Source organism: Pandoraea sp. XY-2 (assembly GCF_004193915.1).
In the GTDB taxonomy this organism is placed as follows: Bacteria; Pseudomonadota; Gammaproteobacteria; order Burkholderiales; family Burkholderiaceae; genus Pandoraea; species Pandoraea cepalis.
This window is the reverse complement of the sequence record NZ_CP030849.1, coordinates 2,129,556-2,244,898: the sequence shown is the minus strand read 5'-3', so window position 1 is coordinate 2,244,898 and position 115,343 is coordinate 2,129,556. Positions and strand designations below refer to the sequence as shown.

Annotated in this window: 100 protein-coding genes and 8 pseudogenes (2 of these 108 cut by a window edge); 48 read left to right on the top strand and 60 right to left on the bottom strand. The window is 63.0% G+C overall.

Annotation, left to right across the window (positions count from 1 at the left end; genetic code table 11):
* From guaA to guaB, 3 genes are all read right to left on the bottom strand, one after another.
* On the bottom strand, positions 1 to 1,152 hold the 5' portion of the coding sequence (guaA, locus tag DRB87_RS10260) for a glutamine-hydrolyzing GMP synthase (RefSeq protein ID WP_130025819.1). 432 nt of this gene lie to the left of the window's left edge; the window shows 1,152 of its 1,584 coding nt (coding positions 1-1,152); its start codon is at positions 1,150 to 1,152; its stop codon lies off the left edge, out of view.
* 348 nt (positions 1,153 to 1,500) lie between these two features.
* On the bottom strand, positions 1,501 to 1,818 hold the full coding sequence (locus DRB87_RS10255) for a hypothetical protein (protein WP_130025818.1): 318 nt from the start codon (positions 1,816 to 1,818) through the stop codon (positions 1,501 to 1,503).
* A gap of 6 nt (positions 1,819 to 1,824) precedes the next feature.
* Positions 1,825 to 3,285, bottom strand: coding sequence for an IMP dehydrogenase (gene guaB / locus DRB87_RS10250; RefSeq protein ID WP_017234118.1), 1,461 nt, complete (start codon positions 3,283 to 3,285; stop codon positions 1,825 to 1,827).
* A gap of 359 nt (positions 3,286 to 3,644) precedes the next feature.
* Between guaB and DRB87_RS10245 the strand changes: the two genes are divergently transcribed.
* Positions 3,645 to 4,574, top strand: coding sequence for a DMT family transporter (locus DRB87_RS10245; RefSeq protein ID WP_130025817.1), 930 nt, complete (start codon positions 3,645 to 3,647; stop codon positions 4,572 to 4,574).
* Between the two features lie 196 nt (positions 4,575 to 4,770).
* Here the strand turns inward: DRB87_RS10245 and DRB87_RS10240 are convergent, their stop codons facing one another.
* Together DRB87_RS10240 and DRB87_RS10235 are read right to left on the bottom strand one after the other, a co-directional pair.
* Positions 4,771 to 5,106 carry an RnfH family protein gene (locus DRB87_RS10240; RefSeq protein WP_130025816.1) on the bottom strand — a complete coding sequence of 112 codons (336 nt, stop codon included), beginning with the start codon at positions 5,104 to 5,106 and terminating at the stop codon, positions 4,771 to 4,773.
* Positions 5,096 to 5,530: a type II toxin-antitoxin system RatA family toxin gene (locus DRB87_RS10235; protein ID WP_026131979.1), complete on the bottom strand. Its 435-nt coding sequence runs from the start codon at positions 5,528 to 5,530 to the stop codon at positions 5,096 to 5,098. Before DRB87_RS10235 ends, DRB87_RS10240 begins: the two co-directional genes overlap by 11 nt.
* Before the next feature lie 157 nt (positions 5,531 to 5,687).
* On the opposite strand from DRB87_RS10235, the gene smpB reads away from it, so the two are divergent.
* Positions 5,688 to 6,134, top strand: a complete 447-nt coding sequence (smpB, locus tag DRB87_RS10230) for an SsrA-binding protein SmpB (protein ID WP_017234122.1) — start codon at positions 5,688 to 5,690, stop codon at positions 6,132 to 6,134.
* A gap of 140 nt (positions 6,135 to 6,274) precedes the next feature.
* Here smpB and DRB87_RS10225 read toward each other — a convergent pair whose 3' ends face one another.
* The 3 genes from DRB87_RS10225 to ppsA form a co-directional block, all read right to left on the bottom strand.
* A complete protein-coding gene (locus DRB87_RS10225) occupies positions 6,275 to 7,261 on the bottom strand; it encodes an SPFH domain-containing protein (protein WP_130025815.1) in 987 nt (328 codons plus the stop codon).
* A gap of 143 nt (positions 7,262 to 7,404) precedes the next feature.
* Complete coding sequence (locus DRB87_RS10220) at positions 7,405 to 7,839, bottom strand: NfeD family protein (RefSeq protein ID WP_130025814.1); 435 nt, start codon at positions 7,837 to 7,839, stop codon at positions 7,405 to 7,407.
* A 166-nt stretch (positions 7,840 to 8,005) separates the two neighbouring features.
* Positions 8,006 to 10,396: a phosphoenolpyruvate synthase gene (gene ppsA / locus DRB87_RS10215; protein WP_017234125.1), complete on the bottom strand. Its 2,391-nt coding sequence runs from the start codon at positions 10,394 to 10,396 to the stop codon at positions 8,006 to 8,008.
* Positions 10,397 to 10,661: 265 nt separating this feature from the next.
* On the opposite strand from ppsA, the gene DRB87_RS10210 reads away from it, so the two are divergent.
* Positions 10,662 to 11,540 (top strand): pyruvate, water dikinase regulatory protein, encoded by an 879-nt coding sequence (locus DRB87_RS10210; protein ID WP_130025813.1) that lies wholly within the window; start codon positions 10,662 to 10,664, stop codon positions 11,538 to 11,540.
* A gap of 109 nt (positions 11,541 to 11,649) precedes the next feature.
* On the opposite strand, the gene DRB87_RS10205 is transcribed toward DRB87_RS10210, so the two are convergent.
* The 16 genes and pseudogenes from DRB87_RS10205 to rpsB all read right to left on the bottom strand — a co-directional run bounded on the left by DRB87_RS10205 (position 11,650) and on the right by rpsB (position 27,199).
* Entirely contained in the window at positions 11,650 to 12,429 is a 780-nt protein-coding gene (locus tag DRB87_RS10205) for an RNA methyltransferase (RefSeq protein WP_130025812.1), read from the bottom strand.
* A complete protein-coding gene (rnhB, locus tag DRB87_RS10200) occupies positions 12,426 to 13,061 on the bottom strand; it encodes a ribonuclease HII (RefSeq protein ID WP_240756296.1) in 636 nt (211 codons plus the stop codon). Before rnhB ends, DRB87_RS10205 begins: the two co-directional genes overlap by 4 nt.
* A 104-nt stretch (positions 13,062 to 13,165) precedes the next feature.
* A complete protein-coding gene (gene lpxB / locus DRB87_RS10195) occupies positions 13,166 to 14,341 on the bottom strand; it encodes a lipid-A-disaccharide synthase (RefSeq protein ID WP_165385274.1) in 1,176 nt (391 codons plus the stop codon).
* 3 nt (positions 14,342 to 14,344) lie between these two features.
* On the bottom strand, positions 14,345 to 15,136 hold the full coding sequence (gene lpxA, locus DRB87_RS10190) for an acyl-ACP--UDP-N-acetylglucosamine O-acyltransferase (protein WP_130025810.1): 792 nt from the start codon (positions 15,134 to 15,136) through the stop codon (positions 14,345 to 14,347).
* A 17-nt stretch (positions 15,137 to 15,153) separates the two neighbouring features.
* The gene (gene fabZ / locus DRB87_RS10185; RefSeq protein ID WP_017234130.1) at positions 15,154 to 15,612 is read right to left on the bottom strand and encodes a 3-hydroxyacyl-ACP dehydratase FabZ; all 459 of its coding nucleotides are present in this window, start codon (positions 15,610 to 15,612) and stop codon (positions 15,154 to 15,156) included.
* Positions 15,609 to 16,679, bottom strand: a complete 1,071-nt coding sequence (lpxD, locus tag DRB87_RS10180) for a UDP-3-O-(3-hydroxymyristoyl)glucosamine N-acyltransferase (RefSeq protein WP_130027814.1) — start codon at positions 16,677 to 16,679, stop codon at positions 15,609 to 15,611. The genes fabZ and lpxD overlap by 4 nt, the downstream gene beginning before the upstream one ends.
* A 14-nt stretch (positions 16,680 to 16,693) precedes the next feature.
* On the bottom strand, positions 16,694 to 17,236 hold the full coding sequence (locus DRB87_RS10175) for an OmpH family outer membrane protein (RefSeq protein WP_130025809.1): 543 nt from the start codon (positions 17,234 to 17,236) through the stop codon (positions 16,694 to 16,696).
* 47 nt (positions 17,237 to 17,283) lie between these two features.
* Complete coding sequence (gene bamA, locus DRB87_RS10170) at positions 17,284 to 19,587, bottom strand: outer membrane protein assembly factor BamA (RefSeq protein ID WP_165385273.1); 2,304 nt, start codon at positions 19,585 to 19,587, stop codon at positions 17,284 to 17,286.
* Between the two features lie 71 nt (positions 19,588 to 19,658).
* Positions 19,659 to 21,049, bottom strand: a pseudogene (rseP, locus tag DRB87_RS10165) (RIP metalloprotease RseP).
* Positions 21,050 to 21,092: 43 nt separating this feature from the next.
* A complete protein-coding gene (ispC, locus tag DRB87_RS10160; RefSeq protein ID WP_130025807.1) occupies positions 21,093 to 22,292 on the bottom strand; it encodes a 1-deoxy-D-xylulose-5-phosphate reductoisomerase in 1,200 nt (399 codons plus the stop codon).
* Positions 22,293 to 22,294: 2 nt separating this feature from the next.
* Positions 22,295 to 23,103, bottom strand: a pseudogene (locus DRB87_RS10155) (phosphatidate cytidylyltransferase).
* Positions 23,103 to 23,885, bottom strand: a complete 783-nt coding sequence (uppS, locus tag DRB87_RS10150; protein WP_130025806.1) for a polyprenyl diphosphate synthase — start codon at positions 23,883 to 23,885, stop codon at positions 23,103 to 23,105. The pseudogene DRB87_RS10155 and the gene uppS overlap by 1 nt, the downstream one beginning before the upstream one ends.
* A 67-nt stretch (positions 23,886 to 23,952) precedes the next feature.
* Positions 23,953 to 24,513: a ribosome recycling factor gene (gene frr / locus DRB87_RS10145; RefSeq protein WP_017234137.1), complete on the bottom strand. Its 561-nt coding sequence runs from the start codon at positions 24,511 to 24,513 to the stop codon at positions 23,953 to 23,955.
* An 85-nt stretch (positions 24,514 to 24,598) separates the two neighbouring features.
* On the bottom strand, positions 24,599 to 25,312 hold the full coding sequence (gene pyrH / locus DRB87_RS10140; protein ID WP_026131984.1) for a UMP kinase: 714 nt from the start codon (positions 25,310 to 25,312) through the stop codon (positions 24,599 to 24,601).
* Positions 25,313 to 25,409: 97 nt separating this feature from the next.
* Positions 25,410 to 26,291, bottom strand: a complete 882-nt coding sequence (gene tsf, locus DRB87_RS10135; RefSeq protein WP_026131985.1) for a translation elongation factor Ts — start codon at positions 26,289 to 26,291, stop codon at positions 25,410 to 25,412.
* A gap of 155 nt (positions 26,292 to 26,446) precedes the next feature.
* Positions 26,447 to 27,199 carry a 30S ribosomal protein S2 gene (gene rpsB / locus DRB87_RS10130; protein WP_020372913.1) on the bottom strand — a complete coding sequence of 251 codons (753 nt, stop codon included), beginning with the start codon at positions 27,197 to 27,199 and terminating at the stop codon, positions 26,447 to 26,449.
* A gap of 520 nt (positions 27,200 to 27,719) precedes the next feature.
* Between rpsB and map the strand changes: the two genes are divergently transcribed.
* The 3 genes from map (at position 27,720) to DRB87_RS24195 (ending at position 33,254) form a co-directional block, all read left to right on the top strand.
* A complete protein-coding gene (map, locus tag DRB87_RS10125) occupies positions 27,720 to 28,547 on the top strand; it encodes a type I methionyl aminopeptidase (protein WP_240756245.1) in 828 nt (275 codons plus the stop codon).
* Positions 28,548 to 28,623: 76 nt separating this feature from the next.
* Positions 28,624 to 31,188 carry a [protein-PII] uridylyltransferase gene (locus DRB87_RS10120; protein ID WP_130025804.1) on the top strand — a complete coding sequence of 855 codons (2,565 nt, stop codon included), beginning with the start codon at positions 28,624 to 28,626 and terminating at the stop codon, positions 31,186 to 31,188.
* A gap of 1,334 nt (positions 31,189 to 32,522) precedes the next feature.
* On the top strand, positions 32,523 to 33,254 hold the full coding sequence (locus tag DRB87_RS24195) for a pseudouridine synthase (RefSeq protein WP_370363834.1): 732 nt from the start codon (positions 32,523 to 32,525) through the stop codon (positions 33,252 to 33,254).
* 197 nt (positions 33,255 to 33,451) lie between these two features.
* Here the strand turns inward: DRB87_RS24195 and def are convergent, their stop codons facing one another.
* The 5 genes and pseudogenes from def to DRB87_RS10090 all read right to left on the bottom strand — a co-directional run bounded on the left by def (position 33,452) and on the right by DRB87_RS10090 (position 42,363).
* Positions 33,452 to 33,985 (bottom strand): peptide deformylase, encoded by a 534-nt coding sequence (def, locus tag DRB87_RS10110; protein ID WP_130025802.1) that lies wholly within the window; start codon positions 33,983 to 33,985, stop codon positions 33,452 to 33,454.
* 16 nt (positions 33,986 to 34,001) lie between these two features.
* Positions 34,002 to 36,095: an NAD-dependent DNA ligase LigA gene (ligA, locus tag DRB87_RS10105; protein WP_130025801.1), complete on the bottom strand. Its 2,094-nt coding sequence runs from the start codon at positions 36,093 to 36,095 to the stop codon at positions 34,002 to 34,004.
* A gap of 177 nt (positions 36,096 to 36,272) precedes the next feature.
* The gene (locus tag DRB87_RS10100) at positions 36,273 to 37,790 is read right to left on the bottom strand and encodes a cell division protein ZipA C-terminal FtsZ-binding domain-containing protein (RefSeq protein ID WP_130025800.1); all 1,518 of its coding nucleotides are present in this window, start codon (positions 37,788 to 37,790) and stop codon (positions 36,273 to 36,275) included.
* A gap of 39 nt (positions 37,791 to 37,829) precedes the next feature.
* Positions 37,830 to 41,344: pseudogene (smc, locus tag DRB87_RS10095) on the bottom strand (chromosome segregation protein SMC).
* Between the two features lie 123 nt (positions 41,345 to 41,467).
* Positions 41,468 to 42,363, bottom strand: a pseudogene (locus DRB87_RS10090) (DMT family transporter).
* A gap of 440 nt (positions 42,364 to 42,803) precedes the next feature.
* On the opposite strand from DRB87_RS10090, the gene dapC reads away from it, so the two are divergent.
* From dapC to DRB87_RS10055, 7 genes are all read left to right on the top strand, one after another.
* On the top strand, positions 42,804 to 44,006 hold the full coding sequence (gene dapC / locus DRB87_RS10085) for a succinyldiaminopimelate transaminase (RefSeq protein ID WP_130025799.1): 1,203 nt from the start codon (positions 42,804 to 42,806) through the stop codon (positions 44,004 to 44,006).
* Between the two features lie 24 nt (positions 44,007 to 44,030).
* Positions 44,031 to 44,858: a 2,3,4,5-tetrahydropyridine-2,6-dicarboxylate N-succinyltransferase gene (dapD, locus tag DRB87_RS10080; protein ID WP_130025798.1), complete on the top strand. Its 828-nt coding sequence runs from the start codon at positions 44,031 to 44,033 to the stop codon at positions 44,856 to 44,858.
* Between the two features lie 87 nt (positions 44,859 to 44,945).
* Positions 44,946 to 45,293, top strand: a complete 348-nt coding sequence (locus DRB87_RS10075; protein ID WP_130025797.1) for an ArsC family reductase — start codon at positions 44,946 to 44,948, stop codon at positions 45,291 to 45,293.
* 4 nt (positions 45,294 to 45,297) lie between these two features.
* On the top strand, positions 45,298 to 46,449 hold the full coding sequence (gene dapE / locus DRB87_RS10070) for a succinyl-diaminopimelate desuccinylase (protein WP_130025796.1): 1,152 nt from the start codon (positions 45,298 to 45,300) through the stop codon (positions 46,447 to 46,449).
* Positions 46,450 to 46,469: 20 nt separating this feature from the next.
* Positions 46,470 to 47,363 (top strand): 50S ribosomal protein L3 N(5)-glutamine methyltransferase, encoded by an 894-nt coding sequence (prmB, locus tag DRB87_RS10065; protein WP_130025795.1) that lies wholly within the window; start codon positions 46,470 to 46,472, stop codon positions 47,361 to 47,363.
* Positions 47,364 to 47,474: 111 nt separating this feature from the next.
* Positions 47,475 to 48,902 carry a cardiolipin synthase gene (cls, locus tag DRB87_RS10060; protein WP_130025794.1) on the top strand — a complete coding sequence of 476 codons (1,428 nt, stop codon included), beginning with the start codon at positions 47,475 to 47,477 and terminating at the stop codon, positions 48,900 to 48,902.
* A 172-nt stretch (positions 48,903 to 49,074) separates the two neighbouring features.
* The gene (locus tag DRB87_RS10055) at positions 49,075 to 51,015 is read left to right on the top strand and encodes an ATP-binding cassette domain-containing protein (protein ID WP_130025793.1); all 1,941 of its coding nucleotides are present in this window, start codon (positions 49,075 to 49,077) and stop codon (positions 51,013 to 51,015) included.
* A gap of 245 nt (positions 51,016 to 51,260) precedes the next feature.
* On the opposite strand, the gene radA is transcribed toward DRB87_RS10055, so the two are convergent.
* Positions 51,261 to 52,634, bottom strand: coding sequence for a DNA repair protein RadA (gene radA, locus DRB87_RS10050; RefSeq protein ID WP_017234104.1), 1,374 nt, complete (start codon positions 52,632 to 52,634; stop codon positions 51,261 to 51,263).
* A gap of 23 nt (positions 52,635 to 52,657) precedes the next feature.
* A pseudogene (gene alr, locus DRB87_RS10045) lies at positions 52,658 to 53,727 on the bottom strand (alanine racemase).
* A 336-nt stretch (positions 53,728 to 54,063) separates the two neighbouring features.
* On the opposite strand from alr, the pseudogene lplT reads away from it, so the two are divergent.
* Both lplT and thiD read left to right on the top strand, forming a co-directional pair.
* Positions 54,064 to 55,355 (top strand): annotated as a pseudogene (lplT, locus tag DRB87_RS10040) (lysophospholipid transporter LplT).
* Position 55,356: 1 nt separating this feature from the next.
* Entirely contained in the window at positions 55,357 to 56,181 is an 825-nt protein-coding gene (gene thiD / locus DRB87_RS10035) for a bifunctional hydroxymethylpyrimidine kinase/phosphomethylpyrimidine kinase (protein ID WP_130025792.1), read from the top strand.
* 61 nt (positions 56,182 to 56,242) lie between these two features.
* Here thiD and DRB87_RS10030 read toward each other — a convergent pair whose 3' ends face one another.
* The 6 genes from DRB87_RS10030 to DRB87_RS10005 all read right to left on the bottom strand — a co-directional run bounded on the left by DRB87_RS10030 (position 56,243) and on the right by DRB87_RS10005 (position 60,100).
* Complete coding sequence (locus tag DRB87_RS10030) at positions 56,243 to 56,431, bottom strand: hypothetical protein (protein WP_130025791.1); 189 nt, start codon at positions 56,429 to 56,431, stop codon at positions 56,243 to 56,245.
* Positions 56,413 to 57,405, bottom strand: coding sequence for a DUF1853 family protein (locus DRB87_RS10025; RefSeq protein ID WP_130025790.1), 993 nt, complete (start codon positions 57,403 to 57,405; stop codon positions 56,413 to 56,415). The genes DRB87_RS10030 and DRB87_RS10025 overlap by 19 nt, the downstream gene beginning before the upstream one ends.
* A complete protein-coding gene (locus DRB87_RS10020) occupies positions 57,366 to 58,382 on the bottom strand; it encodes a uracil-DNA glycosylase family protein (protein ID WP_370363959.1) in 1,017 nt (338 codons plus the stop codon). The genes DRB87_RS10025 and DRB87_RS10020 overlap by 40 nt, the downstream gene beginning before the upstream one ends.
* A 37-nt stretch (positions 58,383 to 58,419) precedes the next feature.
* On the bottom strand, positions 58,420 to 58,899 hold the full coding sequence (rimI, locus tag DRB87_RS10015; protein ID WP_130025788.1) for a ribosomal protein S18-alanine N-acetyltransferase: 480 nt from the start codon (positions 58,897 to 58,899) through the stop codon (positions 58,420 to 58,422).
* Positions 58,899 to 59,669 carry a tRNA (adenosine(37)-N6)-threonylcarbamoyltransferase complex dimerization subunit type 1 TsaB gene (tsaB, locus tag DRB87_RS10010; protein WP_130025787.1) on the bottom strand — a complete coding sequence of 257 codons (771 nt, stop codon included), beginning with the start codon at positions 59,667 to 59,669 and terminating at the stop codon, positions 58,899 to 58,901. The genes rimI and tsaB overlap by 1 nt, the downstream gene beginning before the upstream one ends.
* A gap of 185 nt (positions 59,670 to 59,854) precedes the next feature.
* A complete protein-coding gene (locus tag DRB87_RS10005; protein WP_130025786.1) occupies positions 59,855 to 60,100 on the bottom strand; it encodes a hypothetical protein in 246 nt (81 codons plus the stop codon).
* Here DRB87_RS10005 and DRB87_RS10000 point away from each other — a divergent pair.
* On the top strand, positions 60,099 to 61,898 hold the full coding sequence (locus DRB87_RS10000) for a DEAD/DEAH box helicase (RefSeq protein ID WP_240756244.1): 1,800 nt from the start codon (positions 60,099 to 60,101) through the stop codon (positions 61,896 to 61,898). The two genes, DRB87_RS10005 and DRB87_RS10000, sit on opposite strands and share 2 nt — an antisense overlap.
* A gap of 177 nt (positions 61,899 to 62,075) precedes the next feature.
* On the opposite strand, the gene pip is transcribed toward DRB87_RS10000, so the two are convergent.
* From pip to DRB87_RS09985, 3 genes are all read right to left on the bottom strand, one after another.
* Positions 62,076 to 63,014: a prolyl aminopeptidase gene (gene pip, locus DRB87_RS09995; RefSeq protein WP_174966723.1), complete on the bottom strand. Its 939-nt coding sequence runs from the start codon at positions 63,012 to 63,014 to the stop codon at positions 62,076 to 62,078.
* Positions 63,015 to 63,415: 401 nt separating this feature from the next.
* Positions 63,416 to 65,014, bottom strand: a complete 1,599-nt coding sequence (aceB, locus tag DRB87_RS09990; protein WP_130025785.1) for a malate synthase A — start codon at positions 65,012 to 65,014, stop codon at positions 63,416 to 63,418.
* Positions 65,015 to 65,107: 93 nt separating this feature from the next.
* Positions 65,108 to 65,815 (bottom strand): haloacid dehalogenase type II, encoded by a 708-nt coding sequence (locus DRB87_RS09985; protein ID WP_130025784.1) that lies wholly within the window; start codon positions 65,813 to 65,815, stop codon positions 65,108 to 65,110.
* Positions 65,816 to 65,934: 119 nt separating this feature from the next.
* Here DRB87_RS09985 and DRB87_RS09980 point away from each other — a divergent pair, with 119 nt between their 5' ends.
* Positions 65,935 to 66,876 carry a LysR family transcriptional regulator gene (locus tag DRB87_RS09980; RefSeq protein WP_130025783.1) on the top strand — a complete coding sequence of 314 codons (942 nt, stop codon included), beginning with the start codon at positions 65,935 to 65,937 and terminating at the stop codon, positions 66,874 to 66,876.
* Positions 66,877 to 67,163: 287 nt separating this feature from the next.
* A complete protein-coding gene (locus tag DRB87_RS09975; protein WP_026131659.1) occupies positions 67,164 to 67,598 on the top strand; it encodes a universal stress protein in 435 nt (144 codons plus the stop codon).
* A 234-nt stretch (positions 67,599 to 67,832) separates the two neighbouring features.
* On the opposite strand, the gene aceA is transcribed toward DRB87_RS09975, so the two are convergent.
* Positions 67,833 to 69,155: an isocitrate lyase gene (aceA, locus tag DRB87_RS09970; RefSeq protein WP_017232259.1), complete on the bottom strand. Its 1,323-nt coding sequence runs from the start codon at positions 69,153 to 69,155 to the stop codon at positions 67,833 to 67,835.
* A 334-nt stretch (positions 69,156 to 69,489) separates the two neighbouring features.
* Positions 69,490 to 70,401 (bottom strand): DMT family transporter, encoded by a 912-nt coding sequence (locus DRB87_RS09965; RefSeq protein WP_165385424.1) that lies wholly within the window; start codon positions 70,399 to 70,401, stop codon positions 69,490 to 69,492.
* Positions 70,402 to 70,641: 240 nt separating this feature from the next.
* On the opposite strand from DRB87_RS09965, the gene DRB87_RS09960 reads away from it, so the two are divergent.
* Positions 70,642 to 71,508, top strand: coding sequence for an NADPH-dependent 7-cyano-7-deazaguanine reductase QueF (locus DRB87_RS09960; protein WP_165385272.1), 867 nt, complete (start codon positions 70,642 to 70,644; stop codon positions 71,506 to 71,508).
* A complete protein-coding gene (locus DRB87_RS09955) occupies positions 71,505 to 72,308 on the top strand; it encodes a VUT family protein (protein WP_165385271.1) in 804 nt (267 codons plus the stop codon). Before DRB87_RS09960 ends, DRB87_RS09955 begins: the two co-directional genes overlap by 4 nt.
* Positions 72,309 to 72,367: 59 nt before the next feature.
* On the opposite strand, the gene DRB87_RS09950 is transcribed toward DRB87_RS09955, so the two are convergent.
* Together DRB87_RS09950 and clpB are read right to left on the bottom strand one after the other, a co-directional pair.
* Positions 72,368 to 72,862, bottom strand: a complete 495-nt coding sequence (locus DRB87_RS09950; RefSeq protein WP_130025779.1) for a gamma-glutamylcyclotransferase — start codon at positions 72,860 to 72,862, stop codon at positions 72,368 to 72,370.
* Between the two features lie 230 nt (positions 72,863 to 73,092).
* A complete protein-coding gene (clpB, locus tag DRB87_RS09945) occupies positions 73,093 to 75,729 on the bottom strand; it encodes an ATP-dependent chaperone ClpB (RefSeq protein WP_130025778.1) in 2,637 nt (878 codons plus the stop codon).
* Positions 75,730 to 76,013: 284 nt separating this feature from the next.
* Here clpB and DRB87_RS09940 point away from each other — a divergent pair, with 284 nt between their 5' ends.
* Positions 76,014 to 76,499 carry a group III truncated hemoglobin gene (locus DRB87_RS09940; RefSeq protein WP_130025777.1) on the top strand — a complete coding sequence of 162 codons (486 nt, stop codon included), beginning with the start codon at positions 76,014 to 76,016 and terminating at the stop codon, positions 76,497 to 76,499.
* A gap of 57 nt (positions 76,500 to 76,556) precedes the next feature.
* Here the strand turns inward: DRB87_RS09940 and moaE are convergent, their stop codons facing one another.
* The 6 genes from moaE to DRB87_RS09910 are packed head-to-tail and all read right to left on the bottom strand — an operon-like array spanning position 76,557 to position 82,735.
* Complete coding sequence (moaE, locus tag DRB87_RS09935; RefSeq protein WP_130025776.1) at positions 76,557 to 77,039, bottom strand: molybdopterin synthase catalytic subunit MoaE; 483 nt, start codon at positions 77,037 to 77,039, stop codon at positions 76,557 to 76,559.
* Between the two features lie 52 nt (positions 77,040 to 77,091).
* Entirely contained in the window at positions 77,092 to 77,349 is a 258-nt protein-coding gene (moaD, locus tag DRB87_RS09930) for a molybdopterin converting factor subunit 1 (RefSeq protein WP_017232267.1), read from the bottom strand.
* Positions 77,350 to 77,388: 39 nt separating this feature from the next.
* Positions 77,389 to 78,600, bottom strand: a complete 1,212-nt coding sequence (gene glp, locus DRB87_RS09925; protein WP_130025775.1) for a gephyrin-like molybdotransferase Glp — start codon at positions 78,598 to 78,600, stop codon at positions 77,389 to 77,391.
* Positions 78,601 to 78,653: 53 nt separating this feature from the next.
* Positions 78,654 to 80,120, bottom strand: coding sequence for a threonine synthase (thrC, locus tag DRB87_RS09920; protein ID WP_130025774.1), 1,467 nt, complete (start codon positions 80,118 to 80,120; stop codon positions 78,654 to 78,656).
* Positions 80,121 to 80,160: 40 nt separating this feature from the next.
* Positions 80,161 to 81,471: a homoserine dehydrogenase gene (locus DRB87_RS09915; protein ID WP_130025773.1), complete on the bottom strand. Its 1,311-nt coding sequence runs from the start codon at positions 81,469 to 81,471 to the stop codon at positions 80,161 to 80,163.
* 37 nt (positions 81,472 to 81,508) lie between these two features.
* Positions 81,509 to 82,735, bottom strand: a complete 1,227-nt coding sequence (locus DRB87_RS09910) for a pyridoxal phosphate-dependent aminotransferase (RefSeq protein WP_165385270.1) — start codon at positions 82,733 to 82,735, stop codon at positions 81,509 to 81,511.
* Between the two features lie 324 nt (positions 82,736 to 83,059).
* On the opposite strand from DRB87_RS09910, the gene DRB87_RS09905 reads away from it, so the two are divergent.
* From DRB87_RS09905 to DRB87_RS09855, 11 genes are all read left to right on the top strand, one after another.
* Positions 83,060 to 83,446 (top strand): Mth938-like domain-containing protein, encoded by a 387-nt coding sequence (locus tag DRB87_RS09905; RefSeq protein WP_130027810.1) that lies wholly within the window; start codon positions 83,060 to 83,062, stop codon positions 83,444 to 83,446.
* Positions 83,447 to 83,501: 55 nt separating this feature from the next.
* Complete coding sequence (locus DRB87_RS09900) at positions 83,502 to 85,202, top strand: glycosyltransferase family 39 protein (protein WP_130025772.1); 1,701 nt, start codon at positions 83,502 to 83,504, stop codon at positions 85,200 to 85,202.
* A 143-nt stretch (positions 85,203 to 85,345) separates the two neighbouring features.
* Positions 85,346 to 85,717: an SMR family transporter gene (locus DRB87_RS09895; RefSeq protein WP_017232274.1), complete on the top strand. Its 372-nt coding sequence runs from the start codon at positions 85,346 to 85,348 to the stop codon at positions 85,715 to 85,717.
* A gap of 88 nt (positions 85,718 to 85,805) precedes the next feature.
* Positions 85,806 to 86,972, top strand: a complete 1,167-nt coding sequence (locus DRB87_RS09890; protein ID WP_130025771.1) for a DegT/DnrJ/EryC1/StrS aminotransferase family protein — start codon at positions 85,806 to 85,808, stop codon at positions 86,970 to 86,972.
* Positions 86,969 to 87,991 (top strand): glycosyltransferase, encoded by a 1,023-nt coding sequence (locus DRB87_RS09885; RefSeq protein WP_130025770.1) that lies wholly within the window; start codon positions 86,969 to 86,971, stop codon positions 87,989 to 87,991. The genes DRB87_RS09890 and DRB87_RS09885 overlap by 4 nt, the downstream gene beginning before the upstream one ends.
* On the top strand, positions 87,988 to 88,911 hold the full coding sequence (locus DRB87_RS09880; RefSeq protein ID WP_130025769.1) for a formyltransferase: 924 nt from the start codon (positions 87,988 to 87,990) through the stop codon (positions 88,909 to 88,911). Before DRB87_RS09885 ends, DRB87_RS09880 begins: the two co-directional genes overlap by 4 nt.
* Before the next feature lie 7 nt (positions 88,912 to 88,918).
* Positions 88,919 to 89,968, top strand: coding sequence for a bifunctional UDP-4-keto-pentose/UDP-xylose synthase (locus tag DRB87_RS09875; protein WP_130025768.1), 1,050 nt, complete (start codon positions 88,919 to 88,921; stop codon positions 89,966 to 89,968).
* Positions 89,969 to 90,178: 210 nt separating this feature from the next.
* The gene (locus DRB87_RS09870; RefSeq protein ID WP_130025767.1) at positions 90,179 to 91,084 is read left to right on the top strand and encodes a polysaccharide deacetylase family protein; all 906 of its coding nucleotides are present in this window, start codon (positions 90,179 to 90,181) and stop codon (positions 91,082 to 91,084) included.
* A gap of 58 nt (positions 91,085 to 91,142) precedes the next feature.
* Positions 91,143 to 91,604: a peroxiredoxin gene (locus DRB87_RS09865; RefSeq protein ID WP_130025766.1), complete on the top strand. Its 462-nt coding sequence runs from the start codon at positions 91,143 to 91,145 to the stop codon at positions 91,602 to 91,604.
* A gap of 333 nt (positions 91,605 to 91,937) precedes the next feature.
* Complete coding sequence (locus DRB87_RS09860) at positions 91,938 to 93,680, top strand: PhoH family protein (RefSeq protein ID WP_130025765.1); 1,743 nt, start codon at positions 91,938 to 91,940, stop codon at positions 93,678 to 93,680.
* Between the two features lie 231 nt (positions 93,681 to 93,911).
* Entirely contained in the window at positions 93,912 to 94,730 is an 819-nt protein-coding gene (locus DRB87_RS09855) for a C40 family peptidase (protein WP_130025764.1), read from the top strand.
* Between the two features lie 370 nt (positions 94,731 to 95,100).
* On the opposite strand, the gene DRB87_RS09850 is transcribed toward DRB87_RS09855, so the two are convergent.
* The 8 genes and pseudogenes from DRB87_RS09850 to DRB87_RS09815 form a co-directional block, all read right to left on the bottom strand.
* Positions 95,101 to 96,111, bottom strand: coding sequence for an inorganic phosphate transporter (locus DRB87_RS09850; RefSeq protein WP_017232284.1), 1,011 nt, complete (start codon positions 96,109 to 96,111; stop codon positions 95,101 to 95,103).
* A gap of 13 nt (positions 96,112 to 96,124) precedes the next feature.
* Entirely contained in the window at positions 96,125 to 96,751 is a 627-nt protein-coding gene (locus DRB87_RS09845) for a DUF47 domain-containing protein (protein WP_017232285.1), read from the bottom strand.
* Between the two features lie 114 nt (positions 96,752 to 96,865).
* Positions 96,866 to 98,233: a replicative DNA helicase gene (locus DRB87_RS09840; protein ID WP_026131664.1), complete on the bottom strand. Its 1,368-nt coding sequence runs from the start codon at positions 98,231 to 98,233 to the stop codon at positions 96,866 to 96,868.
* 302 nt (positions 98,234 to 98,535) lie between these two features.
* The gene (rplI, locus tag DRB87_RS09835) at positions 98,536 to 98,988 is read right to left on the bottom strand and encodes a 50S ribosomal protein L9 (RefSeq protein WP_017232287.1); all 453 of its coding nucleotides are present in this window, start codon (positions 98,986 to 98,988) and stop codon (positions 98,536 to 98,538) included.
* A 27-nt stretch (positions 98,989 to 99,015) separates the two neighbouring features.
* Positions 99,016 to 99,297 carry a 30S ribosomal protein S18 gene (gene rpsR / locus DRB87_RS09830; RefSeq protein WP_017232288.1) on the bottom strand — a complete coding sequence of 94 codons (282 nt, stop codon included), beginning with the start codon at positions 99,295 to 99,297 and terminating at the stop codon, positions 99,016 to 99,018.
* Positions 99,298 to 99,299: 2 nt separating this feature from the next.
* Complete coding sequence (gene priB / locus DRB87_RS09825; protein ID WP_017232289.1) at positions 99,300 to 99,602, bottom strand: primosomal replication protein N; 303 nt, start codon at positions 99,600 to 99,602, stop codon at positions 99,300 to 99,302.
* A 46-nt stretch (positions 99,603 to 99,648) separates the two neighbouring features.
* On the bottom strand, positions 99,649 to 100,026 hold the full coding sequence (gene rpsF / locus DRB87_RS09820) for a 30S ribosomal protein S6 (protein WP_017232290.1): 378 nt from the start codon (positions 100,024 to 100,026) through the stop codon (positions 99,649 to 99,651).
* A gap of 118 nt (positions 100,027 to 100,144) precedes the next feature.
* Positions 100,145 to 101,055 (bottom strand): annotated as a pseudogene (locus DRB87_RS09815) (LysR family transcriptional regulator).
* A 121-nt stretch (positions 101,056 to 101,176) separates the two neighbouring features.
* On the opposite strand from DRB87_RS09815, the gene gcl reads away from it, so the two are divergent.
* The 3 genes from gcl (at position 101,177) to glxR (ending at position 105,023) form a co-directional block, all read left to right on the top strand.
* Complete coding sequence (gene gcl, locus DRB87_RS09810) at positions 101,177 to 102,943, top strand: glyoxylate carboligase (protein WP_130025763.1); 1,767 nt, start codon at positions 101,177 to 101,179, stop codon at positions 102,941 to 102,943.
* A 169-nt stretch (positions 102,944 to 103,112) separates the two neighbouring features.
* Complete coding sequence (gene hyi, locus DRB87_RS09805; RefSeq protein WP_130025762.1) at positions 103,113 to 103,904, top strand: hydroxypyruvate isomerase; 792 nt, start codon at positions 103,113 to 103,115, stop codon at positions 103,902 to 103,904.
* A 237-nt stretch (positions 103,905 to 104,141) separates the two neighbouring features.
* Positions 104,142 to 105,023 (top strand): 2-hydroxy-3-oxopropionate reductase, encoded by an 882-nt coding sequence (gene glxR, locus DRB87_RS09800; RefSeq protein WP_130025761.1) that lies wholly within the window; start codon positions 104,142 to 104,144, stop codon positions 105,021 to 105,023.
* Between the two features lie 231 nt (positions 105,024 to 105,254).
* Here the strand turns inward: glxR and DRB87_RS09795 are convergent.
* Together DRB87_RS09795 and DRB87_RS09790 are read right to left on the bottom strand one after the other, a co-directional pair.
* Positions 105,255 to 105,603 (bottom strand): annotated as a pseudogene (locus DRB87_RS09795) (transposase); the annotation flags it as partial.
* Between the two features lie 154 nt (positions 105,604 to 105,757).
* Positions 105,758 to 106,486 (bottom strand): PAS domain-containing protein, encoded by a 729-nt coding sequence (locus DRB87_RS09790; protein WP_130025759.1) that lies wholly within the window; start codon positions 106,484 to 106,486, stop codon positions 105,758 to 105,760.
* A gap of 787 nt (positions 106,487 to 107,273) precedes the next feature.
* On the opposite strand from DRB87_RS09790, the gene DRB87_RS23935 reads away from it, so the two are divergent.
* The 13 genes from DRB87_RS23935 to DRB87_RS09735 all read left to right on the top strand — a co-directional run.
* Positions 107,274 to 107,405 carry a hypothetical protein gene (locus tag DRB87_RS23935; RefSeq protein ID WP_255501470.1) on the top strand — a complete coding sequence of 44 codons (132 nt, stop codon included), beginning with the start codon at positions 107,274 to 107,276 and terminating at the stop codon, positions 107,403 to 107,405.
* Positions 107,406 to 107,716: 311 nt separating this feature from the next.
* Positions 107,717 to 108,652: an MATE family efflux transporter gene (locus DRB87_RS09785; protein WP_130025758.1), complete on the top strand. Its 936-nt coding sequence runs from the start codon at positions 107,717 to 107,719 to the stop codon at positions 108,650 to 108,652.
* Complete coding sequence (locus DRB87_RS09780; RefSeq protein WP_370363822.1) at positions 108,616 to 109,104, top strand: MATE family efflux transporter; 489 nt, start codon at positions 108,616 to 108,618, stop codon at positions 109,102 to 109,104. Before DRB87_RS09785 ends, DRB87_RS09780 begins: the two co-directional genes overlap by 37 nt.
* On the top strand, positions 109,101 to 109,589 hold the full coding sequence (locus DRB87_RS09775) for an enoyl-CoA hydratase/isomerase family protein (protein WP_165385268.1): 489 nt from the start codon (positions 109,101 to 109,103) through the stop codon (positions 109,587 to 109,589). The genes DRB87_RS09780 and DRB87_RS09775 overlap by 4 nt, the downstream gene beginning before the upstream one ends.
* Entirely contained in the window at positions 109,586 to 109,831 is a 246-nt protein-coding gene (locus DRB87_RS09770) for a hypothetical protein (RefSeq protein WP_130025756.1), read from the top strand. Before DRB87_RS09775 ends, DRB87_RS09770 begins: the two co-directional genes overlap by 4 nt.
* The gene (gene dpgA / locus DRB87_RS09765; RefSeq protein WP_206100084.1) at positions 109,828 to 110,898 is read left to right on the top strand and encodes a 3,5-dihydroxyphenylacetyl-CoA synthase DpgA; all 1,071 of its coding nucleotides are present in this window, start codon (positions 109,828 to 109,830) and stop codon (positions 110,896 to 110,898) included. The genes DRB87_RS09770 and dpgA overlap by 4 nt, the downstream gene beginning before the upstream one ends.
* 90 nt (positions 110,899 to 110,988) lie before the next feature.
* Positions 110,989 to 111,585: a hypothetical protein gene (locus tag DRB87_RS23250; RefSeq protein WP_206100083.1), complete on the top strand. Its 597-nt coding sequence runs from the start codon at positions 110,989 to 110,991 to the stop codon at positions 111,583 to 111,585.
* 5 nt (positions 111,586 to 111,590) lie between these two features.
* Entirely contained in the window at positions 111,591 to 112,214 is a 624-nt protein-coding gene (locus DRB87_RS23245; RefSeq protein ID WP_206100082.1) for an aminotransferase class I/II-fold pyridoxal phosphate-dependent enzyme, read from the top strand.
* 33 nt (positions 112,215 to 112,247) lie between these two features.
* Entirely contained in the window at positions 112,248 to 113,309 is a 1,062-nt protein-coding gene (locus tag DRB87_RS09755; RefSeq protein ID WP_130025755.1) for a TauD/TfdA family dioxygenase, read from the top strand.
* Positions 113,306 to 113,521, top strand: a complete 216-nt coding sequence (locus tag DRB87_RS23930; RefSeq protein WP_130025754.1) for an SDR family NAD(P)-dependent oxidoreductase — start codon at positions 113,306 to 113,308, stop codon at positions 113,519 to 113,521. Before DRB87_RS09755 ends, DRB87_RS23930 begins: the two co-directional genes overlap by 4 nt.
* A complete protein-coding gene (locus DRB87_RS09745) occupies positions 113,494 to 114,069 on the top strand; it encodes an SDR family NAD(P)-dependent oxidoreductase (RefSeq protein ID WP_206100081.1) in 576 nt (191 codons plus the stop codon). Before DRB87_RS23930 ends, DRB87_RS09745 begins: the two co-directional genes overlap by 28 nt.
* A gap of 44 nt (positions 114,070 to 114,113) precedes the next feature.
* Positions 114,114 to 114,848, top strand: coding sequence for an enoyl-CoA hydratase/isomerase family protein (locus tag DRB87_RS09740; RefSeq protein WP_130025752.1), 735 nt, complete (start codon positions 114,114 to 114,116; stop codon positions 114,846 to 114,848).
* Between the two features lie 20 nt (positions 114,849 to 114,868).
* Positions 114,869 to 115,343: the 5' portion of a CoA ester lyase gene (locus DRB87_RS09735; RefSeq protein ID WP_130025751.1), read on the top strand. It continues 395 nt past the right edge of the window; the window shows 475 of its 870 coding nt (coding positions 1-475); the start codon lies at positions 114,869 to 114,871; its stop codon lies beyond the right edge, outside the window.

Sequence of the window (115,343 nt, the reverse complement as noted above, 5' to 3'; positions counted from 1 at the left end):
CACGCCCAACTCGCGCACTTCATCCTTGAACAAGTCGCGCAGCGGCTCCAGCAGCTTCAGACCCAGCGTCTCCGGCAAGCCGCCCACGTTGTGGTGGCTCTTGATCGTCGTTGCCTTCTTCGTCTTCGCGCCGCCCGACTCGATCACGTCCGGATAGATCGTGCCCTGCGCCAGCCACTTCGCATTCTTCAGCTTCTTCGCTTCCGCCTGGAACACTTCGACAAACTCACGCCCGATGATCTTGCGCTTCTGCTCCGGATCAGTCACGCCCTTCAAATGCCCCATGAACTGCTCGGCGGCGTCCACATGCACGACCTTCGCATGCAGGCGGCCCGCGAACATCTCCATCACCATCTGGCCTTCGTTCAGACGCAGCAGACCGTGATCGACGAACACGCACGTCAGCTGGTCGCCAATGGCGCGATGAATCAGCGCCGCCGCAACGCTCGAATCGACACCGCCCGACAAGCCCAGAATCACTTCCTCGTCGCCCACCTGCTCGCGGATCGCCTTCACGGCCTCCTCGATGTGGTCGCGCATGATCCAGTCCGGCTTCGCCTCGGCAATTTCCAGCACGAAACGCTCCAGCAGCTCACGGCCCTTCACGGTGTGCGTGACTTCCGGATGGAACTGCACCGCATAGTAGCGACGCGACACGTCGGCCATGCCGGCGATCGGGCAGCTCGGCGTCGACGCCATCAGCACGAAACCCGGCGGCAACTGCGTGACCTTGTCACCATGGCTCATCCACACCTTGAGCATGCCGTGACCTTCGGCCGTACGGAAATCCTCAATGCCGTCGAGCAGCGGCGTATGGCCCTGGGCGCGAACCTCGGCGTAGCCGAATTCGCGATGATGGCTCGCCTCGACCTGACCACCCAACTGAACCGTCATCGCGAACATGCCGTAGCAAATGCCCAGCACCGGCACGCCCAGATCCCAGACCGCCTGCGGTGCGCGCAGATCCTGATCCTCATACGTGCTCGCGTGGCTACCCGACAGAATGATCGCCTTCGGATTGAATTCACGAATGAATTCGTCCGACACGTCGTTCGGGTGGATCTCGCAGTAGACGTGCGCTTCGCGAACGCGGCGGCCAATGAGCTGGGTGACTTGCGAACCGAAGTCAAGAATGAGGATTTTGTCGTGCATCGTGAGGTACGGAGGAAGTGGATTCGTTGGACGTCGGCGCCGTGGCGGAAGGCACGGGCGTGACAATACCGGTGGTGCCCGCAGGCGCGACCGGTGTGGTATTGACGGAAGCGGAGCCGCCGCGAGGCGCCTCCATGCGCGGTTCAGCGCGCTTGCCTCGGGACTCGTCGCCGGCCCGGGCATCGGGATCATCGTACGGAGCGTCACGCCGGGGGTCGCGCACGACCCCGCCACGTCCGCGACCGCCCGCCTGCTGTGCCGCCTGCACGCGTTCTTTGGTACGCACGCTCGACGCCAGCTTGACGAGAATGGCACCCACCACCAGCAAGACGGCCCCGAGCGCCGGCATCAACCACTTGCCGCCCCCGTCACCGCCAACTGGCCGGAAATCAGCCACCCCAGCACGAACGCACCGATCACCCAGTTGATATGCCCCGTCACTTTCGCAACGGTCGCCGTCAACTGGCCGTTCACGGTCGCGTGCCATTGCAGCCAGGCCACGCCGACGAAGGCCACACCCAGCGCCTGCGCATACAGCACGGGCGATGGCGCGGGCACTTCAATGGCCGCATACAGCGATGACCAGAACGACGCAATCAACAGCACACCGAGTGCCAGATTCAGCGCCGCATCGAGGAACAGTACCGTACGCAACATGGCCTTCATGGGCGATTACTCCACGTGGTAGTTGGGGGCTTCCTTCATGATCTGAACATCGTGCACATGCGATTCGCGCATGCCGGCGGCCGTGATTTGTACAAACTCCGCCTTCTCGTGCAGGTCCTGGATCGTCGGGCAACCCAGATACCCCATCGACGAACGGATACCGCCCGTCAACTGATGCAGGATGGCCATCACGCTGCCCTTGTAGGCCACACGGCCTTCAATGCCTTCCGGCACCAGCTTGTCGGCGTTGTTGGCCGGGTCCTGGAAGTAACGGTCAGCGGCGCCATCCTTCATCGCCCCCACCGAACCCATGCCGCGATAGCTCTTGTACGAACGACCCTGGTACAGGAACACCTCGCCCGGCGCTTCTTCCGTGCCCGAGAACATGCTGCCCATCATCACGGTGTGCGCGCCAGCGGCCAGCGCCTTGGAGATGTCGCCCGAATAACGAATACCACCGTCCGCGATCAGCGGCACGCCGGTGTCCTTGAGCGCTTCGGCGACGTTGGCGATTGCCGTGATTTGCGGCACACCCACGCCCGCCACAATACGCGTCGTGCAGATCGAGCCCGGGCCGATACCGACCTTGACGGCGTCCGCCCCGTGTTCGACCAGCGCCACGGCGGCACTCGCCGTCGCAATATTGCCGCCGACCACTTCGATCTGCGGGAAATGCTTCTTGACCCACTGCACGCGGTCCAGCACGCCCTGGCTGTGGCCGTGGGCCGTGTCGACCACGATCACGTCGACGCCCGCCGCCACCAGCAACTCGACACGCTCTTCATTGTCCGCGCCCACGCCAACGGCAGCACCGACACGCAGCTTGCCGTGTTCGTCCTTGTTCGCGAGCGGGTGCTCGGTGGCCTTCATGATGTCCTTGACGGTCATCAGGCCGCGCAGCTCGAAGGCATCATTGACGACCAGCACGCGCTCCAGGCGGTGGCTATGCATCAAGTGCTCGGCATCGGCCGGCGACGCGCCTTCGCGTACCGTGATGAGCTTTTCCTTGGGCGTCATGATCGCGCGCACCGGCTCGTCCAGGCGGCTCTCGAAACGCAGGTCACGGTTGGTCACGATACCGATGAGCTGAGCGCCCTCGACGACCGGGAAACCGGAAATGCCATGCTGGCGCGACAACGCGATCACATCGCGCACCTTCATGTGCGGCGGAATCGTGATCGGATCGCGCAGAACGCCGGATTCAAAGCGCTTGACCTTCGACACTTCACGCGCCTGCTCGGCCGGCTTCAGATTCTTGTGAATAATGCCGATACCGCCCTGTTGTGCCATGGCGATGGCCAGACGCGCTTCGGTCACCGTATCCATGGCGGCCGACAGCAAAGGCATGTTCAAGGTGATATTGCGCGTGAGCTTGGTTTTCAGGCTGGTGTCGCGCGGAAGAACGGCAGAGTAAGCCGGGACGAGGAGCACGTCATCGAAAGTGAGTGCTTTTTGGATCAGACGCATGGCAAATCCTATAGGCGCAAAACCGAATTATACAGAAATCGCAGGACGCATGGCACGTCTGCCCCACATGTCAAGGGGCTTTTTCCCCGAGGGCCGGATCAGACACGCACGGGACGGCGCCGGGACACGTCGCGGACGCAATTTGGCTCCACATCGAACCCATATCTGACACGTATCGCCCGCGCGGCGACGAACTTGCGAGCCTCGCTGGCTGCCGGATTTCACAAGAGCCGCGCCCCAGCCCCATGCTATTCTTCGGCCCTTTCCGCACCGACTCGCACCGCCCCGACCGGCATCACGGGCACTGTCCGGCACGGATTACCGGCATCTCGCCAAAACCAATCACGGGTACGAATTTCATGGGGCAAGGCATTTCTTTCGGACTGGCCGCGGGCGCCTTGTGGGGCTTGGTCTTCCTGGCCCCTCGCCTGCTGCCCGGGTTCTCGCCGCTGGAACTGTCGGCCGCCCGTTACGTCCTGTACGGACTGGTATCCGCCGTGCTGCTCGCCCCCCTCTGGGCGCGCCTACGGCATACCGTCACCGGCAACGACTGGCGCGCGCTGTTCCGGCTGAGTCTTGTCGGCAACCTCATTTACTACCTCTTTCTCGCGGGCGCGGTCCAGATGGCGGGGATTGCGCCGGCCTCGTTGATCGTCGGCGTGCTGCCCGTGACGGTCACGCTCGTGGGCAGCCGTGACCACGGCGCCCTTCCCCTGTCACGGCTGGCGGGGCCGCTGGCACTGGTCGCGGCGGGCATCGTCTGCATCAACGTCGACGTGTTCGCCCACGCCTCGGCAAGCGGCGGAGACTGGCGGCTCACCCTCGCCGGCATTGGCTGCGCAGTCGGGGCGCTCGTGAGTTGGACATGGTATGCGGTGGCCAACGCCCGCTATCTGGCGCGATTCGGACACTTCACGAGTCAGGAATGGTCGCTGCTGACGGGCGTCGCCACGGGCGTGCTCGCGCTGATGCTGGCGATTCCGGCCGTGTGGCTCCCGCACCCGGTCGTGCTCGACGCACCGCGCGACTGGCAGATGTTCCTGCTCGTCAACATCGCCGTGGCGGTGGGGGCATCGACCATTGGCAATGCGTTCTGGAATGCGGCAAGCCGACGGCTGCCGCTCACCCTGTCAGGACAGATGATCGTGTTTGAAACGCTCTTCGCGCTGATTTACGGCTTTGTCTACGAACAGCGCTTGCCACGCCTGCTGGAACTCGCCGCCATCGCGTTGCTGCTGGCGGGTGTCAGCGCCTCGGTAAAATTGCATGCACGACAACCGGCGCACTGATTCGCCCGGCGTGATTCGTATAGAGACGCTAGTCGGCGCCGCCTCCAGCGCCCCACCTCGCGCACCTCTCAGCGCACCTCTCAGCGCACCTCTCAGCGCACCTCTCAGCGCACCTCTCAGCGCACCTCTCAGCGCCCATGTGAGCGCTTTGGTTTGCGTGCCGGTCGGCGCGGCACCGGGTCACGCACCGCAGACGTCAACTGCCGCGACGGCTACCCAGCCATTTCTGCCCTTCTCGGCTCCCTTCGTTGCGTACTTTTTCCACGCGTCGCTGACGCGCGAGCTTGGGATCGGCCTTCAACGCCCGGTAGATTTCGATGCGATCCCCGTCCTCCACGGCGGCGTCAAGCGCGCGCAGCTTACCGAAGACGCCGGCTTTCATGCGCGACAGGTCCAGCGCCGGAAACCGCTGCAGCAGTCCGCTGCGCTCGATCGCCTCGCGCATTGTGGCGCCTTGCGGCAGCGTCAGCGCGACGATCGTCTGCTCGGCGGGCAAGGCGTAGCAAACCTCGACGTTCAACTCACCCGGCATAGACGGTCTCCGCACGTTTGACAAAGGCGTCGACGAACGTATTGGCGATGTGGCTGAATACCGGGCCGATCACCTTCTCGAGCAGAAAACTCGCAAATTCGTAGTGAAGACCGAACTCGATCTTGCAAGCGTTCTCGCGCAGCGGCGTGAACTTCCAGGTGCCGTGAAAGCGTTTGAAAGGCCCTTCGACGAAGGTCATCTGAATGGAGTGCGGACGCTCCTGGAGATTGCGCGTCGCGAACGAGTGCTTCAGCCCTTTGAAGTCGATGATCAGCGACGCCTCCATGCTGTGCTCGTCTTGGTGCCGAATATCGACACCCCCGCACCAGGGCAGGAATTTTGGGTAATCGGCGACATTGGTCACCAGGTCGTACATTTGCTCGGCGGAGAAATGCACGAGAACGGTTTTACTGACTTCGGCCATCGTCTGTCGGGCGAGGTGCATGCATGACGCGGTGGCCATCGATGTCGAATCGATGCGCGCGCGACGCAAGCCGCCTGTTGCCGAGACTCTTTGTTAAAATCGGTATTTTACCCGAGCCCGACTCACCGGGTCCGACCAAGTTACCCGCCAAGGATCCATGAGCATCATCGACAACAAGAAGGCCTTCTTCGATTACTTCATCGAGGAGCGATACGAAGCCGGCATCGCGCTCGAAGGGTGGGAAGTCAAGGCCATTCGCGCCGGGCGGGCGCAGATCAAGGAAGGCTATGTCGTCATCAAGCATGGCGAGATCTTTCTGATCGGCACACACATCAGCCCGCTGCAATCCGCATCGACGCACATCAACCCCGACCCCGTGCGCACCCGGAAGCTCTTGCTCAAGGCCGACGAAATCAAGAAGCTCATCGGCAAGGTGGAGCAACGCGGCTACACGCTCGTACCACTCAACCTGCACTACAGCAAAGGCCTAGTGAAATGCGAGATAGGGCTGGCCAAGGGCAAGAAGCTGCACGATAAGCGGGAGACGGAAAAGGCGCGCGACTGGGAACGCGAGCGAGCGCGCCTGATGCGCACGCCGACGTAAGGCGCTGCATCGGTGGGCGTGTGCATCGAGGCAGACCACCGCCTCCGCCCGCTACCCAGCGAAAACGGCCCGCATTGCACTGAACCCCAGGCGTTGGACGGTTCAGTTCAGCGCGGGCCGTTTTTCTTTGCGAGGCCGGACTACCGTCGGGCACCCGAATTGCCGAAGCCACCGACGCCTTCACCGCTCGCCGTCGACCCACCGGCCGTCGATCCGCCTTCGGTACCGCGCACGATCTTGAGTGCCGACGCGATCATACTGCTCATGTCCGTCAGATTCCCCGGCACGATCAAGGTGTTATTGGTTCGGGCGATCTTGCTGAACGCTTCCACGTATTGCTCCGCGACCTTCAGGTTGACCGCCTCCATACCGCCCTGCGTCTGAATGGCGGTCGCAACCTTGTGGATGGCCTCAGCGTTGGCTTCCGCCACCGCCAGAATGGCCGATGCCTGACCTTGCGCCTGGTTGATCGCGGCCTGACGTTCCCCTTCGGACTTCTGAATCGCCGCCTCCCTCGCACCGGATGCCAGGTTGATCTGTTCCTGCTTCTTGCCTTCCGACGCCGCGATCAACGCGCGCTTTTCGCGCTCGGCCGTGATCTGCGCCTGCATCGCATGCAGGATCTCCTTCGGCGGCGTGAGGTCCTTGATTTCATAACGCAAGACCTTCACGCCCCAGTTCGACGCCGCCTCGTCGAGGGCATTCACCACACTGTGGTTGATGAATTCGCGCTCTTCGAACGTCTTGTCGAGTTCGAGCTTACCGACCACGCTGCGCAGCGTCGTTTGCGCCAGTTGCGTAATGGCGACGATGAAGTTGCTCGACCCATACGACGCCTTCATGGGATCCGTGACCTGGAAGTACAGAATTCCGTCGACCTGCAGCTGTGTGTTGTCCTTCGTGATACAGACCTGGCTCGGCACGTCGAGCGGCACTTCCTTGAGCATATGCTTGTATGCCACGCGATCGACGAATGGCACGACGATGGACAGTCCCGGTGTGAGCGTCGCGTGATACTTGCCGAGACGCTCGACCACCCAGGCGTGCTGCTGCGGCACGATCTTGATCGAGCGTGCCGCAACGATCACGGCGATGATGAAGAGAATAAACGCGACGTTGGAAAACATGTTCCCCCCTTGAAGCGCCTGCCATGACGGCGGGCGAATTCCCCGTCACCCGCGACCACGGGCGATACGATGCGATGCGATGCATGCCATGCGACGACGCCGAAGCGAAAGCGAGATGCGCGTTTGCGCGCCGATCCCGGTGCCTATGCAGTCACGTGTGCGACGTACAGCCGGCTACCGCGCACCTCACAAATGACGAACCATCCGGCGCTGGGCGACTCGCCTGGCAAAAGCTCGACGTCCCATTCGGCACCGCGATACATCGCCCGCGCCTGACCGTCAGGGCCCCAGACATCCACGCGCAGACGCTGCCCGATATCGAGGTTGGTATTGGGGTCCGCCGTCGCGTCGACCTTGATGCGCCGCTGACCGAAGCGGCTGCGGCGCAGAATCCAGACCGCCACGCCCGCGACCGCCGCCGCTGCCACCCACTGCAATGGCCAGTCGATACGCAACAGCGCCGCAATACCACCGGCCGTCATGCCGAGCGCCACCATCAGGAGATAGAACGTACCACTTGCCAGCTCCAGCACCACGGTCAATCCGGCAATGCCGAACCACAGCCAAGCCTGTTCCATTGCAACTCCCAGACACAAAAAAACCCCGGTGTGATACCGGGGTTTATAGCACGAAACCCACCGATCAGCGCGCGCATCCCAGGGGATGGGTCGGCCTTTCGGCGGCGTCCGAGGTGCCGCTCGGACGCGTCTTAACCGAGGTCGCTATCGTGACCGTCGGTGATGGTTACTTCGCCAGTTTGGCGAGTTGTTGCCACGTTTCCATCACCGTGTCCGGGTTCAACGACATCGATGCGATGCCTTCGTTCGCCAGCCACACAGCCAGATCCGGATGGTCCGACGGGCCCTGACCGCAGATGCCGACATACTTGCCCTTGGACAGGCATGCCTTGATCGCACGGCTCAGCATGAACCGCACCGCCGGGTCGCGTTCGTCGAAGTCCTTGGCCAGCAGCTCCATGCCCGAATCGCGGTCCAGACCCAAAGTGAGCTGCGTCAGGTCGTTCGAACCGATCGAGAAGCCGTCGAAGTACTCGAGGAACTCATCGGCCAGAATGGCGTTCGACGGCACTTCGCACATCATCACCAGCTTCAGACCGTTCTCGCCACGCTTCAGGCCGTAACCGGCCAGCATGTTGACCACACGCTCCGCCTGGCCCAGCGTACGCACGAACGGCACCATGATCTCGACATTGGTCAGGCCCATTTCGTCGCGCACGCGCTTGAGCGCACGGCACTCCATCTCGAACGCTTCGGCGAAGTCTTCCGAGATGTAACGCGACGCGCCACGGAAGCCCAGCATCGGGTTTTCTTCGTCCGGCTCGTAGCGCGAACCGCCAATGAGCTTCTTGTACTCGTTCGACTTGAAGTCCGACAGACGCACGATCACGCTCTTCGGATAGAAGGCGGCGGCAATCGTGGCGATCCCTTCGGCCAGCTTGTCGACGTAAAACGCACGGGGCGACGCATGACCGCGAGCCACCGATTCGACCGCCTTCTTCAGGTCGGCGTCGATGTTCGGGTACTCGAGAATCGCGCGCGGGTGCACCCCGATGTTGTTGTTGATGATGAATTCCAGACGCGCCAGACCCACGCCTTCGTTCGGCAGTTGCGCGAAGTCGAAGGCGAGTTGCGGGTTGCCCACGTTCATCATGATCTTCACCGGGATCTTCGGCATTTCGCCGCGGTGGATCTCGGTGATTTCAGTTTCGAGCAGCCCGTCGTAAATCTTGCCTTCGTCGCCCTCGGCGCACGAGACGGTCACGAGCGCGCCGTCCTTGAGTACGTCGGTAGCGTCGCCGCAACCCACGACGGCCGGCACACCCAGTTCGCGCGCAATGATCGCCGCGTGGCAGGTACGGCCGCCGCGGTTCGTCACGATGGCGGCGGCACGCTTCATCACCGGCTCCCAGTTCGGGTCGGTCATGTCGGCCACCAGCACATCGCCCGGCTGCACGCGTTCCATCTCGCTCGGGTCCATGATCACGCGCACTGCGCCTGCACCGATCTTCTGGCCGATGGCACGGCCCGTGGCCAATACCGGTGCCTCGCCCTTGAGCTTGAAGCGCTGCTCGACCTTGCCGATCGCCTGGCTCTTCACGGTTTCCGGACGTGCCTGCAGAATGTAGATCTTGCCGTCCTTGCCGTCCTTGCCCCACTCGATGTCCATCGGACGGCCGTAGTGCTTCTCGATGATCAGCGCGAACTTGGCCAGTTCAACGCAATCGTCGTCGGTGATCGAGTAACGGTTGCGCAGCTCCATCGGCACGTCGATGGTCTTCACGCGGCCCGGCTCGCCCGGTTGCGTGAATTCCATCTTGAGCAGCTTCGAGCCGAGCGTGCGGCGAATAATCGGGTACTTGCCGGCCTTGAGCGTCGGCTTGAAGACGTAGAACTCGTCCGGGTTCACGGCGCCCTGCACGACCGTTTCCCCCAGGCCATAGCTGGCCGTGATGAAGACGACGTCCTGGAAACCCGACTCGGTGTCGATCGTGAACATCACGCCCGACGCGCCGCAGTCCGAGCGCACCATGCGCTGCACACCGGCCGACAACGCCACTTCGGCATGCGTGAAGCCCTTGTGAACGCGGTACGAGATGGCGCGGTCGTTGTACAGCGACGCGAACACGTGCTTCATGCGATCAAGCACGTCTTCGATGCCGACGACGTTCAGATAGCTTTCCTGCTGACCGGCGAACGATGCGTCGGGCAAGTCTTCCGCCGTAGCCGAGGAGCGCACCGCGAACGATGCGTCCGGCTGATCGGCCGTGATACGGGCAAACTGCTCGCGGATATCCTTCTCGAGCTGCGGCTGCAACGGGGCGTCGACGATCCATTGACGGATTTCGGCACCGGCTTGCGCGAGCGCCTTGACGTCATCCACATCCAAACCCTCGAGGCGCTGGGCGACACGCTCGGTCAGGTTGTTGTGATGGAGGAATTCGCGGAAGGCGTAGGCCGTCGTGGCGAAACCACCCGGCACGCGCACGCCGGCGCCGGCCAGTTGGCTGATCATTTCGCCAAGCGATGCATTCTTGCCGCCGACCGACTCGACGTCGGTCATGCGCAGATGCTCAAACGGCACCACGTAGGCGCCGTCGTGTGCTGCGTTAGTCATAAAAGCCCCTAAGGTAAGAAAAAAAATTCTCGGAGGATCGGCTGGGACTGACAGGGGCCGATCGACCTGTTGGATAAGAAATCGTGCATACGCGGCGTCGTGAACCGGGGGCAAGGTCTCGACGACGAGCGTCGCCTCCTCCACACTTCCCGTGACGCCCCGCCCCATGGGCCTGGAGCCGGGCGGCGCGCGACGGTCGCACAATTGCTTATCCAACAAGTTGCCGCTATTCTACCGTGCAACGCACCATTTTGCGATTCTGCGCATGACCGACGCCACGACACCCGGAAACTCCCCGACATCCCCCGCCGCATCGACCCAACCGGTGGCCGCGCGCCCGGTCTTCATCGTGTCCGACGGCACGGGGATTACTGCCGAAACCTTCGCGCATTCAATCCTCGCGCAGTTCGAGATGCGTTTTCGTCAGATTCGCGTTCCTTTCGTGGATTCCGTCGATAAAGCCTATGAAACGGCGCAACGGATCAATGAAATGTATCGGACAGACAATATCCGCCCGATCATTTTCAGCACGCTCGTCGATGCCCGGGCCAATGAGATCCTGCGCAATTGCCAGGGCGTGATTCTCGACATGTTCCAGACGTTCATCGAACCGCTGGAACTGGAGCTGGGCCTCAAGTCGATGCACGCCATCGGCCGCGTCCACCAGAACGCCGACAGCGAGGCGTACAAGAACCGGATCGAGGCGGTGAATTTCTCGCTCGCGCACGACGACGGGCAGTCCAACAAGAACCTGCAAAGCGCGGATGTGATCCTCGTGGGCGTGTCGCGCAGCGGCAAGACACCCACGACGCTCTATCTCGCCATGCAATACGGCGTGAAGGCCGCGAACTATCCGTTGATTCCGGAAGACTTCGTGCGTGAAAAGCTGCCCTCCACGCTCGATCAGTACAAGGAAAAGATTTTCGGGCTTTCCATCGATCCGCAACGCCTCTCGGAGATTCGTAACGAACGTCGCCCCGGCAGCAAGTATGCGTCGCTGGAAAACTGCCGATACGAGGTCAACGAGGCCGAGGCGATGATGCGACGTGAGGGCATCAAGTGGCTATCCTCGACGCACAAGTCGATTGAAGAAATCGCCACGACCATCCTGCAGGAAATCAAACTGGAGCGTGACGTCTACTGACGTTGCCCGCCGCGCATGCTGCGGCCATGCCGAATGCAAGAAGGGACGCCACGAGCGTCCCTTCTTGTGGATATCCCGGATGTCCACGTGCGTCCCGCCGCGCGTCACCTCAGGAGAGCCGCTGACGCACCGCTTCGAACAGGCAGATGGCCGCACAAGCCGCCACGTTGAGCGACTCCATGCCGCCCGGCTGCGGGATACGGATCGGCCGTTGCACGCGTTCGAGCCACTGCGGGGACACACCGGCCCCCTCGTTTCCGAACACCCACGCCACCGGCGCGCGCAGATCCTGCGCATAGAGCGACGTGCTGGCCTGCAGGCTCGTCGCCAGCAACGGCACCGACAAGCGCGGCGCGAGCGAATCCGGCGTGCAATGCTCCACGATGTTCAGCGAAAAATGTGCCCCCATACCGGCACGTAGCACCTTGCTCGACCAAGCGAGCGCCGTGCCCGACATGCAATACACGTCGCGAACACCGGCCGCCGCCGCGCTACGCAGGATCGAACCGACATTGCCCGCGTCCTGCACGGCGTCGAGAATGACGCAATCCGTCGTTTGCGTTGCCGGCAGGTGCCCTGACGGCATCTCGATCACGAAAAGCAGCGGCACACCGTTGACGAGCGTCGACAACGGCTCGAAAAGCGCATGTGGCAGACACACGCGCCGATCGCCGTCCACGCGCGCCCAGATCTGTGCCACTTCGGGGTTCTCCAGCGCCGATTCCGCTGCCACGCAAACAAGCGGCTGTCCGAGCGCGTCGAGATAGGCGTCGGCCAGGTGCACGCCTTCGAGCAGCGTCTGTCCGAGTTTGCGCCGCTGCGAGTTCGACTGCGCCAACTGTTTTAGCCGCTTGTAGAACGGGTTGTCTTTGGAACTGATCAGCTTCATGACGAATGGCCCACGCGGGCGACGGTGAGCGCGCCGAACAATGCAAAGGCCTCGCGTACCGGCGCGAACGATTGGCGATGATGCGGACTCGGTCCGTGCAGACGCAGCGCGGCGAGATGGCGCGGCGTGCCGTAGCCGACATGCTCGTCGAAACCATACTGCGGGAACGCCTCGTGCAGCGCGACCAGTTGGCGGTCACGTGTGACCTTCGCGAGAATCGACGCGGCTGAAATCGCAGGCACCTTGTCGTCGCCCTTGACGATGGCCTCCGAGCGCATCGGCAACGCGGGGCACCGGTTGCCGTCGATCAGCGCCAGCGTCGGCACACGCGGAAGTCCGTTCACCGCCCGCTGCATCGCGAGCATCGTCGCGTGGAGAATGTTCAGCGAATCGATCTCGGCCACACTCGCCTCGGCGATGCAATATGCGAGCGAGCGTTCAACGATCTCCTCGTAAAGCGCCTCGCGACGCTGCGCCGTGAGTTTCTTCGAGTCGGCCAGCCCCTTGATCGGACGCGCCGGGTCGAGAATCACCGCCGCCGTCACGACAGGCCCGGCGAGCGGGCCGCGCCCCACTTCGTCGACGCCGCAAGTCAGATCGGCAGCCACGTCGGCGAACAGATCAAGCGCCATTTGCGGTAGCGTCGCCTTGGGCGCGCGGGCGTGCGGCTTTGCGGCCGGTACGTCGTCGCCCGAGGTACCCTTGCGCGCACCGCGACGCCCCTTCACTTCCTCGCTCATAACCGCCCCTTCTCACGCAGCACGCGCTCGATCACTTCTGCCGCGCGCGCGGCCGTGTTTTGACGCAGTTGCTCGTGGATCTTCGTGAAGCGCACCTGCAAGGACGCTCGCAACGCCGGGTCGGTCAATTGCTTCCAGACGGCGTCAGCGAGTGCGTCCGGGGTCGCGAACTGCTGCAACAACTCCGGCACGACGAACTCGCCCGACAGAATGTTCGGCAAACCCACGTACGGCAAATAGCCCTGGCGCTTCATGATCTGCGCCGTCAACCAAGGCACCTTGTACGAGATGACCATCGGCTTCTTGTACAGGGCCGCTTCCAGCGTGGCCGTACCGCTCGCGAGAAGCACGCTGTCCGCCGCCTCCAAGGCGAGCGGTGCTCGGCCGTCGATCACGGTCAGGTTGAGATCGCTATGCGCGTCCACGATCGGCTGCATCAGCGTGCGCAGCCGCGGCGTCGCCGCCGGGAGCACAAACTGAATCGACGGCTCGCGCTCGGCCAGCAGGCGCATGGCCGCGAAGAACACTGGCGTGAGCCGTTGCACTTCCGACGTCCGGCTACCCGGCAAAATAGCGACGACCGGGCCAGCGCCTTGCAGCGCCAGTTTGGCTCGCGCGCCTGCGACATCGGGCACCATCGGAATCTTGTCGGCCATCGGATGCCCGACAAACGTCGCGTCGATGCCCGCCCGACGGTAAATCTCCGGCTCGAACGGGAACAGGCACAACATGTGGTCGACGGCGCGCTTGATCTTCTTGATGCGCCCACCGCGCCACGCCCAGATCGACGGGCTCACGAAATGAATCGTGGGAATGCCCGCCTCACGCAGCTTGATTTCGAGATCGAAGTTGAAGTCGGGGGCATCGAAGCCGACGAACGCGAGCGGCTTCTCGGCCAGCCAGCGCTCGCGAAGTTGCTTGCGAATCGAGAGAATCTCGCGCAAATGCTTGATGACTTCGACATAGCCCATGACGGAGAGCTTGTCGATGGGCCAATAAGCATCGAACCCCTCCTCCGCCATATGCGGACCACCGACACCTGCGTAAGCGATGTCGGACGGAAGGCTCTGCTTGAGACCGGCAAGCACGTTGCCGGCAATGAGATCGCCGGACAGCTCCCCGGCCACCATCGCCAGGGTTCGCTGGCCGGCACCGGGAAGGGTCGGCGGCATGGGTCAGCGCACGATACCGCGCGTGCTGGCGTTGAGGAAGTCGAGCAGCGCGCGCACGGCGTCGGACACGTCCGGAGCACCCGCGTTGCCGAAGGCTTCGATCTGCACCTTCGCTTCGTCGAGCGTCAGCCCGCTCTTGTAGAGCAGCTTGTACGCGTGACGCAGCGCCGTGATCGCATCGGCCGTGAAGTTGCGGCGACGCAGCCCCTCGACGTTGATACCGTAAGGCACTGCGCGGTCGCCGGAGGCGATGACGAACGGCGGCACGTCCTGCACGAGCACCGACGCGCCACCGATCATCGAGTGCGCGCCGATGCGCACGAACTGGTGCACCCCGGTCATGCCGCCAACGATCGCCCAGTCGCCGACAACGACGTGACCGGCCAATTGCGCGTTGCTTGAGAAGACTGTGTGGTTGCCCACATGGCAATCGTGCGCGATATGCACGTAAGCCATGATCCAGTTGTCGTTGCCAACGCCGGTCAGACCGCCGTCCTGCACCGTACCGGTGTGAATCGTCGTGAATTCGCGAATCGTATTGCGATCGCCGATGACGAGCCGCGTCGGCTCGCCGGCGTACTTCATATCCTGCGGACTACCGCCGATGGAGGCGAACGGGCCGATCTTGTTGCCCTCGCCCAGCGTCGTATGACCGTCGACAATCGAGTGCGAGAGAATCTGCGTACCGGCGCCGACCGTTACATTCGGCCCGATGATCGCATAGGGACCGACGACGACGTCGTCGGCCAGTTGCGCCTTCGCATCGACGACTGCAGTGGGGTGAATATTCGTCATGAGCGTCTTAATTCCGGTTATTCGCCGTTCTTCTTGACCATGCACATGAACTCGGCTTCCGCCGCGATCTTGCCGTCTACCAGCGCCTTGCCCTTGAACTTGTAGAAGCCGCGACGCTCGCTCAGGAAATCGATGTCGAGCACGAGCTGGTCACCCGGTTCGACCGGACGCTTGAAGCGAACGTTCTCGATACCCACGAAATAGTAGAGCGTGTTCTCGTCGTGCACCGGCTCGTCGGAGAACGTCAGGAGTGCGGCGGCTTGCGCCAGCGCTTCGACGATCAGCACGCCCGGCATCACCGGACGCTGCGGATAATGCCCCGTGAAATACGGCTCATTGATCGTGACGTTCTTGATGACCTGGATGTTCTTGTGCGGCTCCAGCCCGATCACGCGATCCACCATCAGCATCGGGTACCGATGCGGCAGCAGCTTCATGATCTTGTGGATGTCGATATTGATTGTGGTCTCGCTCATTTGTCTTGCAGGTCTTTGACCTTCGCTTCAAGTTGACGCACGCGATCGCGCATCTTGTCCAGATTGCGCATGATGGCCGCGTTTTTGTTCCATTCGGCGTTCGGGATGGCCGGAAAGGCGCTGGTATAGGTACCCGGGCCGGGAATCGACTTCGACACCCCCGACTTGGCCGTCACGATGACGCGGTCGCCAATCGTGACATGCCCGGCCACGCCCACGGCGCCGCCGAGCATGCAGAATTTACCGATGGTACTGCTGCCGGCAACGCCCGTACACGCGGCAATCACCGTGAAGGCGCCGACCCGCACGTTATGCGCGATCTGCACCTGGTTGTCGATCTTGCAGCCGCGCTCGATCACCGTATCGGCCATCGCCCCGCGATCGATGGAGGTCGACGCACCGATTTCGACGTCGTCTTCGATCACTGCGCGTCCGACCTGCGGAATCTTCACCCATTCGCCGCCAGCGGCGGAGAAATCGGGTGCAAAACCGAAACCGTCCGAACCGATCACCGCGCCCGCGTGAATCACGCAACGCGCTCCGATCACGCTCGCGTGGTACAGCGTGGCATTCGGGTACACGAGCACGTCGTCGCCCAAGGTCGTGCCTCGACCGACGAACACGTTCGCCACCAGACGCACCCGCTCGCCCAGTCGAGCCCCTGCCTCGATCACGACATTCGGGCCAATCACGCACGATGTGGGCACGACGGCCGTCGGATCGACGACTGCGCTCGGATGAATGCCTGCTGCGGGAACCGGCGCCGCCGCCTGCGCGAACATCTGCGCGACGCGCGCGAAGTACGCATAAGGATTCGGCGCGAGAATCCACGCCCGCCCCTCATGCGACGGCAGCTTGTCGAAGTCGGCCTTCGAGAGAATCACCGCCGCCGCGCCCGAGTTGGGTACTTCGGCGAGATACAGCGGATTGGACAGAAACGCGAGCTGATTCGCCCCAGCCTGATCAAGCGGCGCCAGGCCGGCCACGGTGACTTCGCCATCGCCCACGAGGTCGCCGCCAAAGCGGGCGACCAGCTGTGCCAACGAAACCGACGGCGATCCCGGCATCAAAGGCGAGACCGTCACTTGCCGGCGGCGGCGCCGCCCGAACTTGCGTTCAGGGTCTTGAGCACCTTGTCAGTGATGTCGATACGCGGGCTCACGTAGACGGCTTCCTGCACGATCAGATCATACTTTTCGGTTTCGGCAATCTGCTTGATGACGCGATTGGCGCGATCGAGCACCGCGGCGAGTTCTTCGTTGCGGCGCTGATTCAGGTCTTCGCGAAACTCGCGCTGCTTGCGCTGGAATTCCGTGTCGGCAGCGGCCAGATCGCGCTGACGCTTGGCGCGCTCGGCGTCGGACAACGTCGGGTTGTCCTTGTCGAGCTTGTCCGACATGGCTTTGAGGCGCTGGGCCATGGCCTGCAGATCCGAGTCCCGCTTGGAGAACTCGGCTTCGAGCTTGGCTTGTGCGGCCTTGGCCGGTGCCGAATCGCGCAAAATGCGATCCGAATTGACGGCGGCGATGCGCGCATCCTGAGCCATGGCAGCAAAGGCTGCCCCAGCCAGCAACGCTGCGGCGAAGCCGCGCAGGCAATGCTTACGGATACCGTTCAATGTCATACCCCTTTACAACGATAAAACGTTCGGAACCGATCGACTCGCCGTCGTTAGAACGACGTACCGACCTGGAACTGGAATTTCTGGTACTGATCGCCCACCTTCTTGACCAGCGGGAAGCCCATCGAGAGCTTGAGCGGGCCAATCGGTGAAATCCACGACAAACCGAAACCGTAGGAATAACGCAGGTTATTGAAGGTAATCGCCTGGCCGTTATCGAACACGTTACCACCGTCCATGAACGTGAAGATACGCAGCGTCCGGTCATACCCCGTACCCGGCAGCGGGAACGTCAGCTCGATGTTGCCGATCAGCTTCGACGCGCCCCCCAGCGGTTCGCCATTGGTGTCCTTCGGACCCAGCGAACTCGGCTCATAGCCGCGCACCGAACCGATACCGCCGGCAAAGTAATTCTTGAAGATCGGGAACGGCTGGCCGCCCATCCCGTGGCCGTAGCCGATTTCGCCATTGAGTGCCAGCGTAAAGCCGCGGCTCACCGGGTAGTAGTACTGGTGCTGATAGTAGGCACGGTAGTACTTGGTCGTGCCGATCGGCGTACCGATTTCGATGTTGGCCTGCTGATAATGACCGCGGTTCGGAATCAGCGCGCTATCACGCGAATCGCGCGACCAACCGATGGTCAGCGGATAGTTGTTGCTGACGTAGCCGAACTGGTTGGCATAGTCGATGTAGCGCTGCGGGGTCGAGCCGTCGCTCGTCAGATGCAGACGCGTCTGTTCGAAGCCCAGACCAAAGAACACCGTATCGACTTCCGAGAACGGCACGCCGAACTTTAGATTGCCGCCCAGCGTGTTGATACGGAAATCCGAATCGCTCGTGAGCAGCAGCGGCTGATACGTGCGGTAGTAGATGTCCGTGATACGGCTCACGCCATCGACCGTGAAGTACGGATCGACTTGCGTGACAGCCAACGTCCGGTACGTCTTGCCGGTGTTCACGTTGACCGACAGCGACGTACCCGACCCGAACACGTTGTCCTGGCTGATACCGGCTTGCAACACGACCTTGTCCGTCGACGAGAAGCCCGCACCGACGTTGATCGTGCCAGTCGGCTTTTCTTCGACCTTCACCTGGAGGTCGACCTGGTCGTTCGAACCGGCCACCGGCTCGGTCGTCACATTCACGTCGGTAAAGTAGCCCAGGCGGTTGATACGATCCTGCGACAGCTTGAGTCGGTCGGCGTCGTACCAGGAGCTTTCGAGCTGGCGCATTTCGCGGCGAATCACTTCGTCACGCGTACGCGAGTTGCCCACGATGTTGATCTTGCGAACGTACACGCGACGCCCCGGATCGACCGTCAGCGTGAGCGCCACGGTGTGGTCCTTCCGATCGATCGTCGGCTGAGCGTTCACGTTTGCGAACGCGAAGCCGTAGTTGCCGAGCATGTCGGAAATCGCCTTCGTGCTGGCCTGCAGCTTGGCCGCCGAGAACGTATCGCCGGCCTTGAGTTGCACGAGCTTGCGCACGTCGTCCTGCTTGCCCAGCATCTCGCCGGTCAGCTTGACGTCCGACACTTTGTACGGTTCGCCTTCATGCAGGTTGATCGTCAGGAACATCTCATCCTTGTCCGGCGTAATCGATACGTCGGTGGAGTCGATGTTGAATTCCAGATAACCACGGTTCAGATAGAACGAGCGCACCTTTTCCAGATCGCCCGTCAGCTTGTCCTTGGAGTACAAGTCGTTCTTCGAATACCACGACAGCCAGTTCGGCGTGCCAAGTTGCATCTCGGCCGTCAGATCCGACGATGAGAATGCCTTGTTACCGACGAAGTTGATCTGCTGGATCGTGGCCTTCGGGCCTTCCGTCACGGCGAACTGGATCCCCACGCGATTACGCTCGAGCGGCGTGATCGTCGTCTTCACCTCGGCAGCGTAGTAACCGCGCGTAAGGTATTGACGCTTGAGTTCCTGTTCCGATTTCTCGAGCAGGTTTCGGTCGAAGCTGCGACCTTCGGTCAGGCCGACCGAACGCAATGCCTTTTTCAAACCGTCCTTGTCGAATTCCTTGATGCCGAGGAAGTCGATGGAAGCAATCGCGGGACGCTCGTTGACGTGCACCACCAGCACGTTGCCTTGCGCTTCAACGCTCACGTCCGAGAACAAGCCCGTTGCATAAAGGGCACGAATTGCTTCGGTGCCCTTATCGTCGTTGAACTTGTCGCCCGGCTTGACCGGCAAGTACGAAAACACCGTACCGGGTTCAATGCGCTGCAAGCCCTCCACTCGGATATCCTTGACCACGAACGGCTCGACGGCCCGCGCCAGGAAACTGTGTGCCGCCAGAACCGCAATCACCAGGGTCTTCGGAACAAGGTGGTATTTATTCGACAACTTGCTTCCCCAAGAAACAATTGAATCGTAACAACTCGGATTTGCCTGCGACGGCAGGCGCGTGACGCCGTCTAGTGCAACAATTTCGACAGGTCATTGAATAGGGCTACGGCAGACAGCGCGAGGATGCAAACGATGCCCACTCGTTGCAGTGCGCCCTGCCACCGCTCGGAGACTGCCCGACCGGTAATCGCTTCGACCGCATAATATAACAGATAGCCACCGTCCAGAACCGGAATCGGCAACAGATTCAATACGCCAAGGCTAATGCTGACAAGCGCGAGAAAGGCAACGAAATAATCCAGACCGAGTCGGGCTGAACGCCCCGCATAGTCCGCAATCGTCACTGGCCCACTCAGATTCTTGAGCGACGCCTGCCCGGTGATCATCTTCACGAACATTCGTACGCTGAACGAAGTGACATCCCAGGTGCGCTGCGCCCCCTGCCGATGGCCTCGACCAGCCCATACCGGACCGTCACCGTATCGACCTGGGCCGCCAGCGCCGCGCCGATCTTGCCCACGCGCGCACCGCCCGCCTCGGCCGGATCGACTTCCGCGCTTGGCGTCAGGGTCACGTTGTGCAGCGCGCCTTCGCGTCGCACAGTGAGCGTCATGGGCTTGCCCGGGTGAGCACGTACAGCGTCCACCAGCGCCTTGGCCGACGCGATGGGACTGCCGTCGACGGCCGTGATCTCGTCGCCGACACGTAGTCCAGCGGGCCCTGCCGCACCGCCCGGCAGGAGCTGGCCCACCTTGACCCGAGCCGACGGCGTCAGACCGAGGCGCTGCATGAAATCCTGCTCGCCATCGGCGTCGAAGTGCTGACCCGCCGCGTCCAGCATGTATTCAGCACGGCCGTCGCGGGTGCGTGCCACGAGCGTAACGCGCTGCCCTTCGATCATCGGATCGACCAGGCGCCAGCGAAGGTCTTCCCAGGACCGAACGGGCATTTCGTCTCCGACGGCTTCGTCAGGACTCTTCCCGTTCTCTCGAACGCCGGTAATCAACTCGCCACCGGACAGCCCCGCGCGAGCGGCCAGCGTACCGGCCGCCGGCGGCGCAATGCGCGCGACGGGTTCGGTCACGCCCGCGAGATTCAGGCCCGCGTACAGGGCGATCGCCAGAAGAAAGTTCGCGACCGGACCGGCCGCCACAATGGCAAAACGCTTATAGACCGATTGTCGGTTGAAGGCTCGCGCGCGATCCTCCGGGGCGACGACCTGGGTTTCATCGCGCTCGTCGAGCATTCGGACGTACCCGCCCAGCGGCAGCGCGCAAACCGTCCACTCCGTACGATCGCGACCCATCGTCCACTTGAGCAGCGGCGTGCCGAACCCGACCGAAAAACGCAGAACCTTGACGCCGCACAGCCGCGCGACCGAGTAGTGCCCCAACTCATGGAATACCACCAGCACGCCAATGGCGACGGCAAACGCAAGCAACGTGGTCAACAGAGTCATGAGCGAATGGGGGCGCGAAGGCGTTACGACATAGGGTCAGGCGTCAGGACGACGCCCGGGCCGGCAGTTTGGCGACGATGGCCGTCGCCAGTTCGCGCGCGCGGCGATCGGCGTCGAGCACGACGTCGAGCGACGTCGCCTCACCGACGGCAACCGAGTCGAGCACCTGCTCGACCACCTGGCCGATGGCCGTAAAGCGAAGGCGGCCTTCAAGGAAGGCGGCCACGGCGATCTCGTTGGCCGCATTGAGCAGCGCGCCCGCCGTACCGCCGCGATGCAGCGCGTCGAACGCCAGACGCAGACACGGAAAACGGCGCAGATCCGGCGCTTCGAAAGTGAGCTTGCCGATGTCGGCGAGATTGAGGCTCGGCACGCCCGACGTCACCCGATCCGGGAACGCCAGCGCGTGGGCGATGGGCGTGCGCATGTCCGGATTGCCGAGTTGCGCGAGCGTCGAGCCGTCCGTGTACGTCACCATCGAGTGAATCACGCTCTGCGGATGGATCAGCACCTCGATCTTCTCGGGTGGCGTGTTGAACAGCCAATGCGCCTCGATGACTTCGAGGCCCTTGTTCATCATGCTGGCGGAGTCGACCGAAATCTTGCGGCCCATCACCCAGTTCGGGTGCGCGCACGCCTCGTCGGGCGTCACGTTCTCGAGCGACGCCAGCTCGCGCTCGCGGAACGGTCCGCCCGACGCGGTCAACACCAGTTTTTCAACGCCGCGCGTCGACACGCGGTTCTCGCCGGCCACTTGAGGCAGGCATTGGAAGATGGCGTTGTGCTCGCTGTCGAGCGGCAACAACGTCGCCCCGGCGCGTTCGGCCGTCGCCATGAACAGGGCACCGGAGAGCACCAGCGACTCCTTGTTCGCCAGCAGAATGCGCTTGCCGGCGCGCGCGGCCGCGAGTGTCGACTGCAGCCCCGCGGCACCGACGATCGCCGCAACGACCATCGTAGCCTCGGCCGCTTGCGCAATCTCGACCAGCGCCTGCGGACCGTAGGTCACGTCGATCTTCAGACCGGCGTCGGCCAGACGCGCCGCCAGCGAGCGGGCACCGTCGGCGTCGGCCACCACCGCCACTGCCGGGCGATGCGCGACGCACTGCTCGAACAGGCGATCCAGGTTACGGTGCGCCGACAACGCGTAGACGGAGAAGCGGCCGGGATGACGCCCCACCACATCGAGCGTGCTAACGCCAATGGAGCCGGTGGAGCCAAGAATGGAGAGTCGTTGCGACATGATCAGACGAAGAGCAAAGCCAGCGGGAGCACCGGGAGCAACGCGTCGATTCGATCGAGCACGCCCCCGTGGCCGGGAAGCAGCGCGCTGGAATCCTTCACGCCGGCCTGCCGTTTGAGTTGAGATTCGAACAGATCGCCCACGACGGAGAAAGCCACCAGCACCGTCAGCGCCAATGCGCCAAGTGCCAGACCGTGCGTGCCGGCGAAATGAGAAACGAGGGTTGGCGCCTGCAAGCCGCTCGCGAGAACCCCGGCAGCGACCAGGAGCACCAGCAGCCACCCGCCGATCGCCCCTTCCCAGGACTTACCGGGACTGATCGACGGCGCGAGCTTGCGACGGCCAAACGCACGGCCGGCGAAATATGCCCCCGTGTCGGCAAGCCAGACGATCACGAGCACCGAGAGCAGGAATGCCACGCCGCGATCACGCGCCAGACACAGCGCCTGCCATGCCGCGATCAGCAACACCGGGCCGGCGACCAGCAACAAACCGCGCCATGCCCTCGCGTCGCCGGCTTGCGGGCGAGCGTGTAGGGTCCCGCGAGCACCCAAAAGATGGCCGCGGGCTTGAGCCAGATTGACGAGAGCATCCAGCCGCCCGCCCATGTCAGGCCCACCCCCAGGAGGGCAAGCGCCCCATAGAAGACGGCGCCCGTGCCATTCAGACCGACGAGCCGCCCCCATTCCCATCCGGCGGCGGCCACGATCACGGCGGCAAGTAATGCAAACTGCGCCGGCGTACCGACGAAGATCACAGGCAAAAGAATGGCGAGAAGTACGACAGCGGTAATGACGCGTGTCTTGAGCATCAGGCGGAATGTCCCGGAGGGCTCTGGACTTGCGCGCTGGTACGGCCGAAACGGCGCTCGCGCTGCTGAAACTCGGCGATGGCCCGTTTAAGGGTATTGGCGTTGAAGTCCGGCCAGAATTCTTCGGTGAAATACAACTCAGTGTACGCCAGTTGCCACAACAGAAAATTACTGATGCGCTGATCGCCACCGGTGCGAATGAAGAGATCCGGCTCCGGCGCGTAGGCCATGCTCAGGTAAGGCGCGAGATCGTCCTCGGTGAACGACGCGTCGAGCGCCGCTGCACCACCGGCCGCCACACGTGCTGCGGCAAGCTTCTGGGCCGCCTGCAAAATGTCCCATCGCCCGCCGTAGTTGGCCGCAATGGTCAGTGTGAGACCCGTATTGTCTTGTGTGCGGGCTTCCGCACGCCTGACCAGTTCCTGAATGCGCGGCTCGAACGCATCGAGCGCGCCAATGACGCGAAGGCGAATACCGTTGCTGTGCAGCTTCCCGACTTCACGCTCGAGCGCGAGAATGAAAAGCTGCATCAGCGTCGACACCTCGTCCTGCGGACGGCGCCAGTTCTCGGAACTGAACGCGAACAGCGTCAGATACTCGACGCCGATTTCGGCGCAGGCCGTCACGGCCTCTCGCACGGCATCGACGCCACGCTTGTGGCCCGCCACGCGAGGCAACTTGCGACGGGTAGCCCAACGCCCGTTGCCATCCATGACGATAGCAACGTGGCGAGGAATGCTCTCTGTCTTGGGAACGGAGCGCGTAGAGCTGAGAAAACCCATTGAGGTACGGTGCGGGAGTCGAGCGCGAAAGTCAGCAGAGATCTTGCGGTGGTGAGTGCCGGAGCACTCAGACCGTCATGATCTCGGCGTCCTTCTGCTTGACCAGTTCGTCGATCTCGGCGACAAACTTGTCCGTGAGCTTCTGCACTTCGTCGCTGCCACGGCGCTCGTCGTCTTCCGACGCTTCCTTGTCCTTGACCAGCTTCTTGAGCTGCTCGTTGGCATCGCGACGCAGGTTGCGCACGGCGACCTTGGCGGCTTCGCCTTCCGACTTGACCAGCTTGGTCAGCTCGCGACGGCGCTCTTCGGTCGGCATCGGCATCGGCACACGAATCAGATCGCCTTGCGTGGCCGGGTTCAGACCCAGATCCGATTCGCGGATGGCCTTCTCGACCACGCCAACCATCTTCTTTTCCCACGGCTGCACGCCGATCGTACGGCTATCCACGAGGTTCACGTTGGCGACCTGGGAGATGGGCACCATCGAGCCGTAGTAGTCCACCTGAACGTGATCGAGCAGGCCGACATGCGCACGACCGGTACGAATCTTCGCCAGGTTGTTCTTGAACGACTCGATCGAGCTTTTCATCTTTTGCTCGACACTTTTCTTGACGTCAGCAACGCTCATGACAACCTCCAAACCTTGAATTGTTACGCAAACGTAAATAATACGGCGTCGGCGCGCCCATGCACGCCGACGCCGCAATTTGAACTCAAACGTGGACGAGCGTTCCCTCGTCTTCGCCGAGAATGACGTGCTTGAGCGCGCCCGGCTTCACAATCGAGAAGACTCGCACCGGCATCTTCTGGTCGCGGCACAGCGCGAAAGCCGTCGCGTCCATGACCTGCAGGTGCTTGGAGATCGCCTCGTCGAAGCTGATGGTCGAATACTTTACCGCGTTGGGATCCTTCTTGGGGTCTGCGGAGTATACGCCGTCGACCTTGGTCGCCTTGAGGACCACTTCGGCGCCGACTTCCGAACCGCGCAGCGCCGCTGCCGTGTCGGTCGTAAAGAACGGGTTGCCGGTACCCGCGGCGAAAATCACGACCTTGCCTTCCTCAAGCTGACGGATCGCACGCGGACGGATGTAGGGCTCGACCACCTGATCCATGCGCAGCGCGGACTGCACACGCGCTTCGATACCCGCATGGCGCATGGCATCCTGCAGCGCCAGGGCATTCATCATCGTGGCCAGCATGCCCATGTAGTCGGCCGTTGCACGGTCCATACCCGCGGCACCGCCTGCCACACCCCGGAAAATATTACCGCCGCCAATCACGACGGCCAGTTGCGTGCCCAGGCGAACGACCTCGGCAATGTCGTCAACCATCCGTTCAATGGTCGCGCGGTTGATGCCGAATGCATCGTCACCCATGAGGGCTTCACCAGAGAGCTTGAGAAGTACGCGTTTGTAAGGAGTAGACATGGCGGTCCTTAAGAAGTCTGGTCGGGCACTGTTGGGTATTCTGGATGAAACAACGGGGACGGCACCGCCGCCCCCGGATACTGCGGTACTGCGCGAATTACGACTGCTTGGCCGCAGCCACTTGCGCCGCCACTTCCGCCGCGAAGTCGTCCTGCTTCTTCTCGATGCCTTCGCCGACCACGAACATGGTGAATGCCTTGACCGTGGTGTTGTTGGCCTTGAGCATCTGCTCGACGCTCGACTTGTCGTCCTTCACGTAAGCCTGATTGAACAGCGAGACTTCCTTGAGGAACTTCTGCACGCTGCCTTCCACCATCTTGGCCACGATCTCGGCCGGCTTGCCCGACTCGGCAGCCTTCTCGGCAGCGACCTTGCGCTCCTTCTCGATCAGTTCCGGCGAGACTTGATCGCCCGACACGGCCACCGGCTTCATCGCGGCGATGTGCATGGCGACGTTCTTGCCGACTTCGGCGTCAGCGCCGTCATACTCGACGACCACACCGATACGGGTGCCGTGCAGATAAGCCGCCAGCTTGCCTGCCGTGTCATAGCGCTGGAAGCGGCGAATGGTCATGTTTTCGCCGATCTTGCCGATCAGGTCCGCGCGCACTTGTTCAACGGTCTTGCCATCGAGCGGCAGTGCCGACAGCGCCGCGACGTCGGCCGGGTTGTGCTCGGCGACCAGCTTGGCCACGTCGTTCGCGAACTTCAGGAAGTCGTCGTTCTTCGAGACGAAGTCGGTTTCGCAGTTGATTTCGACCACGGCACCCTTGCCGCCGTCGATGTAGGCAGCGATCACGCCTTCGGCGGTGATACGGCTGGCGGCCTTGCTGGCCTTGCTGCCCAGCTTGACACGCAGGATTTCTTCAGCACGGACCATATCGCCATCGGCTTCGGTCAGCGCCTTCTTGCATTCCATCATCGGCGCATCGGTCTTGGCGCGCAGTTCGCCCACCATTGCTGCAGTAATTGCCGGCATATCGTTACTCCTGTATATCGAATCAGTCGGGAGTGGATGGCGTCCGGACGGCCTCGCTGCCCGCCCCGTGGCGCCCCGCGCACCCGACGCGGGAAAATCGGACTAAAAAAAAGGGGCGCCACCAGCAGCCCCTTTTGTTACGCAGCGGCGGCCGCTTACGCCTCTTCGTTCACTTCGACGAACTCGTCGTTACCATCGCCGCGAACGGCTTCCACGACTTCCTTGACGGCGTTTGCACGGCCTTCGAGGACAGCGTCGGCAACGCCTTGCACGTACAGCTCGACAGCCTTGCTCGAGTCGTCGTTACCCGGGATGATGTAATCCACACCTTCCGGCGAGTGGTTCGTGTCGACCACGGCGATCACCGGAATACCCAGCTTGTTGGCTTCCGTGATGGCGATCTTGTGGTAGCCGACGTCGACGACGAAAATGGCGTCGGGCATGCCGCCCATATCCTTCACGCCACCGATAGACTTCTGCAGCTTGGCCATTTCGCGATCGAACAGCAGCGCTTCCTTCTTGCTCATGCGCTCTTGCTCGCCGGCTTCCAGAGCCTGCTCCATGTCCTTGAGCTTCTTGATCGACGACTTCAGCGTCTTGAAGTTCGTCAGCATGCCGCCCAGCCAACGGTTGTTGACGTAAGGCATGCCGGCGCGACCCGCGGCTTCCGCCACGATGTCACGCGCTTGACGCTTCGTGCCCACGAACAGGATCGTGCCGCGGTTTGCTGCCAGTTGACGCACGTACTTCAGTGCGTCCTGGTACATCGGCAACGTCTTTTCGAGGTTGATGATGTGAATCTTGTTGCGATGGCCGAAGATGTAGGGGGCCATCTTGGGGTTCCAGAAACGGGTTTGGTGACCAAAGTGGACGCCCGCTTCCAGCATCTGACGCATAGTGACAGACATGTGATTCTCCGTGAGGGTTAGGTCTTAGACCGGCTGCCGTACCCGTTTCGCCAGACTGCCACACAGCTTTGCATGACCCGTCTGCGAAGATCGGGCACCCTGGGTGCGCCGGCCCGCGATTTCAAAATTTCCAAGCCGACAATCGACACTGCCACCCCGCCACCCGCCGGATGCGGCACCGATCGGCACCACACTGGGGCAAAAACACCCCTGAAAACCCGGCGAAGACCGTTGAAACACAAGGGAAAACCCTTGGGTTTATTAGCAATTCGTCCTCGACTTAGCCCGAGATTATAGCATCGCACCCCACCAGCACTCAAGCGACGCGTGAACTTGTGATGACAAGTCGGAAACGCCCGATCCGCGCGGTGCTCCGGCCGGTTCACCGCGCGGCCGAGCGATGCGCCAGGAACCTCGGAAATTCCTCGTCGGAACGCTCCGAAATCCAAGCCGGACGGGGCGAAAACCGTCCGTTGGTGCGATAATGCGGCACTGTTTACGCAATCTCTCCGATTCAGCAATGGCCATCACCCTCAAGAATGCCCACGATATCGAAATGATGCGCGTCGCCTGCCGACTGGCCAGCGAGGTGCTCGATTTCATTACGCCGCATGTGCGTGCCGGCGTCACGACCGGGGAGCTCGACCGGCTCTGCCACGAATACATGCTCAAGGAGCAGGGCACCGTGCCGGCACCGCTGAACTATCAACCGCCCGGTTATCCGCCCTACCCCAAGGCCACCTGCATCTCGGTCAACGACGTGATCTGCCACGGCATTCCCGGCGACAAAACGCTCAAGAACGGCGACGCGCTGAACATCGACATCACCGTCATCAAGGATGGCTACTTCGGCGACACCAGCCGCATGTTCATCGTCGGCGAAGGTTCGATCCTGGCGAAGCGTTTGGCGCAGGTGACGTATGAATGCATGTGGCTCGGCATCAACCAGGTGCGCCCGGGCGCGCATCTGGGCGATATCGGCCAAGCCATCCAGACGCATGCCGAAGCGCAGGGATATAGCGTGGTGCGCGAATATTGTGGCCACGGCATCGGCCAGGTATTCCACGAGGACCCGCAGATCGTGCATTACGGTCGCCAGGGCACCGGCCTCGAGCTGCAGGCGGGCATGATCTTTACCATCGAGCCGATGATCAACGCGGGCAAGCGCGAGATTCGGACGATGCCCGATCAATGGACGGTCAAGACGCGCGATCGCAGTCTGTCGGCGCAATGGGAGCACACGGTGCTCGTGACGCCGACGGGCCACGAGGTGCTCACGCACTCCGCCCTGACGCCGCCGCCGCCGCCCGGTTCGTCGTATGTGACATCTTTCGCCACCGCTACCTGAGCCACTGAAGTCCGGCCGCCTGTCACCGCAGCGGCCGCCCGGCCTGACTCGTTACTTTCACCACCAGGAAGCCGCCATGCACGCGCGTGCGCACGCCCCGTCTCCGCTACGTCAGGCCCTCAAGGACCGCAAGGCCGAACTCGTCGACCGCTTTTCCACGCACGGCAAGATCGACGTGCTTCTGCATGGCTTGTGCCAGGCGGTCGATCAAGCCATGCGCGACGCGTGGGACGAGTGCGAGATGCCCGATGGTTTCGCGCTCGTCGCCGTGGGCGGCTACGGGCGCGGCGAACTGTACCCGCACTCGGACGTCGACATTCTCCTGCTCCACGCGGATGCCGACGCGCAGGTGCTCACCTCGCACGTGGAGCCGTTTATCGGCTTCCTGTGGGATATCGGGCTCGAGATCGGATCGTCGGTCCGCACGGTCGACGAGTGCATCACCGAAGCACATGCCGACGTCACTGTACAAACCAGTCTGCTGGAAGCCCGCCTGCTCACCGGCAATGCGGCGCTCTTCGACGACTTCGAGCGGCGCTTCTCCGCCGATCTCGATCCGCGAGCGTTTTTCCGCAGCAAACAGTTGGAGATCCGCCAGCGTCACGCCAAGTATCAGGACACCCCGTACAGCCTTGAACCCAACTGCAAGGAAAGCCCGGGCGGACTGCGCGACCTGCAGGTCATTCTCTGGATGACGAAGGCCGCCGGCCTCGGCAACAGCTGGGCGGAACTGTTCGCGCGGGAACTGCTGACCGATCGTGAGCTCAAGGAGCTGCGCCGCAACGAGCAATTCCTCAAGGGCCTGCGCGCACGGCTGCACTTGCTGGCGCGACGGCGTCAGGACGTGCTCGTATTCGACATGCAAACGTCGCTTGCGCAAAGTCTCGGCTTCGATGCCACCCCCACCAAGCGGGCCAGCGAGCAGCTCATGCGGCGCTACTACTGGGCCGCGAAAGCCGTCTCGCAACTCAATACGGTGCTGCTGCTCAACGTCGAAGCGCGCCTGTTCCCGCAAACCAGCGGGGTCACGCGCGTGATCAACGAGCGTTTCGTCGAGAAGCAAGGGATGATCGAGATCGTGGACGACGAGTTGTACCAGCGTCACCCGAATGCGATCCTCGAGACATTCCTGCTTTATGAACAGGTCGTCGGTGTGAAGGGGCTCTCGGCGCGCACGCTGCGGGCGCTGTATAACGCTCGCGAACTGATGAACGCGCAGTGGCGGGCCGACCCCGAGAATCGCAGCACGTTTCTCGGCATTCTCCAGCAGCCGCAGGGCATTACCCACGCCTTGCGCCTGATGAACCAGACGAGCGTGCTCGGCCGCTACCTGATCAACTTTCGTCGCGTGGTTGGTCAGATGCAGCACGACCTGTACCACGTCTACACCGTCGACCAGCACATCCTGATGGTCGTGCGCAACATCCGCCGTTTCGCCGTGGCGGAGCACGCGCACGAGTACCCGTTCTGTAGCCAGTTGATCGCGAACTTTGACCGACCTTGGGCGCTGACGGTCGCGGCCTTGTTTCACGACATTGCGAAGGGCCGCGGTGGCGATCACTCCACGCTCGGCATGGCCGATGCCCGACGTTTCTGCACCCGTCACGGCATCGACAAGGAGGACACGGATCTGATCGTCTGGCTGGTGGGTGAGCATTTGACGATGAGCACGGTGGCGCAGAAGCAGGACACCACCGACCCCGAGGTCATCCGCCGCTTTGCGGCGAAAGTGGGAAATGAGCGGCGCCTGACGGCACTGTATCTCCTGACGGTCGCCGATATTCGCGGCACCAGTCCGAAGGTGTGGAACGCCTGGAAGGGCAAGCTGCTGGAAGACCTGTACCGGCTGACGTTACAGGTGCTGGGCGGCGCCAATCCGGATCCGCGTTCACAGCTCAAAGCGCGCAAGGAAGAGGCCCTCGGGCTGCTGCGCCTCTACACCGTGCCGGAGCGCGCGCAGGAGGCACTCTGGAGCACGCTGGACGTCGCCTACTTCCTGCGCAACGATCCGGCCGACGTCGCATGGCAGACGCGCCATCTTTGGCGGCACGTGGGCAGCGCGACCCCCATTGTCAAGGCTCGTCCCTCACCGATCGGCGAAGGGCTGCAGGTGATGGTCTACGTGCGCGACCAACTCGATCTGTTCGCGCGCATTTGCGGCTATTTCGAGCGCAAAGGGCTATCGATTCTCGACGCCAAGGTACATACGACCAGCCACGGCTTTGCCCTGGACAGCTTTCTGCTGACCGACCCGGGTCTGGACACGAGCTATCGCGACATCATCAATCTGGTGGAGAGCGAACTGGTGTCGCTGCTCACGCGTGTCGAGCCGCTGGCAGAACCCAGCAAAGGCCGGCTGCCGCGACGCTCGCGCAGTTTCCCGGTCACGCCGCGCGTCGATTTGCGCCCCGACGATCGCGGTCAGTACTACTTGCTATCGGTGTCGGCCAACGACCGCACCGGTCTGCTGTACGCGGTCGCTCGCGTGCTTGCGCGTCACGGCGTAAGCGTGCGTACCGCCCGCATCAACACCCTCGGCGAGCGTGTCGAAGACACGTTCCTGCTCGATGGCAGCCGTTTGCAGGACAGTCGTCTGCAAATCGCCGTCGAGACCGAATTACTCGAAGCATTGGAATCATGAGCGATACCCCGCGCACCAAACTGAGCGCCAAACATCCCCGCACTCTCGACAAGACTCGCGCTCCGGTGCGTTCGTCCGGCGCGCTGAGCCGTCCGACCAAAGCCGTGCCTGCGTCGATGCTCGACGCCAGCGGCGCAAAAAAGAAGCCTGCCGCGAAACCGGCACGACCGCGTCCGGTGGACAATGCGGCTACGCCGGCGGGTGCACGTCGCCCGGCTGGAAGTGCCGCCGCGCCACGCAAACCTGCGGCCGGCAGCACAACGCCGTACGAAAAGCGTTCGACGGGCGAACGCCCGCCCGCACGTGGCCAACGCGAGCGCGTTGCTGGCGCGCGTCCGGCACGACTTGACGACGAAACGCGTCCGCGTCGCGCTGCCGAAGGTGGTGCACGTGGCGATTTCGCCCGCCCGGCCAAACGGGGACCCGACGACCGCGCCCCGCGCCGTTTTGACGAAGACCGTCCGCGTCGTGCCGCCGAAGGCGGTGCCCGTGGCGATTTCGCCCGCCCGGCCAAACGGGGTCCCGACGACCGCGCCCCGCGCCGTATTGACGACGACCGTCCGCGTCGCGCTGCCGAAGGCGGTGCCCGTGGCGATTTCGCCCGCCCGGCCAAACGGGGACCCGACGACCGCGCCCCGCGCCGTTTTGACGAAGACCGTCCGCGTCGTGCCGCCGAAGGCGGTGCCCGTGGCGATTTCGCCCGCCCGGCCAAACGGGGTCCCGACGACCGCGCCCCGCGCCGTATTGACGACGACCGTCCGCGTCGCGCTGCCGAAGGCGGTGCCCGTGGCGATTTCGCCCGCCCGGCCAAACGGGGACCCGACGACCGTGCCCCGCGCCGTTTTGACGAAGACCGTCCGCGTCGCGCTGCCGAAGGCGGTGCCCGTGGCGATTTCGCCCGCCCGGCCAAACGGGGACCCGATGATCGTGCGCCGCGCCGTTTTGACGAAGACCTTCCGCGTCGCGCCGCCGAAGGTGGCGCCCGTGGCGATTTCGCCCGCCCGGCCAAACGAGGTCCCGACGACCGTGCCCCGCGTCGTTTTGACGAAGACCGTCCTCGTCGTGCCGCCGAAGGTGGCGCCCGTGGCGATTTCACCCGCCCGGCCAAACGGGGACCCGACGACCGTGCCCCGCGCCGTTTTGACGAAGACCGTCCGCGTCGCGCTGCCGAAGGTGGCGCCCGTGGCGAAGGTGCGCCTGGCGGCCGCTTCGCCCGCGACGATCGTGACACGCGGACCGCTCGGCCGGCACGCCCCGCGCGCGTCGCGCGCGATGCCGATGACGACATCAAGATCCATCACGACGCCGCTGGGTCGCTGCGCCTGTCCAAGCGCATGTCTGAACTCGGCCTGTGTTCGCGTCGCGAAGCCGACGAGTGGATCGCCAAGGGTTGGGTTCGCGTCGACGGCAAGGTCGTGACCGAACTCGGCACGAAGATCCTGCCGACCCAGGAAATCACCGTCGTGCAGGCTGCGCACAAGGAGCAAGCCAATCGCATGACGATCCTGCTGCACAAGCCCGTGGGCTACGTCTCCGCACAGGCAGAAGACGGCTACGAGCCCGCTGTCGTGCTGGTCACGCGCGAGCATCATTGGGCCGAGGACGATGCCGGCGTGCGTTTCTCGCCGTCGCATCTACGCAGTCTCGCGCCCGCCGGACGCCTCGACATCGACTCGACCGGCCTGCTCGTCCTGACGCAAGACGGGCGCATTGCCAAGCAACTGATCGGGGAAGATTCGGATATCGAGAAGGAGTACCTCGTGCGCGTCTCGTATAACGAGCATGTCGAAAACGTTCAGGCGCATTTCCCGGCAGACCGTCTGGCCCTGCTGCGTCACGGCCTGGAACTCGACGATCAACCGCTCAAACCCGCACAGGTCGAGTGGCAGAACCCGGAGCAACTGCGCTTCGTGCTCAAGGAAGGCAAGAAACGTCAGATCCGCCGGATGTGCGAACTGGTCGGCCTGCATGTGACCGGCCTCAAGCGCGTTCGCATGGGACGCATCACGCTGGGCAACCTGCCCGTTGGTGAGTGGCGCTACCTGCGCGCCGGTGAAGGCTTCTGAGTCGGCACACAGCCCATGAAAAAGCCTGCCATCGCGGCAGGCTCATCGTGCACATGAACCCCATGCTTCTCGGAGCATGGGGTTTTGTCTTTCAGGCGAGGGCGCTATCGGACGAGCCCGCGATCCGGTCCAGACGCTCGGCAAGATCAGCCAATTGCCGCGAATCAGATTAACGCGGTGCCGCCTCGTCCCCCGCGTCAGTCGTCGCTCTTGGGATCAAGTCCCGGAAAGAGAATCTCGGTAAATCCAAACTTGCTGAAGTCGGTAATGCGCATCGGGTAGAGCTTGCCGATCAGGTGGTCGCACTCGTGTTGAACGACTCGGGCGTGAAAGCCCTCAGCCACGCGATCGATCGCTCGGCCATACTGGTCGACCCCCTCATAGCGCAGCATCGAATAACGATTGACCATGCCGCGCAGCCCCGGCACCGACAAGCAGCCTTCCCAGCCCTCTTCCATGTCCTGCGTGAGCGGTGTGATGACGGGATTGATGAGCACGGTTTCAGGCACTTCGGGCGCGTCCGGGTAGCGCTCGTTATGCTCGAAGCCGAAGATCACCACCTGCAGATCGACGCCGATCTGCGGCGCCGCCAGTCCCGCGCCGTTTGCCTGCTTCATGGTGTCGAACATGTCGGCGACCAGCTCCCGCAACTCGGGCGTGTCGAAATGTTCCACGGGTTTGGCGATGCGCAGCAGGCGCGGATCGCCCATCTTCAGGATGTCGCGAATCATCGATTGGATCCTCCCATCAAAGCGCGGCCAACATCGCCCGCATAGCGTCTTCATCCAGCACGGGCACACCCAGTGCCTCGGCCTTCGCCAACTTGCTGCCGGCTTCTGCGCCCGCCACCACGTAGTCGGTTTTCGCAGAAACCGAACCGGCAACCTTTGCCCCCCGCTCCTCCAGCATGGCTTTCGCCTCGTCGCGCGAGAGCGTCGGCAGCGTGCCTGTGAGCACGAAGGTCTTGCCGGCCAGCGGCAGCGGTGCCGCAGCCGCCGGCTCCGATTCCACCCAGGTCACGCCCGCCGCCCGCAGTTGCTCAATCACTTCGACATTATGCGGTTCGCCAAAGAAATTGGCGATGGACTGGGCCACAATCGGTCCGACGTCGGGCACGGCCAGCAACTCCTCGGTGCTCGCCGCCATCACATTGTCGAGCTTGCCAAAATGACGCGCGAGATCCTTCGCCGTCGCCTCGCCCACATGGCGAATACCCAACGCGAAGATGAACCGCGCCAGCGTTGTGTGACGCGCCGTCTCCAACGCCGCCACGAGATTGGACGCCGACTTGTCGGCCATCCGGTCAAGCGCGGCAAGCTTCGCCACGCCCAGTTTGAACAGATCTGCAGGCGTGCGAATGATGTGCTGGTCGACCAGCTGCTCCACGAGCTTGTCGCCAAGCCCCTCGATGTCGAGCGCCCGACGCTGGGCAAAGTGCAGCAACGCCTGCTTGCGCTGCGCCGCGCAAATCAAGCCGCCCGTGCATCGCGCGATCACCTCGTCGGGCAGTTTCTCGATGGCCGATCCGCACACCGGGCACGCCGTCGGCATGACGAACGCTCTTGCATCGTCGGGTCGACGCTCGAGCACCGACCCGACGACTTCCGGAATCACATCGCCCGCCCGGCGCACGATCACCGTATCGCCGATCATCACGTCCTTGCGGCGAATCTCGTCTTCGTTGTGCAGCGTAGCATTCGTGACGGTCGCCCCGCCGACAAAGACGGGCGAGAGCCGCGCCACCGGCGTAATTGCCCCGGTCCGCCCCACCTGCACTTCGATGTCGAGCAACGTCGTCAGCGCCTCCTGCGCCGGAAACTTGTGCGCCAGCGCGAAGCGCGGAGCGCGTGAGACAAATCCAAGCCGATCCTGCTCGTCGCGACGATTGACCTTGTAGACGACGCCATCGATGTCGTAAGGCAGCGACTCACGCGCCTCCCCCACCGCGCGGTAGAACGCCAGCAACCCCTGCGCGCCCTGCACGACTTCGCGCCGCTCGTTGACCGGAATGCCGAGCGTGACATACCAATCGAGCAATGCCGAGTGCGTCTCCGGCATCGGCACACCCACCAGCTCCCCCACCCCATAAGCAAAGAACGACAACGGACGCTTCGCCGTAATCCTCGAATCGAGCTGCCGCAGGCTGCCCGCCGCCGCGTTGCGCGGATTGACGAACACCTTCTCGCCTGCCGCTTCCTGGGCCCGATTGAGTTTGTCGAAGTCGGCCCGAAACATCAGCACTTCACCACGCACCTCAAGCACTTCGGGCGGGTTGTCGGTCTTCAGGCACAGCGGAATCGTCTTGATCGTGCGGATGTTTGCGGTGACCTCCTCGCCCGTCGTGCCGTCACCACGCGTGGCCGCCTGGACGAGCACCCCGCGCTCATAGCGCAATGCGATCGCGAGCCCGTCAAACTTCAGCTCGGCCGCATATTCGACGGGCGCGCCGAACAGATCGCCGGTGGGTGCGCCGCCATCGCGCAGTCCATCCGACACGCGACGATCGAACGCTTCAACATCCTCGTCGGCAAAGCCGTTGTTCAGCGAGAGCATCGGCACGCGATGCACGACCTGTGCGAACCCTTCCACCGGCTTGCCACCCACACGTTGCGTGGGCGAATCGGGACGCTTCAATTCGGGATGATTCGTCTCGAGCGCGACCAGTTCGGCAAACAGGCGGTCGTACTCGGCATCCGGAATCAGCGGCGCATCCTCTTCGTAGTACGCGCGGTTGTGACGCGCCAACTCGGCACGCAACTCGGCCGCGCGGCGGGCGGCGGGCGATGCATCGGTAGCGGTAGGGGCGTTCGCGCCCTGACCCGGAACAGAAGTTTGGGACATGCAAGCAGACTCGGGAGACGGGAAGTCAGGACATTATGCCTTCGACGTACGCAACTGCGCGTTGTCGATCGCATTCATCCATCGATTGGAACAAAAAACGCCGCTCACCCGACGGTGAACGGCGTGCTTCGAACGCGGCTTCCGACGGGTCGTCGTCTGCCGCGCTTCGGTTCGAAATTACTGGCTGAACAGGCGGCGCGTGACCGGCGAGCCCGCCGGCAGACCGCGCGCCTCGAGGCGTTCGTAGAGCTTGAGCAATTGCTTGTCGACGTTTTGCAGCGCAGCATCGGAGAGCGGTCGACGCTGATCGTCCACCACCCGGCCCCCGATGCGCTGTCCGATCGAACGTGCGTAATCGCACATCAGACGGAACGGCAGCAGGTCCTCGTCGGCCACCGGCACATCGAGCAGCATCGTGATCAGATCGCCGCCCTTGTATGTCAGGTCGTCACGCAGGAAGTTGGTGTCGCCGAACTGCAGCATGAACACCGGATTCTGGCGTGCATCGAGCTTGACGAACCGCATGCCGTCGCGTGAGAGCAGCAGCCCGTCTTGCGTGGCGACGGCCTGCACGTAGTTGGCCGACCACGGCGCGCCGTCCGAAAGCACGTTGACCGACAGTTGGGCATCGCATTGCGCGGCAAAGCTGTCGAGTTCACGGCCGCGGGCGACCGTCTCCACCATGTCGGGCAATTCGGGCAACGCGTCAGCCGCATCGGCGAGGGTCTGCACGAGATTCGAAAACTCGGAGAACTCGACCTCATTCAGGGCGCCCGCGCGGTTGGCCAACTGTACAGCCATACGCAACTGGTGGTAGCGCCCGCCGGAGCGAATCAACTCCCACGGCGAATGCTCGTCGGCACGGCCCTCAATGTTGACGGGTTTGCTGCCCGCGCGGCGCATGCGTACCGTCAGCGGCATCAAACGCTCCGCCGCGATCACATTGGCCAACGGCAGTGCGACGACGCAGTCGATGCGCTCGTCGATGATCGGCGGCGGACCGCTCGGCGCAGCCGGCGCTGCTGCCACGGGCACCACGGCCGCAGTCGCTGCCTCGGGCGTGGCAGCCGCCGTCGCGACTGCCTCGGCGTTCGCTACGGGTTCGTTGGTGTCGACGTTGGCGAGCTCGGGCGCCGCGGCCGCCGTGGCGACCGAACCGGCCGCCGCAGCGTCCACCGTGTCATCGGCCGCCAGTTCCGCGTCAAAGCGTGCGACCGCGCTCGCGGCCGCCGCTTCCTGCGCATCGCGGGCCTGCGCTTGCCTGTCGAGAGCGCCGTCGTCGGCCTCCACCGCCGTGTCGGCCGTGGCAGTCACGGACTCCTCGGGGCGGGCGGCATGGGCTGCGGCGTCCTGCGTGGCGCGCTTGCGCGATGCCGGCGGCGCATCCCAGGCATCCTCGTTGATCGCGAACGCATCTTGCACCGAACTGCCGGCCGCCACCGCTGGCCCCAGCGTGGGCTCACGGCGCTCGCTCGACTGTGCCGGCACCCGCGGCGGCGAAAGCGTCGGTTCGATGAACGGACGATCGTCGTCGGCATCCGGCACGCCGGCGGTCGCATCGATGCCGGCACCGTCGACCGGCATGCGACGCGGTATTCGTGCGCGTGCCTTGCTGCCCTGCCAGGCGTTATAGGCCACGACTCCCAGCAGTACCACTACCCCTGCGCCAATCAAGCTGAGCTGCAGTTCATTCATGCGCGGCGTTCCTCTCTCTTCTCCATCGTGGGCGCGGGCTCAGACGATCTCGGCCAGATTGATCGCCGACTCCATGTCCACCGCGACGATCCGCGACACCCCTTGTTCCTGCATGGTGACGCCGATGAGCTGATTGGCCATTTCCATCGCGATTTTGTTATGCGAAATAAATACGAATTGGGTACGGTCCGACATGCGCGCCACCATCTTGGCGTAGCGCTCGGTGTTGGCATCGTCCAGCGGCGCGTCTACCTCGTCGAGCAAACAGAACGGTGCCGGATTGAGCTGGAACATGCCGAACACCAGTGCAATGGCCGTGAGCGCCTTCTCCCCCCCGACAGCAGATGAATCGTGGAGTTCTTCTTGCCCGGCGGTTGCGCCATGACCTGTACGCCAGCGTCGAGGATTTCGTCGCCGGTCATGATGAGCTTGGCTTGTCCGCCGCCGAACAGCAGCGGGAACAGTTCGCCGAAATGCTTGTTCACTTCGTCGAACGTGCCCTGGAGCATCAACCGCGTCTCTTCGTCGATTTTGCGAATCGCGCCTTCGAGGGTGTCGATGGCATCGTTCAGGTCGGCCGACTGTGCGTCGAGGAAGACCTTGCGCTCACGCGCCGTCTCCAACTCTTCCAGCGCGGCCATGTTGACCGGACCCAACGCGTTGATCGCGTTGTTGATGCGGGTGACTTCGCCTTGCAGGTACGACGGCTTCATATCGGGCGTCAGCTTGACGGCGAGTGCCTCCTCGTCGACCTCGGCCGCCGTCAGTTGCTCGACAAACTGCTCGCGGTTCAGGCGTGCCGCCTGCTCCTTCAACTGGAATTCCGTGATTCGGTCGCGCAGCGGTTGCAGCCCGCGCTCCGCCGCCAGCCGCTCTTCGTCGCTCTGACGCAACTTGTGCGTGAGCGCCTCAAGTTCGATGCGTGCGGCCCCGAGAATCTCTTCCTTCTGCGCGCGGAGTTCAAGCGCGTCCTGCAAACCGTTCTCGACCGTCTGTTCGGTGATCTGCGCGAGTTCAGCCTGTGCCTGCTCGATCGACACCACCAAACGTTCGGCCTGCTCGAGCGCCGTCTGGATACTGCGGCGGTGCTCGTCGATCTTGCTTGAAATCCCTTTTTGACCGAACGCCGCTTCCTGCGCCAGACGCTCCAACTCGCGCGCGCGGTTGCGGGCATCCGAGAGCCGGCTGTCGAGCGATTCGAATTCGAGCTGCCCGTCTTCGAACGTCGCCTGCAATTCGGCCAGACGCGCGTCGCTCTGCTCGAAGTTCGCCTCCGATTCGGCGCGCAGCGCCAGTTGCTCCTCGATCTGCGCGGCGATTTCACGCAGCTCTTCGTCGATCTGCGTGCTGCGGGCGTTGAAGCGCTCATAGGCTTGCGTGAGCTTGAGCACATCCATCTGCAGCGCATGCACACGCTGGGTGGCGCGCTCGGCACGCCCGCGCACCTCGGTAAGCGACTGGGCCGCCTGGCTGTAGGCAGCCTCCGCCCGCACGGCGGCGGCCTTGGCTTCGTCCGACAGCAACACCTGCGCGCGCAGTTGCTTGCCCAGGTTCTCGATTTCCTGCTGACGCGCGAGCAAGCCAGCCTGCTCGGAGTCGGCGGCATAAAGCTGCACACCCACGCGCGTGACCTGGTGCCCCGCCTTGACGACGAGCGACGCGCCCTCCGGCAGTTGCGCCCGGGCGACCATCGCCTGCGCGAGATCGTCGGCGACGAACACGTGACCGAGCCATTCCTGCAGCACGGCACGAAGGCCAGGATCGTCGATGCGCAGCAACGAAAGCAGCGGGCGCATCGACGCCGGGGCGTCGAGCGCACGCGCGGCCGGTGGCGGCGAATAGAACGCCAGCTTGGCCGGCGGCGCATCGCTCGCAAACGCCTTCACCCAGTCCAGATTGCTGATTTCCAGGGCGGCGAGACGCTCGCGCAGCACCGATTCAAGGGCGTTTTCCCAGCCCGGCTCAATGTGCAGTTTTTTCCATAGACGCGGCAATTGCGCCAGCTCGTGCTTGTCGAGCCACGGCTGCACCTTGCCCTCCGTCTGCACACTCTCCTGAAGTTGCTTGAGTGCGGTGAGGCGCGCTTCGAGCTGCGCAATGGACGCGGCTTCGGACTGCACCCGCGCCTGCGCCTCGGCACGCTCGGCTTCGAGTCGCGGCAGCCGCTCCTGCGCGTCGGCAAGTTCGGCCTGCGCGTCTTCGAGCATCGCCTGATGTTCAGCAAGATCGGCGCGCTGCATCTCCAGCTCGGCTTCGTCGGGCTTGTCGAGCCCGCGCGCCTCCCCTTGCAGACGCTCCTGACGCTGCTGCAACTGCTGCAACGCCTGATCGGCATTGCGCTGGTGCGCCGCTTCGAGCTTCAGACTCTGCTCGACCTGCGAAATCTCGCTGCGCTGCTCGTTGAGCAGGGTCTGCGCGTCGCGCCAGCCGGCTTCCAGCGCCGGCAGCGCGTCGTTCTGATCGGCCGCCTGATCCTGCGCCGTGGCCGCGCGCTCTTCGGCGATGATGAGTTCCTCTTCCGCGAGCGCCAGGGCCTCTTCCGACTGCGCCGAGCGCGCCTGCCATTGCTCGCGCTGCGAGGTGAGCGCCGCCAGTTGCGCCTGCACGCGGTTGCGCGACTCGACGACGTAGCGGATCTCGGCTTCCAGCCGGCTAACCTCCGAATTCGCCTCGTACATGGCGCTTTGCGCGGCCTGAACGGCATCGGTGGCCGTGTAATGCGCGGCGCGCAGCGTTTCGAGATCCGATTCGGAGCCGCGCAGACGCGCCATCTGCGCTTCGAGATCGACCTGTGCCGATTCAATCGCGCGCTGTTGACGCTCTTGTTCGTTCTGGGCTTCGTTCTTGCGCAGCAGCCACAGCAACTGCTGCTTTTCTTCGCCGTCGCGATGCAAGTCCTTGTACCGATTCGCCACCACGGCCTGCGATTCCAGCTTTTCGAGATTGCTGCCGAGTTCGCGCAGAATGTCTTCGACGCGCGTGAGGTTCTCGCGCGTGTCCTGCAGGCGGTTCTCGGTCTCGCGACGGCGCTCCTTGTACTTGGAGACGCCCGCGGCTTCTTCGAGGAACACGCGCAACTCTTCCGGCTTGGCCTCGATGATGCGCGAGATCATCCCCTGCCCGATGATGGCGTAGGCGCGCGGCCCGAGGCCAGTGCCGAGGAAGATGTCCTGAATGTCGCGCCGGCGGGCCGGCAGGTTGTTGATGTAGTAGCTGGAGGTGCCATCGCGCGTAAGCACGCGCTTGACCGCGATGTCGGCGTACTGGCTCCACTGCCCGGCGGCGCGCCCGGCGCTGTTGTCGAACACGAGTTCGACGCTGGCGCGGCTCGCCTGCTTGCGGGCGGTCGACCCGTTGAAAATCACGTCCTGCATCGATTCGCCGCGCAGCTCCGAGGCGCGCGACTCACCGAGCACCCAGCGCACGGCGTCGATGATGTTGGATTTGCCGCACCCGTTGGGGCCAACGATCCCGACCAGTTGGCCAGGCACCGCGAAGTTCGTCGGATCGACGAAGGACTTGAAGCCGGCGAGTTTGATGGAGGTCAGACGCACGGCAGGTTCGCTTTATCGGTCATGGAATGATGGGAAAGACGCAGACGCGCTTAGCTGGTCCTGTCGGGCCTTGCGCGCACTGCTGCGCACTGGCCGCTGACATCGATATGACATCGGTTCGCATCATACCATCGCATCCCCCGCCGTCGCGCATTTACAACGCCCGGAATCCGGCAAAATGCCTGACAGCACGCCGGCGGCCACAATGCACAGTCCGCCCGCAATGTCGCGCACGCCCAGCCCTTCGCTCGCCAGCCACCAGGACGATATCGCCGCCACCACGATCTCGAAGAGCATGATGAGCGCCGCCTGATTGGCGGGCACCCGGGCCAGCCCGAACTGCACCACGACGTTGGTCAGCGCAATCGCACCGCCCAAGGCGAGCGCCACGGCAGCGGCGGCCGTACCCGACGTGAGCACCGAGACGGCAGCGCGCCCCGTGTCGGTCCCGCCATCGAACGGCAACACCAGCAACCCGCCGACCACGCAGCCGAGATACAGCGTCCAACTGCGCATTTCGGCACGCACGTCGGGCATCGCCTGACTGACGCGCCGCAGCAGCACGTTATTGAGCGCAAAGGCCGCCCGGCAATGGCACCCGCCCATTCGCCGGGATTGTTGGGCAGCGGCCAGCCCAGCGCGGGCGACCAGAGCATCAGCCCCGCCCCACCGAGCGCCAGCGCGATCAGCCCAACGCCGCGCACGCCGACGCGCTCGCCCAGCAGCCAGTGGGCGAACAGCGCCGTCCAGACCGGCGTCAGGTAGAACAGCAGCAGCACACGCATCACATGACCGTGCGTCGTGCCCCAGACAAACGCGACGTTGGTCGCGCCGCCGGCGAACCCCACCCCCGCGAGCAGCCACGACCAGCGCAGCGTGCCGAGCGAGCGGCGATATACGAGCGTGAGCAACAGCAGCGCGACGCTTGCGGTACCGATCTGCGCGGGAACCGCCGCCACGCCCCACTGGGCGAGCATGCGATAGGGAAACCAGGCCAGCCCCCACACCGACGACCCCATAAGAATGGCCAGTGCAGGTGCCGCCCGAACGCGCAGCGACGCGCTCGCCGTCGACGCCGGGCCGTGTGCGCCGTTGCCGGCTACGGTCATACTGTTGACTCCTGAAAAATCTGAGTTATTCCTTGGGCTTGCCCCATCGGCGCCTCGGAATAGGCTGAATTACGCAGCGGTCGCGCTTTGTGCGCGCCATAACGGTATAATTTTCGCTTTGCCGATCTTGCCATTCTTTAGCGCGTTCGGGAACCGTCCTTCGCGCGTTGTTACGAACGATACCGCCGCCCTGCGTGGCCTGTGCCCTGCCAGTCCGGCCCCGGAAAGCGTTCGTCGTGCCGCGCGGCGGCGCGGTGCAACGCCCGGCCGGCCCGCACGGCGCCGGATTGCCCTCGAAAGTTGCCTTGCCCGGCAGCGCGAACCCTAGCCCTGAGTCTGTTTGAATTCACGTGAACCCATTACTCGACAAGCTCCAGCCCTACCCCTTTGAACGCCTGAAGTCGTTGGTGGCGGACATCACGCCTGCCAGCGCGTACAAGGCCATCAGCTTCGGCATCGGGGAGCCCAAGCACCCGACGCCGCAGTTCATCAAGGAAGCCCTGATCGACGGGCTGGGCGGCCTTTCGAACTATCCGGCCACCGCGGGCGGCGAGCCGCTGCGCGTGGCAATCGCCGAGTGGCTGGAGCGCCGGTACGCACTGCCCAACGTGAATCCGGCCACGGAAGTCCTGCCGGTCACGGGCTCGCGCGAGGCACTCTTTTCGTTCGCACAGGCGGTCGTCGACGGCAGCAAACCCGGCGCGCGCGTGGTGTGTCCGAACCCGTTCTACCAGATCTACGAAGGCGCCACGCTGCTCGCCGGCGCGACGCCCTATTACGTCGACAGCGATCCCGCGCGTAATTTCGCCCCGGACTACGACGCCGTGCCAGCCGACGTCTGGCGCGACGTCCAACTTGTCTATCTCTGCTCGCCGGGCAATCCGACCGGCGCCGTGCTGAGTCTTGCCGACTGGAAGCGCCTGTTCGACCTCTCCGACGAATTCGGCTTCGTGATTGCGTCGGACGAGTGTTATTCCGAGATCTACTTCGACGAAGAACATGCGCCGCTGGGCGCCCTGGCGGCGGCGCATCGACTGGGTCGGGGCTTCGACCGTCTGGTCGTGTTCTCGAGCCTGTCGAAGCGCTCGAACGTGCCGGGCATGCGCTCGGGGTTCGTGGCGGGCGACGCCGCCGTCCTCAAGAAATTCCTGCTGTACCGCACTTACCACGGCTGCGCGATGAGTCCGGCCGTGCAAGCGGCGAGCGTTGCAGCGTGGAATGATGAAGCCCACGTGCGCCTGAACCGCAGCAAGTACCTGAAGAAGTTCCAGACCGTCACGCCAATGCTCGCCGACGTGCTCGACGTGCGTCTGCCGGACGCGGGCTTCTACCTGTGGGCCCGGGTCGACACAAAAACCGGCTTGTCCGACACGGAATTCACGCGCCAGTTGCTGGCGCAATACAATGTGGCCGTACTGCCCGGGTCGTACCTGGGCCGCGCGGCGCACAGCACCAACCCGGGCGAGAACTATGTGCGCATCGCCCTCGTGGCCGATGTGGATGAATGCACCGAAGGCGCCCAGCGCATCGTGCAGTTCTGCCAATCCCTTTAATTCTCACTGCAACCGATTCTCGCCATGTCGCAACCACTGCAAACCACCATCGACCAAGCCTGGGACAACCGTGCCGAGATCTCGGCAAAGTCGGCACCTGCCGAGGTGCGTGAGGCCGTCGCCCACGTCATCGCCGAACTGGACAAGGGCGCCCTGCGCGTGGCCCAGAAGCAAGACGGCCATTGGATCGTGAACCAATGGGTCAAGAAGGCCGTGCTGCTGTCGTTCCGCCTCGAAGACAATGTCGTGATGCCGGCTGGCGGCTTCAGCCAGTTCTATGACAAGGTGCCGAGCAAGTTCGCCGACTACACGGCCGACGACTTCGCACGCGGCGGTTTCCGCGTCGTGCCGCCGGCCGTGGCGCGTCGTGGCTCATTCATCGGCAAGAATGTCGTCCTGATGCCGTCGTACACCAACATCGGCGCCTATGTCGACGAGGGCACGATGGTCGACACGTGGGCCACTGTCGGTTCTTGCGCCCAGATCGGCAAGAACGTTCACCTCTCGGGCGGCGTCGGTATCGGCGGCGTGCTCGAACCGCTGCAGGCCAACCCGGTCATCATCGAGGACAACTGCTTCGTCGGCGCCCGCTCTGAAGTCGTGGAAGGCGTGATCGTCGAAGAGAACTCGGTGATCTCCATGGGCGTGTATCTGGGGCAATCGACCAAGATCTACGATCGCGAAACCGGCGAAGTGCATTATGGCCGCGTGCCGGCCGGCTCGGTCGTGGTGCCGGGCAACCTGCCCTCGAAGGACGGAAAGTACAGCCTGTACTGCGCCGTGATCGTGAAGAAGGTCGATGCGCAAACGCGCGCCAAGACGGCCATCAACGACCTGCTGCGCGGCGAATAAGGCGACGCGGCATCCGAGGCGTCGCCGCCTGTCGGGCGGCGACGGCTTCGGCGCGTCTTTGCAATCGCGACACCAGGAGTTTCGGCGATGACAGCAGTGCTGTATGGCATTCCCAACTGCGACACCGTGAAGAAGGCGCGCACCTGGCTCGACGAGCATGGCGTGGCGTACGATTTTCACGACTTCAAGAAAGCGGGCGTGAACGACGCACTGCTGGACACCTGGCTCGCCCAGGTACCGCTTGCCACGCTACTCAATCGCAAGGGCACGACCTGGCGCAAACTCTCGCCGGAACAACAAGCGGCGGCGGCCGATACGTCGGTGGCCCGCACGCTGATGGTCGAAAATCCGTCGCTCATCAAGCGCCCGGTGCTGGTGACCGATGGCCAGGTTTCCGTGGGCTTCACGCCCGACAGTTACGCCTCACGATTCTGAATTCATGACTTTCTCCCAAGGCGCCACGCTGGCGCTCACCGAGCAACTGATCGCCCGTCACTCGGTGACGCCCGAAGACCGCGACTGCCAGGCCATCCTGGCGCGCCGCCTCGAAGCCATCGGCTTCGCGTGCGAGACCATCGCGTCGAACGGCGTGACCAACCTCTGGGCGCTCAAGCGCGGCACGCGCGGCACCGACGGACGGCTGCTCGTCTTCGCAGGCCACACCGACGTCGTACCGACCGGCCCGCTGGAGCAATGGCATTCGGATCCGTTTGCCCCCACGCATCGTGACGGCATGCTCTACGGTCGTGGCGCCGCCGATATGAAAACGTCGCTTGCGGCATTCGTGGTCGCCTCCGAGGAGTTCGTCGCCCAACATCCGGATCACACCGGCTCCGTGGGTTTCCTGCTGACCAGCGACGAGGAAGGCCCCGCCACCGACGGTACCGTGAAGGTCGTTGAAGCGCTCACGGCGCGGGGCGAGCGCCTGGACTATTGCGTGGTCGGTGAGCCGACATCGAGCCAGCGCCTGGGCGACATGGTCAAGAACGGGCGTCGCGGATCGATGTCGGGCAAGCTCGTCATCAAGGGCGTGCAGGGGCACATTGCCTATCCGCACCTCGCCAAGAACCCAACGCACCTATTCGCACCGGCACTGGCCGAGCTGACGCAAACCGTGTGGGACAACGGCAACGAGTATTTCCCGCCCACCACGTGGCAAATCTCGAATATCCACGCAGGCACCGGCGCGACCAACGTCATTCCCGGCGAGTTGACGGTGATGTTCAACTTCCGCTTCTCGACGGCCAGCACGTCCGACGGCCTCCAGCAACGGGTGCATGCGTTGCTCGACCGTCACGGCCTGACCTATACGCTCGACTGGTCGATCAGCGGCCAGCCGTTCCTCACGCCGCGCGGCGACCTGTCGGCAGCGCTCGCGAGCGCCATCCGCGAGGAAACGGGGCTTGAGACCGAACTCTCGACCACGGGCGGCACGTCCGACGGGCGTTTTATCGCACGCCTCTGCCCGCAGGTCATCGAATTCGGTCCGTGCAACGCCAGCATCCACAAGATCGACGAACACATCGCGGTGGCCGACATCGAACCGCTCAAGAACATCTATCGGGGCGTGTTGACGCGCCTGGTGGTCTGAGACGCACGAGGCATTCCACCATGACGACACAGACCCATCCCTTCCAGACGTTACGCGACCTGTTGCGCTATGCCGTCTCGCGCTTCACCGAGGCCGAGCTGGCCTTCGGGCATGGCACGGCCACGGCGTACGACGAGGCCGCCTATCTGCTGCTGCATACGCTGCACCTGCCGATCGACACACTCGACCCGTTTCTCGACGCCCGTTTGCTGCCCGAGGAAATCGAGCGCGTGCTGTCGGTCGTCAACCGTCGTGCGGGCGAGCGCGTGCCGGCGTCTTACATCACGAATGAAGCGTGGATGCACGGCCACCGGTTCTACGTGGACGAGCGCGTCATCGTGCCGCGCTCGTTCATCGGCGAGTTGCTGGAAGACGCCTTGCAGCCATGGGTCGATCACGCCGACGACGTGGCCGAGGTCCTCGAACTGTGCACCGGCTCGGGCTGCCTGGCGATTCTGGCCGCCGAGACCTTCCCGGCCGCGCAGATCGATGCCGTCGACATTTCACCCGACGCGCTCGCCGTGGCCAAGATCAACGTGGCCGACTACGGCCTTGACGACCGTGTCGCGCTGCATCTGGGCGACCTGTATGCACCGCTGCCCACGGGCAAGCGTTACGAAGTCATCCTCACCAATCCGCCGTATGTGAACGAAGGCTCGATGCAGGTGCTGCCGGCCGAGTATCGCCACGAGCCGCGTCTTGCCCTGGCGGGGGGTAACGACGGGATGGACGTGGTTCGACGCATCATTGCCGGTGCGCGCGAGCACCTGACGGCGCATGGCGTCCTGGTCGTGGAAATCGGCAACGAACGTCACTTTGTCGAAGCCGCGTTCCCCGATCTGCCGATGACGTGGCTCGCCACGAGCGCCGGCGACGACATGGTGTTCCTGGTGCAGGCCGCCGATCTGCCGTAATCGCCTCGGTGCTCGCCCATTGCAGCGAGTGCTCGCCTAAGGTCATGCAGCCCGGTTACACTCGGGTTCCCGGGTCCGCGCGACTCACGGCATGGAGGAAGATTGTCCGTCATGGTGCTCAATTGGCTCGACGTCGGCTTTGCCGTCGCCTGTATCCATGCACTGGGGGCGATCGCCGCGATCCATGCCGTGCTGACGGTACGGACGTCGCAGGGCGCCGTGGCGTGGGCGGTATCGCTCGTCACAATGCCCTACCTCACGCTCATCCCCTACCTGTTCCTCGGCCGATCGAAGTTCATCGGCTACGTCGAGGCACGTCGCGCCCGGAATCAAGCGTTGCAATCGCGCATCGGCGAAACACAATGGAGCGGTGAGCCGCCTGTCGCGATGGAAGCCCATCCCGAGTTTGCGGCGCTCACCGCCATGACGGGCATGTCGTTCGTGGCAGGCAATCGCGTGCGCCTGCTCGTGAACGGCCACGCCACGTTCGACGCCATCTTCTCCGCCATCGACCGCGCGCGCGACTACATCGTCATTCAGTTCTTCATCGTCAAGGACGATGCCCTTGGACGCGCCCTGTCCGCCCGCCTGCTCGCGCGCGCCGCCACGGGCGTGAAGGTCTTCTTTCTCTACGACCGGATCGGCAGCCACGACTTGCCGCGCAGTTACTGCGACACGCTGCGCCAAGGCGGTGTCCTCGTGCACGAGTTCGCCGCCGCCAAGCGCGGCATCTTCGTGAATCGCTTCCAGTTGAACTTTCGCAATCACCGCAAGATTGTCGTGATCGACGGCAACGAAGCGTTCATCGGCGGCCACAACGTCGGCGTGGAATACCTCGGAGAGAAACCGCCGCTGGCTCCCTGGCGCGACACGCACATTGCCGTGCGCGGCCCCGCAGTGGTCGGCATTCAACGCGCGTTCGCCGAAGACTGGCACTGGAGTACGGGCACGGTACCCGAGCTGAATCGTCAACCGGTCGCCTCCGGCGAAGACATGCACTGCCAGGTGGTGCCCAGCGGCCCCGCCGACCGGCTGGAAACGTCGTCGCTCTTCTTTGTCACCGCCATCAACGCTGCGCAACAACGGGTCTGGATTACCACCCCCTACTTCGTGCCCGATGAAGCCGTGTTCTCCGCATTGCGCCTGGCGGTGCTGCGCGGCGTGGACGTGCGCATCCTGATCCCCGACCGGGCCGATCACCGCGTGGTGTTCGAAGCCACCACGTCGTACGCCTTCGAAGCCGCCCGCAGCGGCATCAACGTCTATCGGTATCAACACGGCTTCCTTCACCAAAAGGTCGTGCTGATCGACGACAGCGCGGCCGCCGTCGGTAGCGCCAACCTCGACAACCGGTCGTTCCGCCTCAATTTCGAGATCATGCTGCTGACCGTCGACCGCGCCTTTGCGGATGACGTCGCGTTCATGCTCACGCACGACTTCGAGCATGCCACCCTGCTGAACAAGGACGAATTTCGGACGATTCCGAAATGGCGCCAGATTGTGATGCGCGTGGCGCGGCTTTTCGCCCCAATTCTGTAGCCGGTCGACGGGGCGCATCGCATTCGCCTGCGCAGACCGGTAAAATAGCGGTTTTGCCGTCCTCTGCGCGTGGGTTTGCCGGCATGGCACGTTCGGTCCTCATTGGATCGACGGCGCATGCCCACCGCGCAGGCCAAGGACGTACTGACCCGCTTACCCCTCGGCCTTTTTCGTGATCCGATTCGAACACCTTTCCCTCGCGCGCGGCACCAAGCCGCTCTTCGAGGACACCTCCGTCACGCTCAACCCGGGCGAGCGCGTCGGCCTCGTCGGCGCCAACGGCGCCGGCAAGTCCACGCTGTTCGCACTGTTGCGCGGGCAGTTGCACGCGGATGGGGGCGATGTCTTCGTGCCCAGTAGCTGGCGCTTGGCGCATGTGATGCAGGAGACGCCGGCGGTCGAGCGTACTGCGCTCGACTACGTTCTCGACGGCGACACGCGGCTGCGTGAGATCGAAGCGAATATTGCGGCGGCGGAAGTCGCTCACGACGGGCATGCCCAAGCCGACGCCCATGCGGCCTTCGCCGACGCCGACGGCTACACCGCCCCGGCCCGTGGCGAGGCGCTGCTGCTCGGCCTCGGCTTTACGTTGGCGCAAACGCAATTGCCGGTCGCCAGCTTCTCGGGCGGTTGGCGCATGCGTCTGAATCTGGCGCAGGCGCTCATGTGCCCGTCCGATCTGTTGCTGCTCGACGAGCCAACCAACCACTTGGATCTGGACGCCATCGTCTGGCTCGAAGACTGGCTCAAGCGTTACCCGGGCACGCTCATCGTGATTTCGCACGATCGCGAATTTCTCGACGAGGTCTGCAACGTCACGCTGCACATCGAGAATCAGCAGATCAAGCGTTACGGCGGGAACTACAGCCAGTTCGAAATCCTGCGCGGCCAGCAACTGACGCTGCAGCAAAGCGCCTTCGAGAAGCAGCAAAAGACGATTGCGCACCTGGAGTCGTTCATCACGCGCTTCAAGGCCAAGGCGACGAAGGCACGTCAGGCGCAGAGTCGCGTGAAGGCGCTCGAAAAGATGGAGCGCATCGCCCCCGCGCATATCGCGTCGCCGTTCACGTTTGAGTTCCGCCCAGCCGACAGCGCACCGAACCCGATGCTCGTGCTCGAAGCGGTCCGTTGCGGCTACCCGCTCGAGGACGGCAGCGAGAAAGTCATCCTGCCGCACGTCACGATGTCGGTGCAGAACGAGCAACGCATCGGCCTGCTCGGCGCCAACGGTCAGGGCAAATCGACGCTGATCAAAACGCTCGCCGGCACGCTGGCGACACTCACCGGCTCGGTGAAAACTGGCAAGGGCCTGCAGATCGGCTACTTTGCCCAGCATCAGGTCGAAACGCTGCGTCACGACGATTCGCCATTGCAGCACTTGCAGCGACTCGCCCCGGATACGCGCGAGCAGGAGCTACGGGATTTTCTCGGCGGGTTCAATTTCCGTGGCGACATGGCCACGTCGTCGATTGCCCCGTTCTCTGGCGGCGAGAAGGCGCGTCTGGCGCTCGCGCTCATCATCTGGCGCAAGCCGAACCTTCTGCTGCTCGACGAACCGACCAATCACTTGGACCTCGAAACGCGCCACGCGCTCACGATGGCCTTGGCGCAGTTCGACGGCACATTGATTCTCGTCTCGCACGATCGACATTTGCTGCGCGCGACCACCGATCAGTTCCTGCTCGTGGCCGGCGGCGAAGTAAAACCGTTCGACGGCGATCTCGACGACTATCGCGACTGGCTGCTGCAACACGCGGCCGACCAACGGGCCGCGGCACGCGACGCCAGCAACGGTAGCGGTGAGAGTGCAGAGGGTGGCGACGGTGTCAATCGCAAGGATCAGAAACGCGCCGAAGCGCAGGAACGCCAGCGGCTGTCTCAACTGCGCAAACCGCTGCAACGCAAGATCGAGAAGCTGGAGCAATCGATGGCGAAACTCGCGGACGAAAAGGCGCGACTCGACGCCATCCTCGCCGACAGCGGCACTTATGAAGACGCGAAAAAAGCCTTGTTGACCGACAGCCTCAAGCAGCAGGTGGACGTCACGGCCAAACTGTCAGACATTGAAGCCGAATGGCTCGACGCGCAGGAAGCGCTCGAGCAGATTGTCTGACCGGCATCAGACCGCGAGGCGGCCGGGCGGCGGCGCATTGTCGCGATACCGCTATGTCACCCGCCGCCGACACGAAAGCCCGGTCGATTTGAGGGGCCCACAAGCGCTCGACGCACGTCCAATCCCTGGTGCGCATGAGGCGCACGTCAATTGATCCGGGCCTTAATCATGCGCGCACCCTAGACGCCTGGGCGATGGCATGCCCTGAGAAGGCCTGCCCCGGAACGCCCCAAGCGCCAGCGTGACTACAACCCCGCCACGACGGAAATCGCGTGCTCCAAACGGTCGACGGCATGCACTTCGAGGCCGTCGATGGGTTGCTTCGGCGCATTCGCTTTCGGGATGATCGCAATCGAAAAGCCCAGTTTGGCGGCTTCCTTGAGACGATCCTGACCGCGCGGGCTCGGCCGGATTTCGCCCGCCAGCCCGACCTCGCCGAATGCCACGATGCCGCGCGGCAGCGGCTTGTTGCGCAGCGACGAATGAATCGCCAGCAACACGGCCAGATCGGCCGCCGGCTCCGAAATCTTCACGCCACCGACAGCGTTCAGGAACACATCCTGATCGAAACAGGCGATGCCCGCATGACGATGCATCACGGCGAGCAACATTGCCAGCCGGTTCTGCTCCAGCCCCACGGCCAAACGCCGCGGATTGGGCACCTGCGCCGTGTCGACCAGCGCCTGCACCTCGACGAGCAGCGGGCGCGTGCCTTCCTGCGTGACGAGCACGCACGAGCCCGGCACGCTTTGCTCATGTTGCGAGAGGAACAAGGCCGACGGATTCGCCACGCCGCGCAGGCCTTTCTCCGTCATCGCGAACACGCCCAACTCGTTGACGGCACCAAACCGATTTTTGAACGCCCGCACCAACCGGTACGACGAGTGCGTATCGCCCTCGAAATACAGCACCGTGTCGACGATGTGTTCGAGAACGCGCGGCCCGGCGAGACTGCCTTCCTTGGTCACATGGCCGACCATGATCACCGTTACGCCGCTCTGCTTGGCGCTGCGCGTGAGTTGCGCCGCGCATTCGCGCACCTGCGCGACCGATCCCGGCGCCGAACTGAGTGCTTCGGAATAGACCGTCTGGATAGAGTCGATCACGACAACGTCGGGCTTTTCCGACTCGATGGCGCCCAGAATCTTCTCGAGCTGGATTTCCGCCAACAAATCCAATTCCCCGCCGCCCTCGCCCGCGGCGCCGAGGCCCAGGCGCTGCGCACGCAAGGCAATCTGCGCGCCCGATTCTTCGCCGCTCACGTAAAGCGCGCGCCGTTCGCGCGCCAGATGCGCAAGCGACTGGAGCAGCAGCGTCGACTTGCCGATCCCGGGATCCCCGCCGATGAGCACCACGCCGCCGGCAACCAGACCGCCGCCCAGCACGCGGTCGAATTCACTCACGCCGCTGGAGAAGCGCGGCACATCGGCCGCCTCGATCTGCGCGAGCTTGCGCACCGGCGTACTCTTGGCGAGCGATTGGTATCGATGACCTGTCGGCGCTTCCGCCACCGATTCGACGAGCGAATTCCAGCCGTTGCAGTGGGGGCACTGCCCAGCCCACTTGGGCGTCTGCCCGCCGCATTCGGTACAAATATAGACAGTCTTGGCTTTGGCCATGCGTGGCGATCCTGTCCTGGTGCTCAGTTCGCGTACACCGGCACGCGGCGCGCCACGGCACACATCAGCTCATAGCCAAGCGTGCCGGCCGACGCTGCGACCTCATCGATGCAAAGGCCCCGCCCCCACAAGGTGACAGGCGCACCCACGCGTGCCTGCGGCACCGGCGTGAGATCGACGGCCAGCATGTCCATCGACACGCGGCCCACGGTGCGCGTGCGCACACCGTCGACCAGTATCGGCGTGCCCGAGGGCGCAACACGCGGATAGCCGTCGGCATAGCCGCAGGCAACTGTGCCCACGCGCATCGGCGTCTCGGCGGTGAAGACGCTACCGTAACCGACCGTACCGCCCGCCGGCACGTCCTGAATGCCGATCAACTCGGCTTCGAGCGTCATGGTCGGTTGCAGATCGAGCGCGGCCGCCGGGACTTCGAGACCTTTGGGCGAGGAGCCATAGAGCATGATCCCCGGGCGCACCCATGCGCCGTGCGCTTCCGGATGGAACAGCGTGGCGGCCGAGTTGGCCAGGCTGCGCTCGCCCGGCACGTCGCATGCGCCACGCTCGAACGCTTCCATCTGATACGCGATGCCACGCGGACCGTCGGCATCGGAAAAGTGAGTCATCAGCACGATCTGGCTCACGCCAGGAATCGCGCGAGCGCGCTCCCATGCGGCGCGAAAACGCTCGGGGCGAAGCCGAGACGGTTCATGCCCGAATTCATCTTGAGCTGCACGTTGAGCGGCTTGCTCAGGCGCGTGGTCTCCAGCATGCGCAGTTGTTCGTCGCTGTGCACGGTCGTCGTCAGCCCATACTTGTCGACGACGGCCAGATCTTCGGGTTTGAAGAATCCTTCGAGCAGCAGAATCGGACCGGCCCAGCCGAGTTCGCGCAAACGCACGGCCTCGTCGAGATCGAGCAGGCCGAAGCCATCGGCGTCGCGCAATCCGGGATACGCGTTTTCAATGCCATGCCCGTAGGCATTGGCCTTGACCACGGCCCACACCTTGGCGCTGGGCGCACTGCGGCGGGCGACATCGAGATTGTGAGCGAGGGCTGCGGTGTGAATCGAGACTTTGATTGGACGAGGCATAAGCGGACACGGGATCGAAGGAGACGCTCGCCAGGACAGGCTGGCGGCATAACGCATCGGCATATTTTCGTGTTATAAAGCCGTGCGCACAACTTGTTTTGCCAAATTTTTCTCCCGATAACAAGACCGGTCTCAGACCGAGGGCGACCGGGCGCCCGACACGGGGAGCATCAAGGCCGAATATACGGCTGAATAACGACAGTTGATTGGCCGAAGCGCGCCGATACCCCGATGTTTAAGCCCGGTTTCTTCCGTGGGAAGCCCGTTGCGGGCGCTGCGGATACCGACAACCGAGACACGCAAGTTTTACGCAGCACGGGATCGACTCAAGGAACGATGAAGAAAGGCTTTTATACCATCATGGCCGCGCAGTTTTTTTCGTCGCTGGCCGACAATGCATTGCTCATCGCCGCAATCGCGCTCCTGAAAGATCTGCACTCCCCGCAGTGGATGACGCCACTGCTCAAGCTCTTCTTCGTGCTCTCGTACGTCATTCTCGCCGCCTACGTCGGGGCCTTCGCCGACTCGATGCCCAAGGGCAAGGTCATGTTCATCAGCAACTCGATCAAGGTCGCGGGCTGCCTGATGATGCTGTTCGGCTCGCATCCACTGATCGCGTATGGTGTAGTCGGCTTCGGCGCGGCGGCCTACTCGCCCGCGAAGTACGGCATTCTTACCGAATTGCTGCCCGCGGAGAAACTGGTCGCGGCCAATGGCTGGATCGAAGGGCTGACGGTCAGCTCGATCATCCTGGGCACCGTCCTCGGCGGCACACTCATCAGCCCGCATATTTCCGAATGGGTGCTCCAACGCACGCCAGAGGTCATCAACACGCCGGCGATGGCCTCGATGGTGGTCATCATGGTCATCTACGTGATTGCCGCGCTGTTCAATTTGCGTATCCCAGACACGGGCGCGCGTTACGCGCGTCAGCAACGCAATCCAATTCGACTCGTTTCCGATTTTGCCGACTGCTTCACCACGCTGTGGCGCGACAAGCTGGGCCAGATCTCGCTCGCCGTCACGACCCTGTTCTGGGCGCGGGAGCAACGCTCCAGTTCATTGTGCTGCGCTGGGCCGAAAAAGCGCTCGGCATGACGCTGTCGGAAGGGGCCATCCTGCAGGCGGTGTCCGCTGTGGGCGTGGCCATCGGCGCGATCGCCGCCGCCTCGCGCATCCCGCTCAAGCGTTCACTCTCAGTGCTGCCGGTCGGCATCGCCATGGGCATCGCGGTGATGGCGATGGCCTTCTTCTCGAAGGACCTGCTGCCGTGGGGCGCCGATTGGAAAGTGCCGCTGTACCTGATCGTTGCCTACATCTTTCTCATCATCGTCGGCGCGCTCGCGGGTTTCTTCGTGGTGCCGATGAACGCCCTGCTCCAGCATCGCGGTCACGTCTTGCTCTCGGCGGGCCATTCCATCGCCGTGCAGAACTTCAACGAGAACCTTTCCGTGCTCATCATGCTGTGTCTCTACGCGCTGCTGATCTGGTTCAACGTGCCGGTGGGGGTCGTCATCATTCTGTTCGGCGTGTTTGTCTCGGGCACGATGTGGCTCGTCATGCGGCGTCACCAGGCCAATCAGCGCGAATTCGATTCGGTCGCGCTCATCGGCGAAATCAAGCATTGATATGTCTTCGCGTCAGTCGTCCGTTCCCATCGTCCTCACCATTGCCGGCTCGGATTCCAGCGGTGGCGCAGGCATCCAAGCCGATCTAAAAACGTTTTCCGCGCTCGGCGCCTACGGCGCCAGCGTGATTACCGCCCTCACCGCACAGAACACGCGGGGGGTCACCGCCATCCACACGCCGCCGGCCAGTTTCGTCACCGCGCAAATGGATGCCGTTTTCCAGGATCTGACGGTCGATGCCGTCAAGCTGGGCATGCTTGGCAATGCCGACGTCGTACACGCCGTTGCCGCTGGATTGCGGCTGTACAAACCGCGCTTCGTCGTGCTCGATACCGTGATGATCTCGAAGAGCGGCCACGCGTTGCTGCAACCCGACGCCGTCGCCGCATTGCGCGATGAACTGCTGCCGCTGGCCGACCTGATCACCCCCAACCTGCCGGAAGCCGCGGCGCTGCTCGGCGTCGCGCCCGCGACCGACGAACGCGAGATGGAACGGCAAGCGCAAGCGCTGCGCGCGCTGGGCGCACGCCATGTGCTCGTCAAGGGAGGCCATCTGGCCAGCGATCTCAGCCCGGACTGGCTCGTGAGCGCGACAGGGGTCGAGCGCTTCACCGCCCCGCGCATCGCCGTGCACAACACCCACGGTACCGGCTGCACGCTCTCCGCCGCGCTGGCCGCGTTGCGACCCCGTCGCAACGATTGGTCGGACACCGTGCGCGACGCCAAGGCGTATCTCAACGGCGCGCTTGCCGCCAGCGACACATTGCACATCGGCCACGGTGTCGGCCCCGTGCATCACTTCCACGCCGTCTGGCCCAAGCAGTGACGCAGTGAGGCGCTCACGCGCTGAATGCGCTGAATGCTCGCAATACGCGCAATGCGCCGACTCAGATCGACGGCGCGCCGTCGTCGGCACTCTGCGCCAGCGCGCGACGCGCGGCCGCGTCGGCCCGTTCGCTCAATTCCTCGATGCGATGCCGGGCGCGCGGTGCCCAGAAATCGGGCACGATAAATCCGCGCTCATCCTCGAACCAATCCCCCTCGTCCGCCCGCCGGTTCAGCGACACGACGAGCAACGGCTCGGCGCCGCGTTCTCGCCAGTGCGTCTCGATTCGGGCATGCATCGCCGCCAGCGATAGCGCCGACGAATCGCTGACGCGCGCGGGGCCAGCCAACGCGCGCGCGGCAATAATGCCCACGTGCGTTCGCGTGCGGCGCTCGGCGCATGCTGTGTCGACTGCGCGTGCGCCCACCACTCGTCGAGCGTCGCCCACCAGCCTCGACCGTGCGCTTCGGACGCCACCGCCGGCAACTGCCCACGTTGCGCGAGTGGATGGAAAAGCCAGCCCTTCAGATAGACCTGCGGCAGCCACGGTCCGGCGACGGGTAATGCGCTAAGCGCTGCATCCAGCGTGGTCAGGCGCAATTGATGATCGAGCAACCGCGCCACCTTGTCGGCCAGGCTGTCGGCCAGGTTCGGTCCGAGCCAGTGAAACTGCACGGCTCGTTCGTCGAGTCCCGACGATGGCGTCGCTGGCGGCACGAACAGATACAGCTTCACCGCGAGTTCCCAATGCAGCAATTGACGGTCGGCGCGCCGGGCCAACAGGAAATCGCACTCGCCGAGCGTCATATTGCCGCGCCGGGCGTCACGCACCTGCAAACCGGCGGCGAGCAGATCGAAGCGAGGACTGTGCAGCAGTGCGAAGTGCAGCAATTGCTCCGCATAGCGACCCAGGCGATGGCTTTCGCCGCGCGCAAGAAAATCGCGCAATGGCTCGACGTCGGCATCGCAGGCCAGTAGCCAGTCGTGCAGGATTCGGGAATGAGGAGCGGGGTCGGCGATGTCGGGCTGCGTTGCATGCGTCCCCCGAGAGGTCGGGGCGGCCGGTTGTCGCGGCACACCGTCGAACTGCGCCAACGCCGCCGGAAAGCGAGTGGCACTAAGCAGATCTGCGGACAACAGCAGCCACGCGAGGTCGCGCACCGGCGCCTCGCGCAGCGTCTCGATCAGTTCGCCGTAGGCGTGTTGGAGGGAGTCGATTCGCACACAGCCTCATAGGTGGCCCGCGCCAGGCACCAATCCGTCCAGGCCTTGGCCTTGTCGGGCAAACTGCGCAACAGGTAGGCCGGATGGTACGTCACGATCACCGGCACACCTTCATATTCATGCACGCGCCCGCGCAGGCTGGCGATACTCGCCTGCGTGCGCAGAATGCTCTGGGCGGCGAAACGCCCCATCACCACGATCACGCGCGGCTTGAGCAGCGCCACCTGACGCTTCAGGTAAGGCTCGCAGCTCGCCACTTCGGTCGCCTCGGGATCGCGGTTGTTCGGCGGACGGCACTTGAGCACGTTCGCGATATACACGTTCTCGCCGCGCTGCAATGTCACGGCGCGCAGCATGTTGTCGAGCAGCTTGCCGGCCTGACCGACGAACGGCTCGCCCTGCAAATCCTCCTGCTGCCCCGGGGCTTCCCCCACGAGCAGCCAGTCGGCCTCGCGGTCACCTACACCGAACACGGTTTGCGTGCGCTTTTCGCACAGGCCGCACAGGCGGCAATTGGCGACGCGCTCCGTCAGCGCCTCCCAGTCCAGTGTCTCGACGCCCGGCAGCGCAGGGCGCGACGGTGCCCCGGCCTCGCCTGCATCGCGCATGATCGACCACAGCGCAGCATCGGCCGCTGCGTCGCCGTCGCCGCTGCCATCGTCGTCGAGCCACATCGGCCTGTCGTCGGGCGGCAGGTCCTCCGTGCGGCGGTTGGCCCCACGCGACTCGGGTGTCTGTGCCGACACCGGTGCCGACCCACGGCGGACAGGGGCGGCGGGCACTTCGTCCGATATCGCGGTGCTTCCCGTAGCACGCGCCATCGCTGGAGCGACGCTTGGCGTCACGTCCCACGGCGGCAGGTCGTCGGCATGGGCTTCGCCCCCAAGGGGGGAGGCCGCACCGACGCGTGTCGCGACGTCGCCTTCCTCGTCAGTCGACGTTACCATCGCCGCCTTGGCCACGGCCTCGTGCGACATCCACACCGGCCACAGCCCGAACTCTTCCAGAATCGCTTTAGGCCACGGCACGATCAGTCTCCCACGTCAGGCGCATCACAATGGCGTCTTCACGACGCCCGCTCGCCGGATAATATCCCTTGCGCCGGCCAATCTGCACGAATCCGAAACGCTCGTACACGCGCAGCGCCCTTACGTTCGACGGACGCACCTCCAGCAATACGCCGCTCATGCCCTGAGCACGCGAGACGCGCACCACCTCGTCAAGCAACTGCACGCCCAGCCCGTTGCCCTGCATTTCCGGCACGACGCACACATTGAGCAAATGCGACTCGTCGACGACCGGCATCATCAAAAAATAACCGAGCAGTGTGCCGTCGACCGCGCGCAGGCAGACGCCCTGATGCCCGGCGTCGAGCGAATCGGCGAAGTTCTGGCGGGTCCAGGGATACGGATACGCGCGCACTTCGACGGCTACGACCTCGTCGAGATCGGCCAGCGTCATCGGCGAATAATGGTTCGGACCGGTCTGGCGCATCAGGGCACCTCCGGGGCATTTGCCTTCGCGGTCTGGGCGGCAGCCTGCTTGATCGCTTCGCGCTCGGCGGTCGTTTGCGCCACCTTGTTGCGGATGTAGACCGGCATGGCCTGATCGGCGGGAATGGCACCGCCCCGCGCGAAGGCGCGGGCCGCGAGCGCTGCGATGTAACGGGCACGCGGCATGGCGTTGGCCAGGACTGCCTGCGCCTGCGCGCTCGCCTGCAAACGATCGCCGAACGCCAGCGCGGCATTGCCCGCGATGACGAAATCCACGTCGGGTGCGCGCACCCGTTCGGCAGCGTCGAGCGACGCAGGCAGAACTTCGCGCCAGTCGTTCGTGGCACTCTCCCAGGCGTAATCGGCCCAATAGGCCTCATTCATGCGCGCATCGAGTGCGACGAGCACACGTCGCGTGTCGACGCGCAATGCGCGCGCCGCTTCGGCACACGCGAGCAACGTGCCCACCGGCACCACGGGCAGTGCGGCGCCAAACGCCAACCCCTGCGCGACGCCGCAGGCCGTGCGCAACCCGGTAAACGACCCCGGCCCCGCCCCGAAGGCGATTGCGTCACATTCGGCGAGCGTGACACCGGCCTCGCGCAGCACGTCGCGCGCGGCGGGCAGAATATGAGTGCTGGAGACCGGGCCGGTATCGAGGTGGCGCTCGACCACAAGGGCCGGGGCATCGCTGGCGAGATCGTGACGGTATACGGCAACCGAACAGAATTCGGTCGAGGTATCGAGGGCGAGAAGCGTAATCGAAGACATGGCGCTATTGTAATCGGGTGGGCGGCGAGCCACCTAGCGGCACCGACGGTCGCCCGCCCCTTGACGGTGCCAGCTTGCCGCATTCCGCGTAGCCGAGCATCGCAACCGCCCCATCACTCCGTGCAAATCCGAACGTGCACTTCCCCAAAAACACTGCTATAATCCGCGCTTCGCTTCGCGGATCGTCATTGAACTTCCTGCGAGGCGACGAAAAACTGCGTTTTGCCCCAATCCTGTGATAAGCCGCTGTAGTTCTTGCCGGTACTGGCGTTCCTGATAGAGGAACGACCCGCCACCGTCCCTGGCTTACGATACGGATTTCGATCCGCTTTCTGCCCCATCCGCGATTTGCTTCCTGCTTGCGACGAATTGGGTTTGCCGATTGGCGCCAACGCCCCGACATCACCTTTTTGATCCGCAAGAGGCTTCATGGAACAAACTTCCAAGATGTCTGCGCTCGCGCAGACGTATTTCCCTTCGTCCGAAGAAAACGCTAACGCTATTGTTGTCGATGCCGCTCCGGCAGCCAGCAACGACGGCACGCCCACGTTCGCCGAACTCGGCTTGAACGCGGCGATTCTGTCGACGCTCACCACCGCAGGCTATACCCATCCGACGCCGGTGCAGCAGCGCGCGATTCCCGCCGCGCTCGCCGGTCGCGATCTGCTCGTGTCGAGCCCGACGGGCTCCGGCAAGACGGCCGCCTTCATGCTGCCCGCCATCCACCGCTTCGCGGAAATGCAGGCCAGCGGCGAGCTGAACAGCCGCGCCCCGGCCGCGCATCCGCGCAACGTGCCGGCAGAGCCGGGCGAAAAGCCCCGCAAGGGCCAGCGCGTGCGTCGCGTGGCCGCCCAGCCGCTGCTGCTCGTGCTCACACCGACGCGCGAACTGGCGCAACAGGTCTCGACCGCGGCCGACACGTACGGCAAGCAACTGCGCCGCCTGCGCACGGTGAGCATTCTCGGCGGCATGCCCTACCCCCGTCAGCTCGAAATGCTGGCCAAGCAGCCCGAGATCATCGTGGCGACGCCGGGCCGTCTGCTCGATCACATCTCCAGCGGCAAGATCGATCTGTCGCAACTGATGATGCTGGTGCTCGACGAAGCCGATCGCATGCTCGACATGGGCTTCATCGACGACATCCAGACCATCGTCGACGCCACGCCGGCATCGCGCCAGACACTGCTGTTCTCGGCAACGATCGACGGCCGCATGGGCGAAATCACGCGTCGTCTGCTGCGCGATCCGGAAACCATCGAGATCACGCGCGGCTCCGACCAGCGCACCAACGCCAACATCGAGCAAACGCTCCATTACGTGGACGATCGCGCCCACAAGGATCGCCTGCTCGCACACCTGCTCGGCAACGATTCGCTCGACCAGGCCATCGTGTTTACGTCGACCAAGCGCGACGCCGACCTGATCGCCGACCAGCTCGAACAAGCCGGTTTCGACAGCGCCGCGCTGCACGGCGACATGCCGCAAGGCGTGCGTAACCGTACACTGCGCGCCCTGCGCGAGCGTCGTGTGCGCGTGCTGGTCGCCACCGACGTGGCCGCACGCGGCATCGACGTGCCGGGCATCACGCACGTGTTCAACTACGATCTGCCGAAGTTTGCGGAAGACTACGTCCACCGTATCGGCCGTACAGGCCGCGCCGGTCGTCGTGGCGTGGCCGTGAGCCTGGCCGCGCACGCCGAAATCGGCGCGGTGCGTCGCATCGAACGCTACACGCGTGAACTGCTGCCGGTGAATGTCGTGGCCGGTTTCGAACCGCGCCGTGCCGCACCGAAGGCTGGTGCCGGCGGCAAGCGTCCGGGCCCGAGCCGCAGCGGTCCGCGTCACGGTCAAGGCAACGGCGGCGGCAGCCGCTGGAGCAACAACGGTCCGCGTCACGCCAGCAGCGCCGGTAACGGCGGCAGCGGTAGCGGCGGTTATCAGGGCGGTCAGCGTTTCGGCGGCAACAAGCCGGCCGGTGCCCCGTTCGAGCGTCGCGAGGGCAATGGCTTCCAAGGGGGTTACCAGCAGAACGGCGCGGGTAACGGCGGTAATGGTGGCAATGGCTTCTCGAACGGCAGCGCGACCGACCGCTTCGAGCGTCGCGCTCCGCGCCCGGCCGAAGGCGGCTATCGTCAGGATCGCGGCACGCGCAGCTTCGACGCCCCGCGTCAAGATCGTGGCTTCAGCAATCGCAACGGTGGCGGCTTCAACAAGCGTCGCGACGACTGAACGGCCTGAGGTCGTCAGGACCGATACCCCATCGGTCCTGCGCAAATGCCTGAAAACCCCGGATGTTGACGTCAACGGTCAACGCCGGGGTTTTTTGTTACGCGCGCCGGATCGAAAGAGGCCGACACGTAGGCGCAAGCACTGCCAATCGGCGCTCGCCAGACGACCCCGTCGATCTCAGCGCGTCGACACAAACTGATCGGTCGCTTCGATCAACCAGTGCAGAATCGTGGGCTCGTTGAAGGCATGTCCGGCGTCGGACGCCCAATAGAAATCCGCCTCCGGCCACGCCTTGTGCAAGTCCCAAGCCGTGCGGGCAGGGGTCGCCACGTCGTACCGGCCCTGGACGATCACACCCGGAATGTCGCGCAGGCCGCGCGCACCATCGATTAACTGGTTCGGCGCGAGAAACCCGTCGTTGACGAAGTAATGATTCTCGATGCGAGCGAACGCAATTGCGTAGCGCGGATCGCCGAACGCCTCGGCAAGATGGTCGTCAGGCAGCAGCGTGATGGTGCTGCCCTCCCACATACTCCATGCCCGCGCCGCCTCGATTCTCACGGCCTCATCGCGATGGGTCAGCCGCTTCTGGTAAGCACGCATCAGATCGCCCCGCTCTTCAAGCGGGATCGGCGCGAGGAACGACTCCCAGCGATCCGGAAACAGCCACGATGCGCCCTTCTGGTAATACCACTGCAACTCGTCGCGGCGCACGGTGAAAATGCCGCGCACGATCAATTCGCTTACTCGGTCGACGTGCGCCTGCGCGTAGGCCAGTGCCAAGGTGCTCCCCCACGAGCCCCCTAACACCAGCCACCGGTCGTATCCGAACTTGACGCGCAAGCGCTCGATGTCGTCCACCAGGTCCCACGTCGTGTTGTGGTCCAGACTCGCATGCGGTAACGAGCGTCCGCAGCCGCGCTGGTCGAACAGCGTGACGCAGTATTTGCCCGGATCGAACAACCGCCGATGCTCCGGCGAGCAACCGCCCCCGGGACCGCCGTGCAGAAACACCGCCGGCTTGCCCTGCGGATTGCCGCACCGCTCCCAATACACTTGGTGCCCATTGCCCACATCGAGCACGCCGTGCTCGAAAGGCTCGAGCGGCGGGTACAGGCCGCGCAGCGTTTCCGGGCGAATCTCTACAACCTTGCCAGGCCCCCGCGGTACAAGCGCCTGCGCGCGTGGACCGTTTGGCAGGCTGCGGGCGGCATCATCGGGAAAGTCGAGCGACATCGGCATCCTCACATGAACACGGGGCTGGGCATTGTCGACGTCACGCCCCAGCGCAACGCCGACCATGGAAACTCGGGCGAATAGCACGAGAATCCATCCGTCGAAGTTCAGTGTAGCGCGGCACCCAAGACAAGACAAAACTCGCGCTCAAAACGAAATGGGACGATGTAGCCATCGTCCCATTCGTACAGCGATGCGATCACCGAGTCACGATAAGGGCGTGAATCGGACTCAAGCCTAGTCAGACCGTTTCAGCCCCCATCGGAGCCCTTCATCACGCTTCAAACCACTTCGTACAGCGGCAACGTAAGGAACTCGACAAAATCGTCGCTGGTGCTCATCTGCTCGAAAATGACGGCCGCGCGATCATACGTCGGCGCCACTTGCCCCACGAGTGCTTTCACATTGGCAAGCTCTTGCGGAATCAGCTCGCGCACCAGCTCGGCGGTGACCTTGCGGCCGTCGTCGAGCTTGCCCTTCGGCGAGCGGATCCACTGCCACACCTGCGAGCGCGAGATCTCGGCCGTTGCCGCATCTTCCATCAGGTTGTGAATCGGCACGCAACCATTGCCCGCCAGCCAGGATCCCAGGTAGTGGATGCCGACATTGATGTTGTTGCGCAGCCCCGCCTCGGTAATCGGCGCTTCCGGCTGGAACGTCAGCAGGTCACGGCCCGAGACCCTCACATCGTCGCGTTGCTTGTCGATCTGGTTCGGACGCTCGCCCAGCACCTTCACGAACTCTTCCATCGCCACGGGCACGAGCCCTGGGTGTGCCACCCAGCCGCCGTCGTAACCGTCGGCGGCGTCGCGCGCCTTGTCGCCGCGAATGCCGGCCATCGCCCGCTCGTTCGCTTGCGGATCGTTCTTGATCGGAATCAACGCGCTCATGCCGCCAATGGCAGGCGCATTGCGGCGGTGACACGTCTTGAGCAGCAGTAGCGCATAGGCCCGCATGAACGGCACCGTCATGTTGATGCGGCTGCGATCGGCCAGGCAGAAGTCGGCATCGACCTTGAACTTCTTGATGCACGAGAAGATGTAATCCCAGCGGCCGGCGTTCAGGCCCGCGCTGTGCTCGCGTAGTTCATACAGAATCTCGTCCATTTCGAACGCGGCGAGAATCGTCTCGACGAGCACCGTCGCCTTGATCGTGCCCTGCGCCAGGCCCAGTTCGGTTTGGGCGAGCACGAACACGTCGTTCCACAGGCGCGCCTCGAGGTGGCTCTCCAGCTTCGGCAGATAGTAGTAAGGCCCGAAGCCGCGCTCGAGCGACGTCTTCGCGTTATGGAACACATGCAGGCCGAAGTCGAACAGGCTGCCCGACATGCGCACACCGTCCACGCTCACGTGCTTCTCGTCGAGATGCCAGCCGCGCGGACGAACGATCAGCGTGGCGACCTTGTCGTTCAAGGCGTAACGCTTGCCGTTCTGTTCGAGACTGATGGTGCCACGCACGGCGTCGCGCACGTTGATATGCCCTTGCAACTGGTTATGCCAGTTCGGCGTGTTCGAGTCCTCGAAGTCGGTCATGTAGCTGTCCGCCCCCGAGTTCAGCGCGTTGATGATCATCTTGCGCTCGACCGGCCCCGTGATTTCCACACGACGGCATTGCAACGCCGCCGGCAACGGCGCGATGCGCCATTCGCCGTCGCGGATCGCTTGCGTCTCGGGCAGGAAATCGGGCACTTCGCCGGCGTCGAGTCGTGCGGCGCGGTCCGCGCGGGCCGCAAGTAGTGCCTGACGGCGCGGTTCAAAGGCGCGGTGCAGCTTGGCGATGAAAGCGAGTGCCTCGGGGGTCAGGATCGCTTCGTACTCAGAACGAATATCGGTGCTGGCATCAACATGCAATTGCATGCCGGGGGGCAGAATCAGGGACATCAGGGATCTCCAACGATCTTCATTTATATAAGGGAGTGCGCCGCAAGGAAGAACTTCAGGGGCTTTGCACTAGGCCTCACACCGCGTTGGGCGTCAGGCGCGCGCTCCCGTCACTCCCTCGACGAACCGCTGCAAGTCGCGCATGTCGCGCCCCATCCCTTGCGGCGTGACGCCGAGCTGTTCGACCGGCAGCCCGGCCCGGTTGACCCAAAACGTCGGGTAACCGAACCAGGTGGCACCGGCCGCGTCCCAGCCGTTGCTGGAGACGAAAACGATGGCGTCGGCAGGCAGGCCGAACGCGTCGGGGCCGAGTTGATAGGCCTCCGGGGCGGTCTTGAATTTGCGTACCGCGTCGACCGACAGCACATGCTCGAACAGATCCTTGATCCCAGCGCTCTTCAGCCCGACGTCGAGCATGCGAGGATCGCCATTCGAGAGCACGCCGAGCCTGAGACCCATTGCACGCAACGCGCGCAGCACAGACGGGTTCTCGGGGAAGACGGACAGACAGGTGTACTCGTCCATCAGGCGCTTCTCGGCGACAGGCGAGAGCGTGAGATTCAGACGTGCCGCAGCGTAGCGCAACGCGTCGATGGTGATGTCCCAGAACGGACGGTAGCGTTCGCCGCGCGGGCCCGAGAGCGAGCGCAGTTGCGTGTATTCGATCTGCTTGGCCCGCCACAGCTCGGCAAGCGCCGCCCCGCGCCCCGGGAACTGCTGCTCGGCGGCCGCCGCGACGGAGTACACGTCGAACAACGTGCCGTAAGCATCAAAAATCACTGCCTGAATACGCGAAGCCATAACTTGGGTATCACTCAATATCGCTTGTCATTGCCTGCCAATTGTATTATTGATAGAAATCACCATAAAAGTGCACAAAAATCACTTTATCTTTGACTTTTTAGTACATAATCCGCCGCGTGGATCGCTTCAAACAAATCGAAACGTTCGTCGCCGTGGCCGCCAAGGGGAGTCTGTCGGCGGCCGCAGCGCTCGAAGGCGTGGCGCCGGCCGTGATCGGGCGGCGCATCGACGCGCTTGAGTCCCGCTTGGGCGTGAAGCTGCTCGTGCGCACGACGCGGCGGGTCACGCTCACGTTCGAGGGATCGGCGTTTCTCGAGGACTGCCAACGCATTCTCAACGAGATGCACAACGCCGAGGCCGCCGTATCGGCGGGCGGGGTCAAAGCCAGCGGCCATCTGCGGCTCTCGGCACCGGCCGGGTTCGGGCGACGGCACGTCGCCCCGCTGCTGCCGGTGTTCATCGAATCGCATCCAGACGTCACAGTCACGCTCGACCTCTCCGACCGTCTCGTCGATCTGGTCAACGAAGGCTTCGATTGCGCGATCCGGCTGGGCGAGTTGCCCGATTCGAGCCTCGTATCGCTGCGGCTGGGCGAGAACCGCCGCGTGTGCGTGGCGGCGCCGGGGTATCTCGCACGCCACGGACGCCCCGAATCGCTCGATGCCCTCGCGCGTCACAACTGCCTCGCTTTCGGATCGACGGCCAATCAGCAGCGCGGCTGGACCTTCTCGCAGGACGGCAAGGTCGTGACCATCCGCGTGAGCGGCACGATGGAATGCACGGACGGCGCCGTGCTGCACGACTGGTGCCTGGACGGCTACGGCCTCGCGTGGCGCTCCTGGTGGGAGGTGGGCGACGATATCCGCGCGGGCCGGCTCATGAGCGTGCTCGACGATTTTGCCGCGCCGCCCATCGGCATTCACGCCGTCTTCCCGCAACGCCGTCACCTGCCGCTGCGCGTGCGCCTGTTCATCGACCATCTCAAGCACCACTACAGCAGTTCGGTCTACTGGCGAGATGACGCGGCACCCGTCGCGCCGCACAGCGCGGCCGTCTGAGCGGCGGCGCGCCGCGGTGCGAGGGGGCGTGAGGGCGAGTGAGGGCGCGTGAGGGGACCTGATGGATTACCGCCCTATCGGGACTATCGGGTTTGCCCCCGTTGTTGCGTCGCGCCAAAGCCATAGAATCGAAACGAAGGGTCCGCTGGCGATGCGCAGGCTTGAGGGCAAGACATGGCCCTGACTGGCACCGGATGTCTCGGGACAGCGGACGGGCTGCAAGACCGTGATACCTGCGCGAGCCTGTGAACGCGTGTTCAGCAACGCCAACTGCGGGAGGTCATATGCTGTTTACCCACATCCTCATTCCGACCGACGGCTCGGAGCTTTCCGAAAAGGCGGTCACGGGCGGACTCGAACTGGCGCGCGCGCTCGGCGCGAAGGTCACGGGCTATTGCTGCCTCGCGGAGTATCCGTATTCGCCCTTCAGCGAGTACGTACTGGAAGCGCCGGCCACCTTCAGCGAGCGCATTGCCGAAGAGGCATGCGCACACCTCGACAAGCTGGCCGAAGCCGCCGCGGCGGCGGGCGTGCCGTTCGAGCGCGACAGCTCCACCTTCCCGGCGCCTTATCTCGGCATCATCGACGCGGCGCAACGTCACGGATGCGATGTCATCCTGATGGCCTCCCACGGACGGCGCGGGCTGACCAGCCTACTGCTTGGCAGCGAGACGCAACGTGTTCTCGTGCACTCCAAGATTCCGGTGCTCGTCTACCGCTGATCCACTCGCGGCAACTCGGCCGCGCATGAAAAAAGGCCCGTGAGCGGGATACGCTCACGAGCCTCCTCTCGTTCAGGCGTGCATGGCACCCTCACCGCGACGGGACCGCAGTCAGGGCCGCCCCGGCCGGATAGGCCGGACGCGCGGTCATCGCGCGATGTCGCACCGCCGGCTGACGATGTGCCCCCACGCGCATCGTCGCTGGCGGGCGCACCGCGCCCTCCCTCAGCCCGGTCAGGCTGCCTTGACCTTTGCCTTCTTCTCGTCGAAGAACTGTTCGTCCTCCGTCGAACCCTTCAGGGCCGTGGTCGATGCGTCACGCTCAATCGTCTGCGTAACGGCATCGAAGTAGCCCGTACCCACCTCGCGCTGGTGCTTCACCGCGGTGAAGCCCTTGTCGGCCGCTGCGAATTCGGCTTCCTGCAACTCCACGAAGGCGCTCATCTGACGACGGGCATAGCCATGCGCCAGGTTGAACATCGAGTAGTTCAGGCTGTGGAAGCCGGCCAGCGTGATGAACTGGAACTTGTAGCCCATGGCGCCGAGTTCCTTCTGGAACTTGCCGATGGTCGCATCGTCGAGGTTCTTCTTCCAGTTGAACGACGGCGAGCAGTTATACGAAAGCATTTTGCCGGGGAAGTGCTTGTGAATGCCCTCGGCAAATTGCCTGGCGAATTCGAGATCGGGCTTGCCGGTCTCGCACCACACCAGATCGACGTACGGCGCGTAAGCCAGACCACGGGCAATCGCCTGATCGAGGCCGTTGCGCGTGCGGTAGAAGCCTTCGACCGTGCGCTCGCCGGTGCAGAACGGCTGATCGATCGGATCGACGTCGGCGGTGATCAGGTCAGCGGCTTCGGCATCGGTCCGGGCGATCAGGACGGTCGGCACGCCGAGTACGTCGGCAGCCAGTCGTGCCGCCACCAGCTTGGCCACGGCTTCGCGCGTCGGCACGAGTACCTTGCCGCCCATGTGACCGCACTTTTTGACCGACGCGAGCTGATCTTCGAAGTGCACGCCGCCGGCGCCCGCTTCGATCATCGCCTTCATCAGTTCGAAGGCGTTGAGCACGCCACCGAAACCGGCTTCCGCGTCGGCCACGATCGGCGCGAAGTAATCGATATAGCCTTCGTCGCCCGGGTTCTTGCCTTCCGACCATTGGATCTGATCGGCCCGCGTGAAGGTGTTGTTGATGCGACGCACGACTTGCGGCACCGAGTTGGCCGGATACAGCGACTGGTCGGGGTACATTTCACCCGCCATGTTCGCGTCGCCGGCGACCTGCCAGCCCGACAGATAAATCGCCTTGAGACCGGCCTTGACCTGTTGCATGGCCTGATTGCCGGTCAGCGCGCCGAGGGCGTTCACAAACGGCTCGTCGTTGATCATTTGCCACAGGCGCTCCGCACCGCGGCGGGCAAGTGTTTGTTCAGGCTGGATCGATCCACGCAGGCGCACCACGTCTTCGGCCGAGTAGCCACGCTTGATGCCCTGCCAGCGCGGATTGTTCGCCCAATCCTGCTCGAGTTGCTTCACCTGGTCTTGACGTGTCGTCATGATGATCTCTCCTGGTTTCTCGATACAAACAAAGCGGTGACGCCTGACGGCCTGTGCGGCTTGAAACCGGCATGTCTTGTATAAGAGTTTAGGGATTTTTCACGCAACGCAACAGAACGAGCCACGACATGGAGTAAAATTTTTTAACTATAAAAATCAATAATATACGAATATTATTTCTCGATGCGAAACGATATTTTCCGTTCTGAAATGGCATCGTTGTGCCGAGCAGCGCAAATTTTTACGCACCGCAAGATCATTCCACATTATGAAAAAAAGCCGGTGACGGCGAGTCCCGGCTTTGCAACCTCGCGAACAGGCGCGGGCGCGGTGGTTACGATGCGGCCCGACGGGCGGCCGTCGCCACCCTGGGCGGCTTGCACACGAACCAAACAGCGAGCGCGATGAAACAGCCGCCGACAACGTGCGCCATCGTGACTGCTTCATTGAGGAACAAGGCGCCCCACAGCACACCGAACGGCGGAATGAGAAACGTCACGGTCAGCGAGCGCAACGGGCCGAGATCCGCGATCAGGCGGAAGAACATCATGTAGGCCACCGCGCTGCAAAGGAAGCCGAGCGCGGCCATTGCGGCCCAGACGCCGCCGGTCGCCGGGCCGGGAATGCCGGACGTTGCCGACACGTAGCCGAAGAACGGCAGCAGCACGATGGCCGCCCCCAGTTGGCTGCCGAAGGCGACCAGCTTCGCATCGAGGCCGCCCCGGTCGGAAATCCAGCGTTTGGTCAGATAGCCCGCCAGGCCATAGCAGGACGTGGCGACGAGACACGCCAACGCCCCCATGACCACCGGCCCCGACATCGTGACCGGTCCGGCACGCGTCAGTACGGCGACGCCGACAAGCCCGAGCAAGACGCCCAACCCCTTGGCCCCCGTCAGGCGCTCACGAAAGAACAACGTGCCGATGATGACGCCCATCAGCGGCGTGGTTGCGTTGAGAATCGCCGAGTAACCGGCCGGGAGCACGCGCGCGGCGAGGCAGTACATCGCGAACGGAATGCCGGAATTGATGACGCCGAGCAGCATCGACACCCCAAGCCGCCCCTTGAACTCCCAGCGCACGCGCATGACCAGCAGGATGACCGCCAGACCGATGGCGCCCAGGGTCACACGAAGGAACGCCGTGGGCAGCGGCCCGAGCACGGGGACGATGATGCGCATGAAAAGAAAGCTCGCGCCCCAGATGGCGGAGAGCGTCAGCAAACGGGCAATGTCGGACGAACGCATAGTCGGCATGACGGCACGGTTGGCCGCCGGGAAGAATGGGAACGCATGAATCGTCCCACATCGACGCCAGGCCTGCTGGTCAAAATCGGACATGGCGGCAACGGCACAGTTGCGTTCATCGTCAACCCATATTGCCCGCCATGGTGGATCACACACGGTCCATTTTCGGAATCGGCGCATTGAGCAAGCAAGCGGTCGCGCGCTATGGTGACTGACCGATCGATCGGAGATTTCACACTCATGACGCATCACGATTCACGCGCCGTCTCTCCTCACGAGGTCCGCCCTCCGTCCGACGGGCCACCTCTCAGTCAGAAGACCGTCATTCATCCGATTCTCCGCACCCGCCCTCCCACCCAGACGACCTCGCTGCACGCATCGCCCGCAGTGGTGCCACGCGGTTACGACCTATGGAATCACTATGAGGTCGCTTGGCTCGACATGCATGAGCGCCCCCAGATCGCCGTGGCGGAAATCGTGATTCCGTGCGATTCCCCGTACACGCTGGAGATGTCGGACGCGCAACGCTATTTCCTGACGTTGCGCGAGCGATGCTTCGAATCTCCCGACGCGCTGGAAGCGCACGTGGCGGGCGAGTTATCGCGCTGCCTGCAAGCGTATGTTCTAGTGCGCACGACACCGGTCAGGCAAGCCGTTCGCACCACGGCCGCCTGCGGGCCGGGTGCGGAGAGTCTCGACCTCGCGCCGGTCAGCGTGGTACGCGGTGGCGTGCAGGCGAATGTCCTGTGCCTCGCCAGCGACGTCGGTGGGGCGCTGGCCTCGCCGATTCGCGAATGCCTGATCTCCGACCTGTTGAGCGTGCGATGCCCGCTCACCGGCGGCGTCGACTACGGAACCGTCTGGTTCGACTACACCGGCGCACCCATCTGTCGCCGCGCACTGCTCGCGTACGTCCTGTCGTTTCGCGATAGCGCGATGCTAATCGAGCACTGCGTGGATACGCTCTTCAGTGACGTGCTCACGCGATGCGCGCCAACACGACTGGCGGTCGGCGCACGCTTCACGCGGCGTTACGGACTCGATATCAATCCCGTGCGCTCGACACATGCCATCGCTCTCACCAATCTGCGCACCATTCGCCAATGACCTCGACGATCTCCCCTGCCCCACTGCCCGCGGCACTCGCCGCACGCCAGGCCACGCGCATGACGCCCGCCGTCATCGTGCTCGCGATCGCCTTCGTGAGCTTCCTGCTGATCTCGAACGCATTGGGCGCTCGCGTATGCGAGGTCACGCTGCCCTGGTCGGTCGGCGACGAGCCGTTGCGGCTGACATTCTCGGCCGCCCTCATCAGCTTCCCGTTTGCTTACCTCTTTGCGTCGGTGCTCACGGAGGTCTACGGCTATCGCATCAGCCGCATCGTGATCTGGAGCGGACTCGCAGCCAATCTGGTGATGATCGGATTTCTCTGGCTGATGACGCGGCTGCCAACCGAAGCAGCCTGGGCGGCAGAAACCGGATTCACAGACGAGGTGCAGCGCCACTGGTACGAGGCCATCGCGCATATGTTCCTGGCGTCGGTGTCCGCATGCTTCGTGGGCGAGTTCGCGAACGCCGCCACGCTCGCGCGCATGAAGGTGGCGATGCACGGCCGGCGGGCGAGCCTGCGCCTCATGGCGGGCAGCGCGCTGGCCGCCATGCTCGATACGGTCGTCTTCGTGACGGTGGCATTCGCCTACGTGCTCGACCTGGACGCGATGGCCCGCATGGCCGGACTCGAATTCGTCTTCAAATGTGCGATGCAATGGCTGGTGCTGCCGCTCACGGTGGGTCTGGCGCAAGTGCTCAAGCGCGTGGACGGCATCGATCACTATGACGTCGGCACCTCGCTCAATCCGTTCCGCTTTCGAGCATCGATGTCGCGGCAATCCGTGGAGATTCGATAGCGCATGTCGCTCGCGCGCTGTCACAGCCGTGCCGCGGCGACACCACGGCTACGCCAGAATTACGCCGCGTTGGCGTCGCGCGCGCGGCGATACGTGACCCAGTCCCCATCGGCAATCTGCGGCAATGCGTGGACGGCCGATTCGCTTACCGGATAGACGATGCAGGCGTAGGTTTTGCCGTCACAGGCGACCTCGCGCATGTCTCGAACGAACAACCCCGCCTCACCCGGATACACGGCTTCGATCTCGTCGAGCACGGGGACCAGGGCCGTTGCGATGCGGTAGATGTCACCGGTGACGCGGCCTGCGCTGTGGCCGTCGCACGCCGTGGCGTCGAGCACCATGCCCGGATAGTCCCCGAAGTCGTATAGCCGCCCGCCGAGCGATGTGGTGCCGACATAGACAGGCGCCTCGATACCGTGTCGCTCGGCGGCATACGACACGTCGTTGATTTCTCCGGCACGCAGCGTGCCGTAGACAAAAACGTAGACCCCCTCGTCCTGCGAGTCATGGGCATCGTGGGCGTCGACCCGGTCACACGTTGCAGTATTCATCACCAGCATCCAAATCGGGAAAGCGGAAAAACGGGAAAGCAGGCCACGCGTCGGCCCTCAACTACGCCTATCGTGCCCGATACGTCCTCCGTCCGAGCCAATCGCCGTCCTGATGACCGACTGCCGACAGGATCGCACGCGCGACCCGCAAGAAAAAAATCCCCGCGCATATGGCAATACGCGGGGACGGATCATGCGGCCCATGCAATGCGCGGGAACCGCGTTCGCGCTTACTCGGCGGCCGGTGGCGTCGCTTCGGTCGCCTCGTTCACCGGCCGGGCGGCGTCGCCCTCGAACGTGAATCGCCCGTTGCGCCAGTCGACCGGGATGGTGTCCTTCGGCCCGAACTTGCCCGCCAGCACCAGCTTGGCGATCGGGTTCTCGATCTCCTGCTGGATCGCCCGCTTGAGCGGCCGCGCACCGAACACCGGGTCGAAGCCCTCGCGCGCCACATGCGTGAGTGCTGCCTTGGTCACGTCGAGCGTCATTTCAAGCTTGGCCAGACGTTGACGCAGGATCTCGATCTGGATCGTGGCAATCGACTCGATGTGCTTCTGGTCGAGACCGTGAAACACCACGACTTCGTCGATGCGGTTCAGGAACTCCGGACGGAAGTGATCCTTGATTTCCACCCACACGGCGTCCTTGATGCGGTCCTGCGGCTCGCCGACCATCGACTGAATCATCGACGATCCGAGATTCGACGTCATCACGATCACCGTGTTCTTGAAGTCCACCGTACGGCCCTGGCCATCGGTCATGCGCCCGTCGTCGAGCACTTGCAGCAGTACATTGAACACATCCGGGTGCGCCTTTTCGACTTCGTCGAGCAGGATCACGCTGTACGGCTTGCGACGCACGGCTTCCGTCAGGTAGCCGCCCTCTTCATAACCGACATAGCCCGGAGGCGCGCCAATCAGCCGAGCGACGCTGTGCTTCTCCATGAACTCGCTCATGTCGATGCGGATGAGGTGATCCTCGGCATCGAACAGGAACATCGCCAGCGCCTTGCACAGCTCGGTCTTGCCCACACCGGTCGGCCCGAGGAACAGGAACGAACCATACGGACGGTTCGGATCCGACAGCCCGGCACGCGAACGCCGGATGGCGTCGGCCACGGCCGTAATCGCCTCGTCCTGCCCGATCACGCGCTCGTGCAGCTTGTCTTCCATGTGGAGCAGCTTTTCGCGCTCGCCCTGCATCATCTTCGAGACCGGGATGCCGGTCGCCCGCGAGACCACTTCAGCAATCTCTTCGGTGCCCACCTGCGTGCGCAACAGGCGTGGATGCGACTGCTGGCCCGCCGCTTCCGCCGCGTCGGCGTCCTTCAACCGGGCTTCGAGCTGCGGCAGCTTGCCATATTGCAGTTCAGCCACCTTGTCGAGCTTGCCTTCGCGTTGCAGCTTCGTAATGTCGGCACGCACGCGCTCGATCTCTTCCTTGACCTGGGCGCTGCCCTGTACCGCCGCCTTCTCCGCGGTCCACACTTCTTCGAGGTCGGCGTACTCGCGCTCCAGGCGCGAGATCTCTTCCTCGATCAGCGCCAGGCGCTTTTGCGAGGCTTCGTCGGTTTCCTTCTTGACGGCTTCGCGCTCGATCTTCAACTGGATCAGGCGACGGTCGAGCTTGTCCATCACTTCCGGCTTCGAGTCGATTTCCATCTTGATCTTCGACGCGGCCTCGTCGATCAAGTCGATGGCCTTGTCCGGCAGGAACCGGTCGGTGATGTAGCGCTGGCTGAGTTCCGCCGCCGCCACGATGGCCGGGTCGGTGATCTCCACCCCGTGGTGCAGCTCGTATTTCTCCTGCAGGCCACGCAGAATCGCGATCGTTGCCTCGACACTCGGCTCGTCGACGAGCACCTTCTGGAAACGACGCTCCAGCGCGGCGTCCTTCTCGATGTACTTGCGGTATTCGTCGAGCGTGGTCGCGCCGATGCAATGCAATTCACCGCGCGCGAGCGCCGGCTTGAGCATGTTGCCCGCGTCCATGGCGCCCTCGGCCTTGCCCGCCCCGACCATCGTATGAATTTCGTCGATGAACAGGATCGTGCGCCCTTCATCCTTGGCGATGTCGCTCAGCACGCTCTTCAGCCGCTCTTCGAATTCGCCACGGAATTTCGCGCCGGCGAGCAGCCCCGCCATGTCCAGGGCAAGCACGCGCTTGTTCTTGAGCGACTCCGGCACTTCGCCATTGACGATGCGCTGAGCGAGCCCTTCCACGATGGCCGTCTTGCCCACCCCCGGCTCACCGATGAGCACCGGGTTGTTCTTCGTGCGGCGTTGCAGAATCTGGATCGTGCGACGAATTTCGTCGTCGCGGCCGATCACCGGATCGAGCTTGCCAAGCGACGCGCGCTCGGTCAGATCCAGCGTGTACTTCTTGAGGGCTTCGCGCTGATTCTCGGCATCCTGGCTGTTGACGGATTGTCCGCCGCGCACGCCTTCGATGGCGGCTTCGAGCGACTTGCGCGTCAGGCCACGCGCCCGCGCCAGTTTGCCCGTTTCGCCTTTGTCGTCGGCCAGCGCGAGCAAGAACATTTCGCTGGCGATATAACTGTCGCCATGCTTCTGCGCTTCCTTGTCGGCCTGATTGAGCAGGCCCGCGAGTTCGCGGCCGACCTGGACGTTGCCGTCGGTGCCTTGAACTTGCGGCAGCTTCGCGAGGGCCGTCTCGATGTCGTGCGCGAGCGGCTGCACCTGCACACCGGCACGCTGCAGCAACGAGCGCGCGGCGCCCTCGGGTTGAGCAAGCAGCGCTGCGAGAAGATGCAGCGGCTCGATGTATTGCTGGTCGCGACCGACTGCCATGCTTTGGGCATCAGCCAGCGCTTCCAGGAACTGCGTGGTGAATTTGTCTTGTCGCATCTAGGGCTCCGGTAAGAAATCTCTCTGGATCGGATGTGCGGACAAGCCCCTGCGGTTTCAAGGGCATGGCAGCGCGACGATTGACATTGTCGTGCGAGGCCGGAACGGGTCGGCACCTGCGCCAGCAGCGGGCGAGATGGCGCCATACGGAGGGGCGTGAAACGACCGCAGGACACGCCCGGCATTGAAGCTCATAATAGCGATTTTCAGCCTCCCGCACCACGCGTCGCGCCGACGGCAGAACGTCGAGAAGTGCCGGCGCGCCCGCCCAGGTGCCACTCGCAATGTCAGCACAAACCTCCCGCCAGCCGCCGGATCCGTGGCCCGCAACGCGCCTCGCCGAGATCGACGAAGACGCCGTGCGACTGCTCGTGAACACCTTCTACGGGCGCATCCGCGACGACGAGATGCTCGGCCCGGTGTTCCGGCAGGCGCTCGAAGGCCGCTGGGATATGCATCTGGAAAAAATGGTGGCTTTCTGGTCCAGCATCGTGCTTGGCGCCAAACGCTACCGCGGCAATGTGACGCAGGCGCATCAGCCGTTCGGCCACCTGAGCGGCGAGCATTTCAGCCGCTGGCTCGCCCTCTTCTTCGATACGCTGGACAGGCTCTTCGAACCGCAAGCCGCCTTCGCGTTCGCGGAACCGGCCATCCGGATCGCGGAAAGCCTTCAGTTGAATTTGTTCGGATGGGAATACACGCTGCCCCCGGCGCAACGGGCGCTACTGGACAGCGTGAAGCAGGCAAGGCCCGCACGGCCTCACGAATAACACGATCGGCGAAAATGCAAAATCTTCGCCGATGTTATTGAATAATAAAAGAGGTAGTCAGCACTTTTCAGACGTCCCAGACGCATCGCCGGTGGCCCAGCGCTCGCGCGCTGCCGTGTCCGTCTCGCGTGCGTCGACCCAGCGCTCGCCCTGCGGCGTCGCTTCCTTCTTCCAGAAGGGTGCCTCGGTCTTCAGATAGTCCATGATGAACTCGCAGGCAGCAAACGCATCCCCCCGATGGGCGGACGTGACGGCCACCAGCACAATCTGATCGCCGGGGCCCAGTTCGCCGTAGCGGTGAATCACCAGCGCGTCGAACAAGCGCCAACGCGCGCACGCCTGCTCGACGATCGCCGCGAGCGCCTTCTCAGTCATGCCCGGGTAGTGCTCGAGCGTCATGCGCGAAACGTCGTTGCCGTCGTTCAAATCGCGCACCGTGCCCACGAAGCTCGCCACGGCCCCCACGCGCAGATCGTCGGCGCGCAGCCGTCGAATCTCCTCCGACAGGTCGAAATCCTCGGTCTGTACACGAATCGGCATGCTGGTGGTATCTCCTGTCCCGTGAATCGCTACGCTGGCGACGACATGTGGCTCAACCGCCCGTCACGGGCGGGAAGAACGCGACTTCACAGCCGTCGGTCAGGCGCGTGGCCGCCGGCACCATCGTATGGTCGAGCGCCATGCGCAGCGCGCGCTGCGCGCCGAGCGTCTCGGCCCACACCGGTCCACGGCCGCACAGCCACTGACGCACGTCGCCCACCGTGGCAATCCCGGCGGGAACATCCACACGCTCCTCAGCGACATTGAGCGCCTCGCGGACACTGGCGAAAAAGCGAAGTTCGATCTGCATAGTCTGGCTGGCGCGCCGCATCGGCGACGCACCTGTCTCTCAATATAGGAGGTCGGAGAACGGCAGGAACGCCACCGTCTGGCCGGCTTCGATGCGATGCCCCGGCGGATTGTCGATGAGGCCGTCGCCCCACACGGTCGACGTCAGCACCGCCGAGCTCTGGTTGGGAAACGCGTCGAGGCCACCCTGCTCGTTGATGCGGGCGCGCACGAATTCATTGCGACGGTCCGCCTTCGTCTGCGTGAAGTCCGCGCGCATGGGAATGCGACGCGGCGTCACCGCCGTAGCCCCCTGCAAACGCAGAATGAACGGGCGCACGAACAGCAGGAACGTCACGAAGCTGGACACCGGATTGCCGGGCAGGCCGATGAAATGCGCCGTCTCGCCACCAGTTCGATTGACCTCGCCATATGCGAGCGGCTTACCCGGCTTGAGCGCGATCTGCCACAGATTGAGGCGGCCTTCGGCTTGCACGGCGGGTTTGACATGATCCTCCTCGCCCACCGACACGCCGCCGGACGTGATGATCAGGTCGTTGCCGCGCGCCGCATCGCGCAGAATGGCGCGCGTGGCGGCCAGATTGTCGGGCACGATGCCGTAATCGGTCATCTCGCAGCCCAGATTCTCCAGGAGCCCGCGCAGCACGAAGCGGTTCGAGTTGTAGATGCTGCCTGCGCGCAGCGCCTCGCCAGGCATGGTCAGCTCGTCACCGGTGAAGAAGACGGCCACACGCAAGCGACGCGCGACTTGCAGCTTCGCCATGCCTACGGACGCCGCGAGCCCCAGCGCCGGGGCCCTCAGCCGGGTTCCGGCGGCGAGCACGACGCTGTCACGGCGAATATCCGACCCTTGGCGGTTGATGAACTCCTCGACCGCCGGCCTATGGCGAATCACGATGGTCCCGTCCTCACGCGCTTCGCACTGCTCCTGCATGACGACGGCGTCGGCACCCGGCGGCACCGGCGCGCCCGTGAAGATGCGCGCCGCCGTGCCGCGGGCGAGCGGTTCAGGGGCGTGCCCCGCCGCAATGCGCTGCGAGACCGGCAGCACGGTCTCGTCCCCGATCAGGTCCGCGACCCGCACGGCGTAGCCGTCCATGGCACTCGTATCCATCGGCGGCACGTCTAGCGTGGCGATCACGTCGGCGGCCAGCACGCGAGCGTTGGCCGCAAGCGTGTCGACCGTCTCCTGCCGATCCAGCGGTCGGGCTGCTGCCAGCACGGCATTCAGGGCGTCTTGTGTACTCAGCATGGTGAAGGCGCGCAAGTGAAGGGAGACATCAGGAGGACAGGGCGAGCGCCGCCTTACAGGCCGGTGTGCTCGGCGATATAGGCCTTCACGCTCGCGACGTCGTTCGGCACCGTCTCGAAGCGCTGCGGCAGCGATTCGAGCTGCTCGAAGCCCGCCGGGCGCGGCGGCTCGCGATGCAACGCCTCGCGAATCGTCTCGGCGAACTTCGCCGGCTGGGCGGTCTCGAGCACCACCATCGGCACGCCGGGTTCGAGCGCTTCGCGCGCGACCTTCACACCGTCGGCCGTGTGGGTGTCGATGACCACGTCGTAACGCTTGGCGACGTCCTGGATCGTCGCCAAGCGATCGGCATGCGTGCTGCGCCCCGAGACGAAACCGAACTGTGCCACGCGGGCGAAGGCTTCGGTGCCCGACAGGTCGAAGCCGCCTTCGCGCTCGACTTTCGAGAGCAGCTCGGCAGTCGCCTTCGCGTCGCGACCGAGCAGATCGAACAGGAAACGCTCGAAGTTCGACGCCTTCGAGATATCCATGCTCGGGCTGCTGGTGTGGAACGTCTCGGCGGACTTGCGCACGCGGTAGTGGCCGGTGCGGAAGAACTCGTCGAGCACGTCGTTCTCGTTCGTGGCCACGACCAGTTTGCGGATCGGCAGGCCCATCATGCGGGCGATATGGCCGGCGCACACATTGCCGAAGTTGCCCGACGGCACCGTGAACGACACCTCGCCGTCCTGGCCCGACTTACCGCCCGTCGCGGCGAAGTAGCCCTTGAAGTAGTACACGACCTGCGCCACGACCCGCGCCCAGTTGATCGAATTGACCGTGCCGATCTTGTAGCGCGCCTTGTAGGCGTGATCGTTCGACACCGCCTTGACGATGTCCTGCGCGTCGTCGAACACCCCTTCGACGGCAAGGTTGAAGATGTTCGGATCCTGCAGGCTGTACATCTGGGCCGTCTGGAACGCACTCATCTTGCCGGCCGGCGAGAGCATGAAGACGCGAATGCCTTCCTTGCCGCGCATGGCGTACTCGGCCGCGCTGCCGGTGTCGCCGGACGTCGCGCCGAGAATGTTGAGTGCATCGCCGTGCTGCGCCAGGGCATACTCGAACAGATTGCCCAGCAACTGCATGGCCATGTCCTTGAACGCCAACGTCGGGCCATTCGAGAGCGCCAGCAGCGAGAGCTGCGTGCCCCCTTCGACCCCCAGCGGCAGCAGCGGCGTGATGTCGGCCGCGTCTTCGCCCGGACGCACATTGCGGTACACCTCGGCGGTGTACGTGCGCGCCGTCAGGTCGGCCAGGATCTCGGCCGGAATGTCGCCCGCGAATTTGGCCAGCACCTTCGCGGCCAGCTCGGCGTACGACAACTGGCGCCAGGCGCGCAGCTCGTCGGCCGTCACCTGCGGGTATTGCGTTGGCAGGTACAGACCGCCATCCGGGGCCAGACCGCCAAGCAGAATGCTGGAGAACGATTGCGGCTCGCCCGAGGTCAGGCCCGCGCCGCGCGTGGAGATGTATTTCATGTGGGTCGTGTCCTGTCGTATCGGTTCGTATGGCCGGCGCTCAGCTCAGCGCCTCCATGCGGATGCGCGTGACCTTCGAGAGCACCGTCTCCATCGCCTCGATCTTCGCAATGGCCGTATTGATGTGCTTCTCCTGGGTCTGGTGCGTCAGGATGATGATGTCGGTCTGATGCTCACCTTCGCGCGATTCCTTCTGCAGCAGCGCGTCGATGGAGATATCGAGATCGGCAAGGATGCGCGTGAGCGCCGCCATCACGCCCGCACGATCGAGCACGCGCAGACGCAGGTAGTAGCTGGTCGTCACCTCGTCGATGGGCAGCACCGGCGTGTTCGACAGCGCGTCGTGCTGGAACGCCAGATGCGGCACGCGATGCTCCGGATCCGCCGTTTGCAGACGCGTCACGTCGACGATATCGGCGACCACGGCCGAGGCGGTCGGCTCGGCGCCCGCGCCCTTGCCGTAATAGAGCGTGGCGCCCACGGCGTCGCCCTGCACCAGCACGGCGTTCATGGCGCCTTCCACGTTGGCGATGAGGCGCTTGGCCGGAATCAGCGTCGGATGCACGCGCAGTTCGATGCCGGCCTCGGTGCGACGCGTGATGCCCAGCAGCTTGATGCGGTAACCAAACTCTTCCGCATACTTGATGTCCAGCGCCGAGAGCTTGGTGATGCCTTCCACATAGGCACGCTCGAACTGCACCGGCACGCCGAACGCGATGGCGCTCATGAGCGTGAGCTTGTGTGCGGCGTCAACGCCTTCGATGTCGAACGTCGGATCGGCTTCCGCGTAGCCCAGACGCTGCGCGTCGGCAAGGGCCACGTCGAAGTCGATGCCCTTGTCGCGCATCTCCGAAAGAATGAAGTTCGTGGTGCCGTTGATGATGCCGGCGATCCACTCGATGCGGTTGGCGGTCAGGCCCTCGCGCAGCGCCTTGATGATGGGAATGCCCCCAGCGACGGCCGCTTCGAAGGCGACCATCACGTTGGCCTTGCGCGCGGCGGCGAAAATCTCGTTACCGTACAGGGCCAGCAGTGCCTTGTTGGCCGTGACCACGTGCTTGCCGTTCTCGATCGCCTTGAGGACCAGTTCCTTCGTGAGGTCGTAGCCGCCGATGGTCTCGACCACGACATCGATGTCCGGGTCGTTGACCACGTCGAACGGATCGCCCGTCACGACAGCGGCGCTGCCCACGAGGCCTCGGGCGCGGTCGACATTGCGCACTGCGACCTTCGTAATCTCGATCCCCCGGCCGGCGCGACGTTGAATTTCTTCCTGGTTGCGAGCCAGTACCTGGAAGGCGCCGTAGCCTACCGTGCCAAGGCCGAGCAGGCCCACTTTGATCGGTTTCATGCGGTTTTACTCAAAAGTCGAAATCGGGTGGCGCGCATCACTTGCCGTGGCGACGGCGATAACCGTCAAGGAAGCGGGCAATGCGACTGATGGCGTCTTCCAGGTCGCCCTCGTGAGGCAGGAACACTACGCGGAAATGGTCGGGATGCATCCAGTTGAAGCCGCTGCCCTGCACCAGCAGGACCTTCTCTTCAAGCAGCAACTGGAGAATGAAGTCCTGATCGTTGGCGATGGGATACATCGCCGGATCGAGACGCGGGAACAGGTACAGCGCGGCCTTCGGCTTCACGCAGGTCACGCCGGGAATGTCGGTGAGCATGCGGTGCGCGATCTCGCGCTGCTCGTACAGGCGTCCGCCCGGCACGATCAGGTCCTTGATGCTCTGGTAGCCGCCGAGCGCCGTCTGAATGGCGTACTGGCCCGGCACGTTCGGGCACAGGCGCATCGAGGCCAGGATGTTCAGCCCTTCGATGTAGTCGCTCGCCGGACGCTTGTCGCCCGACACGACCATCCAGCCCGCGCGGTAACCGCACGCGCGATAGCTTTTGGACAGACCGTTGAACGTGATGGTGAGCACGTCCTCGGACAGTGAACCGATCGAGGTATGCTCCGCGCCGTCGTAGACGATCTTGTCGTAGATCTCGTCGGCATAAATGATGAGCTTGTGCTCACGCGCGAGCTCGACGATGTCTTTGAGCAGTTCGTCCGAGTACAGCGCGCCGGTCGGGTTGTTCGGGTTGATGATGACGATCGCACGCGTATTCGGCGTGATCTTCTTGCGGATGTCGGCGAGATCCGGCTGCCAGTCCGCCTGCTCGTCGCAGACGTAATGCACCGGCGTGCCGCCCGACAGGCTGACGGCTGCCGTCCAGAGCGGGTAGTCGGGCGCGGGCACCAGCACCTCGTCGCCATCGTTGAGCAGCGCCTGCATGGCCATCACGATCAGCTCGGAGGCCCCGTTGCCGAGGTAGATGTCGTCGAGCTGGACGTCCTTGATGCGCTTTTGCTGGCAGTAGTGCATGATCGCCTTGCGCGCCGCGAACACGCCCCGCGAGTCCGAATAACCGGCCGAATTCGGCAGATTTCGGATCATGTCCTGCACGATCTCGTCGGGCGGCTCGAAACCGAACGGCGCCAGATTGCCGATGTTCAGTTTGATGACGCGATGCCCCTCTTCTTCCATGCGCTTGGCATGTTCGAGCACGGGTCCACGAATGTCGTAGCAGACATTCTGCAATTTCAGCGATTTGAGGATCGGTTTCACGGCGATTGTGGTCTTGGCGGGCGGCGCAGGGGTCCGGACGAGCCGGTAGGCAGGCGGGACGCACGACGCACCGGCGGTCGAACGGCGATGTACGCGAAGCGCACAGGGCACCGCATTTCCCCGGTTTAGGCGTGGCAAATGCCGCACTGCAACGGTTTTGCCGTGCTGCGTACGGCAAAAAGCTATAATTTAGCCAATTATGACAGAGTTCGGCAATGCATCATTGACGGTTTGCGCCATGCGAGGCAAGATGCCCGCCCGTTGAACGATCTGCCGACGTGCATCCACCCCCGGGGCAAGCCCTGGGCAGGGAATCTTTCTAAAGTGAAACTGCATCAAGACCCGTCGCAAGCATTGAACACGGTCACCGGCTACGGCCGGGGCTATGTCGAGGTCAACAAGATTCGTCACGAGCACAGCGTGATCATTGCGCCCGAGGGCGAGATCCAGGCCTGGCCGGTGTCGCGCTTCGACGCGCTCGAATCCGCCCATTTCGACCAATTGCATGCCCTCGACCCCGAAGTCGTGATCTTCGGCAGCGGTGAGCGCCTGCGCTTCGCGCATCCGCGCCTGACCACGTCGCTCACCAGCCGGCGCGTTGGCGTCGACTCCATGGACACCCAGGCCGCCTGCCGCACCTACAACATCCTGATGAGCGAAGGGCGCCGCGTCGTGCTCGCCCTGCTCATCGAGACCGAGGCGACTGCGTGAGCCGCCGCCCGCTCGCCTCCGGCCTGTCGGCTGCTGCCCCCTCGCGTCCTCTCCCCTGCCCGCCCCCGCGTCGCCGCCCGCGGCCTACCCGCTCTCGCCGGCCGCCTTCTGGCTGCTGCTCGTGGCGTTCGCGCTCGTGTGGTTCGGCGTGCTCGACTACCGCCACCTGATCGCGAGCGACGAAGGCCGTTACGCGGAAATGGCGCGCGAGATGTGGATCACGGGCGACTGGATCACGCCCCGCTATAACGGCTACAAGTATTTCGAGAAGCCGCCGCTGCAAACGTGGATGAATGCGCTCACGTTCGCGGCATTCGGGCTTGGGGAATGGCAAGCCCGGCTGTGGACCGCGCTCACCGGGTTCGCGGGCGTGCTGATGGTCGGTTTTACCGGCCGGCGCGTGTTCAATGCCCGCGTGGGTCTGTTCGCGGCCGTCGCACTCGCCAGCGCGCCACTGTGGTCGTTGCTCGGGCACTTCAACGTGCTGGACATGGGCCTGTCGTTTTTCATGGGACTCTCGCTGTGCGCCCTGCTGCTGGCACAGCGCCCGGGGCTTGCGCGCCCCGCCGTGCGCGCCTGGATGTGGCTGTGCTGGGCGGCCATGGCGCTCGCCGTGCTGAGCAAGGGGCTCGTCGGCATCGTGCTGCCGGGCGCCGTGCTCGTGCTCTATACGCTCATTGCACGGGACTGGGCCTTGTGGCGACGCCTGTACCTGGGCAGCGGCCTGATCGTTTTTTTCGCGCTGGCGGCCCCGTGGTTCGTGCTGGTGCAAATGCGCAACCCCGAATTCTTCGACTTCTTCTTCATCAACGAGCACTTCCGACGCTTCGCGATGGAGGGCCATAACCGAGATGGCGCGCCGTGGTATTTCGTGCCCGTGTTCCTCGTCGGCTTCCTGCCCTGGCTGTCGGTCCTGCCGGGCACCGTACGCGCCACGCTGCGCATGCCCCGCCAGCCCAACGGCTTCGCCCCCGCGCTGATGCTGTGGGTGTGGTCGGCGTTCATCTTCGTGTTTTTCAGCGCCTCGCACTCGAAGCTGATCTCGTATCTGCTGCCCATCGCGCCGGCCATGGCGCTGCTCTTCGGCCTGTATCTGGCGCAATTGAGGCGCGACACCGTGCGCCTGCACATGGCCGGTTACGCGATCCTGCTGATTGCCGCGCTCGTGATGGTGGCCATCTTCGCGGGACGCCCCGGGAGCGTGCGCAATCCAAACGAGTTGTACAAGGCGTTCCAGATCTGGCTGTATGTCGCGATCGGCCTCGGCCTGGCCGGCACGCTCGTGGCATGGCGACTGGCGCGACATAGTGCGCGGCGCGCCCTGCTCACCTTTGCCGGCGGCATGCTGTTGCTCGTGAGCGTCGGCGGCATGGGGCACGAAGTGTTCGGGCGCCAAAGCTCCGGCGTATTGCTTGTGCCGGCCATCAAGGCCGAGATGCAGCGCCTCGGGCCGAACGTGCCGTTCTATTCCGTCAATGTGCTCGATCACACCCTGCCGTACTACCTCGGTCGCACGATGATCATGGTGCAGCACCCGGACGAACTGGAATTCGGCGTGAAGCAGGAACCGCAGAAATGGCTGCCCACGCTCGACGACTTCTACGCTCGCTGGCGCGCCGACCCGAAAGCGCTCGCGCTGGTCGATCCGGACACGTTCGGCAAGCTCGAAACCGAGCACTTGCCCATGCGGATCGTCGCGCGTGATGCCCGCCGCGTCGTGATCACGAAACCACAGGCGGAAGACAACGTAAAATAGCGCATCTGGCTGTCGTTTGATCCGCTTGCCGTCAACGGCTTTGGCCGGCGACAGCGACACGAACAGGTTGGCGCGCTTAGGGAAACTAAGCGCCAGCCAATTTGCGGTATCCATAATTATTCACAAACGTTCATCAACGTTCCATGAATCTCGCCACCTTTTCACTTATTCTCACGGGCGTGCTGCTCAATGCGTGCGCCCAGTTGTTGCTCAAGGCGGGTGCCAGCTCGATCGGCGCGCTTGAGTTCACGCGGGCCAACATCGTGCCCATCGGCCTCAAGCTGGCCACGCAAGTGCCGATCATGGGCGGGCTCGTCTGTTATGCGATCAGCGTGGTCGTCTGGATTCTGGCACTCTCTCGCGTCGAGGTCTCGATCGCGTACCCGATGCTCTCGCTCGGCTACGTGGTGAATGCCTTTGCCGCGTGGTACCTGTTTGGCGAGGCACTGTCCATGCAGCGTGTCGTGGCCATCGGCATCATCCTGGTCGGCGTTTATATTCTTGCGCGCAGCTAAGGCTGCTGACGGACCGAAATCACGGACGCGCCGCAACAAGCAAACGCCGGCGCGTCTCCCCCTGTTTATCTGAGGCTTGGTCTTAATCATGAGCGACTCGGCAACCGCCCAACCGAATCTTCCGTTTCTGCCGTTCACGCGGCCGAGCATCGACGACGCCACCATCGCCGGCGTTACCGAGGTGCTGCGTTCTGGCTGGATCACCTCCGGCCCGCAAGTGCAGGCCTTCGAGAAGGCCTTGTCCGATTATTTTGGCGCACGCCCGGTGCGCGTCTTCAACTCGGGCACCGCGACGCTCGAAATTGGCCTGCGCCTGGCCGGCGTGCAAGACGGTGACGAGGTGATCACCACGTCGCTGTCGTGGGTCGCGACGTCCAACGTGATTCTGGAAGTCGGCGCGACGCCCGTATTCGTCGACGTCGACCCAGCCACCCGCAATCTCGATCTCGATCTGCTCGAAAAGGCGATCACGCCCAGGACGCGCGCGATCATCCCGGTCTATCTGGCCGGGCTGCCGCTCGACATGGACCGGCTGTACGACATCGCGCGCCGTCACAACCTTCGCGTGATCGAGGACGCCGCGCAAGCCATGGGCTCGACCTGGGGCGGCAAGCGCATCGGTGCCTTCGGCGACCTCGTCTCGTTCAGCTTCCACGCCAACAAGAACCTGACCTCCATCGAAGGCGGTGCGCTCGTCTTCAACAATGAGGACGAAGCCCGCCTGGCCGAGAAGTACCGTCTGCAGGGCGTGACCCGCACCGGCTTCGATGGCATGGACGTTGACGTGCTCGGCGGCAAGTTCAACCTCACGGACGTCGCCGCACGCGTCGGCCTCGGCCAGATGCCGCATCTGGCGGAATTCAACCGCCGTCGCACGGCGCTGGCGCGGCTGTATTTCGATACGTTCGCGGGCGGCGCGGCCGTGGCGCTCGGCCTCGGCCTGCCGCACGCCGACTTCACGAACTCGAACTGGCACATGTTCCAGGTCGAGTTGCCGCTGGCGCGCCTCACGATCGATCGCGCGGGTTTCATGGAAAAACTCAAGGCGCGCGGCATCGGCAGTGGCGTGCATTACCCGGCCATCCACCTGTTTACGCTCTACCGCAGGCTCGGCTTCCGGGAAGGGCAGTTCCCGCATACGGAGCGTCTGGGCCGTTCGATCCTGACGTTGCCTCTCTTCCCCGCCATGACGGATGCCGACGTTGCGCGCGTCTGCGAAGCCGTCAATGCCCTCTGCGCCGACCATCAAAAATGACCTGTCCACAACTCTCCATCGTCATCCCGGTCTATAACGAAGAGGCCGGACTCGCCGCCCTGTTCGCCCGGCTGTATCCGGCGCTCGACAAGCTGGGCGTGGCTTATGAAGTGGTGTTCGTCAACGACGGCAGCCGCGACCGCTCGGCCGCATTGCTTGCCGAGCAGTTCCGCGCGCGCCCGGACACGACGCGCGTCGTGCTGTTCAACGGCAACTACGGACAACACATGGCCATCCTGGCCGGCTTCGAACACACGCGTGGCGAATGGGTCGTCACGCTCGACGCCGACCTGCAGAACCCGCCCGAGGAAATCGGCAAGCTCGTCGAGAAACTGGCGGCCGGGCACGACTACGTGGGCACGGTGCGCATGAACCGTCAGGACACATGGTTCCGCCGCCATGCCTCGCGCGCCATGAACCGCCTGCGCGAGCGCATCACGCGCATTCGCATGACCGATCAGGGCTGCATGCTGCGCGGTTACAGCCGTCATATCGTCGACACGGTCAATCAGTGCCGTGAGATCAACACGTTCATCCCTGCGCTGGCCTACACGTTCGCGCAAAACCCGACCGAAGTCGACGTCGCCCACGAAGAGCGCTTCGCCGGCGAGTCGAAGTATTCGCTCTATAGCCTGATTCGCCTGAATTTCGACCTCGTCACCGGCTTCTCGGTGGTGCCGTTGCAATGGCTCTCGGGCGTCGGCATCACGCTGTCGGCGGCCTCGGGACTGCTGTTTATCGTGCTGATCGCCCGCCGCTTCCTCTTCGGCTCGGAAGTTCAGGGCGTGTTCACGCTGTTCGCCGTCACGTTCTGTCTGTTGGGCGTGATCCTGTTCGGCATGGGCCTGCTGGGCGAGTACATCGGCCGCATCTATCAGCAGGTTCGCCAGCGTCCGCGCTATCTGGTGCAAGCCGTGCTGGAGGACCCGTCGTCCGGCCAACCGGACAAGGGGACCGGCGCATCGTCGAGCGTGCGTCAGACGACCGGCGCCACGGAACTGGGATCGCACGCCTCATGAGCACCCAAGTGCCCCAAGCCGCCAAAGCTGTCGTCTTTGCCTACCACAACGTGGGCGTGCGCTGCCTGCAGGTGCTGCTCGCGCGCGGTGTCGACGTCGCACTCGTCGTCACCCATCAGGACAATCCGAACGAGAACATTTGGTTCGGCAGCGTCGCCAGTGTCGCCGCCGAGCACGGCATCCCGGTCGTCACCCCCGACGATCCGGCCGATCCCGCGCTCGCCGCACAGCTGCGCGCCATCGCGCCGGACTTCATCTTTTCCTTTTACTATCGCCACATGATTCCCGTGGCGGTGCTCGAAATCGCCTCGCGCGGCGCCTTCAACATGCACGGGTCGCTGCTGCCGAAGTATCGCGGCCGCGTACCGGTGAACTGGGCGGTTTTGAAGGGCGAAACAGAAACGGGCGCAACGCTGCACGAGATGGCCGCCAAACCGGATGCCGGCGCCATCATCGACCAGACCGCCGTGCCGATCCTGCCGGACGATACGGCGGGCGAGGTCTTCGAGAAAGTCACGGTCGCCGCCGAGCAAACGCTCTGGCGCTGCCTGCCGGGCCTGATCGCCGGCATTGCACCGCGACAGGTGAATGAACTGAGCGCAGGTAGCTACTTCGGCGGACGCAAACCGGAAGACGGCCGCATCGACTGGTCGAAGCCCGCAAAGGACGTCTACAACCTCATTCGCGCGGTCGCGCCGCCCTATCCGGGGGCGTTTACCGATGTGGCGGACCGTCGCTGGGTTGTCACGCACGCCCGTTTGTCACGTGTGCCGGCGCCCGCCGGTTTGCCCTGCGGACTGCAAGTAGTGGATAATGCGCTCCTTGGCGTTTGTGGCGACGCAAATGCTGTCGTCATTCATGAACTAATGCTGGACGGCAAAGCAGTCACGCCGGCACAGTTTTCCCAGCTCAATCACTGACCGCAATATGAAAAAAGTCCTGATTCTCGGTGTCAACGGGTTCATCGGCCACCATCTGTCGAAGCGCATCCTGGAGACGACCGACTGGGAAGTTTATGGCATGGACATGCTCACCGATCGCCTCGGCGATCTGATCAACCACGAGCGCATGCACTTCTTCGAAGGCGACATCACGATCAACAAGGAGTGGGTCGAGTACCACGTTCGCAAGTGTGACGTGATCCTGCCGCTCGTCGCCATCGCCACGCCGGCCACCTACGTGAAGGCTCCGCTGCGTGTGTTCGAACTCGACTTCGAGGCGAACCTGCCGATCGTGCGCTCGGCCGTGAAGTACGGCAAGCACCTGGTGTTCCCGTCGACCTCCGAGGTCTACGGCATGTGCACCGACGGCGAGTTCGATCCGGAAAACTCGCCGCTGATTTACGGTCCGATCAACAAGCCGCGCTGGATCTACGCGTGCTCGAAGCAACTCATGGATCGTGTGATCTGGGGCTACGGCATGCAGGAAGGCCTGAATTTCTCGCTGTTCCGCCCGTTCAACTGGATTGGCGCCGGTCTCGACTCGATCTACACGCCGAAGGAAGGGTCGTCGCGCGTGGTCACGCAGTTCCTCGGCCACATCGCTCGCGGCGAGAACATCAGCCTGGTCGACGGCGGCAGCCAGAAACGCGCCTTTACCGACATTGACGACGGTATCGACGCCCTGGTGCGCATCATCGATAACAAGAACAACATTGCCAGCGGCAAGATTTACAACATCGGCAACCCGACGAACAACTTCTCGGTGCGCGAGCTGGCCAACATGATGCTCAAGCTGGCCGCCGAATATCCCGAGTACGCCGACACGGCCAAGAAGGTTCAACTCGTCGAGACCTCGTCGGGCGCCTACTATGGCAACGGCTATCAGGACGTGCAGAATCGCGTGCCGAAGATCGAGAACACCATGCAGGAACTCGGCTGGGCACCGACCACGTCGATGGACGACGCGCTGCGCAAGATTTTCGAAGCGTATCGTGGCCATGTCGCCGAAGCGCGCCGTCTGGTCGAGGCCGAGTAAGCGACAGTCAGGGACATCCGCGACACGGTCGGGCGGCCTGCGTCGGGCCGACCGCCTCGGGGTTGCGGGCAGCACATTGCCGCCCATTGCAGCCCTTCGCATTGCACGCCCGATGCGCCCTCGGCGCATCGGGCGTTTTTGACTCGGTAGTTTGTTTCGCAGTTCAGGATATCGCTCGAGGTCATTGCGATATCTCACTCAAGGGCGGCTATGGCCAACATTGTCCTGAAGATCGATGTCGACACGCTGCGCGGCACACGCGAAGGCGTGCCCAATCTGCTCGCCGCACTGGCCGAGCACGAAGCGCAAGCGACGTTCCTGTTCAGCCTCGGGCCGGACCACACCGGTTGGGCACTCAAGCGTGTCTTCCGTCCAGGCTTTTTGAAGAAAGTTTCACGCACGTCGGTGGTCGAGCACTACGGCTTCAAAACGCTCATGTACGGCACGTTGCTCCCCGGCCCGGACATCGGGCGGCGTGCGGCCGACGTCATGCGCACCGTGCGAGACGCGGGCCACGAGACCGGCATCCACACGTGGGACCACACGTACTGGCAAGACAACGTGCGCACACGCGACGCCGCCTGGACGCAGCATCAGATGTCGCAAGCCCATGCGCGCTTCCTCCAGGTCTTCGGTGCGCCACCGCTCACGCATGGCGCGGCTGGCTGGCAGATGAATCATCACGCGTTTCGGCAGATCGACGCCTGGGGCATGAAGTATGCGTCGGACGGACGCGGCATCGCCCCGCACTACCCCATCGTCGATGGCGTGCGTCTACAGCATGTGCAAATGCCGACGACCCTGCCGACGGTCGACGAGTTGCTGGGCATCGACGGACGTGACCTCGACGGCGTGGCCGAGCATCTGCTTGCCCTGACCCGCGATCCGGCGCAACATCACGTGTTCACCCTTCACGCAGAACTCGAAGGGCAGAAACTGGCCCCGCTGTTCCGTCAATTGCTGGCTGGATGGCGCCGCCAAGGGCACGCCCTGGTGACGATGGGCCAATACTACGAGACGCTCGATCTTGCCTCGCTGCCGGCGCATCCCGTCGTGTGGGGCGAAATTCCGGGCCGCTCGGGCGATCTGATTCTCGAGGGCCTGGCCACTGCCTGAACCCGCTTTCGATCCACTTCCCCGTTCCGGCCTTGCAAGGCCACCCAAGGAGACCATAGTGACGGTAGCCATCGACACCCCCGTGCCCGATTTCACCGCACCGGCCACCGGCGGCGATTTTTCGCTCAAGGCGTATCGCGGCCAGAAAGTGGTGATCTATTTTTACCCGAAGGACAATACCCCCGGGTGCACGACGGAAGGCATGAACTTCCGCGACAACTACGATCAGTTTCAGGCCGCCGGGGCGCAAATCGTCGGCGTGTCGCGCGACAGCCTTCGCTCGCATGAAAACTTCCAGCGAAAACTCGAACTGCCCTTCCCGCTGATCTCGGACGGCGACGAAGCGGTTTGCCAATTGTTCGGTGTCATCAAGTTGAAAAAACTGTATGGCAAGGAACATCTGGGGATCGAACGCAGCACGTTCCTGATCGACGAAAAAGGCGTATTGCGCAACGAATGGCGCGGCGTACGTGTGCCCGATCACGTTGCCGAAGTGCTGAGCGTCGTGCAGGCGCTCTGATCCGCTGGAGGGCTTGTCAGTGCCGCGGCGCATCGGGCGCCGGGCATCGTCGCCGGCCCCGCGCAAGTGCGCTTCCGTCGCGTGTTGCACGAGGACCGAAAGCGACCGCCAGTGCGGACATTCGGCGCTATACAAGCACGGCAAGAGACGTTATAGTCAGCCGTAATGATGAAGCGCATTGAACCAGACTATTGCAGGCGTTGCCACGGCGGCGCCTTCAGCCAAGCCGCCTCTCCGGTGCGTCCGGGCAGGCGGCTTTTTTGTTGCCGGGACGTGGGGTACCGCAGTCTGTCCCGGCCGAGTCGTGTTGTGTTTTCTTGAAACGGGAAATCTATGCCATTGCCATCGGCGCCGACCAAACCGGGCTCGTTGCTTGCCCCGGAACAATTCCCCACTCGCCTCAAACCTTCGCGCACGGAGGCCAAGAAACCGATCCCCTCGTCTGAGCAACTCGCACTGGGCGAGACGTCCGGTGCCACGGGTGCCGGCGCGGCCGAATTGAAGGTCGTACCTAAACCCTCCGCGGCACCGCAGACGACAGTACAACCGTCGCCCGTCGCACGCTCGCCCCAGTCGCCGCCGGCGGCCGAGTCGAACGGGGCAACGCCGTCGCTCAAGGCCGTCAAGCCTACGTCAACAGGCACGGGCTCGAAACGGGCACGTCTGAAGGACCAGGAACCCGCCAAGCTCTTCGTGCTCGACACGAACGTGCTCATGCACGACCCAAGCAGCCTGTTCCGCTTCGAAGAGCACGACGTCTATCTGCCGATGATGACGTTGGAAGAGTTGGACAATCACAAGAAGGGCATGTCGGAAGTGGCGCGCAATGCGCGTCAGGTGAGCCGCACCCTTGACGGGCTGGTCGCCGAGAGCGGCACGAAGTCGATGACCGAAGGCATCCTCCTCTCGCGGCTCGGCAACAAGGACGCAACGGGCCGCCTGTACTTCCAGACCGACCTGACCGACGTGCCGCCGCTCGACGGGTTGCCGCAAGGCAAGGCCGACAATCAGATTCTCGGCGTCGTGCGGGCATTGCAGGACAAGTTCCGCGATCGCCAGGTCGTGCTGGTGTCGAAGGACATCAACATGCGCGTCAAGGCGCATGCGCTCGGCCTGCCCGCGGAAGACTACTTCAACGACAAGGTGCTCGAGGACAGCGATCTGCTCTACTCGGGCGTGATGCCCCTGCCGACGGACTTCTGGACCAAGCATGGCAAGGGCATGGAGAGCTGGCAGGACAATCGCACCGGCACCACGTTCTATCGCATTACCGGGCCGCTCTGCGCGAGCTTCCTCATCAACCAGTTCGTCTATCTGGAGACGAACAACGGCGAGGCGCCGTTCTACGCGCAGGTTCGCGAGATCAACGGCAAGACGGCGCTGCTGCAAACGCTGCGCGACTATGGACACCACAAGAACAACGTGTGGGGCATCACGGCGCGCAACCGGGAGCAGAACTTCGCACTGAACCTGCTGATGAATCCCGAAGTGGACTTCATCACGCTGCTCGGTCAGGCCGGTACCGGCAAGACGTTGCTGGCGCTGGCCGCCGGTCTGGCGCAAACGCTCGACGAGAAGCGCTACAACGAAATCATCGTCACGCGCGCGACCGTGCCCGTCGGTGAAGACATCGGCTTCCTGCCGGGCACCGAGGAAGAGAAGATGCAACCGTGGATGGGCGCGTTCGACGACAACCTCGAAGTGCTGCAAAAGACCGACGATTCCGCCGGCGAATGGGGCCGCGCGGCCACGCAGGAACTGATTCGCTCGCGACTCAAGGTCAAGAGCATGAACTTCATGCGCGGTCGCACGTTCGTGAACAAGTTCGTCATCATCGACGAGGCGCAGAACCTTACGCCGAAGCAGATGAAGACGCTCGTCACGCGTGCCGGCCCGGGGACCAAGCTGATCTGTCTGGGCAACATCGCGCAGATCGATACGCCGTACCTGACCGAAGGCAGCTCGGGCCTCACCTATGTGGTCGATCGATTCAAGGGGTGGGGACACAGCGGGCACGTCACACTGGCGCGCGGCGAACGTTCGCGTCTGGCCGACTACGCGGCGGAAATCCTCTGACGTCTGCCGACCGCGGACGGCGAACCGCTTCGTTCTACGCGCTTCGCTCCACGCTCAACACGACGGCGCCTTCGGGCGCCGTTTTTTTTGGCTGCCGGCGTCGCCAAGACGGAGCGCACCGACGGCAGCGTCATCCGGGAATCCGCTGATTTGTGACGTCGATGCCACAGAACGCCCGTCTTTCGGCGCTTTTACGGTGCATCGGCCCGATAAGCGTCGTAAACTCGGCGCATGCGACTCCTCTCTCGCCTCCTTGCCCGCGACGTGACGCATCCGGCCGTCCTGCCGAACGCGTGGGGCCGTTGCGTGGGTGCGTTGGCGTTGACGTTGCTGGTCGCGGCTTGTTCGTCGGGTCCATCAATCCGACAAGGCGGCAGTGCGAACTACGGCAACCGTACGATGGGGCCGGAGCGCAGCGCGGGTCAGGAGGAAATCACGCTCGAAGCGATGAGCCTCGTTGGCATTCCTTACCGCTACGGCGGCAATACCCCGGATTCCGGTTTCGATTGCAGCGGCCTCGTGCGCTACGTCGTCGCGCGCGCCGCCGGTGTGAACCTGCCCCGCACAACGGCCGACATGAGTGGTGTGGGCACACCGTTGGCGCGCGACGACCTCGCCTCGGGCGATCTCATCTTCTTCAACACGACGGGACGCGCCCACTCGCACGTAGGCATTTACGTGGGTCAGGGGCAGTTCGTACATGCGCCGAACACCGGCGGCACGGTGCGCCTGGAGAGCCTCTTCATTCCGTATTGGGCACGCCGGATCGATGGTGTTCGACGCGTCGCAGCGAACAAGGCACCCGCGGGTAATACGACTTACGTAAATCGGTCGGCGCCGGCCTCGCTCGCTCAAACGCCCGCCGCGGCAACGCCGCTGAGCGAGCCCGTGAACCCGCCGAACATCGCACCGAACCACCCGCTTACCGGGGCGCCCCCGTCCCCGATGGTAACGCCGCAGGTCTTGGTGCCGAGTCGCACAGCCAACCTCACCGCCCCAGCCCCGCAAGACGATGATCCGATCGCTCGCTTCGCCAACAGCTCGATGTAATCACTTCAGGCGAACAAGAATCGGTTGAGCGTGAACTGAAGGGTCAGCGCAGGTGCGCAAGCAGCGTCGCGGCGCCGCCGACATTGATCGCGACGCCCACCAGCGTGGTGACCGGACGGCGATACAAGCAACGATGGATCAATGCGGCCATGTTAGCCTCCCACGAGGATCGATTAAATGCTATGGCGAGATAATAATTGATCGCCATTAGCTATAGAAATTGATTCTCTCGATGGCGTCGATGCGGCCTGTCAATGGCGCCATGCCGCCCGCGGGGCTGAAGCAGGACACAAAAAAAGCGGCCGAAGCCGCTTATTTTGTTGCCTGGGCGGGTCACACCGTCATGAGACGGCAGCCCGCCGAACTGACATCACAGAATCTGCTTGCCGACCCACCACGCGATCGCGGCGATGAATGCCGAGGCCGGGATCGTCAGCACCCATGCCCAGACGATGTTGCCTGCCACCCCCCAGCGCACCGCCGAGAGCTTGCGCGTGGCGCCAACGCCCACGATGGCGCCGGTGATGGTGTGCGTGGTCGAGACCGGCACGCCGAGCCACGACGCGAAGAACAGCGTAAACGCCCCGCCGGTTTCGGCACAGAAGCCACCGACCGGCTTGAGCTTGGTGATCTTCTGCCCCATCGTGCGCACGATGCGCCAGCCACCGAACATGGTGCCCAGACCGATCGCCAGATAGCAGCCCACGATCACCCACAGCGGCGGTTCCGCAGCCTCCTGCGGCCACATGCCCGCGGCGATCAGCAACATCCAGATGATACCGATGGTCTTCTGGGCATCGTTACCGCCGTGTCCCAGGCTGTACATACCGGCCGAAATCAGCTGCAGGCGGCGGAACCAGCGGTCCACGCGCGCGGGTGGCGTTCGGAAGAACAACCAGGACACCAGCAGCATGAAGAACGAACCGAGCACGAAACCGAGCAGCGGAGAGATGAAAATGAACGCGACCGTTTGCAGCAGTCCACTCGTGACAAGCGAACCCGTGCCGGCCTTGGCCACCGCAGCGCCGACCAACCCACCGATCAGCGCGTGCGACGAACTCGACGGAATGCCGTAGTACCAAGTAATCACGTTCCACGCAATCGCCCCGACGAGGGCGCCGAAGATCACGTAGTGATCCACGATTTCGGGATGAACCGTCCCCTTGCCCACCGTCGCCGCGACTTTCAGATGAAAGACGAACAGCGCGATCACGTTGAACATGGCGGCGAAAGCCACCGCCTGATGCGGCTTGAGCACGCCCGTCGAGACCACCGTAGCGATCGAGTTGGCGGCGTCGTGGAAGCCATTCATGAAGTCGAACAGGAGCGCAAGTGCGACCAACAGTCCGATCAGCCAAAGGCTGATGTGCAGCGTTGCCATCGAAAGTCTCCGCTCAGGCGTTTTCCAGCACAATGCCTTCGATGATGTTGGCAACGTCCTCGCACTTATCGGTCACCGATTCGAGCAATTCGGACACGGCCTTTTGCTTGATCAGCTCCTTCACGTCGGATTCTTCGCGAAACAGCTTTGAGAGCGACGCACGCAACAGGCGGTCGGCGTCCGATTCGAGCCCGTCGATTTCCTCGCAGAGCTTCAGGATCTCGCGCGCGCGATCCATGTCGTTGAGCAGCGCCACGGTGCTTTGCACCCGTTCGCAACACTTCACACAAATCTCACCCAGCGTGCGCGCCTCGGACGGCACGCTCTTCACGTCGTACATCCACACGGCTGTCGCCACGTCTTCCATCAGATCCAGGATGTCGTCCATCGTGCTGATCAACTTGTGGATCTCATCGCGATCGAACGGCGTGATGAACGTCTTGTGCATCAGGTCGATGGTCTCGTGCGTGATGCGATCCGCTTTCTTCTCGTTGTTCTGCACGGCAACGGTGCGTGCCTCGGCATTGGGCAGATCGTTGAGCATGGCAGACAGCTCGCGGCTGCCGGCAACCATACACGCCGCGTGCTGGTTGAACAGCTCAAAGAACTTGCCCTCGGTGGGCATGAAGCGACCGAACATTATTGGAAAACTCCGGATATTAATAGGGGACGGGTCGACACAAAAACGTCACATTCTACCTCGTTGCGGGCGCGCGTTACCGCACGCCCTTACGAATGGGCGGAAATCAATGCGTCAATATTGGGGGCCGGCCAGATTGTCGAACTTTGTATACGCACCAATGAACGCCAGACGCACCTGACCGATAGGACCATTACGCTGTTTTGCGATGATGATCTCGGCGGTGCCCTTGTCGGGCGTATCGGGGTTGTACACTTCGTCGCGATAGATGAACAGGATGATGTCGGCATCCTGTTCGATAGCGCCCGATTCACGCAGGTCCGACATGACCGGACGCTTGTTCGGGCGTTGTTCAAGACTACGGTTGAGCTGTGAGAGCGCGATCACCGGCACGTTCAGCTCCTTGGCGAGCCCCTTGAGCGAACGCGAAATCTCGGAGATTTCGGTCGCGCGGTTCTCGCCGTTGCCCGAACCGCTCATGAGCTGGAGGTAATCGATGATGATCAGCCCCAGCTTGCCGCACTGACGTGCCAGACGACGTGCGCGCGCGCGCAATTCCATCGGATTGAGCGCAGGCGTCTCATCGACGAAGAGCTGCGTCTCGTTCATCTTCTGCATGGCGTGCGTGAGCTTTGGCCAGTCTTCGTCGACCAGCTTGCCGGTGCGAAGACGATGCTGATCGAGACGCCCCACCGAGCCCAGCATACGCATGGCCAACTGCGTGCCCGGCATTTCCATCGAGAACACGGCGACGGGCAGCCCTTCTTCCACGGCGATATGCTCGCCGATGTTCATCGAGAAGGTTGTCTTACCCATCGACGGACGGCCCGCCACGATGATCAGATCGCCGCCGTTGAAACCCGACGTCATGCGATCCAGGTCGACGAAGCCCGTCGGAATACCGGTGATGTCGCTACCGCCTTCGCGGTGATACAACTCGTCGATGCGCTCGACCACCTGCGTGAGCAGCGGCTGCAGTTCAAGGAAGCCGTTCGTGCTGCGCGAGCCTTCTTCCGCGATGGCAAACACCTTCGCTTCCGCCTCGTCGAGCATCTGACGCACTTCCCTGCCCTGTGGATTGAAAGCGTCTGACGCAATTTCGTCGGCCACTGTCACGAGCTTGCGCAACACCGCACGGTCGCGCACGATTTCCGCGTAACGACGAATGTTCGCGGCACTCGGCGTATTCTGCGCCAGGGCGTTCAGGTAGGCGAGCCCGCCCACGTCCTCGGCTTTGCCGGCCGAGGTGAGCGATTCGAAAACGGTGATCACGTCGGCAGGACGGTCGCTGGCGATCAGCCGACCGATGTGCTGATAGATCAGCCGGTGGTCATAGCGGTAGAAGTCCGATTCGGCCAGAAAGTCGCCGATTCGATCCCACGCCCCGTTATCGAGCAGCAGCCCGCCGAGCACGGATTGCTCCGCCTCGATAGAGTGCGGCGGCACTTTGAGGGAATCGAGTTGGGGATCGGGAGCGTTCATGCCGGGCATTATACCGCCCCCGCGCTCACGATCCGATCCGGCGAAATCGCGCTTGCGCGGCGATTTTTCCGAACGTGTTTTGTTCAGCAGTTTCCCGGGAGGCAACATAAGGCGGCGCTATCGAACGTGAGGAACGTGGAAGGGAATGCGCAACCGGGACGCGGTCGGCATAGACCTGCGCATGCGCGGCCATCGGAAAGCCCGGCAACCGACACCACAGAGGGGACAGACATAAAAAAACGGAAGCCGGCGGACCGACTTCCGTTTTTTTGTTCGCGTCGGGAAGCTGACGCTGATACGGCTTACGCGTGCTCGCCCAGCACCGACACGTTCACGTCGACAACGACGTCCGTGTGCAGCGACACTTGGACCGGGAAGTCACCCACGGTCTTGAGCGGGCCATTCGGCAGACGCACTTGCATCTTTTCAACCTTGAAACCTTGGGTGCCCAGGGCTTCGGCGATGTCGAAGTTGGTGACCGAACCGAACAGACGACCGTCAACGCCGGCCTTCTGCGAGATTTGCACGGTCAGGCCCGACAGCTTTTCGCCTTCGGCTTGTGCAGCAGCCAGCTTCTCGGTGGCAGCCTTTTCCAGGTCGGCACGGCGAACTTCGAACTCGGCGATCGCGTCCTTGGTGGCGCGACGCGCCTTCTTGGTCGGGATCAGGAAGTTACGTGCGAAACCATCCTTGACCTTCACGATGTCGCCCAGGTTACCCAGGTTGACGACTTTTTCCAGCAGAATCACTTGCATTATCTATTCTCCTTCGTCGACTGGCGATTAAGCACCGTGCAGATCGGTGTACGGCATCAGCGCGAGGAAACGCGCGCGCTTGATGGCCGTGTCGAGCTGGCGCTGGTAGTGCGCCTTGGTGCCCGTCAGGCGAGCCGGGGTGATCTTGCCGTTGTCGCCGATGAAGTCCTTCAGCGTCTCGATATCCTTGTAATCGATCTGGTCAACACCAGCGACGGTGAAGCGGCAGAACTTCTTGCGCTTGAACAGCGGGTTTTGCTGTTGGCGGCGGCGATCAAACTTCTTGTTTTTACCGTTAGGACGCGGCATGTTCAACAATCCTTTTCAAATACTTGCAATGCTGTGATGTGAAACACCAGGGTGCGGCTATTGCGATGCTTCTTGGCCAGAAACCCTGCCCACTGGGCCGGTTTCTCCAGTCCCAACGCCATGACTTTGGCACTGAGGGGACCGATCGCAACGGCTGGCATCGAGAACTCGACCTGCCGGGCCACGCCCGACTCTTCGACGGTTCCAGCATAGGCCAGCGTGACCTCGATCACGGGAAGCCCGGCTGGGGTATAGCGCAGCGTGCCGATTTCGACAATGCTGGCTTCAAGCCGTAAGCGATTCACGCGGTCGACGTTTCCGTGGATTCCCTGATGCGTTCCGGTGCGCTAATTACGATGCGGCAGCTTCGGTCGCGGGCGTCGCGGCAGCCTTCTTGGCTTCTTCGCGGGCCACTTCCTTCATCATCGGCGACGGTGCGGTCTCGGCCTTCTTCATGCGAACCACGAGGTGGCGCAGCACGGCATCGTTGAACTTGAATGCGTGTTCCAGCTCGTCCAGGGTTTCCTGGTCGCATTCGATGTTCATGCAGACGTAGTGAGCCTTGGCCAGCTTCTCGATCATGTACGCGAGTTGACGACGGCCCCAGTCTTCGATGCGATGGATCTGACCGGCCTTGGCCGTCACCATGCTCTTGTAGCGCTCGATCATCGCAGGCACTTGCTCGCTCTGATCGGGGTGAACGATAAATACGATTTCATAATGACGCATATATAAGCTCCTTATGGACAAAGCCGCCCGGGCGTCAAAACCAGTGCAGCAAGGTTGCAGAACCCGCGATTCTAGCGGATTTCACGTCGATCATCAACTGCCGTCTCATCAGGACCGGTCAAGTGTTTTCCAGCCAATAGTTCGGACGGGCATAGATTTGCCGCAGTTGCTCGATGAACAGGCGCACTCGCGCGGGCTGGAAGCGCTGCTGGGGTAGACGGCGAGGATGTCGTAGTCGGGTAGCGCGTACTCGTCGAGCACGGTCTCCAGTTCGCCGGAGAGCAGTTCGCGCTGGATTTCCCACGTCGAGCGCCAGCCCAGCCCGATGCCCTCCAGCGACCAGCGGTGCAGCAACTCGCCGTCGTTGCAGTCCAGACTGCCCGCCACACGAATCGTCACGAGCTTGCCCTGGCGCTTGAAGTACCAACCGCGCTGCTGGCCGCCTTGCAGGTTGAACGCGAGGCAGTTGTGCCTGGCCAGGTCTTCGAGCGTCTTCGGACGACCGTAGCGGGCGAAATATGCCGGGGTGCCGCACACCACGCGCCGGTTCTGGGCGAGTTTGACGGCCACGAAATTCGGGTCGACCGAGCCGCCGATGCGAATGCCCATGTCGTACCCCTCGCGCACGAGGTCGACCACGCGGTCGGTCAGGTTGAACGAAATCTGCACCTCGGGGTGCAGGCGCAGGAACGCCGGCGCATGCGGCGCGACGTGCTTGCGCCCGAACGCCGCCGGCGCCGACACGATCAGGTGCCCCGAAACGGCATGACGCCCCGCGCTGATTTCGTTCTCGGCCATCTCCCAGTCGCCGAGCAACTGTTTGCAGCGCTCAAGGAACGCGCCCCCCTCTTCCGACAACGCAAGCCGACGCGTCGAGCGGTACATCAGCTTGATGCCCAGACGCTTTTCCAGCGCGTCGATGCGCCGCCCAAGAATCACCGGCGAGACCCCTTCCTTTAGGGCCGCGGCGGCCAGACTGCCCGCTTCGGCCACCTGCACGAAGGTTTCGATCTGTTTGAAACGGTCCATGCCCCCTCCATTCGATACTTTTTGTTCTTAAAAAAACGATCTTTTGTGATCTTATCAAACAAATCGTACCGGCTTAAAGTGGCTCCCAACACATTGACTCATTACCCATTGGAGACGTCACATGGCCAAGATGACCGCCGTAGAGGCCGCAATTCGAGTGCTCGAGAAAGAAGGTATCACCACCGCATTCGGTGTACCCGGTGCTGCCATCAACCCGTTCTATTCGGCCATGCGCAAGGCTGGCAGCGTGGAGCACGTGCTGGCACGCCACGTCGAGGGCGCGTCCCACATGGCCGAAGGTTACACCCGCGCCGAAGCCGGCAATATCGGCCTGTGCATCGGCACGTCGGGTCCGGCGGGCACCGACATGATTACCGGCCTGTACTCCGCCTGGGCCGATTCGATTCCCATCCTGTGCATCACGGGTCAGGCGCCGCGCGCTCGTCTGTACAAGGAAGATTTCCAGGCCGTCGACATCGAGACGATCGCCAAGCCGGTCACCAAGTGGGCCGTGACGGTGCGCGAGCCCGCGCTCGTGCCGCGCGTGTTCCAGCAGGCATTCCACCTGATGCGCTCGGGCCGTCCCGGTCCGGTGCTCATCGATCTGCCGTTCGACGTGCAGGTCGCCGAGATCGAATTCGATCCGGACACCTATGAACCGCTGCCGGTGTACAAGCCCGCGGCCACGCGCGCCCAGATCGAGAAGGCCATTCAGATGCTGGTGGCGTCGGAGCGCCCGCTCATCGTCTCGGGCGGCGGCGTGATCAATGCCGACGCTGCCGACCTGCTCGTCGAGTTCGCCGAGACGGTGAACGTGCCGGTCGTGCCCACGCTCATGGGCTGGGGCACCATCGCCGACGACCATCCGCTCATGGCCGGCATGGTCGGACTGCAGACCTCGCATCGCTTCGGCAATGCGACGATGCTCGCCTCGGACTTCGTGATGGGCATCGGCAACCGCTGGGCCAATCGCCACACGGGCAGCGTCGACGTGTTTACCAAGGGCCGCAAGTTCGTGCACGTCGACATCGAGCCGACGCAAATCGGCCGCGTGTTCGGCCCCGACTACGGCATCGTCTCCGATGCCAAGGCAGCGCTCACGCTGTTCGTCGAAGTCGCCAAGGAACTGAAGGCCGCCGGTCGTCTGCCGGATCGTGCGCAATGGGTGGCCGAATGCCAGAAGCGCAAGCGCACCATGCTGCGCCGCTCGGACTTCGATCAGGTGCCGATCAAGCCGCAGCGCGTGTACCAGGAGATGAACGCGTTCTTCGGCCGCGATGTGCGCTACGTCTCGACCATCGGTCTGTCGCAGATTGCCGCTGCGCAGTTCCTGCACGTGAACAAGCCGCGCCACTGGATCAACTGCGGCCAGGCAGGCCCGCTGGGCTGGACGGTGCCGGCCGCCATCGGTGCAAAGGTTGCCTCGCCGTCGTCGGACGTGGTGGCGATCTCGGGCGACTACGACTTCCAGTTCATGATCGAAGAGCTGGCCGTGGCCGCGCAGTTCAAGGTGCCGTACATCCACGTGGTCGTGAACAACTCGTACCTGGGCCTGATTCGTCAGGCGCAGCGCAACTTCGACATGGACTACTGCGTGCAGCTCGCGTTCGAGAACGTGAACTCGCCGGAAGTCAACGGTTACGGCGTCGATCACGTGAAGGTGGCCGAAGGCCTCGGCGTGAAGGCGATCCGCGTGTTCCAGCCGAACGACATCCAACCGGCGTTCGCCCAGGCCCGCAAGCTGATGGCCGAGTTCTCCGTGCCGGTGATCGTGGAAGTGATTCTCGAGCGTGTGACCAACATTGCGATGGGCACCGAGATCAACAACGTCAACGAGTTCGAAGACATCATCGACGTCGTGGAGGAAGACAACGCAGTGTCGGCCTAAGTCATCGGGCTGAATCAACGCTGTAAAACGGTTTGCGGGGCGCGTGCGTCCCCTGCGCTCTCGGCTAGACCCCTTGAACGAAAAAAGCAGGCGCCCCGCAACCTTGCAACACCCTGGCATCGAAATCGTCGAAACCACCCCCTAAAAGAGAGAAAGAGGAGTCAGCGCAATGCCGAAATTTGCCGCCAATCTGACCATGCTGTTCAACGAGGTGCCGTTCCTCGACCGCTTCAAGGCGGCCGCCGCAGCGGGCTTTCGCGGCGTGGAGTTCCTGTTCCCGTACGCGTTTCATCGCGACCAGATCGCAGACAAGCTGAACCAGTACCAGCTCGACCTCGTGCTGCACAACCTGCCCGCCGGCAACTGGGATGCGGGTGAGCGCGGCATCGCGATCTTCCCGGAGCGCGTGGCCGAATTCCGCGACGGTGTGGGCGAAGCCATCACCTACGCCAAGGCGCTGGGCGTGAAGCAACTGAACTGCCTCGTGGGCAAGCAAGGCGCGGATCTGTCGACGCAAGTCGCGCAAGACACGCTCGTCTCGAACCTGCGCTTCGCCGCCGATGCCCTCAAGGCCGAAGGCATCCGACTGCTGGTCGAGCCGATCAATACGTACGACATTCCCGGCTTCTTCGTGAACCGCACGAAGCAGGCGCTGGAGATCTTCGACGCCGTGGGTTCGGACAACCTGTTCCTGCAGTACGACATCTATCACATGCAGCGCATGGAAGGCGAACTCGCCAAGACCATCGAGACGAATCTGGCGCGCATCGCTCACGTGCAACTGGCGGACAACCCGGGCCGCAACGAACCGGGCACGGGCGAGATCAACTACGCCTACCTGTTCGCGTTCCTCGACCGTATCGGCTACCAGGGGTGGATCGGTTGCGAGTACAAGCCCGCCACCACCACGACCGAGGGCCTCGGTTGGTTCAAGGCAGCGGGCCTGCGCGAAGCGGCGTAATTCCTACGCTCCCCCATACACCCCGCACGGCATCTCCCCCGGTGGCGTGCGGACGAAACGAAGGCGTATTCGCCCGAGGCGGTGCGCCGGCTGACAGGGTTTCGACGAGGAAGGGCCCCGCCGGCCGCATGCAGGGGGCATGCGGCCGGAGCACGGGGGACGCGAAGCTGCACGACCGCCCCACTCGTCTGCTCGTCAGCGACAACACTTCAAACTTTGGCAACAAGGAGTCTCGAAATGGCACAACTCGGTTTCATTGGTCTGGGCATCATGGGCGCGCCGATGGCGAAGCATCTGCAGAACGCCGGTCACAAGCTGTTCCTGTATGAGCGCCGCACGCCCCCGCAAGACCTGATCGACGGTCAGGCCACGGTCTGCACGTCGGCCAAGGAAGTCGCCAAGCGCGCCGACATCGTCTTCGTGATGGTGCCGGACACCCCTGACGTGGGCGCCGTCCTGTTCGGTCAGGACGGTCTGGCCGAAGGCCTCACGGCGGGCAAGATCGTCGTCGACATGAGCTCCATCTCGCCGATCGAAACGAAGGAATACGCCAAGAAGGTCAAGGCGCTGGGCTGCGAGTACCTCGACGCTCCGGTCTCCGGCGGCGAAGTCGGCGCAAAGGGCGCCACGCTGTCGATCATGGTCGGCGGTTCGCAAGCGGCGTTCGACGATGTGAAGCCGTTCTTCGAACTGATGGGCAAGAACATCACGCTCGTGGGCGAGAGCGGTGCCGGGCAGACCTGCAAGGTCGCCAACCAGATCGTGGTCGCGCTGACGATCGAAGCCGTGGGCGAGGCCCTGCTGTTCGCATCGAAGGCAGGTGCAGACCCCGCCAAGGTACGTGAAGCGCTGATGGGTGGCTTTGCGTCGTCGCGCATTCTCGAAGTGCACGGCGAGCGCATGGTCAAGCGCAACTTCGAGCCGGGCTTCCGCATCGCGCTGCACCAGAAGGATCTGAATTTGGCGTTGCAGAGCGCCAAGGCCCTCGGCGTATCGTTGCCGAACACGGCCACGTGCCAGGAGCTGTTCAACGCCTGTGCCGCCAACGGCGGCGCCGCGTGGGATCACTCGGGCATGGTGCGTGCGCTGGAAATGCTGGCCAACCATACCGTGGCGTAAGGCATTGACCACGTAGGCAGCGTCAGGCCATCAGGGAGATGCGGTGGATGACGATGGGCGCCGGGCCGCAAGGTCCGGCGCCAGATCAACGCCTTCAGATAGAAGCTGGCGCCTAAGCTGAAGCGTAGCGCGCCGCTCGACCCGCTAATGGCGGTGTTCAGAACTCGTTCGGTCGCTCCGAATCAGCGGCACAGCGCCGCAGGGGAGCAAACGCTGCGAAATCTGGCAGGACGCCACGTTCCAACGCAACTTCAGCTTCTGCACCTCTGCATCTCTTCACGATTGTCAATAACCTCGTAGCCGGGATCTCCGGTCATGTCGGCGTCCTTGCCACACACCGAGGCGCGAGCTCGCGTGACATCGCTGACGTTGGCCCCATGTCCACCACGAAATGGGCCAGGCTCGAGTCGGCATCGACGCCGATATACCCTTTCATATCGAAGTGCCGCTGGTTGCCCTTCTTGGCCTGATGCAATTCGGGGGCTCGTTCGCTGCTTTGCTTCTTCATTGAGCTGAGCGCGGCTATTAGCGCCGCATCCACCGCCGTGCCTTCCTTGAGCAAATAACGTTGGGCACACAAATGTGACCTCGCCTGAGAAAATCTCTAGGCCAAGGTACTCGGCTTTCTGGCGGGCATGTCACCCCTCGAACATGACTGCCCTTCAATTCGGGATCGAGTTCTAGCGTCGCTACCGCCGAAAATCTCGCGCGATGACCTATTAATTGGCGTTTCCCTAGTAGCTCTCTAACACTACCGACAGTTGTTGATTGAATAGAGACTCGGGAATGCGATTGAAATAACCCAGAGCGATGCCGGAGTCGGTCAGTTCCGAACGGTTGTGAGCGCCAAATTTGCTTCGTAACACATCCACGTGCATTTCGATGGTGCGATGCGAGACACTTAACACCTGGGCGATCATTTTCGCGCTCCACCCCCGTAGGATAAAAAACAGCACTTCACGCATTCGGGGAGTCAAGCCTGGATCATCGGGCGCTGAATCGATCAAATAGGTCGTTTGCCGCGAAGGCGTGTTTCGTGGTTGCTCGCCTTTCATGCACTGGAGCAATGGGCCCAAAGCCCGATAATCAGGAAACGCCGAAATATCCTCGCCGTGGAATATTGTCCCGATGATGGCTCCGTCTTGGGCGTGCATTGGAGTTTTGGTGAAGATATGCGCCTGCCAAGATCCATCGGCATAAGGATGCCAGTCGAAAACCCGGAGCGCGCGATTCGATGACATGACTTCCTTATCCTGTATTTGGAAGTCTTCCGCGCATTCGATGGTTTTACACGGTATATCGAAATCCGTACGCCCGATAATGTCTCGATGCTGACGTATTCCGACAAGGTTCGCGTAGGTTTCATTCGCATACATGAAAACCGATTTCTCGTTTTTGCAACCCCAGCAGCCTGGCGCCGTATCAAAATACTGTTCAAAATTGCGATCAACTGCACGGTCCATTCATTTGCTCCCCATTCATAGATTCGTCAACCAACACACGCGATCGCTCAACAGGTGTTCTCGCCGACACGCAAAGAGAAGAACGAAATGCCAGACTCCGGCATTTTCCAATCGACCTATCAAGTTAGCCTCGCTCTTGAGCAACGAGCGATTAGTCATGCAATGCGGTCTCTGTGCGATGCGGCAAGGTTAACGTTCACATCAGCCCTTCGCTGCGGATGACGAAGTAAATCTCGGAATCGTCCTGACGATAATGCGGACCGACGGAGCAGCCCGGCACCAGTTCCGAGATGAAGAATGATATGTCGTCGCCGTCGATAAGGTGGGAGATGCCTGTGCCGACAGACTCATCCCGAACGTGATCTTTCAGAGCGTCGAATACAACAAAATATGCTCATATCGTTTGATGATCGAACGTATTGCGCAGGAAAAGAGAAGCTATCACCGAAAAGTCAAAAATTTACATGAGCTGTCGAATTTCGAATCCCATACTTGGGACGGATTCGACGGTGGCGTGCACCCAGATGAGGCCCGTCACGCGGTCTATTTGAGCCGCTATGCGGTTCCGCCAAACACCCGGGCAGCATGTTCGTTTGCGCGGCTTTTTTAAGATTACTCACACGTCACCTCTTGTCCGGCTTTCGCAAGTGGGCCAGACATACGCACCTACTCACAGAGATTGGCATCCTCGTATTTTCTACGTATTGCGACGATTGGTCGGTGAGCACTAGGATTCGATGAAGGCACTCATGACTTGAAGCGGCTGTCGAGCTCCGCCTGCACGAGAATGCGCACTGGCCAGCTTCAGGATCTCATCGGCTTTACGCAGTTCCTTGGCTTCGTACTCAAGCGTCTTGATTTGCTGCTGTTGAGCAACGCTCGCGCCGCCGCGCCACTCCGTATCGCGCTCGTGCGGTAAACGCAGTTCAACAAAGTCTGCGGCATGCGACCGATCTTGACAGCGATCGACCCGACAACTGCCCGCTGAGACAGATGATCGCGGCGCGCTTCTCTGACCATGCGACCTTCCGAGTAAAACTTAACTGATTTCCTCTGAACTTCATTCTCTCAAAAGGTAGAGTCTCCTAAAAACCCGGGGCGGTTCATATTGCCAATAAATTTATTAAATTCCTCAATGAAAAGCGTTGCAAACTCCGCCACTTCATTGTTGACGCACCTATTTTCCGTATCGTGGCGCAGCCTAAAGAAGCGCCACGGCGCTTGTCAATCATGATGAATCACAACGGCTTTACCTTTCGCCGTGAGGTGCGTTCCCTATTCACTCTGGCGTGGCCATTGGTTGGCAGCAATCTGCTGATCTCGGCGATGCATTTCATCGACGTCATAATGGCAGGACGTATCAGCGGCCTCGACCTGGCGGCCGTTGGTATCGGCAGCAATGTCTGGCTCTTATTGTTCCTGGCCTCACAAGGCGTGCTGACGGCACTGTCGCCACTCGTTTCGCAGCACTACGGTGCAGGAAATCATGACGAGATTGGTCGTTATGTCCGCCACGGACTGTTGCTGGCCTTGCCTCTATCTCTGCTCATATTGGCGGCCCTGCAGTTTCTAACGGCGCCCTTGTTGGTGGCGATGGGAATTGACCCCGCTCTGCGTGAGATGGGAGAGCGCTTTGTGCACGCGATCTCTTGGGGCGCGCCAGCCGTCTGTTGTTTTCTCGTCTTTCGCTTCGTGTTGGAAGGAATGGGCTTGACCCGTCTGATTCTCGGCATCTCCGTCGTAGGGTTGCTGTTCAATGTCGCAGGCAATGTCGTCTTTATGTATGGTTATCTGGGCGCGCCCGCACTGGGAGGCGTAGGTTGTGGCGTCGCCAGTGCTCTGTCGATGTGGTTGATGCTGTTGCTGATGTTGGGCTATATCCTCGGCTCGCGCCGCTTTGTACTGTTGCGGCGCGCGCCGACTGCCAGGCCGTGGCCGCTGGCGGTGCTGGAGATTCTCCGCTTGGGCTTGCCGATTTCTGGCACGGTCCTGGCCGAGAATGGATTTTTCATCGCGGTAACCCTGATGATGGGCACCGTCTCGATTAGCGCAGTGGCCGCGCATCAGATTGCGATGAACTACACCTCGATCATGTACATGATCCCGATGGCGCTCGGGCAGCAATTTCGGTGCGGGTGGGGCATGCAGTGGGTGAGGGTAACCTGAGCGAAGCGCGCTGGCGGGGCGTCTGCGGGATCCTAGTCTGTTTCGCCGTCATGACCGTGTCGGCCCTGTTCTTACTGATCTTTCATCGGCAGATTGCCCTGCTGTATTCGGCCGATCACAAGATCGCCGCGCTTGCCGCTTCACTGTTGCTGATCGCTACCGCCTTCCAGCTGTCGGACGGATTGCAGGTTGCATGCGGTGGCGCCCTGCGCGGCTTCAAGGATACCCGCCGGCCTTTACTGATTTGCATCGTTGCCTACTGGCTGATTGGTTTTCCGCTCGCCTGGCGCGCTGCGCATCGGCCAGATGCGGCGGCGCAGCAGGTTTGGTGGGGATTCGTCATCGGTCTAACCGTAGCTGCGCTACTGATGCTCGCCCGCTACCTACTCCTTTCCCGGCATCTGGCACGAGCCCCTTCACGGCGGTTGGCCGCGAAGGGAGGAACCGCATGAGCGCGGACCTATTGCTGAAACTGCCGGCTGAGGCTGGCCGGGAGCACATCTGCATTCTGCAGTTGAACCGTCCTGAACGAGCCAATGCTTACAACACCGCATTACTGGAATCCCTGTTGGCCGCCCTGCAGGAAATTAAGTCCCAGCCGGCCCTACGCGCCTTGTTGATCTGCGGCGCGGGCGAGCGCTCTTTCTGCTCCGGAGCCGATCGCGAAGAGTTGAAGGGACGGTGTTTCAAGGATGGTATCGAGCTGCTTAGCCGCGTTGTCTTCGATCAGCTTGCTGAATTGCCTATTCCTACAGTGGCATGCATTAACGGCGCCGCTATCGGCGGCGGGCTGGAACTGGCGCTTGCCTGCGATCTGCGAGTTTGCAGCCCAGGCGCCATCTTTGCTCTGCCGGAATTGAGTCTGGGATTGACGCCGGCAGCGGGCGGCATACGGCGCCTGCCGACCCTGATCGGCTTGGGCGAGCCAAGGAAATGATCCTGTTCCAGCATCGCCTCGACGCATTTCAGGCTTGGAATTGGGGGCTGGTGGCCTATGAGGGCGAGGATTATCGCAGCTACGCCATGGCGCTGACCGAGCAGGCGGCGGCGGTCGATCCAATGGCACTGCGCTTGGCCAAAAAGTTGCTGAGCGCGGAAACGCATTCCATGCAGCGCGAGTTTGAAGCTTTTACACAAGCGTTTTTATATGAACAGAACTTTCGAAGGGTGAATTCATGAATGCGGGAAGCATGCACGCTGAAGGTCCTCGGTTGTTGAGTGTCGCCACGGAAAATCCTGGGAAAAGGTACCGCCAAGAAGAACTGGTCGAATTGTTTGGTGTTACGGACAGAAAGATATCGAAGCTGTTTTCCAGTACCCATGTCTCTTCTCGCTTTCTCAACCTGGGAGAGCCCAATGAGAGCGGCCGCCTTGCCGATGAAAGCGGCCTAGAACTCGCTCGCAAGCACCGCGAGCAAGCCATTGTGGCTGGCCGAGCGGCAATCGCGCGCGCACTGGAGCGTGCCGGCCTGCAAGCGACCGACATCGACTATATCGTTTGTGTTACCTCGACCGGCTTCCTGTGTCCCGGCCTGTCGGCTCATCTGATCAAGGCCGCCGGCCTGCGCAGCGACGTGCACCGCCTGGACGTGGTCGGCATGGGCTGCAACGCCGGTCTGAACGGAATGCAGCCGCTGGTCAATTTCTGCCGCCTGCACCCGGGCAGCCGCAGCTTGCTGGTCTGCGCGGAAATCTGCTCTGCCTCGTACGTCTTCGACATGAGCATGCGCACAGCGGTCGTCAATTCCCTGTTCGGCGACGGTGTTGCGGCAGCCGTGTTCGGCTACCAGGGGGCAGACGTCTCGCGCACCGCGCCGGAGATTCTTGGCTTCACTTCGCACATGATGCAAGAGCATATTGACGCCATGCGCTTCGATTACGAAGAAGGAAAATATTCGTTCTACCTCGACCGTGACGTCCCGTATGTCATCGGCAACAACGTTGAGCAACCTATCAGGGCTCTGCTAAGCAGATTCGGATTGAAGCTGCATGACATCAAGCATTGGATCATCCATTCCGGCGGCCGCAAGGTGATCGATGCGATCAAGTTTAATCTGGGCCTTTCCTCGCATGCAATGCGGCATACGGAAGCTGTGCTGAAAGACCTGGGCAATCTGTCTTCTGGCTCCTTCCTGTTTTCCCACCAGCGCCTGATTGAGGAAGACGTGGCTCAACGTGGCGAATATGCCGTGATGATGACGATGGGACCCGGCGCCACCATCGAATGCTGCTTGGCCCGCTTCTAAGCGCCCAGAAGTCTGCGGCATCTCTCTCCCTGCTCGGCGGGACAGGCAGTTGCACCTAAACAGCAGAGCTAAATCACGAAAGGTATCCGGATGAAGACACGTAATCTGTTCAGGAACAATGAGAAGATGGTCAGCATCGGCAACCCATTCTGGGACGAGGCGGAACGCCACGGTTTGGCCGGAATTGTGGGCGAGTTGCGCAACAACCGCCTACATACTCCTGATGGGCATAGCTTCACCAATTTCAGTTGCTGCTCCTATCTCGACCTCGACCAGCATCCGAAAATCATAGATGGGGCGATCGAGGCCCTTCGCCGCTTTGGCGTACTCGATCATTGCATTACGCGCGCGCGCGTCCAGATCCCGGCATTGATTGAGCTTGAAACGTCTCTGTCCGAGCTGTTCCGCTCGCAAATCGTCACCGCAATTTCGGCCAGCGTTGCGACCTCGGGCGTGCTTCCACTGATCGCCTCCGGTCACCTGACCGGTGGCCGCAAGCCAGTGATGGTCTTTGACAAGAATTGCCATGTCTCCATGCTGCACACCAAGCCCATCTGTGCCGACGAAACACAAGTCGAAACCTGCCCCCACCATGACCTGCAGTTCATTGAGGATGCCTGCAAGAAGTACGGCACCGTCTCCTATGTTTGCGATGGTGCCGACAGCTTGGGGGCTACGCGCCAGTAGAGGAGTTGACCAAACTGCAGCAGAAATACGATCTGCATATTTATTACGACGACAGCCATTCGCTGTCGGCCTATGGGGAGCGCGGCGTCGGCTATGTGCGATCCCATTTGCAGGAACTGGATGGTCGCACGATTGTGGTCGCCACGCTCAATAAGGCTTTTGGCGCTAGCGGGGCGGCCATCATGTTGGGCCAGCGCAGCCAGCAGGAGTTGCGCATCATAGACCGCTACGCCGGTGCCATCGGCTATTCCCAGCCGATGAATACGGCCGCCGTCGGTGCCTGCCTAGCGTCGGCTGACATCCATCGGACGCCGGAACTGGGACAACTGCAGCAAAAGCTGGCGGCGAACATCGCATTGTTTGACGAGCTGCGGCCGACGCCGCAAGCCGGATCCAGTTTCCCGATTCGTCTTGTTAGCGTGCCTGATACGGACGTGGTCCAGTGCGCGATCGAACTGTACGAAGCTGGCTACTACGTGTCTCCGGTCTTCTTCCCGGTCGTAGCACGCGGCACGGCCGGCCTACGCGTGATGATGCGCGCGGGCCAGACGTGCGACGAAATCACGGATCTGGTGCGCATCATCAATTGCGTGCCGGTCGAGGCTGCGGCTGTGGTGCAAGCGGGTTGACCACACTCTGACTGCGCATGGAAGGGAACGCATATGCACACTGAAATCAAGACCAATTTGGCCTGGAGCGCCGCGCAACTGAGCAGCGATCCGGCCTGGGTACACAGGTTGACGGCCGAAGAGCTGGCCGAACTGAATGGCGCCCTAGCGCGGGCGATGAACAGCGATAAGCCGCTGGAGCAAATGCACGCAAAGGACCTCCCTCTGGATACATTAGCCGTCACCTTGCATCGCCTAGGAGTCGAGCTAGAAAATGGGCGCGGCGCGGTGCGAGTGGATGGCTTGCCCTCGCGGCAATACAGTGAAAAAGAGATGCGCTGCCTTTTCTGGGGCCTGTCTCAATACTTGGGCGACTGCGTATCGCAGTCCGATGCCGGCGAACTGATGATGAGTATCAAGGATGCCGGCGGCGAGCCGGATGATCCCGAAGTGCGTGGCGTGCATAGTCGTGGCGCCTTGCAATACCATACCGACCTGTGCGATGTGGTCGGCATGCTGTCTCTGCATACTGCCGCCGAGGGTGGCGAGTCCCTGCTGCTTAGCAGCATCGCAGTGCACGATGAGATTCTGCGCACCCGTCCCGATCTTTTGGACGTGCTATATCGTCCCTTTTGCTACGCTAAACCGAAGTGGGATGCGCCCGGTGAACGGTTACTGGAGATGCGCCCCATTTTCGCCGTGCATGACGGCCGCTTTGTCAGCACCTATCTGCGCGATTTTATCGACTGGGCACAAGACGATCCGCGCGCGCCGCGGCTGCAGCCTGCCCAGATCGAGGCGCTCGATTACCTCGATGCTGTGTGCAACGATCCGCGCTTCAGCTATTCCTTCGTGTTGGAACCGGGGCAGATGCTTTTCTTCAATTCTTTCGTGACCTACCACTCGCGACGCTCCTTCCGAAACAATGTGGATCCCGCTCAGCACCGCAATTTGCTGCGGCTCTGGCTGTCAGTGCCCAACAGCAGGGAATTGCCGGAGACTTACCGATCTTCTTACGGCGCGGTCGACTCCGGCGCTTTGCGTGGTGGCATTCACCCCGATACTGGCTCCGGGCAACGCGTGGCGCACAATGAGCTGCTTGGAGCGCCAGCATGAGCGACCGGCTGGCGGGCAAAAAGGCCATCGTCACTGGTGGTTCGAACGGCATTGGGTTGGCTATCGCCTGCGCTTTCGTGCATGAAGGTGCAGATCTACTCGTGACTGCCTATCAGCATGGCGAGGGCGCGCAGGTGCTTGCAATGGAAGCGGCACTGCAAGGACGGCGGTCGAGTGGATTCGTTTGGCCTGTCAAGATGACGATGCAGTAGAACAGTTGTTCGCGGCAGCCGATTCGCTGCTGGGGCCGGCGGATATCCTGGTCAACAATGTTGGCGTCGTCGCGGAAACCCCCTTCTTAGAGCATTCTCAAGAAGACTACGACCACACGTTCCGGATCAACAGTCGCTTCCCCTTCTTTACGACGCAGCGCTTTGCGCGCGCAAATATCCAGCGCAAGGCTGGCGGTAGCGTCATCAACATTGCCTCAGTCAGCGCCTACAAGGCGATCAGCCGACTTAGTTCCTACCAGTGCAGTAAGGCCGCGCTGGCGATGCTGAGTAAGAGCGCCGCGCTGGAGTTGGCTCAGTACGGCATCCGCGTTAATACCCTGTCGCCGGGCTTGACCGCTACAAATGGCAATGCCCACCAATGGCGCGACAAGCCGGAACTGTGGCGCGAGCGCTCCAAGGAACTGCCGCTGGGTCGCACCGGCGTGCCGGAGGACATGACTGGCGCGGCGCTCTTCCTTGCTTCTGAGGAATCGTCGTGGATGACCGGTGGCCATATCGTTATCGATGGGGGCGACAGCGCCGCCTGAAGATTCGCCGCCCGCTCAATTTAATCGATGTGAGGAAATCTTTCATGCTGAAACTAGTGGCTGATCGAAATAAGCAAGATGCGCTGGATAGCATCAGCCGCATGCCTGGCGTCGCCTTGGTTGATTGTCAGGCTGCGGACGCTGACGGGATGCAGAACGCCGCTTTTCTGGCCCGTCTGGAAGGGGTGCTCTGCCGCATTGAGGCTGACGCGGGCTGCCGCCTAATCGTTTTTCAAGGTCTGGGGCTGACGCGTCAAGATGACGCCCTCAGCTTGCCGAACCTGCACTTATATAGCAAACGCGAACAATTGCTGAAGCGCTTTCGCGGGTTGGCTCCGCTCAGCGTAGCGCTGGTGGATGGCGCGTGCAGCGGAACCCATTTCGAGATCGCTTTGTGTGCGGACGCTTGCCTAGCCAGTGACGAGAGCAGTTTCGCCGTGCCAGAACTGGCTCAGGGTTACCTGCCGGGTATTAGCATGTTCCGCCTCGCTATGCAAATCGGCTTGCGTCCGGCACGTAAGTTGATGCTGCTGAATGGCTCGTTTGGCGCCCATGACGCCTTGGCGCAGGGTCTAGTAGACGCCGTCTGCCCGGTGGCAGAGTTTCCGCAGCATCTGGCCTCCATCATCGCGCGTACTGCGACGAATGGCCGGGTCGCTACGCAAATGAGCCGACGTTTGCTGGAGGAGTCTTATTCCACCCCCTACGAGGACAGCATTGGTCATTTCTTGGCAGCCCAGCACCGGTGCTACGCCAAGTTGACTGAGACGGACCAGTAATTCCTGGACATGGAACTTGCATGGATACTTCCTATATCAACACCTCGCTGCTGAAGTTCAATCCGCAGGCCGACGACCCCAGCTTTGGTAGCGATGTCGTGATTCTCGATCTCGAAGATTCGGTTCATGCACGGCACAAGGAACACGCGCGCAACATGTTGGCGACGCTTGACCTCAGGCCGTTGTTGGCAACCGGCATACGATTCGGTATCCGAATCAACAGTCTGATGTCGTTGACTGGATTGCAGGACTTGTGCGCGCTGATCGAATTTCTGCGCGAAATGCCCACCAGCGTCGCTTTCGTTCAGTTGCCAAAAGTTGAGTCGGACTTTGAAGTCACGCTGTGCCGCTCGATATTGAACGAGAATGCATTGGCGATCCATATCATTCCCATCATTGAGACACCCAAGGGAGTGGAGCATTTGGAACAGATCGCCGCACTTAGCGACGCCATGATGTTTGGACGGGTTGATATGACTGCATCCATGTACCGCA

Bases quoted from the DNA above. Each gene is read 5' to 3' on its own strand.
- lpxA (WP_130025810.1), bottom strand. From the start codon at position 15,136: ATGACGAATATTCACCCCACTGCAGTCGTCGATGCGAAGGCGCAACTG.
- DRB87_RS10255 (WP_130025818.1), bottom strand. From the start codon at position 1,818: ATGAAGGCCATGTTGCGTACGGTACTGTTCCTCGATGCGGCGCTGAAT.
- glp (WP_130025775.1), bottom strand. From the start codon at position 78,600: ATGCTGAGTACACAAGACGCCCTGAATGCCGTGCTGGCAGCAGCCCGA.
- aceB (WP_130025785.1), bottom strand. From the start codon at position 65,014: ATGTCCCTGATTCTGCCCCCCGGCATGCAATTGCATGTTGATGCCAGC.
- glxR (WP_130025761.1), top strand. From the start codon at position 104,142: ATGGCACAACTCGGTTTCATTGGTCTGGGCATCATGGGCGCGCCGATG.
- DRB87_RS23935 (WP_255501470.1), top strand. From the start codon at position 107,274: ATGCGCACTGGCCAGCTTCAGGATCTCATCGGCTTTACGCAGTTCCTT.
- clpB (WP_130025778.1), bottom strand. From the start codon at position 75,729: ATGCGACAAGACAAATTCACCACGCAGTTCCTGGAAGCGCTGGCTGAT.
- aceA (WP_017232259.1), bottom strand. From the start codon at position 69,155: ATGACGACACGTCAAGACCAGGTGAAGCAACTCGAGCAGGATTGGGCG.
- DRB87_RS09950 (WP_130025779.1), bottom strand. From the start codon at position 72,862: ATGAATACTGCAACGTGTGACCGGGTCGACGCCCACGATGCCCATGAC.
- gcl (WP_130025763.1), top strand. From the start codon at position 101,177: ATGGCCAAGATGACCGCCGTAGAGGCCGCAATTCGAGTGCTCGAGAAA.
- map (WP_240756245.1), top strand. From the start codon at position 27,720: ATGGCCATCACCCTCAAGAATGCCCACGATATCGAAATGATGCGCGTC.
- guaB (WP_017234118.1), bottom strand. From the start codon at position 3,285: ATGCGTCTGATCCAAAAAGCACTCACTTTCGATGACGTGCTCCTCGTC.
- DRB87_RS10120 (WP_130025804.1), top strand. From the start codon at position 28,624: ATGCACGCGCGTGCGCACGCCCCGTCTCCGCTACGTCAGGCCCTCAAG.
- ligA (WP_130025801.1), bottom strand. From the start codon at position 36,095: ATGTCCCAAACTTCTGTTCCGGGTCAGGGCGCGAACGCCCCTACCGCT.
- DRB87_RS10020 (WP_370363959.1), bottom strand. From the start codon at position 58,382: ATGTCGCACGAGGCCGTGGCCAAGGCGGCGATGGTAACGTCGACTGAC.
- def (WP_130025802.1), bottom strand. From the start codon at position 33,985: ATGATTCGCGACATCCTGAAGATGGGCGATCCGCGCCTGCTGCGCATC.
- rplI (WP_017232287.1), bottom strand. From the start codon at position 98,988: ATGCAAGTGATTCTGCTGGAAAAAGTCGTCAACCTGGGTAACCTGGGC.
- DRB87_RS09855 (WP_130025764.1), top strand. From the start codon at position 93,912: ATGCGACTCCTCTCTCGCCTCCTTGCCCGCGACGTGACGCATCCGGCC.
- DRB87_RS23250 (WP_206100083.1), top strand. From the start codon at position 110,989: ATGAAGACACGTAATCTGTTCAGGAACAATGAGAAGATGGTCAGCATC.
- cls (WP_130025794.1), top strand. From the start codon at position 47,475: ATGGTGCTCAATTGGCTCGACGTCGGCTTTGCCGTCGCCTGTATCCAT.
- tsf (WP_026131985.1), bottom strand. From the start codon at position 26,291: ATGCCGGCAATTACTGCAGCAATGGTGGGCGAACTGCGCGCCAAGACC.
- thrC (WP_130025774.1), bottom strand. From the start codon at position 80,120: ATGAAATACATCTCCACGCGCGGCGCGGGCCTGACCTCGGGCGAGCCG.
- prmB (WP_130025795.1), top strand. From the start codon at position 46,470: ATGACGACACAGACCCATCCCTTCCAGACGTTACGCGACCTGTTGCGC.
- lpxB (WP_165385274.1), bottom strand. From the start codon at position 14,341: ATGCCGCCGACCCTTCCCGGTGCCGGCCAGCGAACCCTGGCGATGGTG.
- DRB87_RS09860 (WP_130025765.1), top strand. From the start codon at position 91,938: ATGCCATTGCCATCGGCGCCGACCAAACCGGGCTCGTTGCTTGCCCCG.
- DRB87_RS09985 (WP_130025784.1), bottom strand. From the start codon at position 65,815: ATGGCTTCGCGTATTCAGGCAGTGATTTTTGATGCTTACGGCACGTTG.
- uppS (WP_130025806.1), bottom strand. From the start codon at position 23,885: ATGGGTTTTCTCAGCTCTACGCGCTCCGTTCCCAAGACAGAGAGCATT.
- DRB87_RS10000 (WP_240756244.1), top strand. From the start codon at position 60,099: ATGGAACAAACTTCCAAGATGTCTGCGCTCGCGCAGACGTATTTCCCT.
- smpB (WP_017234122.1), top strand. From the start codon at position 5,688: ATGAGCATCATCGACAACAAGAAGGCCTTCTTCGATTACTTCATCGAG.
- DRB87_RS10220 (WP_130025814.1), bottom strand. From the start codon at position 7,839: ATGGAACAGGCTTGGCTGTGGTTCGGCATTGCCGGATTGACCGTGGTG.
- DRB87_RS09850 (WP_017232284.1), bottom strand. From the start codon at position 96,111: ATGGCAACGCTGCACATCAGCCTTTGGCTGATCGGACTGTTGGTCGCA.
- thiD (WP_130025792.1), top strand. From the start codon at position 55,357: ATGTCTTCGCGTCAGTCGTCCGTTCCCATCGTCCTCACCATTGCCGGC.
- DRB87_RS09895 (WP_017232274.1), top strand. From the start codon at position 85,346: ATGAATCTCGCCACCTTTTCACTTATTCTCACGGGCGTGCTGCTCAAT.
- DRB87_RS09890 (WP_130025771.1), top strand. From the start codon at position 85,806: ATGAGCGACTCGGCAACCGCCCAACCGAATCTTCCGTTTCTGCCGTTC.
- dapD (WP_130025798.1), top strand. From the start codon at position 44,031: ATGTCGCAACCACTGCAAACCACCATCGACCAAGCCTGGGACAACCGT.
- fabZ (WP_017234130.1), bottom strand. From the start codon at position 15,612: ATGAGCGAGACCACAATCAATATCGACATCCACAAGATCATGAAGCTG.
- DRB87_RS23930 (WP_130025754.1), top strand. From the start codon at position 113,306: ATGAGCGACCGGCTGGCGGGCAAAAAGGCCATCGTCACTGGTGGTTCG.
- DRB87_RS09915 (WP_130025773.1), bottom strand. From the start codon at position 81,471: ATGAAACCGATCAAAGTGGGCCTGCTCGGCCTTGGCACGGTAGGCTAC.
- ppsA (WP_017234125.1), bottom strand. From the start codon at position 10,396: ATGACTAACGCAGCACACGACGGCGCCTACGTGGTGCCGTTTGAGCAT.
- DRB87_RS09845 (WP_017232285.1), bottom strand. From the start codon at position 96,751: ATGTTCGGTCGCTTCATGCCCACCGAGGGCAAGTTCTTTGAGCTGTTC.
- DRB87_RS10100 (WP_130025800.1), bottom strand. From the start codon at position 37,790: ATGAATGAACTGCAGCTCAGCTTGATTGGCGCAGGGGTAGTGGTACTG.
- rpsF (WP_017232290.1), bottom strand. From the start codon at position 100,026: ATGCGTCATTATGAAATCGTATTTATCGTTCACCCCGATCAGAGCGAG.
- dapE (WP_130025796.1), top strand. From the start codon at position 45,298: ATGACTTTCTCCCAAGGCGCCACGCTGGCGCTCACCGAGCAACTGATC.
- DRB87_RS09960 (WP_165385272.1), top strand. From the start codon at position 70,642: ATGACGCATCACGATTCACGCGCCGTCTCTCCTCACGAGGTCCGCCCT.
- rimI (WP_130025788.1), bottom strand. From the start codon at position 58,899: ATGCGCCAGACCGGTCCGAACCATTATTCGCCGATGACGCTGGCCGAT.
- pyrH (WP_026131984.1), bottom strand. From the start codon at position 25,312: ATGTCTACTCCTTACAAACGCGTACTTCTCAAGCTCTCTGGTGAAGCC.
- DRB87_RS09965 (WP_165385424.1), bottom strand. From the start codon at position 70,401: ATGCGTTCGTCCGACATTGCCCGTTTGCTGACGCTCTCCGCCATCTGG.
- dpgA (WP_206100084.1), top strand. From the start codon at position 109,828: ATGAATGCGGGAAGCATGCACGCTGAAGGTCCTCGGTTGTTGAGTGTC.
- DRB87_RS09840 (WP_026131664.1), bottom strand. From the start codon at position 98,233: ATGAACGCTCCCGATCCCCAACTCGATTCCCTCAAAGTGCCGCCGCAC.
- hyi (WP_130025762.1), top strand. From the start codon at position 103,113: ATGCCGAAATTTGCCGCCAATCTGACCATGCTGTTCAACGAGGTGCCG.
- DRB87_RS09885 (WP_130025770.1), top strand. From the start codon at position 86,969: ATGACCTGTCCACAACTCTCCATCGTCATCCCGGTCTATAACGAAGAG.
- tsaB (WP_130025787.1), bottom strand. From the start codon at position 59,669: ATGTCTTCGATTACGCTTCTCGCCCTCGATACCTCGACCGAATTCTGT.
- DRB87_RS09940 (WP_130025777.1), top strand. From the start codon at position 76,014: ATGTCAGCACAAACCTCCCGCCAGCCGCCGGATCCGTGGCCCGCAACG.
- DRB87_RS10005 (WP_130025786.1), bottom strand. From the start codon at position 60,100: ATGAAGCCTCTTGCGGATCAAAAAGGTGATGTCGGGGCGTTGGCGCCA.
- DRB87_RS09775 (WP_165385268.1), top strand. From the start codon at position 109,101: ATGAGCGCGGACCTATTGCTGAAACTGCCGGCTGAGGCTGGCCGGGAG.
- DRB87_RS09740 (WP_130025752.1), top strand. From the start codon at position 114,114: ATGCTGAAACTAGTGGCTGATCGAAATAAGCAAGATGCGCTGGATAGC.
- DRB87_RS09880 (WP_130025769.1), top strand. From the start codon at position 87,988: ATGAGCACCCAAGTGCCCCAAGCCGCCAAAGCTGTCGTCTTTGCCTAC.
- rpsB (WP_020372913.1), bottom strand. From the start codon at position 27,199: ATGTCTGTCACTATGCGTCAGATGCTGGAAGCGGGCGTCCACTTTGGT.
- DRB87_RS09790 (WP_130025759.1), bottom strand. From the start codon at position 106,486: ATGGACCGTGCAGTTGATCGCAATTTTGAACAGTATTTTGATACGGCG.
- DRB87_RS10210 (WP_130025813.1), top strand. From the start codon at position 10,662: ATGACCGACGCCACGACACCCGGAAACTCCCCGACATCCCCCGCCGCA.
- frr (WP_017234137.1), bottom strand. From the start codon at position 24,513: ATGAGCGTTGCTGACGTCAAGAAAAGTGTCGAGCAAAAGATGAAAAGC.
- lpxD (WP_130027814.1), bottom strand. From the start codon at position 16,679: ATGCCGGGATCGCCGTCGGTTTCGTTGGCACAGCTGGTCGCCCGCTTT.
- DRB87_RS09785 (WP_130025758.1), top strand. From the start codon at position 107,717: ATGATGAATCACAACGGCTTTACCTTTCGCCGTGAGGTGCGTTCCCTA.
- DRB87_RS10225 (WP_130025815.1), bottom strand. From the start codon at position 7,261: ATGTTTTCCAACGTCGCGTTTATTCTCTTCATCATCGCCGTGATCGTT.
- DRB87_RS10240 (WP_130025816.1), bottom strand. From the start codon at position 5,106: ATGCCGGGTGAGTTGAACGTCGAGGTTTGCTACGCCTTGCCCGCCGAG.
- DRB87_RS24195 (WP_370363834.1), top strand. From the start codon at position 32,523: ATGTCTGAACTCGGCCTGTGTTCGCGTCGCGAAGCCGACGAGTGGATC.
- moaE (WP_130025776.1), bottom strand. From the start codon at position 77,039: ATGCCGATTCGTGTACAGACCGAGGATTTCGACCTGTCGGAGGAGATT.
- moaD (WP_017232267.1), bottom strand. From the start codon at position 77,349: ATGCAGATCGAACTTCGCTTTTTCGCCAGTGTCCGCGAGGCGCTCAAT.
- DRB87_RS09955 (WP_165385271.1), top strand. From the start codon at position 71,505: ATGACCTCGACGATCTCCCCTGCCCCACTGCCCGCGGCACTCGCCGCA.
- DRB87_RS10075 (WP_130025797.1), top strand. From the start codon at position 44,946: ATGACAGCAGTGCTGTATGGCATTCCCAACTGCGACACCGTGAAGAAG.
- radA (WP_017234104.1), bottom strand. From the start codon at position 52,634: ATGGCCAAAGCCAAGACTGTCTATATTTGTACCGAATGCGGCGGGCAG.
- DRB87_RS09755 (WP_130025755.1), top strand. From the start codon at position 112,248: ATGCACACTGAAATCAAGACCAATTTGGCCTGGAGCGCCGCGCAACTG.
- DRB87_RS09770 (WP_130025756.1), top strand. From the start codon at position 109,586: ATGATCCTGTTCCAGCATCGCCTCGACGCATTTCAGGCTTGGAATTGG.
- rpsR (WP_017232288.1), bottom strand. From the start codon at position 99,297: ATGCCGCGTCCTAACGGTAAAAACAAGAAGTTTGATCGCCGCCGCCAA.
- DRB87_RS10205 (WP_130025812.1), bottom strand. From the start codon at position 12,429: ATGAAGCTGATCAGTTCCAAAGACAACCCGTTCTACAAGCGGCTAAAA.
- DRB87_RS10235 (WP_026131979.1), bottom strand. From the start codon at position 5,530: ATGGCCGAAGTCAGTAAAACCGTTCTCGTGCATTTCTCCGCCGAGCAA.
- DRB87_RS09870 (WP_130025767.1), top strand. From the start codon at position 90,179: ATGGCCAACATTGTCCTGAAGATCGATGTCGACACGCTGCGCGGCACA.
- rnhB (WP_240756296.1), bottom strand. From the start codon at position 13,061: ATGGCGCTTGATCTGTTCGCCGACGTGGCTGCCGATCTGACTTGCGGC.
- ispC (WP_130025807.1), bottom strand. From the start codon at position 22,292: ATGTCGCAACGACTCTCCATTCTTGGCTCCACCGGCTCCATTGGCGTT.
- DRB87_RS09875 (WP_130025768.1), top strand. From the start codon at position 88,919: ATGAAAAAAGTCCTGATTCTCGGTGTCAACGGGTTCATCGGCCACCAT.
- DRB87_RS10175 (WP_130025809.1), bottom strand. From the start codon at position 17,236: ATGACATTGAACGGTATCCGTAAGCATTGCCTGCGCGGCTTCGCCGCA.
- DRB87_RS10245 (WP_130025817.1), top strand. From the start codon at position 3,645: ATGGGGCAAGGCATTTCTTTCGGACTGGCCGCGGGCGCCTTGTGGGGC.